The 115,343-nt window shown below is 51.1% G+C and carries 95 protein-coding genes and 2 pseudogenes (1 of these 97 running past the window's edge); 51 read left to right on the top strand and 46 right to left on the bottom strand.

The window, feature by feature from the left end; translation table 11 throughout:
- Positions 1 to 235: 235 nt before the first annotated feature.
- Positions 236 to 673, bottom strand: a complete 438-nt coding sequence (locus tag NA986_RS20895; protein ID WP_000973248.1) for an acetyltransferase — start codon at positions 671 to 673, stop codon at positions 236 to 238.
- Between the two features lie 156 nt (positions 674 to 829).
- On the opposite strand from NA986_RS20895, the gene metA reads away from it, so the two are divergent.
- From metA to NA986_RS20920, 5 genes are all read left to right on the top strand, one after another.
- Positions 830 to 1,759: a homoserine O-acetyltransferase MetA gene (metA, locus tag NA986_RS20900; protein ID WP_001122767.1), complete on the top strand. Its 930-nt coding sequence runs from the start codon at positions 830 to 832 to the stop codon at positions 1,757 to 1,759.
- A gap of 268 nt (positions 1,760 to 2,027) precedes the next feature.
- On the top strand, positions 2,028 to 3,629 hold the full coding sequence (gene aceB, locus NA986_RS20905; RefSeq protein WP_001069371.1) for a malate synthase A: 1,602 nt from the start codon (positions 2,028 to 2,030) through the stop codon (positions 3,627 to 3,629).
- Between the two features lie 31 nt (positions 3,630 to 3,660).
- A complete protein-coding gene (gene aceA / locus NA986_RS20910) occupies positions 3,661 to 4,965 on the top strand; it encodes an isocitrate lyase (RefSeq protein WP_000857882.1) in 1,305 nt (434 codons plus the stop codon).
- A 101-nt stretch (positions 4,966 to 5,066) separates the two neighbouring features.
- Positions 5,067 to 6,812 (top strand): bifunctional isocitrate dehydrogenase kinase/phosphatase, encoded by a 1,746-nt coding sequence (gene aceK / locus NA986_RS20915; protein WP_023216729.1) that lies wholly within the window; start codon positions 5,067 to 5,069, stop codon positions 6,810 to 6,812.
- Between the two features lie 101 nt (positions 6,813 to 6,913).
- Entirely contained in the window at positions 6,914 to 7,783 is an 870-nt protein-coding gene (locus NA986_RS20920; RefSeq protein WP_031619003.1) for a hypothetical protein, read from the top strand.
- Between the two features lie 69 nt (positions 7,784 to 7,852).
- On the opposite strand, the gene iclR is transcribed toward NA986_RS20920, so the two are convergent.
- Positions 7,853 to 8,677: a glyoxylate bypass operon transcriptional repressor IclR gene (gene iclR / locus NA986_RS20925; protein WP_023216731.1), complete on the bottom strand. Its 825-nt coding sequence runs from the start codon at positions 8,675 to 8,677 to the stop codon at positions 7,853 to 7,855.
- Positions 8,678 to 8,980: 303 nt separating this feature from the next.
- Between iclR and metH the strand changes: the two genes are divergently transcribed.
- A complete protein-coding gene (gene metH / locus NA986_RS20930) occupies positions 8,981 to 12,664 on the top strand; it encodes a methionine synthase (protein WP_023216732.1) in 3,684 nt (1,227 codons plus the stop codon).
- A 266-nt stretch (positions 12,665 to 12,930) separates the two neighbouring features.
- Positions 12,931 to 14,562 (top strand): Na/Pi cotransporter family protein, encoded by a 1,632-nt coding sequence (locus tag NA986_RS20935; RefSeq protein WP_000956811.1) that lies wholly within the window; start codon positions 12,931 to 12,933, stop codon positions 14,560 to 14,562.
- 75 nt (positions 14,563 to 14,637) lie between these two features.
- Here NA986_RS20935 and pepE read toward each other — a convergent pair whose 3' ends face one another.
- Complete coding sequence (gene pepE, locus NA986_RS20940; protein WP_000421776.1) at positions 14,638 to 15,327, bottom strand: dipeptidase PepE; 690 nt, start codon at positions 15,325 to 15,327, stop codon at positions 14,638 to 14,640.
- Between the two features lie 71 nt (positions 15,328 to 15,398).
- On the opposite strand from pepE, the gene NA986_RS20945 reads away from it, so the two are divergent.
- Genes NA986_RS20945 through rluF form a run of 3 tightly spaced genes read left to right on the top strand, consistent with a single transcriptional unit; the run spans position 15,399 to position 16,990 of the window.
- Complete coding sequence (locus NA986_RS20945) at positions 15,399 to 15,500, top strand: hypothetical protein (RefSeq protein ID WP_001576533.1); 102 nt, start codon at positions 15,399 to 15,401, stop codon at positions 15,498 to 15,500.
- Positions 15,501 to 15,534: 34 nt separating this feature from the next.
- Positions 15,535 to 16,074: a DUF2058 domain-containing protein gene (locus NA986_RS20950; protein WP_001096727.1), complete on the top strand. Its 540-nt coding sequence runs from the start codon at positions 15,535 to 15,537 to the stop codon at positions 16,072 to 16,074.
- Positions 16,075 to 16,120: 46 nt separating this feature from the next.
- Complete coding sequence (rluF, locus tag NA986_RS20955; protein WP_000954619.1) at positions 16,121 to 16,990, top strand: 23S rRNA pseudouridine(2604) synthase RluF; 870 nt, start codon at positions 16,121 to 16,123, stop codon at positions 16,988 to 16,990.
- On the opposite strand, the gene NA986_RS20960 is transcribed toward rluF, so the two are convergent.
- The 27 genes and pseudogenes from NA986_RS20960 to NA986_RS21090 form a co-directional block, all read right to left on the bottom strand.
- The gene (locus tag NA986_RS20960) at positions 16,987 to 17,259 is read right to left on the bottom strand and encodes a DUF3811 domain-containing protein (RefSeq protein WP_001207628.1); all 273 of its coding nucleotides are present in this window, start codon (positions 17,257 to 17,259) and stop codon (positions 16,987 to 16,989) included. The two genes, rluF and NA986_RS20960, sit on opposite strands and share 4 nt — an antisense overlap.
- Before the next feature lie 97 nt (positions 17,260 to 17,356).
- Positions 17,357 to 18,298 carry a ketopantoate/pantoate/pantothenate transporter PanS gene (gene panS, locus NA986_RS20965; RefSeq protein ID WP_000881647.1) on the bottom strand — a complete coding sequence of 314 codons (942 nt, stop codon included), beginning with the start codon at positions 18,296 to 18,298 and terminating at the stop codon, positions 17,357 to 17,359.
- 261 nt (positions 18,299 to 18,559) lie between these two features.
- On the bottom strand, positions 18,560 to 19,288 hold the full coding sequence (locus NA986_RS20970) for a hypothetical protein (RefSeq protein WP_000587743.1): 729 nt from the start codon (positions 19,286 to 19,288) through the stop codon (positions 18,560 to 18,562).
- 196 nt (positions 19,289 to 19,484) lie between these two features.
- A pseudogene (locus NA986_RS20975) lies at positions 19,485 to 19,775 on the bottom strand (hypothetical protein).
- 251 nt (positions 19,776 to 20,026) lie between these two features.
- The gene (locus NA986_RS20980; protein ID WP_000084338.1) at positions 20,027 to 20,482 is read right to left on the bottom strand and encodes a hypothetical protein; all 456 of its coding nucleotides are present in this window, start codon (positions 20,480 to 20,482) and stop codon (positions 20,027 to 20,029) included.
- Complete coding sequence (locus tag NA986_RS20985) at positions 20,479 to 21,084, bottom strand: DUF4376 domain-containing protein (protein ID WP_024147213.1); 606 nt, start codon at positions 21,082 to 21,084, stop codon at positions 20,479 to 20,481. Before NA986_RS20985 ends, NA986_RS20980 begins: the two co-directional genes overlap by 4 nt.
- Before the next feature lie 4 nt (positions 21,085 to 21,088).
- Positions 21,089 to 22,846, bottom strand: coding sequence for a tail fiber protein (locus NA986_RS20990; protein WP_079940890.1), 1,758 nt, complete (start codon positions 22,844 to 22,846; stop codon positions 21,089 to 21,091).
- Positions 22,847 to 22,848: 2 nt separating this feature from the next.
- Positions 22,849 to 23,481 carry a phage tail protein I gene (locus NA986_RS20995; RefSeq protein ID WP_023216243.1) on the bottom strand — a complete coding sequence of 211 codons (633 nt, stop codon included), beginning with the start codon at positions 23,479 to 23,481 and terminating at the stop codon, positions 22,849 to 22,851.
- Positions 23,474 to 24,589 (bottom strand): baseplate assembly protein, encoded by a 1,116-nt coding sequence (locus tag NA986_RS21000; RefSeq protein WP_023216242.1) that lies wholly within the window; start codon positions 24,587 to 24,589, stop codon positions 23,474 to 23,476. The genes NA986_RS20995 and NA986_RS21000 overlap by 8 nt, the downstream gene beginning before the upstream one ends.
- A complete protein-coding gene (locus NA986_RS21005; RefSeq protein WP_023216241.1) occupies positions 24,580 to 24,939 on the bottom strand; it encodes a GPW/gp25 family protein in 360 nt (119 codons plus the stop codon). The genes NA986_RS21000 and NA986_RS21005 overlap by 10 nt, the downstream gene beginning before the upstream one ends.
- 163 nt (positions 24,940 to 25,102) lie before the next feature.
- Positions 25,103 to 26,650 carry a DUF6056 family protein gene (locus NA986_RS21010; protein ID WP_031617801.1) on the bottom strand — a complete coding sequence of 516 codons (1,548 nt, stop codon included), beginning with the start codon at positions 26,648 to 26,650 and terminating at the stop codon, positions 25,103 to 25,105.
- Entirely contained in the window at positions 26,650 to 27,579 is a 930-nt protein-coding gene (locus NA986_RS21015; protein WP_000703629.1) for a glycosyltransferase family 2 protein, read from the bottom strand. Before NA986_RS21015 ends, NA986_RS21010 begins: the two co-directional genes overlap by 1 nt.
- A complete protein-coding gene (locus NA986_RS21020; RefSeq protein WP_000593184.1) occupies positions 27,576 to 27,938 on the bottom strand; it encodes a GtrA family protein in 363 nt (120 codons plus the stop codon). Before NA986_RS21020 ends, NA986_RS21015 begins: the two co-directional genes overlap by 4 nt.
- Positions 27,939 to 28,265: 327 nt before the next feature.
- Complete coding sequence (locus tag NA986_RS21025) at positions 28,266 to 28,988, bottom strand: phage baseplate assembly protein V (RefSeq protein WP_000679392.1); 723 nt, start codon at positions 28,986 to 28,988, stop codon at positions 28,266 to 28,268.
- A 9-nt stretch (positions 28,989 to 28,997) separates the two neighbouring features.
- The gene (locus NA986_RS21030) at positions 28,998 to 30,041 is read right to left on the bottom strand and encodes a phage late control D family protein (RefSeq protein ID WP_070793932.1); all 1,044 of its coding nucleotides are present in this window, start codon (positions 30,039 to 30,041) and stop codon (positions 28,998 to 29,000) included.
- Positions 30,029 to 30,238, bottom strand: a complete 210-nt coding sequence (locus NA986_RS21035) for a tail protein X (RefSeq protein ID WP_001269717.1) — start codon at positions 30,236 to 30,238, stop codon at positions 30,029 to 30,031. The genes NA986_RS21030 and NA986_RS21035 overlap by 13 nt, the downstream gene beginning before the upstream one ends.
- Complete coding sequence (locus tag NA986_RS21040) at positions 30,238 to 31,191, bottom strand: phage tail protein (protein ID WP_023216239.1); 954 nt, start codon at positions 31,189 to 31,191, stop codon at positions 30,238 to 30,240. The genes NA986_RS21035 and NA986_RS21040 overlap by 1 nt, the downstream gene beginning before the upstream one ends.
- The gene (locus tag NA986_RS21045; RefSeq protein WP_023216238.1) at positions 31,191 to 33,557 is read right to left on the bottom strand and encodes a phage tail tape measure protein; all 2,367 of its coding nucleotides are present in this window, start codon (positions 33,555 to 33,557) and stop codon (positions 31,191 to 31,193) included. Before NA986_RS21045 ends, NA986_RS21040 begins: the two co-directional genes overlap by 1 nt.
- A 96-nt stretch (positions 33,558 to 33,653) precedes the next feature.
- Entirely contained in the window at positions 33,654 to 33,782 is a 129-nt protein-coding gene (locus tag NA986_RS21050) for a GpE family phage tail protein (protein WP_001651222.1), read from the bottom strand.
- Entirely contained in the window at positions 33,742 to 34,059 is a 318-nt protein-coding gene (locus NA986_RS21055; protein ID WP_001003638.1) for a phage tail assembly protein, read from the bottom strand. Before NA986_RS21055 ends, NA986_RS21050 begins: the two co-directional genes overlap by 41 nt.
- A 51-nt stretch (positions 34,060 to 34,110) precedes the next feature.
- A complete protein-coding gene (locus NA986_RS21060) occupies positions 34,111 to 34,635 on the bottom strand; it encodes a phage major tail tube protein (protein ID WP_023216237.1) in 525 nt (174 codons plus the stop codon).
- A complete protein-coding gene (locus tag NA986_RS21065; RefSeq protein WP_023216236.1) occupies positions 34,635 to 36,062 on the bottom strand; it encodes a phage tail sheath subtilisin-like domain-containing protein in 1,428 nt (475 codons plus the stop codon). The genes NA986_RS21060 and NA986_RS21065 overlap by 1 nt, the downstream gene beginning before the upstream one ends.
- Complete coding sequence (locus NA986_RS21070; protein WP_000875314.1) at positions 36,052 to 36,249, bottom strand: hypothetical protein; 198 nt, start codon at positions 36,247 to 36,249, stop codon at positions 36,052 to 36,054. Before NA986_RS21070 ends, NA986_RS21065 begins: the two co-directional genes overlap by 11 nt.
- Entirely contained in the window at positions 36,246 to 36,701 is a 456-nt protein-coding gene (locus tag NA986_RS21075) for a Gp37 family protein (RefSeq protein WP_000449433.1), read from the bottom strand. The genes NA986_RS21070 and NA986_RS21075 overlap by 4 nt, the downstream gene beginning before the upstream one ends.
- A 159-nt stretch (positions 36,702 to 36,860) precedes the next feature.
- Positions 36,861 to 37,175, bottom strand: coding sequence for a membrane protein (locus NA986_RS21080; protein ID WP_000777266.1), 315 nt, complete (start codon positions 37,173 to 37,175; stop codon positions 36,861 to 36,863).
- A gap of 12 nt (positions 37,176 to 37,187) precedes the next feature.
- The gene (locus NA986_RS21085) at positions 37,188 to 37,793 is read right to left on the bottom strand and encodes a lytic transglycosylase domain-containing protein (protein WP_023216235.1); all 606 of its coding nucleotides are present in this window, start codon (positions 37,791 to 37,793) and stop codon (positions 37,188 to 37,190) included.
- A gap of 2 nt (positions 37,794 to 37,795) precedes the next feature.
- Positions 37,796 to 38,083, bottom strand: coding sequence for a putative holin (locus NA986_RS21090; protein ID WP_001226439.1), 288 nt, complete (start codon positions 38,081 to 38,083; stop codon positions 37,796 to 37,798).
- A 576-nt stretch (positions 38,084 to 38,659) separates the two neighbouring features.
- On the opposite strand from NA986_RS21090, the gene NA986_RS21095 reads away from it, so the two are divergent.
- The gene (locus NA986_RS21095) at positions 38,660 to 39,007 is read left to right on the top strand and encodes a Mor transcription activator family protein (protein ID WP_000615248.1); all 348 of its coding nucleotides are present in this window, start codon (positions 38,660 to 38,662) and stop codon (positions 39,005 to 39,007) included.
- 130 nt (positions 39,008 to 39,137) lie between these two features.
- On the opposite strand, the gene lysC is transcribed toward NA986_RS21095, so the two are convergent.
- Positions 39,138 to 40,487 carry a lysine-sensitive aspartokinase 3 gene (gene lysC / locus NA986_RS21100; RefSeq protein WP_000136392.1) on the bottom strand — a complete coding sequence of 450 codons (1,350 nt, stop codon included), beginning with the start codon at positions 40,485 to 40,487 and terminating at the stop codon, positions 39,138 to 39,140.
- Positions 40,488 to 40,831: 344 nt separating this feature from the next.
- On the opposite strand from lysC, the gene pgi reads away from it, so the two are divergent.
- From pgi to psiE, 6 genes are all read left to right on the top strand, one after another.
- Positions 40,832 to 42,481, top strand: a complete 1,650-nt coding sequence (gene pgi / locus NA986_RS21105; RefSeq protein WP_000790025.1) for a glucose-6-phosphate isomerase — start codon at positions 40,832 to 40,834, stop codon at positions 42,479 to 42,481.
- A 443-nt stretch (positions 42,482 to 42,924) separates the two neighbouring features.
- Positions 42,925 to 43,167: an exopolysaccharide production protein YjbE gene (yjbE, locus tag NA986_RS21110; RefSeq protein WP_001541297.1), complete on the top strand. Its 243-nt coding sequence runs from the start codon at positions 42,925 to 42,927 to the stop codon at positions 43,165 to 43,167.
- A gap of 63 nt (positions 43,168 to 43,230) precedes the next feature.
- Positions 43,231 to 43,869 (top strand): YjbF family lipoprotein, encoded by a 639-nt coding sequence (locus NA986_RS21115; RefSeq protein ID WP_000824807.1) that lies wholly within the window; start codon positions 43,231 to 43,233, stop codon positions 43,867 to 43,869.
- A complete protein-coding gene (locus tag NA986_RS21120) occupies positions 43,866 to 44,603 on the top strand; it encodes a capsule biosynthesis GfcC family protein (RefSeq protein WP_023216234.1) in 738 nt (245 codons plus the stop codon). The genes NA986_RS21115 and NA986_RS21120 overlap by 4 nt, the downstream gene beginning before the upstream one ends.
- Complete coding sequence (locus NA986_RS21125; protein ID WP_000750805.1) at positions 44,603 to 46,699, top strand: YjbH domain-containing protein; 2,097 nt, start codon at positions 44,603 to 44,605, stop codon at positions 46,697 to 46,699. The genes NA986_RS21120 and NA986_RS21125 overlap by 1 nt, the downstream gene beginning before the upstream one ends.
- A 142-nt stretch (positions 46,700 to 46,841) precedes the next feature.
- On the top strand, positions 46,842 to 47,252 hold the full coding sequence (gene psiE, locus NA986_RS21130) for a phosphate-starvation-inducible protein PsiE (protein WP_000982752.1): 411 nt from the start codon (positions 46,842 to 46,844) through the stop codon (positions 47,250 to 47,252).
- A 165-nt stretch (positions 47,253 to 47,417) separates the two neighbouring features.
- On the opposite strand, the gene malG is transcribed toward psiE, so the two are convergent.
- Both malG and malF read right to left on the bottom strand, forming a co-directional pair.
- Positions 47,418 to 48,308 (bottom strand): maltose ABC transporter permease MalG, encoded by an 891-nt coding sequence (gene malG / locus NA986_RS21135; protein ID WP_001252085.1) that lies wholly within the window; start codon positions 48,306 to 48,308, stop codon positions 47,418 to 47,420.
- Positions 48,309 to 48,322: 14 nt separating this feature from the next.
- Positions 48,323 to 49,867 carry a maltose ABC transporter permease MalF gene (gene malF / locus NA986_RS21140; protein WP_000382565.1) on the bottom strand — a complete coding sequence of 515 codons (1,545 nt, stop codon included), beginning with the start codon at positions 49,865 to 49,867 and terminating at the stop codon, positions 48,323 to 48,325.
- A gap of 42 nt (positions 49,868 to 49,909) precedes the next feature.
- Here malF and NA986_RS21145 point away from each other — a divergent pair.
- Positions 49,910 to 50,050 (top strand): annotated as a pseudogene (locus tag NA986_RS21145) (hypothetical protein); the annotation flags it as partial.
- On the opposite strand, the gene malE reads toward NA986_RS21145, so the two are convergent.
- Positions 49,999 to 51,189, bottom strand: a complete 1,191-nt coding sequence (gene malE, locus NA986_RS21150; RefSeq protein ID WP_000695415.1) for a maltose/maltodextrin ABC transporter substrate-binding protein MalE — start codon at positions 51,187 to 51,189, stop codon at positions 49,999 to 50,001. The pseudogene NA986_RS21145 and the gene malE sit on opposite strands and share 52 nt — an antisense overlap.
- Positions 51,190 to 51,550: 361 nt before the next feature.
- Between malE and malK the strand changes: the two genes are divergently transcribed.
- The 5 genes from malK to ubiA all read left to right on the top strand — a co-directional run bounded on the left by malK (position 51,551) and on the right by ubiA (position 56,752).
- Positions 51,551 to 52,660, top strand: a complete 1,110-nt coding sequence (gene malK, locus NA986_RS21155) for a maltose/maltodextrin ABC transporter ATP-binding protein MalK (RefSeq protein WP_000179176.1) — start codon at positions 51,551 to 51,553, stop codon at positions 52,658 to 52,660.
- An 88-nt stretch (positions 52,661 to 52,748) separates the two neighbouring features.
- Positions 52,749 to 54,107: a maltoporin gene (locus tag NA986_RS21160; RefSeq protein ID WP_000973642.1), complete on the top strand. Its 1,359-nt coding sequence runs from the start codon at positions 52,749 to 52,751 to the stop codon at positions 54,105 to 54,107.
- Positions 54,108 to 54,270: 163 nt separating this feature from the next.
- Positions 54,271 to 55,188, top strand: a complete 918-nt coding sequence (gene malM, locus NA986_RS21165; protein WP_000782497.1) for a maltose operon protein MalM — start codon at positions 54,271 to 54,273, stop codon at positions 55,186 to 55,188.
- Between the two features lie 180 nt (positions 55,189 to 55,368).
- The gene (gene ubiC, locus NA986_RS21170) at positions 55,369 to 55,866 is read left to right on the top strand and encodes a chorismate lyase (protein WP_000019230.1); all 498 of its coding nucleotides are present in this window, start codon (positions 55,369 to 55,371) and stop codon (positions 55,864 to 55,866) included.
- Between the two features lie 13 nt (positions 55,867 to 55,879).
- A complete protein-coding gene (gene ubiA / locus NA986_RS21175) occupies positions 55,880 to 56,752 on the top strand; it encodes a 4-hydroxybenzoate octaprenyltransferase (protein WP_000455248.1) in 873 nt (290 codons plus the stop codon).
- Between the two features lie 98 nt (positions 56,753 to 56,850).
- Here ubiA and plsB read toward each other — a convergent pair whose 3' ends face one another.
- Positions 56,851 to 59,271 carry a glycerol-3-phosphate 1-O-acyltransferase PlsB gene (plsB, locus tag NA986_RS21180; protein WP_000017366.1) on the bottom strand — a complete coding sequence of 807 codons (2,421 nt, stop codon included), beginning with the start codon at positions 59,269 to 59,271 and terminating at the stop codon, positions 56,851 to 56,853.
- Positions 59,272 to 59,441: 170 nt separating this feature from the next.
- On the opposite strand from plsB, the gene NA986_RS21185 reads away from it, so the two are divergent.
- The 5 genes from NA986_RS21185 to NA986_RS21205 all read left to right on the top strand — a co-directional run bounded on the left by NA986_RS21185 (position 59,442) and on the right by NA986_RS21205 (position 62,372).
- The gene (locus NA986_RS21185; protein WP_000002900.1) at positions 59,442 to 59,810 is read left to right on the top strand and encodes a diacylglycerol kinase; all 369 of its coding nucleotides are present in this window, start codon (positions 59,442 to 59,444) and stop codon (positions 59,808 to 59,810) included.
- 108 nt (positions 59,811 to 59,918) lie between these two features.
- Entirely contained in the window at positions 59,919 to 60,527 is a 609-nt protein-coding gene (lexA, locus tag NA986_RS21190) for a transcriptional repressor LexA (RefSeq protein ID WP_000646079.1), read from the top strand.
- A 178-nt stretch (positions 60,528 to 60,705) separates the two neighbouring features.
- Positions 60,706 to 62,031 (top strand): MATE family efflux transporter DinF, encoded by a 1,326-nt coding sequence (dinF, locus tag NA986_RS21195; protein WP_001128113.1) that lies wholly within the window; start codon positions 60,706 to 60,708, stop codon positions 62,029 to 62,031.
- Positions 62,028 to 62,141, top strand: coding sequence for a hypothetical protein (locus NA986_RS21200; RefSeq protein WP_001575282.1), 114 nt, complete (start codon positions 62,028 to 62,030; stop codon positions 62,139 to 62,141). The genes dinF and NA986_RS21200 overlap by 4 nt, the downstream gene beginning before the upstream one ends.
- A gap of 21 nt (positions 62,142 to 62,162) precedes the next feature.
- Positions 62,163 to 62,372: a CsbD family protein gene (locus NA986_RS21205; RefSeq protein WP_001030592.1), complete on the top strand. Its 210-nt coding sequence runs from the start codon at positions 62,163 to 62,165 to the stop codon at positions 62,370 to 62,372.
- 99 nt (positions 62,373 to 62,471) lie between these two features.
- Here the strand turns inward: NA986_RS21205 and zur are convergent, their stop codons facing one another.
- Positions 62,472 to 62,987, bottom strand: a complete 516-nt coding sequence (zur, locus tag NA986_RS21210) for a zinc uptake transcriptional repressor Zur (RefSeq protein ID WP_000416271.1) — start codon at positions 62,985 to 62,987, stop codon at positions 62,472 to 62,474.
- Positions 62,988 to 63,233: 246 nt separating this feature from the next.
- Between zur and NA986_RS21215 the strand changes: the two genes are divergently transcribed.
- The 3 genes from NA986_RS21215 (at position 63,234) to pspG (ending at position 66,040) form a co-directional block, all read left to right on the top strand.
- Positions 63,234 to 64,544, top strand: a complete 1,311-nt coding sequence (locus tag NA986_RS21215; RefSeq protein WP_001039322.1) for a conjugal transfer protein TraF — start codon at positions 63,234 to 63,236, stop codon at positions 64,542 to 64,544.
- A gap of 87 nt (positions 64,545 to 64,631) precedes the next feature.
- Positions 64,632 to 65,630: a tRNA dihydrouridine(20/20a) synthase DusA gene (gene dusA / locus NA986_RS21220; RefSeq protein WP_070793931.1), complete on the top strand. Its 999-nt coding sequence runs from the start codon at positions 64,632 to 64,634 to the stop codon at positions 65,628 to 65,630.
- Positions 65,631 to 65,797: 167 nt separating this feature from the next.
- Complete coding sequence (pspG, locus tag NA986_RS21225) at positions 65,798 to 66,040, top strand: envelope stress response protein PspG (protein ID WP_000891414.1); 243 nt, start codon at positions 65,798 to 65,800, stop codon at positions 66,038 to 66,040.
- 174 nt (positions 66,041 to 66,214) lie between these two features.
- Here the strand turns inward: pspG and NA986_RS21230 are convergent, their stop codons facing one another.
- On the bottom strand, positions 66,215 to 67,198 hold the full coding sequence (locus NA986_RS21230; RefSeq protein ID WP_000235550.1) for a quinone oxidoreductase: 984 nt from the start codon (positions 67,196 to 67,198) through the stop codon (positions 66,215 to 66,217).
- Positions 67,199 to 67,262: 64 nt separating this feature from the next.
- Here NA986_RS21230 and dnaB point away from each other — a divergent pair, with 64 nt between their 5' ends.
- The 6 genes from dnaB (at position 67,263) to NA986_RS21260 (ending at position 72,972) form a co-directional block, all read left to right on the top strand.
- The gene (gene dnaB / locus NA986_RS21235; protein ID WP_000918353.1) at positions 67,263 to 68,678 is read left to right on the top strand and encodes a replicative DNA helicase; all 1,416 of its coding nucleotides are present in this window, start codon (positions 67,263 to 67,265) and stop codon (positions 68,676 to 68,678) included.
- 31 nt (positions 68,679 to 68,709) lie between these two features.
- Entirely contained in the window at positions 68,710 to 69,789 is a 1,080-nt protein-coding gene (gene alr, locus NA986_RS21240) for an alanine racemase (RefSeq protein WP_001147296.1), read from the top strand.
- 185 nt (positions 69,790 to 69,974) lie between these two features.
- Complete coding sequence (gene tyrB, locus NA986_RS21245; RefSeq protein WP_000486909.1) at positions 69,975 to 71,168, top strand: aromatic amino acid transaminase; 1,194 nt, start codon at positions 69,975 to 69,977, stop codon at positions 71,166 to 71,168.
- Between the two features lie 186 nt (positions 71,169 to 71,354).
- A complete protein-coding gene (gene aphA / locus NA986_RS21250; protein ID WP_000724435.1) occupies positions 71,355 to 72,068 on the top strand; it encodes an acid phosphatase AphA in 714 nt (237 codons plus the stop codon).
- A 128-nt stretch (positions 72,069 to 72,196) separates the two neighbouring features.
- Positions 72,197 to 72,613: a secondary thiamine-phosphate synthase enzyme YjbQ gene (locus tag NA986_RS21255; RefSeq protein WP_000270393.1), complete on the top strand. Its 417-nt coding sequence runs from the start codon at positions 72,197 to 72,199 to the stop codon at positions 72,611 to 72,613.
- 2 nt (positions 72,614 to 72,615) lie between these two features.
- On the top strand, positions 72,616 to 72,972 hold the full coding sequence (locus tag NA986_RS21260) for an MmcQ/YjbR family DNA-binding protein (RefSeq protein WP_023201666.1): 357 nt from the start codon (positions 72,616 to 72,618) through the stop codon (positions 72,970 to 72,972).
- Here NA986_RS21260 and NA986_RS21265 read toward each other — a convergent pair whose 3' ends face one another.
- The 3 genes from NA986_RS21265 to uvrA form a co-directional block, all read right to left on the bottom strand.
- Entirely contained in the window at positions 72,973 to 73,311 is a 339-nt protein-coding gene (locus tag NA986_RS21265) for a hypothetical protein (RefSeq protein WP_000146597.1), read from the bottom strand.
- Positions 73,298 to 73,753, bottom strand: a complete 456-nt coding sequence (locus NA986_RS21270; RefSeq protein ID WP_077957212.1) for a hypothetical protein — start codon at positions 73,751 to 73,753, stop codon at positions 73,298 to 73,300. The genes NA986_RS21265 and NA986_RS21270 overlap by 14 nt, the downstream gene beginning before the upstream one ends.
- A gap of 131 nt (positions 73,754 to 73,884) precedes the next feature.
- Entirely contained in the window at positions 73,885 to 76,710 is a 2,826-nt protein-coding gene (gene uvrA, locus NA986_RS21275) for an excinuclease ABC subunit UvrA (RefSeq protein ID WP_023201665.1), read from the bottom strand.
- Positions 76,711 to 76,957: 247 nt separating this feature from the next.
- On the opposite strand from uvrA, the gene ssb1 reads away from it, so the two are divergent.
- From ssb1 to siiF, 7 genes are all read left to right on the top strand, one after another.
- Positions 76,958 to 77,488 carry a single-stranded DNA-binding protein SSB1 gene (gene ssb1, locus NA986_RS21280; RefSeq protein ID WP_000168322.1) on the top strand — a complete coding sequence of 177 codons (531 nt, stop codon included), beginning with the start codon at positions 76,958 to 76,960 and terminating at the stop codon, positions 77,486 to 77,488.
- 1,234 nt (positions 77,489 to 78,722) lie between these two features.
- A complete protein-coding gene (siiA, locus tag NA986_RS21285; RefSeq protein WP_000389246.1) occupies positions 78,723 to 79,355 on the top strand; it encodes an SPI-4 type I secretion system auxiliary protein SiiA in 633 nt (210 codons plus the stop codon).
- Positions 79,352 to 80,740 carry a MotA/TolQ/ExbB proton channel family protein gene (locus tag NA986_RS21290; protein ID WP_000875180.1) on the top strand — a complete coding sequence of 463 codons (1,389 nt, stop codon included), beginning with the start codon at positions 79,352 to 79,354 and terminating at the stop codon, positions 80,738 to 80,740. Before siiA ends, NA986_RS21290 begins: the two co-directional genes overlap by 4 nt.
- Positions 80,730 to 82,049, top strand: a complete 1,320-nt coding sequence (siiC, locus tag NA986_RS21295) for an SPI-4 type I secretion system protein SiiC (protein WP_023138419.1) — start codon at positions 80,730 to 80,732, stop codon at positions 82,047 to 82,049. Before NA986_RS21290 ends, siiC begins: the two co-directional genes overlap by 11 nt.
- Complete coding sequence (siiD, locus tag NA986_RS21300; protein ID WP_001081935.1) at positions 82,046 to 83,323, top strand: SPI-4 type I secretion system protein SiiD; 1,278 nt, start codon at positions 82,046 to 82,048, stop codon at positions 83,321 to 83,323. Before siiC ends, siiD begins: the two co-directional genes overlap by 4 nt.
- Positions 83,324 to 83,339: 16 nt before the next feature.
- Positions 83,340 to 100,022 carry a non-fimbrial adhesin SiiE gene (siiE, locus tag NA986_RS21305; protein WP_198910098.1) on the top strand — a complete coding sequence of 5,561 codons (16,683 nt, stop codon included), beginning with the start codon at positions 83,340 to 83,342 and terminating at the stop codon, positions 100,020 to 100,022.
- Positions 100,023 to 100,061: 39 nt separating this feature from the next.
- Positions 100,062 to 102,128 (top strand): SPI-4 type I secretion system protein SiiF, encoded by a 2,067-nt coding sequence (gene siiF / locus NA986_RS21310; protein ID WP_000358566.1) that lies wholly within the window; start codon positions 100,062 to 100,064, stop codon positions 102,126 to 102,128.
- 277 nt (positions 102,129 to 102,405) lie between these two features.
- Here the strand turns inward: siiF and NA986_RS21315 are convergent, their stop codons facing one another.
- Positions 102,406 to 102,687: a YjcB family protein gene (locus NA986_RS21315; RefSeq protein ID WP_000719058.1), complete on the bottom strand. Its 282-nt coding sequence runs from the start codon at positions 102,685 to 102,687 to the stop codon at positions 102,406 to 102,408.
- Positions 102,688 to 103,248: 561 nt separating this feature from the next.
- On the opposite strand from NA986_RS21315, the gene NA986_RS21320 reads away from it, so the two are divergent.
- A complete protein-coding gene (locus NA986_RS21320) occupies positions 103,249 to 104,850 on the top strand; it encodes an EAL domain-containing protein (protein WP_023215908.1) in 1,602 nt (533 codons plus the stop codon).
- Here NA986_RS21320 and soxS read toward each other — a convergent pair.
- Positions 104,838 to 105,161, bottom strand: a complete 324-nt coding sequence (gene soxS, locus NA986_RS21325) for a superoxide response transcriptional regulator SoxS (protein ID WP_000019483.1) — start codon at positions 105,159 to 105,161, stop codon at positions 104,838 to 104,840. The genes NA986_RS21320 and soxS overlap by 13 nt on opposite strands.
- Before the next feature lie 86 nt (positions 105,162 to 105,247).
- On the opposite strand from soxS, the gene soxR reads away from it, so the two are divergent.
- From soxR to NA986_RS21345, 4 genes are all read left to right on the top strand, one after another.
- Complete coding sequence (gene soxR / locus NA986_RS21330) at positions 105,248 to 105,706, top strand: redox-sensitive transcriptional activator SoxR (RefSeq protein ID WP_000412686.1); 459 nt, start codon at positions 105,248 to 105,250, stop codon at positions 105,704 to 105,706.
- Between the two features lie 292 nt (positions 105,707 to 105,998).
- The gene (locus NA986_RS21335; protein WP_000958575.1) at positions 105,999 to 106,667 is read left to right on the top strand and encodes a glutathione S-transferase family protein; all 669 of its coding nucleotides are present in this window, start codon (positions 105,999 to 106,001) and stop codon (positions 106,665 to 106,667) included.
- 346 nt (positions 106,668 to 107,013) lie between these two features.
- A complete protein-coding gene (ghxP, locus tag NA986_RS21340) occupies positions 107,014 to 108,363 on the top strand; it encodes a guanine/hypoxanthine transporter GhxP (RefSeq protein ID WP_000106907.1) in 1,350 nt (449 codons plus the stop codon).
- Positions 108,364 to 108,512: 149 nt separating this feature from the next.
- Positions 108,513 to 110,159 (top strand): Na+/H+ antiporter, encoded by a 1,647-nt coding sequence (locus tag NA986_RS21345; RefSeq protein WP_023215909.1) that lies wholly within the window; start codon positions 108,513 to 108,515, stop codon positions 110,157 to 110,159.
- 94 nt (positions 110,160 to 110,253) lie between these two features.
- Here the strand turns inward: NA986_RS21345 and NA986_RS21350 are convergent, their stop codons facing one another.
- Complete coding sequence (locus NA986_RS21350; protein ID WP_000354959.1) at positions 110,254 to 111,141, bottom strand: LysR family transcriptional regulator; 888 nt, start codon at positions 111,139 to 111,141, stop codon at positions 110,254 to 110,256.
- Positions 111,142 to 111,244: 103 nt separating this feature from the next.
- Here NA986_RS21350 and NA986_RS21355 point away from each other — a divergent pair, with 103 nt between their 5' ends.
- Together NA986_RS21355 and NA986_RS21360 are read left to right on the top strand one after the other, a co-directional pair.
- Positions 111,245 to 111,655: a CidA/LrgA family protein gene (locus NA986_RS21355; RefSeq protein ID WP_000257347.1), complete on the top strand. Its 411-nt coding sequence runs from the start codon at positions 111,245 to 111,247 to the stop codon at positions 111,653 to 111,655.
- A complete protein-coding gene (locus NA986_RS21360; protein WP_001651258.1) occupies positions 111,648 to 112,337 on the top strand; it encodes an LrgB family protein in 690 nt (229 codons plus the stop codon). Before NA986_RS21355 ends, NA986_RS21360 begins: the two co-directional genes overlap by 8 nt.
- Positions 112,338 to 112,375: 38 nt before the next feature.
- On the opposite strand, the gene actP is transcribed toward NA986_RS21360, so the two are convergent.
- From actP to acs, 3 genes are all read right to left on the bottom strand, one after another.
- Positions 112,376 to 114,025: a cation/acetate symporter ActP gene (gene actP, locus NA986_RS21365; protein ID WP_000832536.1), complete on the bottom strand. Its 1,650-nt coding sequence runs from the start codon at positions 114,023 to 114,025 to the stop codon at positions 112,376 to 112,378.
- Positions 114,022 to 114,336: a DUF485 domain-containing protein gene (locus NA986_RS21370; protein WP_023215910.1), complete on the bottom strand. Its 315-nt coding sequence runs from the start codon at positions 114,334 to 114,336 to the stop codon at positions 114,022 to 114,024. The genes actP and NA986_RS21370 overlap by 4 nt, the downstream gene beginning before the upstream one ends.
- Before the next feature lie 245 nt (positions 114,337 to 114,581).
- Positions 114,582 to 115,343: the final stretch of an acetate--CoA ligase gene (acs, locus tag NA986_RS21375; RefSeq protein WP_000083877.1), read on the bottom strand. It continues 1,197 nt past the right edge of the window; only the last 762 of its 1,959 coding nucleotides appear in the window; its start codon lies off the right edge, out of view; it ends in the stop codon at positions 114,582 to 114,584.

Below are 115,343 nucleotides of genomic sequence, written 5' to 3' on the forward strand. Positions count from 1 at the left end.
TCAGAAGTGAAACGCCGTAGCGCCGATGGTAGTGTGGGGTCTCCCCATGCGAGAGTAGGGAACTGCCAGGCATCAAACAAGTGAAGAAGCCCGTCCGTCAGGACGGGCTTTTTTGCGTGTGTGGTAACTGTAAAAATGTAGGCCTGATAAGCGCAGCGCCATCAGGCAACCGGCACCGGCGGATGGCGGCTCCGCCTTATCTGGCCTGCATGCACTTATCAGGCAGCGCCACTACTCACGGATAAATTAAATTCAACAATGGATACGGTTTCCCAAGATCGTCAACCTCCGAACGTCCCGTCACCTTAAATCCCATTTTCTTATAAAATCCAACAGCTTGTGTATTTTGCTCGTTAACATTGGTTGTCAACCCCGGCGCCAGTGTTAACGCATGTTCAACTAATCTCTTACCGATACCCTGACCACGCACGTCCGGATCGACAAACAGCGCATCCATATGTTCACCGGTAAGCAGCATAAATCCTACCGGCTCATCCTGATCGGTCACGGCAACCCATAGTGGCGCTTCTGGCAGAAAATCGCTCACCAGTTCTTCCAGTTCGGCCCGATAAGCGTTTGACAGAAAATCGTGCGTAGCATCGACTGAGCGACGCCAGATCGCAATCAGTTTTTCCCCTTCCTCATGCCTTGAACGACGAATGTTAATCATCATCTTCACTCCTTTTTTGCTTACTTCTATTCTAATGCAAATGCTGTCGTGAAACTTTCTCACCTTGAACTTGCAGACTCGACATTCGCCTGATTTCTGAGTATCTTCAGCTATCTGGATGTCTAAACGTTTAAACGTATGTCGTGAGGTTATCAGGTTATGCCGATTCGCGTGCTGGACGAGCTACCCGCCGTCAATTTTTTACGTGAGGAGAATGTCTTCGTCATGACGACTTCTCGCGCATCAGGTCAGGAAATTCGCCCGCTAAAGGTACTTATCCTTAACCTGATGCCGAAGAAGATTGAAACGGAAAATCAGTTTCTGCGCTTGCTATCGAACTCGCCATTGCAGGTCGATATTCAACTGCTGCGGATAGATGCCCGCGAGTCGAGGAACACGCCAGCCGAGCATCTGAACAACTTTTACTGTAACTTCGACGATATCTGCGATCAGAACTTTGATGGGCTTATCGTGACCGGAGCGCCGCTGGGTCTGGTGGAGTTTAATGACGTGGCTTACTGGCCGCAGATTAGGCAGGTGCTGGAATGGGCGAAAGATCACGTTACTTCGACGCTATTTGTCTGTTGGGCCGTTCAGGCCGCACTCAATATTCTTTATGGTATCCCTAAGCAGACCCGTACAGATAAACTTTCCGGCGTCTATGAACATCACATCCTTCATCCACATGCTCTGTTGACGCGTGGTTTTGATGATTCGTTTCTTGCGCCACACTCACGCTATGCCGATTTCCCGGCGGCGCTAATACGGGATTATACGGATCTTGAAATTCTGGCGGAAACAGAAGAGGGGGATGCGTACCTGTTTGCCAGCAAAGATAAACGTATTGCGTTTGTCACCGGTCATCCTGAATATGACGCTCATACGTTAGCGGGTGAATATTTTCGTGACGTTGAGGCCGGGTTAAATCCGGAGGTTCCGTACAACTATTTCCCAAAAAACGATCCGCAAAACATACCGCGCGCAACCTGGCGCAGCCACGGTAATTTACTGTTTACTAACTGGCTCAACTATTATGTCTACCAGATTACGCCATATGATCTGCGTCACATGAATCCAACCCTGGATTAATCTTCTGCTTCTGACGATCCTAAAGCGTTTCAGCATGTTGAATCAGGCACCTTCGGGTGCCTTTTTTATTTCCGAAACGCACCTCATCATGTAATTAAATTTAATTTACATTGTTATCAATAGGTTAATGCATAATTAAATTAAAAATGGAAATTGTTTTTGATTTTGAAATTTAATTGAGTAGTCTTAGTTGTGTTGAACGAAAAGCGCACAGTGATCCTTCGTTCGCATTGGGGATGTATCTGGATCAACAACGAGGAGCTGCATGATGAATCCACAGGCAACCACAACTGATGAATTAACCTTTACCAGGCCGCAAGGCGAGCTGGAAAAGCAAGTCCTGACCGCTGAGGCAGTCGAGTTTTTGACGGAGTTAGTCACCCGTTTTACGCCAAAACGCAATAAACTCCTGGCTGCACGTATCCAGCAACAGCAGGATATTGATAACGGTAAGTTGCCTGATTTTATTTCGGAAACCACTTCCATTAGAGAAAGTAATTGGCAGATTCGTGGTATTCCGGCGGATTTACAGGATCGCCGAGTAGAAATTACCGGGCCGGTTGAACGTAAAATGGTGATTAATGCCCTGAACGCAAATGTGAAAGTGTTTATGGCGGATTTTGAAGACTCGCTGGCGCCGGACTGGAATAAAGTTATTGATGGTCAAATCAACCTGCGTGATGCGGTGAACGGCACCATTAGCTATACCAACGAAGCCGGAAAAATCTATCAGCTCAAGCCCGATCCGGCCGTATTGATTTGTCGTGTACGTGGTCTACATCTGCCAGAAAAACATGTTACCTGGCGGGGGGAAGCCATTCCCGGCAGCCTGTTTGATTTTGCTCTGTACTTTTTCCACAACTATAAAGCGCTGCTCGCTAAAGGTAGCGGCCCGTATTTTTACCTGCCGAAAACGCAAGCCTGGCAGGAGGCAGCCTGGTGGAGCGAAGTCTTCAGCTACGCCGAAGACCGCTTTAACCTGCCGCGCGGTACGATCAAAGCGACCCTGTTGATTGAAACGCTTCCTGCTGTTTTCCAGATGGATGAGATTCTTCATGCGTTGCGTGATCATATTGTCGGTCTCAACTGTGGTCGCTGGGATTATATTTTCAGCTATATCAAAACGTTGAAAAATCACCCGGATCGCGTCCTGCCGGACAGGCAGGTGGTAACGATGGACAAACCGTTTCTGAGCGCCTACTCGCGCCTGCTGATCAAAACCTGTCACAAGCGCGGCGCGTTCGCGATGGGCGGTATGGCGGCGTTTATCCCGAGCAAAGACGTTGAACGCAACAATCAGGTCCTTGCCAAAGTGAAAGCGGATAAAGCGCTGGAAGCGAACAACGGCCACGACGGCACGTGGATTGCGCATCCTGGGTTGGCGGATACCGCAATGGCCGTCTTTAACGAGGTACTGGGCGAGCACAAAAATCAGCTGTTCATTACCCGTGATGAAGATGCGCCGATTACCGCTGAACAGTTACTGGAGCCATGTGAAGGCGAACGCACAGAAGCGGGAATGCGCGCCAATATTCGCGTGGCAGTGCAGTACATTGAAGCGTGGATCTCCGGCAATGGCTGTGTACCGATTTACGGTCTGATGGAGGATGCCGCGACGGCGGAAATCTCACGAACCTCTATCTGGCAGTGGATTCACCATGAGAAAACACTGAGCAATGGAAAACCCGTAACGAAAGCGCTTTTCCGCGAAATGTTGGCGGAAGAGATGCGGGTAATCCAGGACGAACTGGGCGAGCACCGCTACAGCAGCGGGCGCTTCGACGATGCCGCACGTCTGATGGAGCAAATCACCACCTCAGATGACTTAATCGACTTCCTCACCCTGCCGGGCTATCGCTTACTGGCTTAATTCACCACATAACAATATGGAGCATCTGCACATGAAAACCCGTACTCAACAAATCGAAGAATTACAGAAAGAGTGGACACAACCGCGCTGGGAAGGCATCACCCGCCCGTACAGCGCGGAGGAGGTGGTGAAATTACGCGGCTCGGTTAACCCGGAATGCACGCTGGCGCAGCTCGGCGCCGCGAAAATGTGGCGGCTGTTGCACGGTGAAGCGAAAAAAGGCTATATCAACAGCCTTGGCGCGCTGACCGGCGGTCAGGCGTTGCAGCAGGCGAAAGCTGGTATTGAGGCGATTTATCTTTCAGGCTGGCAGGTGGCGGCAGATGCCAACCTGGCATCCAGCATGTATCCGGATCAATCGTTGTACCCGGCAAACTCTGTTCCGGCGGTAGTGGATCGGATCAACAACACTTTCCGTCGTGCAGATCAGATCCAGTGGGCATCCGGTATTGAACCCAACGATCCGCGCTATGTGGATTACTTCCTGCCGATCGTTGCTGATGCGGAAGCCGGTTTTGGCGGCGTTCTGAATGCCTTCGAACTGATGAAATCGATGATTGAAGCCGGTGCAGCGGCCGTTCACTTCGAAGATCAGCTGGCGTCGGTGAAGAAATGCGGCCATATGGGCGGCAAGGTGCTGGTCCCCACGCAGGAGGCGATTCAGAAACTGGTTGCTGCGCGTCTGGCCGCTGATGTGATGGGCGTCCCGACGCTGGTGATTGCGCGTACCGATGCGGATGCGGCAGATCTGATCACCTCCGACTGCGATCCCTATGACAGCGGTTTTATTACCGGCGAACGCACCAGCGAAGGTTTTTACCGCACCCATGCGGGCATTGAGCAGGCGATCAGCCGCGGTCTGGCGTATGCCCCGTATGCCGATCTGGTATGGTGCGAAACCTCTACGCCGGATCTCGAACTGGCGCGTCGTTTTGCCGATGCTATCCACGCGAAGTATCCGGGCAAACTGCTGGCCTATAACTGTTCGCCATCCTTCAACTGGCAGAAGAATCTGGACGACAAGACCATTGCCAGCTTCCAGCAGCAGTTGTCGGACATGGGTTACAAATACCAGTTTATTACCCTGGCGGGCATCCACAGCATGTGGTTCAACATGTTCGACCTGGCGCATGCATACGCGCAGGGCGAGGGCATGAAGCACTATGTTGAGAAGGTTCAACAACCCGAGTTCGCCGCGGCGAAAGATGGCTACACCTTTGTTTCCCACCAGCAGGAAGTGGGCACTGGTTACTTCGACAAAGTCACCACCATTATTCAGGGCGGCGCGTCATCCGTTACCGCGTTAACGGGTTCCACCGAAGAATCGCAGTTTTGATTGATGCCCGGTGGCGCTGCGCTTACCGGGCCTACAGATAGCGTAGGCCGGATAAGCGAACGCGCCATCCGGCATGACGTGGTGCCGGATGAGGGAAAAAAATGCCGCGTGGCCTGGAATTACTGATTGCTCAAACCATCCTGCAAGGCTTTGACGCGCAGTATGGTCGATTTCTGGAAGTGACTTCCGGCGCGCAGCAGCGTTTTGAACAGGCCGACTGGCACGCCGTCCAGCAGGCGATGAAAAGCCGTATCCACCTCTATGATCATCATGTGGGTCTGGTGGTGGAGCAACTGCGCTGTATTACCGATGGCAAAAGTACCGACGCGGATTTCCTTTTACGCGTTAAAGAGCATTACACCCGGCTGTTGCCGGATTACCCGCGCTTCGAGATTGCGGAGAGCTTTTTCAACTCCGTTTATTGCCGGTTATTTGACCACCGCTCGTTAACACCCGAGCGGTTGTTTATTTTCAGTTCGCAACCGGAGCGTCGCTTCCGTACTATCCCGCGCCCGCTGGCCAAAGACTTCTTTCCCGATCACGGTTGGGAGCCGCTGTTGATGCGCATACTCAGTGACTTACCGCTGCGTCTGCCCTGGCAGAATAAAAGCCGGGATATCCGCTATATTATCGCGCACCTGACTGAAACACTGGGCGAGGACGCGCTACCTCGCTGCCATGTCCAGGTGGCGAACGAGTTGTTTTACCGTAATAAAGCGGCCTGGCTGGTAGGTAAATTAACCACACCTGACGGTACGCTGCCGTTTTTACTGCCGATTCATCGCACTGATGAGGGTGAACTGTTTGTCGATACCTGCCTGACCACCACGGCAGAAGCGAGCATTGTGTTTGGTTTTGCCCGCTCTTATTTTATGGTGTATGCGCCGCTGCCTGCCGCGCTGGTTGAGTGGTTGCGTGAAATCCTGCCGGGTAAAACCACTGCCGAACTGTATATGGCGATTGGCTGCCAGAAACATGCGAAAACCGAAAGCTACCGCGAATATTTATGTTATCTGGCTGAAAGTGATGAGAAATTCATTGAGGCGCCTGGTATCCGCGGCTTGGTGATGCTGGTGTTTACCCTGCCAGGTTTCGACCGGGTATTTAAAATCATTAAAGACAAATTCGCCCCGCAGAAAGAGATGTCTGCCGCTCATGTGCGTGCCTGTTATCAACTGGTAAAAGAGCATGATCGCGTCGGTCGTATGGCGGATACCCAGGAGTTTGAGAATTTCGTACTGGATAAACGGCAAATTGATCCGGCGCTGATGGCGCTTTTACGGCAAGAAGTGCCAGAGAAGATTACCGATCTTGGGGAACATATCGTCATTCGCCATCTCTATATTGAACGGCGCATGGTGCCGCTCAATATCTGGCTGGAACAGGTAGAAGGCCAGCAGTTGCGCGATGCGATAGAAGAATATGGTAATGCGATTCGCCAGCTTGCCGCCGCTAATATTTTCCCCGGCGATATGTTGTTTAAAAACTTTGGTGTTACCCGTCATGGTCGCGTGGTGTTCTATGACTACGATGAAATTTGCTACATGACGGAAGTGAATTTCCGCGATATTCCGCCAGCGCGTTATCCGGAAGACGAACTGGCCAGCGAACCCTGGTATAGCGTCTCGCCGGGTGATGTTTTCCCGGAGGAGTTTCGCCACTGGCTGTGTGCCGATCCGCGTATCGGGCCATTGTTTGAAGAGATGCATGCCGACCTGTTTCGCGCCGATTACTGGCGCGCGCTACAGACGCGTATTAAAGAAGGGCATGTAGAAGATGTGTATGCCTATCGTCGTCGCCAGCGCTTTAGCGTGCGTTATGATATGAGGAAAACTTCATATTTATAAGCATCTTTCCCACAAGGATGTCCGGACACGGAATAGTTACTCTGATGAAAACCGTAAATTATGTATGATACACTGTAATTTAGGGAATTTAATGAGAAACAATGATGTTTGATATTCATGGCAAGAAATTAACTACACATGGTTATAATAAGTTTGTATTTATCGGCCTAATAATCTGCTCTGCTATATTTATAGCGATTGGTATTTTTTGTCTGACACTTATGAATATGCCAACCTCAAGAGAGGAAGCTGGAGGTGGTATTTATTTTACTGTTGAGCCAGGGGGGGTGAGTCCGATGATGCTGTTCTCACTCATTGGCGGCGGACTAATCATCCTGGGGTTGGTTGCTGCAGCAATAGCATTAATGCAAAAAAATGTCCCCACATTTACCATCACCGAAAAGGGTATTATTTGTAAATATAAGGGTAAAGAAACTCTTTCCCTTTTTAAGGACATTTCTGATGTTTATCTCTTTTCAGTGGGCAGAACCAGCTATACAGGTTCTATAAACTCTCTGGCATATAGAAAAAATAAAAGTGATACCTGGACTTTGATTTCACCACGAAATTCAGGTTATGACAAACTAATCTCCACTTTCAGGAGCCTGTATTCAGAACAAAGAGTACAGACATTACGTGCGCAACTGGAACATGGGGCTACATTAGAATTTAATTATGTAGATGCAAAGATGATCTGGTTTAAAAGGGCATTTTCGCTTAACGTTGCGGGCGCAGCAAATATAGATTCCTCACTGCGGAAGTTTTATCTGACTAAAGACAATATCATCAAAGATGATAAAAGCATCATTATCAACAAATCTGATAAGATTAACACCGCTAGCTGGGTTGATAATTTACATCTTATTGATAGAGACGGTAATAAAAAATTCTCAATGATGTTCCCGTCTATCATATCGGCAGATGTGTTTTGTGCGCTATTACAGGAAGCCATCGATCGGGCGGAAATGTAATGTCTGTATATTTTTGATTATTTAGCATTTTTTGCGGTGATGTGCGCCAGCCTGAGGGTAAGGCGCGCATCACCGCGCCCCACCATAGGCCAGCGTCACCTCTTTCGCCGCTTTAATCACCATGGCGCCAAGTTCGGTGACGCGATCGTCGGTAATGCGTGAGCAGGGGCCGGAAATAGAGAGGGCCGCAAACGGTTCGCGGTGTTCGTCATAAATACACGAGGCCACGCAGCGCAGACCGAGCGCATGTTCTTCGTCGTCAAAGGAATAGCCGCGCTTGCGTGTTTGGGCGAGGTCATCTTTCAGATGGATCGGCGACACCAGCGTCGCATGGGTATAAGCGTGCAACCCCTTGCGGTGCAGCAGACTGGTAACCTGTTCCTCACTGAGCTGTGATAAAAACGCCTTGCCCGCGCCAGAGGCGTGCATGGGCAGCTTGCCGCCAATCGGTGCGGACATGCGCATCAATTGTGTGCACTGCACCTGGTCGATAATAATGGCCTGATGGTCGCTCTGGTCGAGTACGGCAAGGTTTACCGTTTCGCCGGAGTCCTCCATCAGCTTGCGCAAAATCGGATGGACAATCGCCAGCAGATTACGGCTTTGCAGGAAGCTGCTGCCGACGATAAACGCGTGTGCGCCTACGGCCCAGTGGCCCAGCTCGCCAACCTGGCGGACAAAACCCTGTTGCTGCATGGTGGTGAGTAGACGGTGAGTCGTGGAATTAGGCAAACCCGCCTGTTGCGCCAGTTCGGTCAGCGCGACGCTGCCGTTGGACTCGGCAATCCACTCCAGCAGCTTCAGACCGCGAGTTAAAGACTGAACCTGCCCGGTTACGGGTGCAGTGGTAGCGGCAGGTTTTCTCCCGCGTTTCGCGGGAACAGGGGCAACCATGGCAGACTCCTTTTTCTGTATCGTGGAAATCATTTTCGTTTTATTCAATTATAATGCAAGAGTTCCTGAACTGATCGGATGAGTGACATCACAGGATGCCCGATGGCGCTGCGCTTATCAGGCCTACGCTTTGGGAGCCGCCAAAGTAATTTGTAGACTGATAAGGCGCTTGCGCCGCCATCCGGCAAAGCGACAGAAGTGGGTGGCAAGCTGAACATGTCTCATGTTGCCCGTTGTTCTCTTTTCCGCCAGCACGCTTTGTGCCAGTATGGCTCGTTACGTGGAGCGTTGTCGGGAGCGAGTGTGAGCAGCAAAGTTGAACAACTGCGTGCGCAGTTAAATGAACGTATTCTGGTGCTGGACGGCGGTATGGGCACCATGATCCAGAGCTATCGTCTACATGAAGAAGATTTCCGCGGGGAGCGCTTTGCCGACTGGCCCTGCGACCTGAAAGGCAACAATGACCTGCTGGTACTCAGCAAGCCGGAGGTGATCGCCGCTATCCACAACGCCTACTTTGAGGCTGGCGCGGATATCATCGAAACCAACACCTTTAACTCGACAACCATTGCGATGGCGGATTACCGGATGGAATCCCTGTCGGCGGAAATTAACTATGCGGCGGCCAAACTGGCGCGTGCCTGCGCCGATGAATGGACGGCGCGAACACCAGAAAAACCACGCTTTGTTGCGGGCGTGCTTGGTCCAACTAACCGCACGGCCTCCATTTCACCGGACGTCAACGACCCGGCGTTTCGTAATATCACCTTCGATCAGCTGGTGGCGGCCTACCGTGAATCCACTAAAGCGCTGGTGGAAGGTGGCGTAGATCTGATTCTGATTGAGACCGTCTTTGACACCCTGAATGCGAAAGCGGCGGTGTTTGCGGTGAAAGAAGAGTTTGAAGCGCTGGGCGTTGATCTGCCGATCATGATTTCCGGCACCATCACCGACGCCTCTGGCCGTACGCTTTCCGGCCAGACGACCGAAGCCTTTTATAACTCGCTGCGCCACGCCGAGGCGCTCACTTTTGGCCTTAACTGCGCGCTGGGGCCAGATGAACTGCGCCAGTACGTCCAGGAACTGTCGCGGATTGCCGAATGCTACGTCACCGCGCACCCGAACGCCGGCCTGCCGAACGCTTTCGGCGAGTACGACCTCGACGCCGACACCATGGCGAAACAGATTCGCGAATGGGCGGAAGCGGGCTTCCTGAATATCGTTGGCGGCTGCTGTGGCACTACGCCGGAGCATATCGCCGCCATGAGCCGCGCCGTTGCCGGTTTGCCGCCGCGCCAGCTGCCGGATATCCCGGTCGCCTGCCGCCTTTCCGGCCTGGAGCCGCTGAACATTGGCGACGATAGCCTGTTTGTCAACGTCGGCGAACGTACTAACGTCACCGGCTCGGCCAAATTTAAGCGCCTGATCAAAGAAGAGAAATACAGCGAAGCGCTGGATGTCGCCCGTCAGCAGGTAGAAAGCGGCGCGCAGATTATTGATATCAATATGGATGAGGGGATGCTCGACGCCGAAGCGGCGATGGTGCGTTTCCTCAGCCTGATTGCCGGTGAGCCGGATATTGCCCGTGTACCAATCATGATCGACTCCTCCAAATGGGAGGTTATCGAAAAAGGGCTGAAGTGCATTCAGGGTAAAGGCATCGTCAACTCTATTTCGATGAAAGAGGGCGTGGAAGCCTTTATTCATCATGCGAAGCTTCTGCGTCGCTACGGCGCGGCAGTGGTGGTGATGGCCTTTGATGAGCAGGGGCAGGCCGATACCCGCGCGCGTAAAATCGAAATTTGCCGCCGAGCCTACAAAATTCTCACCGAAGAGGTGGGTTTCCCGCCGGAAGACATCATCTTCGACCCGAATATCTTTGCCGTCGCCACCGGTATTGAAGAGCACAACAACTACGCGCAGGACTTTATCGGCGCTTGCGAAGACATCAAACGCGAGCTGCCGCACGCGCTGATCTCCGGCGGCGTGTCTAACGTGTCCTTCTCGTTCCGCGGCAACGACCCGGTACGTGAGGCTATCCACGCGGTATTCCTCTACTACGCCATCCGCAACGGCATGGACATGGGTATCGTCAACGCCGGACAGCTGGCGATTTATGACGACCTGCCTGCCGAACTGCGCGATGCGGTTGAAGATGTCATTCTTAACCGTCGCGATGACGGCACTGAGCGTTTGCTGGATTTGGCGGAGAAATACCGCGGCAGCAAAACCGACGAAGCTGCCAACGCCCAGCAGGCGGAATGGCGTAGCTGGGACGTGAAAAAGCGTCTCGAATACTCGCTGGTGAAAGGCATTACCGAATTTATCGAACAGGATACCGAAGAAGCCCGCCAGCAGGCTACGCGTCCGATTGAGGTGATTGAAGGGCCGCTGATGGACGGCATGAACGTGGTCGGCGACTTGTTCGGCGAAGGGAAAATGTTCCTGCCGCAGGTGGTGAAATCCGCTCGTGTGATGAAACAAGCGGTGGCCTACCTGGAGCCGTTTATTGAAGCCAGCAAAGAAAAAGGCTCCAGCAACGGCAAGATGGTCATCGCCACCGTGAAGGGCGATGTGCACGACATTGGCAAAAACATCGTTGGCGTGGTGCTGCAATGCAACAACTACGAAATCGTCGATCTTGGCGTGATGGTGCCAGCGGAGAAAATCCTCAGAACGGCGCGTGAAGTGAATGCCGATCTGATCGGTCTTTCCGGGCTTATCACCCCGTCGCTGGACGAGATGGTCAACGTGGCGAAAGAGATGGAGCGACAGGGCTTTACTATCCCGCTACTGATCGGCGGCGCAACCACTTCGAAAGCGCATACGGCGGTGAAAATCGAGCAGAACTACAGCGGTCCGACGGTCTACGTGCAGAATGCTTCGCGTACCGTGGGCGTGGTGGCGGCGCTACTCTCCGACAACCAGCGCGATGACTTTGTCGCCCGTACCCGCAAAGAGTACGAAACCGTGCGTATTCAGCACGCCCGCAAAAAACCGCGCACGCCGCCGGTCACGCTGGAAGCGGCGCGCGATAACGATCTGGCGTTCGACTGGGAACGCTACACCCCGCCGGTAGCCCACCGTCTGGGCGTGCAGGAGGTGGAAGCCAGCATCGAAACTCTGCGCAACTACATCGACTGGACGCCGTTCTTTATGACCTGGTCGCTGGCCGGCAAATACCCGCGCATTCTGGAAGATGAGGTGGTGGGCGTTGAGGCGCAGCGTCTGTTTAAAGACGCCAATGATATGCTGGATAAACTCAGCGCCGAGAAACTGTTGAATCCGCGTGGCGTGGTGGGCCTGTTCCCGGCGAACCGCATTGGCGATGACATCGAAATTTATCGCGACGAAACCCGTACTCATGTTCTGACGGTCAGCCACCACCTGCGCCAGCAGACCGAGAAAGTCGGTTTTGCCAACTACTGTCTGGCGGATTTTGTCGCGCCGAAACTGAGCGGAAAAGCGGATTACATCGGTGCTTTCGCAGTCACCGGCGGTCTTGAAGAAGACGATCTGGCTGATGCTTACGAAGCGCAACACGACGACTATAACAAGATCATGGTGAAAGCGATTGCCGACCGTCTGGCGGAAGCGTTTGCCGAGTATCTGCATGAGCGTGTACGTAAGGTTTACTGGGGATATGCGCCGAACGAGAGCCTGAGTAACGACGAATTAATCCGCGAAAACTACCAGGGGATTCGCCCGGCGCCGGGTTATCCTGCCTGCCCGGAACATACCGAAAAAGGCACTATCTGGCAGCTACTGGATGTCGAAAAACACACCGGGATGAAGCTCACCGAATCTTTCGCCATGTGGCCTGGCGCGTCGGTCTCCGGCTGGTACTTCAGCCATCCTGAGAGCAAATACTTCGCGGTAGCGCAGATCCAACGCGATCAGGTGACAGATTATGCTTTCCGTAAAGGAATGAGCGTTGAGGACGTTGAGCGGTGGCTGGCGCCGAACCTGGGTTACGATGCGGACTGATTCATAAAATCGTCACTTTTCCTTACAACATACAAGGCACTCATTGGGTGCCTTGTCTCTTTCTTACAATTAAACCCTTATACTGAAGGAAGGCTCTACGCTGAATTTGCCGGATGGCGGCGTAAACGCCTTATCCAGCATACCGTATTACGTATGGTAAGCCCGGTGGCGTGTAACGCCAGCAGGCCTTAACGCTGTGCGCCATCAGGCAATTTATCGCAAGTGAGCTTCAGGAAAACGTATAACGATAAGGAGAACCTGACGCCGTGTTAACTTTGCTCCATCTACTTTCTGCCGTTGCGCTGTTGGTATGGGGAACACATATCGTTCGTACTGGCGTAATGCGCGTGTTTGGCGCGCGTCTACGTACTGTCCTCAGCCGCAGCGTGGAAAAGAAACCGCTCGCCTTTTGTGCGGGTATCGGTGTTACCGCGCTGGTACAAAGCAGTAACGCCACCACTTTATTGGTAACGTCGTTTGTCGCCCAGGATCTTGTCGCCCTGACGCCCGCGCTGGTGATCGTGCTGGGCGCCGATGTGGGTACTGCGCTAATGGCGCGTATTCTCACCTTTGACTTGTCGTGGCTATCGCCGCTGCTGATTTTTATCGGCGTGATTTTCTTTTTGGGGCGTAAGCAGTCCCGCGCCGGGCAGCTGGGTCGCGTCGGTATCGGGCTTGGCCTGATTCTACTGGCGCTGGAGCTGATTGTGCAGGCAGTGACGCCGATCACTCAGGCTAATGGCGTGCAGGTCATTTTCGCGTCGCTGACGGGCGACATTATGCTGGATGCGCTGATTGGCGCGATGTTCGCTATTATCAGTTATTCCAGCCTGGCGGCGGTGTTGCTGACGGCGACCCTGACGGCGGCGGGGATTATATCGTTCCCGGTGGCGTTGTGCCTGGTCATCGGCGCCAATCTGGGATCGGGGCTGCTGGCGATGCTCAATAACAGCGCCGCCAATGCTGCCGCGCGTCGCGTAGCGCTCGGCAGCCTATTGTTCAAATTGATCGGCAGCCTGGTCATCCTGCCGTTTGTCCATCCGCTGGCGAATCTGATGGATGAGCTATCGCTACCGAAGTCAGAGCTGGTGATCTATTTCCACGTTTTCTATAACCTGGTGCGCTGCCTGGCGATGGTGCCATTTGCCGAGCTGATGGCGCGTTTTTGTAAACGAATTATTCGTGATGAGCCTGAACTGGATACCCATCTGAAGCCGAAACATCTGGATGTCAGCGCGCTGGATACGCCAACGCTGGCGCTGGCTAATGCTGCCCGCGAGGTGTTGCGCATTGGCGATGCGATGGAACAGATGATGGAAGGGCTAAAAAAGGTCATGCACGGCGAGCCGCGTGAAGAGAAAGCGCTGCGCAAGCTGGCGGATGACGTTAACGTGCTCTACACCGCGATTAAGCTTTATCTGGCGCGAATGCCAAAAGACGAGCTGGCGGCGGAGGAGTCCCGCCGGTGGGCGGAGATTATTGAGATGGCCCTGAACCTCGAACAGGCGTCGGATATTATCGAGCGAATGGGCAGTGAGATTGCCGACAAGTCGCTGGCGGCGCGTCGGGCATTTTCAGAAGAAGGATTGAAAGAGCTGGATGCGCTTTACGATCAACTGCTCAGTAATCTGCAACTGGCGATGTCGGTCTTTTTCTCCGGCGATGTCACCAGCGCCCGTCGGTTGCGCCGCAGTAAACATCGCTTCCGTATACTTAATCGCCGATACTCACATGCGCATGTCGACCGCCTGCACCAGCAGAACGTGCAAAGCATTGAAACCAGCTCGCTCCATTTAGGGCTGCTGGGCGATATGAAGCGTCTTAACTCACTGTTCTGTTCGGTCGCCTATAGCGTACTGGAACAGCCGGATCAGGACGAGGAACGGGGCGAGTATTAAGTGAAATGCCGGATGGCGGGGCCTACGGAGAACATGCGTGTAGGCCCGTCATTCGGCATTCAATGTGGCCAGGGATTAAAAGCGATGACCCGCTTCCAGCGCCACGGCCTCTTCGCCTGCTTTAAACACCCAGGTGGTATTCGGGCCGCCGAGAACCGCCTGGCCGTTGCTCACCTGAATCCAGTTACCTTCCGGCAAACCAATCACTGTCAGTTCCGGCGCGACCACCAGCAGTTCGCGAATACGCTGCTCGCGGGTCTCGCCCTTATGACCTTCCGGCAAGGCGTTAGTGAAGTGAGGATTAATTTGCAGCGGGAACAGATCCAGCGCGTCGAAACCGTTTGGATCGACGATCGGCATATCGTTGGTCGTGCGGATAGTCGGGCAGGCAAGGTTGGCGCCCGCGCTCCAGCCGATATACAGCGCGCCGCGTTTTACCCTGTCCGCCATCGGCGCCAGCAGCCCGCGTTCACGCGATTCTTTCAGTAGCTGAAAGGTATTTCCGCCGCCGACAATAATGATTTCCGCTTTCTCAATCGCTGCAAGCGGATCGGCGACACGATGAATCCCTGTGACGTTTATCCCTAATGGCGCAAGTACCTCTGCGGTTTTATCCGTGTACTCGTCCCATGTTTGCGTGACGCCGGCAAACGGAATAAACACGGCTGAGCGTCGACCGTTCAATTGATTCGCTATCAGCGGCAGAGCGTGTTCCAGCCAGGCTTTACCCGGCAGCGTCGAGTTACTTAATAAAAGCAGTTCCATTACTTCTCCATCTCATCAGGAAATGTCAAAACGTAATAATGCTACCATTATCCATTTAATGTCTTACTGATATGGCTCATGATGTTGCGCGTGTTACAGGCAACGCGCGGTCGCTAAAAGTGACGCCAGGCCAGATCTGCTATCTGGTATCGCCTGAAAAATTACAGGTATAATCCGCAAAATTATTTAACACGTTTAGAGACGAAAATGGCAAAACTGACCTTACAAGAGCAACTGCTACAAGCGGGATTAGTGACCAGCAAAAAAATGGCCAAAGTCCAACGCACGGCTAAAAAATCACGCGTTCAGGCTCGTGAGGCCAGAGAGGCGGTGGAAGAAAATAAAAAGGCGCAACTTGAGCGTGATAAACAACTCAGTGAACAGCAAAAACAAGCGGTTTTAGCGAAAGAGTTTAAAGCTCAGGTTAAGCAACTTATTGAAATGAATAGAATCAATGTATCTAAAGGCGATATTGGTTTTAACTTCACCGATAATAACGTCATCAAAAAAATAGACGTGGATAAACTCACTCAGACGCAACTGATTAATGGGCGTCTCGCGATTGCGCGTCTGGTTATCAATAACAGCAGTGAATGTGAATATGCGATTATTCCCGCGAGCGTCGCCGATAAAATCGCACAACGAGATGCGGACAGTATTGTCGTAAACAGTGCGCTGAGTCAGGAAGAGCAGGACGAAGATGATCCGTATGCCGATTTTAAAGTTCCTGACGATTTGATGTGGTAAGTCACATTCCCGACGTTTATGTAGAAAAATTTCTCAGAGAGTAAATATGCTGACCGACACATCTACCCGGCTTAATAAATATATCAGTGAAAGCGGCATCTGTTCGCGTCGCGAGGCGGACCGTTTTATCGAACAGGGCAATGTCTTTATCAACGGCAAACGCGCCGCCATTGGCGATCAGGTGGTCGCCGGGGATGTTGTTAAAGTAAATGGTCGGTTGATTGAGCCGCGAGAAGCGGATGATTTAGTGCTGATTGCGCTGAATAAACCGGTTGGCATTGTCAGTACCACTGAAGACGGCGAACGAGACAATATTGTCGATTTTGTGAACCACAGCAAACGTATCTTCCCGATTGGTCGTCTGGATAAAGACTCGCAGGGGCTGATATTTCTGACTAACCACGGCGATCTGGTCAATAAGATTCTGCGTGCCGGTAACGATCACGAAAAAGAGTATCTGGTGACGGTGGATAAACCGATTACCGACGAGTTTATTCGTGGTATGGGCGCTGGCGTGCCGATTCTGGGTACCGTCACCAAAAAATGTAAGGTGAAAAAAGAGGCGCCGTTTGTCTTTCGCATCACCCTGGTGCAGGGATTAAACCGTCAGATCCGTCGTATGTGTGAATACTTTGGTTATGAAGTGACGAAACTGGAGCGTACGCGCATTATGAACGTCAGCCTGAGCGGGATTCCGCTGGGCGAGTGGCGCGATCTGACGGACGATGAGCTGATCGATCTGTTTAAATTGATTGAGCGTTCCTCTTCCGAAGCCAAACCAAAGGCCAAAGCGAAGCCGAAGACCACGGGTATTAAGCGACCGGTCGTGGCGATCGAAAAAAGCAATGAGAAAGCACGCCCGACATCAAGCGGTAAGCGCTTTACCTCGCCGGGACGAAAGAAAAAAGGACGTTAACGTCTGCCGCGCGTCGGCGTATTCGCCGACCAGGAGAATGACGCTTCCGTATCGGGTTTATACGCCTGCTTTTTCTTCAACTGGCGGGCTTTTTTCGCTTCAGCCTCACGCAGCGCCATCAGCTTATCGATGTACTCTTTTTTTACGCTGTTGGTCTCAGAATTGGTCAGCGGACGTCCGTGCGCAATACGGGCGCGGTCCAGCAACGTTTTCAGTTCGCGCTGTTCGCGCTCGGTCATCTCTTTTTGGGTAATGCGGGGGAGTGCCATACGGGTGCCCTCAGTTAGCCGATGCATTTAGTCTACGGCAATACGCAACGGGCGGATAGCGTGTAAGCCGGGTAAGCTTGCGCCACCCGGCAATATTTTAATTTACCTTTGCCGTTTCGCCCGATTTTTCAACAATCGGTTTCCCGGACCAGTAACCAGCCAGTAGTGACCCTGAAAGGTTGTGCCACACTGAGAACAGCGCGCCAGGCAGCGCTGCGAGCGGGCCAAAGTAGATTTTACCCAATGCAGCAGCAAGACCAGAGTTCTGCATCCCGACTTCGATCGCCAGCGTTCGACAGGTTGACTCATCAAAACCGAACAGACGTCCACCCCAGTAGCCGCCAAGCAGGCCAAGGGTGTTATGCAGGATCACCGCGATGATCACCATAAAGCCGACGGAGGCGATATGTGAAGCTGAACCCGCGACCACCGCGCTGATGATTGCCAAAATGCACACCATCGAGAATGCTGGCAGATAAGGTTTTACCACTTTCACTACGCGCGGAAACAGATGGTGAATCACCAGCCCCAGCGTGATTGGAATGACCACAATCTGTAGAATGCTCAGCAGCATACCCATCACGTCGACTTGAATATGGGCATCGACGTACAGGCGCGTGAGTAGTGGTGTGGCGACCACGCCGACCAGCGTGGAGACCGATGAAATGGTGACTGAGAGCGCGACGTCTCCCTTCGCCAGATAGATCATTACGTTAGAGGCGGTGCCGCTGGCTACGCTGCCGACCAGTACCATCCCGGCGGACAGATCTGGCGGCATCTTAAACAGCAACGCCAGCAGCCATGCCGCGAGCGGCATTACCAGATAGTGCAGGAATATCCCTGCGGCGACAGGGGCTGGTCGGGAGAGCACGCGTTTAAAGTCGTCAACGTTAAGATGGACCCCCATACCGAACATAATCAACATCAGTAGTGTCGCGACCCACGGCCCAACAGGAGTAAAGGTGGATGGTGTGTAATACGCAATGAGAGAGAGCAGCAGCGCCCATAACGGGAACAGCCGGGTAATGACGGCGAGCATGTTGTTTTCCTTGCAAGTATGTTGTGTTTGTTATCAACGGGTCAGGATCGAGCCAGACCATAGTTATTGTTTATCGCGTGAAGGAAGATTATTCAAACAAATTACGCTCATGATCCAGTGTGGGCACGTGGCAGGCTGGATGACGCGCCTGCGTCGCCATCCGGCAACGCATCGCCCGATGGCGCTTACGCTACCGTATTAGAAATATATAGAGGTTCTGGTGGCGTAAAGAAAAGCGCCGGCATTGAAGAGAAGGAAGCTTTAACGCAGTGATAACTTATATTGTTTCACTTTGCTTTGGATTGTGTTTTTTAAACTAAAATAAGGCACCCAGGGCAATGCTGTGTTCCAGGGGCGAGGGGAACCATGAAAACAGACTATGCTTGCTCCGTCAGGTAATTTTCCATTACCTGTCCCATCGTATAGTTCAGGGTTAAAACCAATCATTTTTGGTGTTGCTATATTAGCTTTATAACTAATAATTCTTCCGGGTAAGATGTTTTGCCATCTTTCAGCATCTTGACATATTCTGCCGATAAATCCTTGATCGCCATGATAGGGCGGGGTTCTTATGGCATTGATTTCCTTTTCAGGATTTTTCATAAATTCATCCCACACATTTTTTTTTGCGGGTGCAGGAATAAACATAATACCTGTTGCTGGCGCAACTGAAGCACCATGCTGAGAAAAGTCATTAAGTAATGTTATTTTTTTCATAGTTGTCAGAGGAGTAATATCTCCCACAACAACGCTATCTATATCAATATAGAGAATATCCTCATTACCAAGAACAGGATGCAGTGGATTGAAAAGTTCTAGTTTTGCCCACCATCCTGGCCAATCATACAAAAGAGGCGCTGTATTTACCCCTTTTATCTTTAGCGCATCTGTTAAACAAACAGAATCATAACCTTTGAGCTGCTTATGTAACCATTGAGCATGTTTTGTGGTGAAGTCTTTGCTTTGTCTGAGCACAGAAACAATAATCATTATATTCCCCGGTGAATATTAGGTGTTTTTAGCCATGTTCCACTATATTTAATGTGCTTTATATTGCAACAAAATTAGTGTTCATATGGTTATTGAAGTTTAATTACATTCAAGATGTGAATGTAATTAATTTGTTTATAATGTTATTAATATATGTAATGTAAGTTGATAAATGGTTTAGTGATTGTTTTGTCTTTTATATTTCCATGGGGAGATATAAAATAAGAGTTGGGATGGGAGTGATCTTATTTCCCCTTTTTACTGCTCCCAGCTCTATATCAATTCCAAATTTGGAATTTGGCTTGCGATTAATCCATAATCCAGTTTTTTCTGTTTTTTTTTGAACCATAGATATACATCTCATTTTCCAGACGCCACCAAAATAAAAAATTACGACGGAGATTGTTATTGGCCTGCATAAGTAATCGATATAATAAAAATTCATTCCTGCGAATGATCTCATGCCGCCAGTATTTCCGTAATCCACTTCCTTTTTTAGATATGGAAAATAATAAGCAATGTAAGAGTTTGATTTTTTCTTCCTCCAACGAAGAAAGCTAGCTTGTTAAATAAATGTTATTATCGTAGGGGGTTCACGTATCAATTGGTAAAAATACTATAAGATGGTTTTTTATAATACTTCATTTGCTATGCAAACTGAACATTTGATACTAACAAATAAATACTAACGGGTATTACTTAATTCAACACCGCCGGGCTTTATACCCGGCGAGAGATTCAACAATCGTATTGCCAGCTACTGACTAAGGCATAAAGGTGGCTGGGGGAGTAGCGCCAGCTATCGTTTAGTCCGAGAAATTCAGCGCAAAACTCGCTGCAAAACAGTTTATCTTTGCGCTCCCGGTTATACAGCGCGATACCGAGCGCGCCCTGCCAGTCATAGCGTTTGCCGTTATGTTTGCGGAAAAAGGCCTCCACTTCCGGCAACGTGGCCTTTAACGGTAGCTTATCCCACTTATCGTCCGGTAACGGTATTATCTTTCCCCGCACGCCGCGATCGCGAAACGACGCGGAGTAGCAGAGGTATTCATTACCGCCGTGTTCTACCGCCAGTTCACAGTGAGAGTAGATACCGCGCGTGACTTTGCGCGTGAGCCAGTCGGCCAGCCTGGCGATGCCGCGATACTCCGATCGCCCCTTATAGCAAGCGAGCCAGACGGTGGTTTGACTCATGGCTGCCAGCCTGATGAGTAGTCGTAGTCGAGCACAGCCTCGATATCCCCCAGCGCTTCTACCGCCGCAATATGCCGCTGCGCGTTGGCAAACAGGCGCATGTCGTGATCCATAGTGACGGTTTCAAACTGCGCGGCGATTTCGTTGGTCAGTTCAGTCAAACCGTTATTTTTGGTCTGCCACATTAACCCTTCTGGCACCTGTTTTGCCTGGCCCATTCTGGTGAGTGACATTTGCTGAATACGGCTGTTAGCGTCACTGTGGAAGTGGTTGCCGTCGATAATGATGTAATCGGCGGTAACGGTGTCGCGCTGGGTTTTGATTGCCTGTATAACTTGTGCTTTTACACTTTCAAGTACCGAGATAAATAACGCTTCGTCATATACCCACTCGCTCCCCTGTAATCGGTAAAATTTTCCGGGTGGCGGTGTGGTAATAAACTCAAGAGGGTTAAGGCACACCCAACAATTTTTATCTCTTAGTTGCCACTGCTTATCATTTACAGAAATTACTGAGTCAGGCAACACTACGTTCAATGAAGAAGTATCAATCCAGTCTATAACCTCAAAGGTTGCCGGATGGTAATATGCATATTGAGTCATATATTCACCATGAAATTTTTACAAAGCCGTTTGAGCCTTTCCCTCCAGGAAAGCCAGACCCACTAGAGGTATAAGTACTGCCAGTGGTGGTGACAGTGGTTTTGCCACTAGCGCCTCCGCCCCCCCCGGCACCATAACCGCTAGCATTGCCCCCGTCAGTATTACTGCCACCGCTCCCCCCCGTACCGTACGATGAGTTTTCCCCTGCTGCGCCATTACCAGATGGAGCTGGATTTATTACTGACGCAGTTGAGGTAACGCCGCCGGCCCCTCCTGGGCCACCTTTAGCGGTAACATTAACAAAAGTTGAATCTCCGCCATCAGTACCGGGGAATCCAGGCTTGCTAATTAGCACCACGGATTTTCCTGATTGTGCCGTAGACGAATAGCTAGCTGCGGCTCCGCCAACCCCTCCTGCGCCAACTATAACCGCGTATTTTCCTCCCGGAGTTACAGGAACAATGGAAATATTTGTGCTTCCACAGGTTCCTCCTGAACCACTACTAGCACCCGCAATTCCTCCATTGGTTATTGCACCACCACCTCCTCCACCACCTCCTCCCAGCATTTCCACAAATACCTGCGTTACCCCATCAGGCGCAGTAAAAGTCCCGTTAGCCGTAAAAAACTGATAATGGGTATGATTAACCGGAGCCGCCGTACTGGCCTTGTCATACGCCGCCTTTACCGCGCTCGGCGTCGCCGCCTCCGTCGTACTGGTGCTGTCGGTGGCGTTATTAAGCTTCACGATCCCTTTTTGCGTCAGCGTACCGTCCGGGGTGCCGGTGATCTGCCCCCAGGCGTGAGTATGGCTGGCCGGGGCCGCCGCGTTTGCCTTATCCATCGCCGCCTTTACCGCACTGGGCGTTGCCGCTTCTGTGGTACTGGTGCTGTCCGTCGCGCTGTTAAGCTTCACGATCCCTTTTTGCGTCAGCGTACCGTCCGGGACGCCGATAATCTGGTTCCAGACGTGAGTATGGTTCGCCGGAGCTGCCGCATTCGCCTTATCCATCGCCGCCTTGACTGCACTCGGCGTTGCCGCTTCTGTTGTGCTGGTGCTGTCCGTCGCACTGTTAAGCTTAACAATCCCCTTTTGCGTCAGCGTACCGTCCGGAACGCCAGTGATCTGGTTCCAGGTATGCGTGTGATTACGCGCTTCCGCCATCGCCGCTTTCACCGCCTTTGGCGTAGCCGCTTTGGTTTCGTCATCGCTGTCAGTGGCGTTACTGAGCTGCGTAAAGCCTTTCTGCGTTAATGTCGCATCCGGGTGATTTGTCGAATGTTCATGCTCGTCCAGCCGGACATCCACATAGTCGCGCGTCGCCAGCACAATGCTCGGATCGACCGTCAGCGTCACCGCCGTGGTGTTGGAGACCTCCATAATCAGGCGGATACAGACCTGCTTGCCGCAACCGCCCGGCAGCAGCGGTTTGTAGGATTCCGGGAATTTGCCGATGGCGATCAGCTCGCCCTCGTCGTCGAATACGCCCACTTCACGTACGTACCAGCCGCCAACATCCTCCGGCAGCACCAACTCGGCAATCAGCCAGTTAGGGTTATTCGGCGCAACGGTCAGCGTATTCATCTCACCGCGCCAGACTTCGTGGCGTAATTTGGCCTGGCTGGCGGTCGGTTCATAATATTGTCCGCCGCCGTCGCCAACCGCCATCTTTTGTAGATGTAGCTGTTTTTTGTCCGCAAGGGCGCTGGCGATTTTCGCCATTCCCCTGTCGGTCAGGAGGGTATAAAACTCATTATCCATAATTACTCCGGGTAAATAGATGTAATTTCAAGGCTCCATTGCCCTGTACCGAAATAGATCGGTTTAGTTTGTTGAACTTCCAGAACCTGGAAGGGTAAGACGGTCGTTATTTCTCCACCGTAAAGCGCGCTGCCGATAACAGGAATAGCGCTTTGGTTAATTATCCAGACAATTAACGCTTCCAGCTTTGAGCGCACGTTCTTATACTCATGAATAAGATCGACCAGGTTATTAAACAGATTTTCATCCATGCCCTGGTTAATTAGCTCAATTTCAACCTTAAAAAAATAAGCCTTACCACCATACTCAAACCATTCGGAAATCGTGCCGGGTAAGGATAATATTTCCAGTACGCGGCGAACGGCCCAGGGAGTTCCTTTATATTTATGCAGTTCAATCGCCTGCTTAATTAATTCTCGTTTCTCCTGCTCATTGGCGGCAAATAGCCAGCCCTCCAGCCCCTGAACATGAAACTGTTCGGCCAACGAGGGCAGTGCCGAGACATCAACGATATCCACCAGATAGACCAGCAACGCCGTCAGGTCGATTTGCGCAAAGCGTTCGGCGGCGATATTTGCCAGAATTGAGAAACGTTCGTCGCTGGCCAGCGGCGGCGGCAGAAGCAGTTTATCCATCGCTGACTCCGGCAATCGTCACGTCAATGTCCGTGCATTCCGCCCATTCGTGCGCCTGTAGTACCTTTTTCGCGGGCATATCCAGCGCGATGTCGTAAACGCCATCCACTTGTAGCACTTTGATTATCTGGTTTGGCACAATGTCCTGGCCTAGCCGGGTCTGGCGCGAGCGCGTCCATGTATTAATCGCTTCACGCGCGGCGGCAAGCGTCGTCTCCTGATCGGCGGTGGTAAACAGCGTCAACCGGGCGCGGATCTGATAAGGTACGCGCGGAGAACATTTAGCGCTCACCTTATCGGTTAGCGGGCGCTTTTTCTCTTTGCTCACCTCCCGTTCGATCTGGGCAAGAAGCTCCGGCCCCGGCAGTCCGTTCAGGGTCAGCGGATAGAGTTCCACGCAGCCTTCCGCCAGCCCTTCATCCGGCCCCAGCACCGCCACGTCGATAATCGACTGGCTGACCGAGAGCGTATGGAAGCGATAGGCGCCATAGCTGCCCGCGTTGCTGAAACTTTCCGGCGCTAGCTGGACGCGTTTACGTAGCGCGTCGTCGTTCTCTTCGCCGCAGCCGCCACTTGAGGCCGTCAGATTGGTGACGCTGAGATCGTAATTGCCTACCCGATCCACCAGCGCGCTGATTTGCGCAGGTTGCCAGTTATTGCCGGATTCACCGGTCGCTACACAGGTTGCAGTTACCGCAACGCTCAGGCTGCCCGCAGGCAACACAACATCTTCGTCGGTGGCGAACATCACGCTATCCGACGCGCTGGCGCGAGTCCCTTGTGGAATCACCAGGTTACTTTTAGCCGCTTGAGTAACAGAAAACTGTAGCGTGGTTTTCGCCGCCTGAGCGGGTAGACGATGAACGCCAACCAGCTCGCCTAAATAATCCAGCATGGGCGCACGGGAATACGCGACCAGGTTTTGCTTCGCCGCCTCCTGGATGGCGATGCGGACAAGGTTTTCACGATAAGCAAACAGGTCAATGAGCAGCCGCTCAGCCTGTGCCGGGTAGAGTTTTTTACCGCTGGCTTCTTCATATTGCGCAATCATCTCGCTGGTGATTTGCGCGGGATCGCGGTCAATAAAGTCGGGTTCGGCTATCGCCATAACACCTCCGTTGAGTTGATTACGCCGTCTGCGGCGCGCCATTGCACGCGTAACGTCAGGTGTTCGCCGTCAATCGTCGGCGTCACCTTCAGCAACCGGCAGCGGGGTTCCCACATGCGAATCGCTTCCACCGATTCGCGAACAACGTGCGGAATGGCCCGCTCGATCGGGTAATCGATATAGCGCCACAGATTGCTGCCAAAAAGCGGCCTGTGGGGATCGCTGCCGCGCGGCGTGCGCAGAATGATGTGTATTGCCTGATGAATATCATCCAGCCCGCAGACGTATTCTTCAGGACGTTGCAAGGCAGGTTGCCAGTGCAGGGGCGAGGGTCGTGTTTTCGTGTTCATGAGGCTATTTTCGCCTTCCGGCGGGGGGAGAGATATTAAAGCGCTTTAAGGAAATAATTGATGGCGGGGTCAGAATGTGTTTTGCCCGGCGGCGCTTCTGCGCTTACCGGGCCTGTGTTGATACACATTTTGTTAAATGGCGAAGATCGCGTTTTACGTAAAGTTAAAATGAAATTGCTGTAATTTCACCTTTGTCTACAGAAGCGTAGTACCAGAATTCATCATTGATTTCTGCGTGCTTCATTTTTTCAACTGGAATCGTTTTCTGCCGTCCATTAACCGAGAGTGTGATCGAACCCGTTAGCTGCTCCCGGCTGATAATAGCGAAATCCCCGCGGGTGTTGCTATAAGCCGTCGTTTCATTGGAAAGGCTGTGCTTCGCTCCATTAGCGATTACAGAATAATCAAAATTGACTTTCTTTTTGAAAATAGCTTGTACATGATAATACTCGCCGTAAACAGCAGGATCATGGAATAAACCAAAATGACCACCGCTATTTTGCAACTTGACGAAATAATAGTCAGGGATGATAAACTTCTGTTTACCTGCCGCTATTTCTTTAGTAATGATTTTTTGTCTTACGATTTCCTGTCCGGCCGTTTTTTTATAACCGTTAAGCATCAATGAATAGGACCAAAGGAATACGATACCACAGAGAACAGTCACGGCAGTTACGCCGACGACTCCAGCCTTAACGCCGCTTTTCAACAGGGCGTAAGCGATGAAGGAGATAGCTAAAAGGAAAAACATAAACGTACCGTTCATAACCCGATCGGGGTAGGATGGCGACGCGAACATAATTAAGGAAGTGCTAATACCTATACATACGACTAACGCAGCGCAGATAAGGGACGTTTTATCAATTTTGGCGCGAATCTGCTTATTGAATATGACCAGTAAGACCAGCAATAACAAAACAACATAAGCTATCCAGATCAGCGCCAGATGGTTATGAACGCGTTCTGTTAAGTGAATGAAAATACGTTCAAAAATCGGCCTTCCATACCAGAATTCTTTGCCGCTGGCGCGGATGAAATTGCCCGGAGAAAGTATCAATACGCATGAACCTGCGATTGCACAGAGACTATAAACTATCTTATTGCGCGAAACAGATTTGTTTTGCCATAACTCGTATGCAATGGCCAGAACAGAAATAAGCGAGACGAAAGGTGAGACGCTTTCATTGGAACAGCCTGCCATAAAACTTAGTAATGCAACCCACGGGCTGATCGCTTTACTGTTTTTTATTGTTATGGTGTAAAAGAAGAACAGCCATGCAACAACGAACAGATTCGTCCACAAATAATTCGCAGCACCAACGATCCAGAAAGTGGTTTGACCCAAATTCGGGTTCGAAATCCAGTAAGTGAAGAATATTAGTGGGAATAATAAGTAGTCGGATTTATTCCAGCGTAATGTACCTGAGGGTGTCTTCACAATGAAATAACAAAATACCAGTGTCGAAACGGCAGCGCTGATGGAATACACGAGTTGAGAACGTGTATACAGGATGAGTGCGCTGGTGTAATCAGCTATAATCCTGCCACTCCATGTCATATAATGATGAAAATGTGATTCCGGCGAAATTCCTAAAAGGTAATAGCGGTAATCATCAGAGTGAATGGGGGTATACCATTCAATAAGAAAAATGGCCAAAAAAGCCAGTAGTATCATCGCCGTTTTCGGTAATATCTTGAGCATAGTAATCATTATTCCATCATTGTTTTTTTGTTTTTCACGATATAGCGAGGCCTTTGCTTTACCTCCGTGTAAACGCGTCCGATATATTCACCCATGATGCCTATGCCGATAAGCTGGATGCCGCCTAAGAAGAGAATCGCGGTCATAAGCGAAGGATAACCAGGAACAGGGTTTCCCCACATCAATTTATCAATGATCATCCACATGGCATATATCAGGGAGAGGGCAGAAACGCTCACTCCTATATACGTCCAGATACGCAAAGGGAAAGTAGAAAAACTTGTAATCCCCTCCAGCGCCAGGTTCCAGAGTTTCCAGCCATTAAATTTTGAGCTACCTGCGACACGTTCAGCACGGGCATATTCGACAACATCTGTTTGACCTCCAACCCATGAAAGTATACCTTTCATGAAAAGGTTACGTTCTGGTAATAGCTTGATATTTTCTACAATCTCGCGCGACATCAATCGAAAATCACCGACATTCTCTTCAATCTTTGGCGTACTGATTTTGTTATGCAGCCTGTAGAACCACTCAGCGCTTTTACGCTTCAGGTGGCCATCCGTTGAACGATCGATACGCTTAGCCAGCACCATTTCTGCACCAGCCTGCCATTTATTGATCAAATGTGGGATTACTTCGATGGGATCTTGTAAATCAACATCGATAGGGATCACCACATCTCCGGTCGCGTGATCTAATCCGGCAAAAAGTGCAGGTTCTTTACCAAAATTGCGGGTAAATGAGATCGGAACAACAAGAGGATCGGCAACAGCTAATGCGCTGATGATTGATTCAGTCGCATCGTGACTCCCATCATTAACGAAGATAATCTCAACGTCATAAGGTTTAAGTGAACTGTATTCTCTGACCGTTTTATAGAAAATAGGGATCGCGTCCTCTTCATTAAAGACGGGAACCACTAATGAAATTTTCATTTCTCATTCCTGAAAACAATGAATCTGGAATATAAAAATCCGCAAATAAGGCTAATTGCGGAAAATACAATGAGCGTAAAAATGGGAGGCATAGCACACTTGTCGCCTGTCCATCCCACGACGGCGCTCAGCACGCCCATAAAACCGACGTACAGCAAATAACGTCCGGTTGATACGCTGGCTCCAAAGGTAAACCGGGCGTTAGCGAAAAAACTAAAACTGACAGCGACAGCAAAGCCCGTTACGTTTGCCAAAGCCTGACTTGTTTGAAATCCATAGACGCAAAGGGCAAAGATAGCCCAGTGCAAAGCAGTATTAAGTACGCCTATCGAAACGTACTTTATAAATAATTTTATCATTATAGCAATCAAGAAGTTGTAATTCAGCGAAGTCTACCAGACAAAACTGAGAGGATCATTCCTGAACAGCAGATTTTATGTAAACAGGGCGAAGTTAAAGTAAAAAATAGCGTTAGTTTTCCAATATACATATATGCAATATTTGCAGCGCAAAGTGATTACATTTTCATCGGAAATAGCGCGCGAAAAGGGACTAATCACGTTGCGCTGAAAATAAATATCCTCCAGCAATTTGCCCGGTGGCGCTTTTGCGCTTACCGGGCCTGTGTTTATGCACCTTTTGCAGGCTGGATAAGGCGAAGCCACCATCCAGCAGCAATTTGCAGGTTAGTGAGAGTGGTGGTTGGAGTTGCCGCCGCTGTCCATCACTGAACCGCTGGCGTTAACATTGCCGAGAACATTCACGTTGCCCGTGATAACCGCGCTGTTTCCGACGCCGCCGCTGCCTGCCATACCGCCAAGCCAGGTGAGTTTTTTCATCACGGTAACGTCGCCGGTAAAGGTGCTGAGCGGCGCATCGACGGTGACATTCAGCGCTTTAATGCCCGTATGGGGCGCTTCCACGTTGACATCTACCGCCTTGACGCCCACGGAGGTGGCCGCCACGTCTACGGTTTCTGATATCACCGTGACGTGCTGCGCCCTGACCTCTACTTGCGGTGAAGTAAGCTGCGTACGTTCCTTCACTTCAATGACGATTTTTTCTATGCCGCCGTTGACGGTGAGCTGGTGTAACGCACGGTCATATTCAAAGGCCGCGCCGTCGGAAAACTGCACGTAGCGCTTGTCGCGCGAGGCCAGCGGCGCGGTATCCACGCTGGAGTAAACCGCGCCCAGCACCACCCCATCCTCGCCGTTGTCGTCGAGCAGCACTTCGACCTGTTCGCCAATATCCGGCAACCAGTAATCTTTGTTGTCCTGCGTGTTGCGTTGCAGCACCGCAAGCCAGTTACTGCGCAGGTTATCGCACTCCGGCAGAGTGACTCTGACGCGCACGACCGCCTCATCAATATCGCTGATAATGCCCGTCTGGCGGGTAACGCCTTTCATATTGTCTCCTTACTGGCTGGTTGCCGGTCCGCGTGAAATGTCGATTTCGGTAGTGTAGCCGCCGCTGCGCGTGAGTTTGTGCATGGATTTATCAATCAGCCACTGCCCGGAAAGTACGCCAAAATCGCTCAGTTCTATCTTGTTGCCCGCCGTCAACTGCGGGCAGCCCATCAGGGTGAGCGTGCCGGTTTGCTGGTATTCGTTGTGGCTGTCCAGCGCGGCATTGGCTTTAGCCTGCGCCGCGCCGGTATCCGGAGCGCGACTGTTAATCTTCAGGGTATCGGCGCTGGTCGCCGCACCGCGCGCCGGGGCTTTTTCCTGGCTATCATGGGTGTAGATAACCAGTTCTTTTTGCTTGCTATTTTGATGTTGCACGGTGGCGTTTTTGTAGATCCGGTTGATGGTATCTTTGAACGTGTAGTGCGAAATATCCGTCCGCCTGAGCGTCTTCACCGGCGCCAGACAGCGTAGCGTCGGCAGATGCGAAAAGATCAGCTCCGTCGCCGTCACTTTCACGGTATAGCCATATTCACTCGCCAGCCGTTTGAGAAACGCCACGTCGGTTTCGGCATATTGCGTGACCCGATCAATCGTCAGCGGCGCAATCTTGCCCGCCAGCGTTAAACCGTGTTTTTGCGCGATGCGACTGGCGATGGCGGAAAGCGTCGTCTCCTCAAAGCCCTGGCTGTTTTTGGTGCGTAGCGCTTTGCTGACCGAGGTAGCGATACCGTCGATATTGACCGTCGAAGGCGGCGCGCTGATATCAATTTTATCAATGATATAGGTTCCGCAATCGAGCAGATCTTCGCCCTGGTAGCCCAGGCGCAGCGCCAGCGTGTCGCCTTTTCCCGGATACCATTCGTTTACCCAGCGCCCGGCGCTATCTTCCAGCGCAATGGCAATGACATCCGACTCGTTTTTAATGCTGTCGCTGTAACTGATGCTGGTGACATAAGGCGCGATGTCGTAAGTGATCTCTTTATGTCCGTACCAAAGGGTAAAAATGGGCGTCAGGGTGGCGAACACCCCGCCGGATACCGTTATCTCAGCCATGGCGGTAGCTCCGGGGTCGTTTGCGTGACGCTGATAACCGGGATGACCAGCCGCACGCCTGATGGCAAAACCGGCATAATAGCGACGTGCGGATTGGCCGCGATGATGCGTTCGTAGGCCAGCGCATCGCCGTAATAGCGCCAGGCGAGATTATCCCAGCGTTCGCCGTCGGTGGTGACATGTTCAAGGTAGCGCATTACAGACTCCTCGTAATATCGGCGGCGGCAAGCTGGCTCACGTCAGGGGCGCTTGTTTGCAGCGTGCCGCGCGCCTGATTGACCAGCGTCGCGGCGCTGTCGTAAGTCGCTTCCGCGACGCTGCTGGTGATAGTGTCAAACAGCGATTCGGCGTGTTCGATAAGCGTGCCGGCATCGCCCGCGCATTCGCGGATCCCCGGCAGGCTGTCGATCAGTTCCTGCATTTTTGCCGCCAGCGCTTTCGGCAGCCCGGCCAGCGTTTGCAAATCCAGCGGCTGCTGGAACAGCGCGTCTATCGCGCTAATGGTTTTTTTCAGCGAATCGACAATATCGCCGCATTTTTCTTTCAGCGCTTTGGCTTCCTTCACCAGCTCTTTCGCCTGGGCGATCGTTTTTTTGATGTCATCAATGGCGTCGGCCACCTCATCCATCATCTCTTTGGCTTCACGCATACCGTCTTCAACGGCGCTCAGCAGTTCATCGAACCAGAAATCGCTAACGTCGGGAAGCTCATCCAACATCTCATCAATGTTCGGTTCCTGGGTGGTGATGGCCGGAGGCAGTAGCGGGCTCTTCGGATCGCCGGTGTACTCCTGTAGCGACAGACTGCCGCCCTGGGCAATGACGTTACCGTAAGGATCGGTGTGTTGGTGGGTAGCGGTCAGATCGGTAATCACGAACCAGCCGCGATAATCGCCGTTACCGAACACCAGCGCCATCGCCTGGTGCGCGGTCATCGCTTCCCGCAGACGGTTCAGCTCGGTGGTCGGCTGGCAATACTGACTATGAAAGTTGAATTTCAGGGTGATTTTGTCCAGCTTATCGCCGATAAATTGCACGCCCGGTTTCCCTTCAATACGGGCATGGCTGGTATAATCCACGCCCATCGTGCTTTCAAATTCGTCCCAGTAAGCGACGACGTCAAATTCTATTTCGCCTAATACGGCATACATTATGCGTACTCCCGGCGCCGTTGTTGCGCCATGACATCGTTAATCATTCTCTCCAGCTCGCGTTTGCTCAGCGACAGCACGTTGTTGATATCTTTGGCGGCATTCGCGCCGCTTCCCTGCACGGTAACCTGCGGGGAAAAGTGTACCTGCACGTTGCTTTGCGCGCGGGAGGGCAGCGTATAAGGTTTCCCGCCGGATTTGCCGGGAAGCGCGGCTGGCGTCGGCGGCGTGGCGGCGCTTTTCGTCTTCACAGGCTGCGGCGAGGCCATCGTTTTGGCCGTGGACGCCAGCGGCGTTGTCACCGCTTTCGCTCCCGATGCCAGCCGCGCGCTGGCCTGTTGCGCGACCATTGTTCCGGCAATACCGGGGACGGCGGCGGCGACAGACGGCATTTCAGTGCTGATGCCCAGCGCGCTTTTCGCCCAATCGGGGATCAGCGCTTTTATCTTCTCAATCGCTCCGTTCAGGAAAGGAAGCGCGTTCAGAATGCCGTTGATCAGGCTATCCAGAATATTGCCGCCAAATTCGCTGAAGCTGGCGGGGAGTTCAATGCCAAACCAGTCCAGTACGCTGGCGAAGGCGTGGTAAAACAGCCCCAGCGGCGACCAGTCGAGAATCAAACGCGTGACGCCGGCAATGCCTCCGTCAAAGGCGGTTTTGATGCGCTCCCAGACTCCGGCAAAGAAACCGGAAATCGGTTCCCAGTAGCGATAAAGTAAATAGGCGGCGCCTGCGATAGCGGTGATAGTCAGGCCGACAGGGTTCATCAGCAGCGCCCGACCCAGCCAGATAAACGTCTGGCCGACCAGCCGTAGCCCTTTTATCAGGCCGTTTCCCAGCAGCATCGTCAGGCTTTTCGCACCGTTGCCAAACGATTTCAGAACCGACAGCGCGCGACTGCCGCCGCCCAGCGCCAGACCGGCTTTGACCTTCAGGAAGATATCGATCAGGCGAATAAACGGTGACGCAATGAGGTTTGCTCCCAGCCTGAGAATATTCAGCGCCCCGTTGAACAGCCAGATAACGCCAACGACTTTAGCGACCCCTTGCACCAGCGCCGGGTTTTCCCGCAGCCAGGCGCTGAACTGCCGCACCAGCGGCGTGATGCTTTGCGCCAGTTCGCCAATGGCGGGCATCAGCGCCAGGCCGACGGTCAGCCACAGATCGTTAAGTGAAAGTTGTAACGCTTTGGTCTGTTCTCCGGGCGATGTCATTTTCGCGGCGAAGTCATCATCGATAAAATGTTGCCCCGCTGCCTGCATTGCGGAGGCTTTTAGCTGGCGATATTCGTCCATATTCGCCAGCATCGGGGCGAGAAAATCCCGTGTTTGCGCATCGCCGAACATCGCGCCAAGGTTAAATTTCTCCGTCATGGCCTGTAGCGCGTCGCCGCGCGCGGAAAGATCCTCAATCTTCATGGTTTGCCTGAAGGTGTCGAGGATCTGCGGGTTCATTTTCTCCAGTTGCATCTGCACGATGTGGGCCATCGCTTCCGTCACACCGATCCCGTTTTGCTGATGCTCCAGCAGCGATCCCTGAAGATCCACGCCCTGACGGGCAAACCAACTGTCCGTCTCTTTCGAGAAGGCGGATTTCAGGAAATGGTCGAAATTCGCTGCCGCCACGCTTGCGTCAGGGGCGTTTTTCATGGCGATTTGCATCGTTGCGGTCAGTTCCGCAATGCCTTCTTTCCCCTGAGCGCCGGTTTTTCCGGCAAAGGCGTTAATCCACTGAGTTTGTTCTGCAACGGAGCCGCCGCCGCTTTTTGCCACGCTGTACAGCATACTTTGCGCAAAACGGAAGTCGTCAGGGGCGATGTTCAGTTTGTCGCGAGTGGCCAGAGCCGCCTGCGCCCAGCTTTGCGCGCTGTCGCGGGAGGCGGTCGCGGCTTTGGCGATATCGGGCATGTAGCGGCTAAGATCCTGCAATGCGCTGACGCCGCCTTCGATCATCGTGGCGGCGGCGCTTTGCAGATCTTTTTGATCCTGATTGAAATCAAGGCTCCAGTCGCGGAGATTCAGGCTCAGAGCGTCCCGCGCGGTGTTATCCATACCGCCTTTCGCCGCCATATCGACCATGTTGCCCTGAAATTCGTAAGGCAGCTTCCAGTCGGGAGTCTCAACGTTCAGGAGCTTGCCGAGCTGTCCGGCGAACGTTTGTGTTTTTTCCAGCAACCCGGCGCGCTGTTTATCGTTCTCTTCCCGGCGAAGGGCGGAGTTAGCGAGCTGTTGCGTAAGCCGGGTGATTTTTGTTTGCTCAAAGCTGAGCGTGTGCAGCGTGCTGGCGTTGAGTGAGCCGTAACGGGCTATTGCCTGCGTCAACGTCTCATTACGCGCCTGAAGCTGAGTAATAATGTCGTTGGCCAAAATAGTGTCTCGTATAAGTTGCCCGGTAACAGGCTGCTTGCCGGAAAAAGGACAGGGAAGGAGTGAACCGGGCTTGGGTCAGGAAACCCGCAGGCATTAAGTCTGCGAGTCGTATTCGTGTTTAATTTGCGCGCTGGCTTCGTCCAGCCAGCAGGTAAAATCGTCAACCGACAGCGCGTCAATTTCACTGGGCGGAAAGCGAAACCACCTCGCCAGCAGCGCCATTGCCTGCCACAACTGCTGTGGGTTCTGTAGCCATGCTAAGCATGGCCTGAAATCGTTTCTGCAATGCCTGATAGTCCAGCAGATCCATTTCCGCCAGATCTTCGGCTACCAGCCCGGTCATAGCCGCCATCAGCGGCTCATCCCACTCTTCCGGTTTATCGCTGGCGCGTCGCGCGGCGCGCATATCTTTTACCTTCAGGCGACGTAATTGCAAAACGTCGATACGTTCCCCGGCGGCGGAGGTAAACGGGAATTGCAGGGTATATTTTTCGTTCATGGTGTAGTCCTTATTCGTCGTGTTAAATTCGGGGCCGTAGCCCCGAAGTAATTAACCGCCAATATTATTGCGGTAGGCATTTAATTGATCCGCGCCATTTACGCGGAAAATATTCGCCAGATAATCCAGTTCAAGAAGCGTTTCACCGTCAACCACCTGTTTAATATAAGTGCAGCCGAAGGCGCTGCTAAATTCCGGGTTTTCATTCTGTTTAAACGTTCCCAGCGGGTTCTTTTTAAACATTACGGTCATATGCGTCACCAGCGCTAACTGATCCGCTTTACCCTGCGAGTTATAACAATCGATGCTGGAGCGGCACTGCAATGCCACCGCCTGCCACGGGTTTGCCGTTTTACGCATGACGTCGTGGTAAAATGAGTTCCATTTAATTTCACCTTCCAGTTTGTCAAAACCGGCAGGCAGTTCAATTTTACCGACCATCCCCAGCGCTTTATGCTCCTGCATAATTATACTGATATCAGGCAGTTTAATTTCACTCGCGCGACCTAAAAGATTATTACCATCGAGATAAATATTGGCGTTGGTAATACGGTTAATTTGAATTTTTCCAGCCATTAGCGATTGCTCTCCAGAGAAACTAAATATTCAGAGGTAATTTCGGTTTCAAACGTCAGACGTTCCAGCGGCGGCGGCGGGGTGAATTTGTAGCTCAGCAACAGATGCCCGGCGGCCAGTTCAGTCTGTTCGTTACGCGCCGGGTCGTACCAGCATTCAAAACCCAACAGCGCGCCGTCGGCAATCAGCTTGCGGCCCCAGGTGTTCACCGATTCGGTTAGCGCGTCGATCAGCGCCTGATTAATCGGCATATCCATATACTGCTGGCTGAAATAGCGAATGGATTCGTTAATCACATCACCAGTACGGCGCACGTTCTCAAAGTTACACATATGAGTAACCGTCGGCCAGGCGGCGGTACGGTTGCCCCACAGGCGCAAACCGGAGCCATAGCTGTTGAAGATGGTGGTGATGCCGTTTTCATTCAGTTGATTCACCTCGCTTTGCGGATCGTCGATCATCGCTGACAGCGAGCGCTCTACGCCGGTAATGCCCTGAATTTCCTGATTGGAGTTGCTCCACCAGAAGCCTTTTTCCAGATCCACTTTGGCACGCAGGCCAGCGGCGCGGGAGGAGAGCGGCTCCAGGACTTCGCTGTCCGTCGCGCTGTCGTACACTTTAACGTGCGGATAGCACAGACGCGCGCGATCGGAACTGGTATTGAAGTTAATCGCCCCCTGCGGGCTGCGCCCTGCCAGAACCTGCTGGAAAGTCGTGCCGATGGGCGCATCAAGGTAGGTAATGGCTCCCAGCGCTTCTGCCTGAGCGATAAGCTTAACGGCGACCGAGTTTTGCGTACAAAAGACCGGCGCAATCAGGATCTTTGCGTAAAAACCAAACTGGTTCCAGGTGTCCTGTAACAGCTTCATGCCGGTACGGTCACCCGCGGTGTTTACCGCGCCAACAATATCGGCGGCAGTCACTTTGGTGGGGTCCGCGTAAGTATAATTTACATAGGCCTGAACGCCGGGTTTCAGGTTGGTCCCCATGCAGGTGATTTTACCGGTCAGCATATCAATGGTGTAATCGGTGCCTTTGATATAAGCGTTTCCGGCGTTCGTGCTGCGGCCAATGTTCATCGTTTGCACGGCCCCGTGCTTGAGTTGAATCTGACCGTTGTCATCAACCTTCACGGTTTCACTGGGAATGGTACTTTTGTGTACCGCCGGATTCAGCACGTTAATCACCACGACCGTCCCCGCGCCGTGATCGTAGATCGCCTTCAGCGCCTGCGGGATGGTGAAATTTGCCAGGCCTGGGCCAAACTGCGCCGCGTCGCTTTCAGAAAGGCACAGCGTTGGCTGGTTAACCGGGCCGCATGGCGCGGTGCCGATCAGACCAATAACCGCAGATTTAACCGCCTTAACCGGACGTGGGCCGGTTTCGATCTCAATGGTCTCTACACCGTGCAGGTAATTAGCTGCCATGGACAATTTCCTCTTCATTAGTTTCTACTTCTTGCGTAACCACTGGCACCAGGTGACGGCGGGCAATCATGGTGATTACCCACTCGTTATCTTCCGGCAGCGAGATTTCGCTATTGGGCCACAGTAAGACTTCCTGACCGTCGGCGAGCGTGACGCCGCTTGCCGGGCCACTGTAGATATATTTCATTGAATTTCCTCATAATTAACGATTGTCAGCAGGGGGGAGTCCTTGCTTTCCTGTTCCGCGATAAACAGGGTGCTGGCGGTCATATCCAGGGCGTAACGGCAGAAGTTTGCGGCGTCGCCGATATATTTTTCGCTTTCCAGCCAGAGCGGACGATCACAGTCGGGAAGTTCAATGCCCCCCAACGAACGACGTAGACGATCCAGCGCGTTTATCGCGTCACTTATTTGCGGAACAATAACAGTGGCGGAAATCCGGATTAGTTGTTTTTGTACCGTGGCATCCGTATTTTCTGGTTCGGCAAAAACCGAACCGCAGTAGTGAATTAATACCGTTACCTGCTGTCCTGTTGGGATATATACTTTCGCATCGGTTGATGAAATATGTATATCCATATCAGGGTTTAATTCACGTAGTCTATTCGCCACGGTATGTATAACAGATAATGTTTCCATATACGGTTTTCCTTGATTTACCGGGAGAGATAATATTCTCTCTTCGTTATCGTTCAGACGTATTTTGATGTATCAGGCATCAGGCGTCTTTTAATCTCCTTTAGAGAAAAAAGTTAAAACAAATAAAAAATCCCCGTCGTTTATACGCCGGGGATTTGTTTAATGGTTACCTCGTTGAATCAGTTCTATTTTGCTATATAGCGCATCCAGTTTTGCTTCCAGAACGGCCTGGCCGCGAAGATAATCCTCGCGGCGGACATAATGCAGCGGTAAATCGGCGCGAAATTCCAGAAATTCTCTCTCCAGCCTGGACCAGCCCGCTTCTGATTCGCGCCGGGCAGCTTCCAGTGCTTCAAAACGTTCATTCAGCCGTTTTTCAATTTGCGCCAGCAGCAATTTACCGGCAGCAAACATTAATCCAACAAACGAAAGTAAGAGGGAGATGACTTCCCAAAAATCGATACTGAGTTTCATTACTCCCTCTGATTAATGAATGCAGCTAGCCTGCCCCCATTGCAAATAACGGGGAGCATATTGGTATAAAATCGCTTTGGGATAGTGACGATTCTCGCGCCAGTTTGCGGCGCTGCGCCCGGCGTTAACGCGTTCTACATGTTCAAACCAGATGGACGCATCTAACCCCTTTGCGGCGGCCAGCTTTTTATCTCTGTTAACCCATCCTTGCCCGCCGTTATAGGCGCTCAGAGTGAAAGCCATTCGCTGGCAGCTATTTTTTGCTGACACGCTTTTCCACAACTGGCGGTCATACTGTACCAGCGCGCGTATCGCCCAGGCGGGATTAAACGGCTTGTTCTCGCGAAGCGCTGGGTACAACTGGCTTACCCATTTTGCCGTTGCGGGCATAAATTGCGCCATACCCTGCGCGCCAGCCGGAGAAAGCGCGTCAGGCGCCCAGCCGGATTCCTGATGTAGTTGCCCGGCAAAATCCGCAACGGGGGCGTTAAGCCCCCAGATTTCGCGCGCGGTACGAATCACTTCGTTTCGCCATTGCAGAGAAGCGCGCGGCGGTTCGGCAGCGTCGGCAGACAAGAAAGTCATAGCGCAGACCAGGCATACGTATTGATAACGCATCGTTACAGCCCCAGCGCGACGGCAAGGCAAATTGCCGCAACGATGATCGCGCGACGAATCATCGCCGCGGCGCAGCACAGCGATTCTTCCCAGGGGCAAAAGGAGTCGGGACGCGCCCAGGGGAAAAGACTGCGGTCGAGCCAGTAACCCAGCACCGCTGATAACGAAACCAGGCTGAGTTTATAGATGACGACCGGAATTTGCGCTGATGATGTCCAGCCGATAAGCGCAAACAGTACGACAGAGGCAATCAGCCAGCCGGAAAGTCGGGGAACAATAATTTTTCGCATACTCTATCTCCTGATAATTGAGAGAGAAGTATCGCTTTTCCCCATAGCGGAAGAACGAAAAGGGCTTTAATAAATAACTTTAAAAAATGTTTAGCGCATGGTGTCAAATGCCAACAAATAAACGAATAAATAAAGCTTTCGGGGCCGGGGGGAGAGGCTGCCTGCGGAGAGTCAGTATGTGTCTGTGGCAGGCAATGATGGCGGTATTGCTGCGTCATAATAATCTTTGATTAAAATTATCTTATTGATTTTTAAAGTCAGTTTAAAAATTCACGCGATCGTGAGGAAAGCGATCTTTTTGATCGAACGCAGAAAAAAATGCAAAAAATTAACTGTATATACATACAGTATTGTGTAAAATGATGACATCAGTGAAGGCTTACTTCACCTATAAAATAAATACATATTATAAATTGAAAGCAATATATACATTCTTTTAATTTATAATTAAATGCCGTTGATAGTAAATATTTATATATATTTTGAATGTATTGATAGGTAGTTATTGCACCGTTTTTTACGCTTCCCTTTTTGGTGCCGTCACGGGGAGCATGGTGCTGGATATGGAGATAAAATATGATTCAGAAATCAAAAGAAATGGTTCGGCTTCCGGAGATTATTAACGATCTGGCGTTTCATGCGTCGCAGGTACTTATTGAAAGCATGAATATTGATAGCGCGTCAGCCGAAAATGCTGGTCAGGCAATTGCTGACAGAATGATGCGCAACTGGGGCGGGCAAAGCATTTATTTTCCCAAAGGTATCTCTGGTCGGGCTTCGGAACGGGATTATCAGATTTACAGCGAGTGCGATGGGCGTAATTATGCGGAGCTGGCCAAAAAGTACAATTTGACACTGCAGTGGATCTATAAAATCGTTAAGCGGGTCCACACGGAAAAACAGCACCAGCGGCGTATGCTGTAAGCGATATCGGGTATGGCGTATAGCGACAAGCGCTATACGCCGGGAGCTGCGACAGGCCGGATAAGGCGCTTGCGTCGCCATCCGGCAGCGTATTGCCTGATAGCGCTCACCCGCTGCCGTGTCAGGGCGATTATTCAAATAAGTTCTGATGTAGCTTTTGCACCACTTTCTCGGCATCGTCTCCCGGCACGAGGAAGCACAGATTGTGGCTGGAGGCGCCGTAACAAATCATGCGAATGTTGAACGGTTCCAGGACGCCAAACACTTCTTTACCAACACCGCAGGCTTTTGACAGGTTGTTGCCAATCAGCGCGACCAGCGCCAGTCCTTCTTCAACTTCGACCCGACACAGCGCGGAAAGCTCCATCAATAAGGATTGGGTCAGTAACGTATCGCCCGTGGAGGTGGAGCCGGTAGTATCCAGCGTCAGCGCGACGCTCACCTCCGAAGTGGTAATCAGATCTACCGAAATATTATGCCGCGCCAGAATGCCGAACACCTCTGCCAGGAAACCTCGTGAGTGCAGCATATTCAGGCTGTGCAGCGTCAATAGCGTTTGATTGCGGCGCAGCGCCAGCGCGCGGAACAGCGGCGGGTTTTGGGTTTTATTGCACACCAGCGTACCGCCCGCTTGCGGATCTTTACTGGAGCCAACGAAGACCGGGATATCGCTACGCACGGCCGGGAGTAAGGTGGCTGGATGCAGTACTTTTGCGCCGAAGGTTGCCATCTCCGCCGCTTCTTCAAAGTCGATTTCATCAATTCGCTGCGCGACGGGCACCACGCGCGGGTCGGTGGTGTAAATACCGGGCACATCTGTCCAGATATCAACCCGCGCGGCATGGAGCGCTTCAGCCAGCAACGCTGCCGTATAGTCGCTGCCGCCGCGGCCTAACGTCGTGGTGCGGCCTTTGCTTTCACTGCCGATAAAGCCCTGAGTAATGACCAACGTTTCGTTCAGGCGCGGGAGCAACTGCTGCGCGGCCAGTTCCGCAAGCGCTGCGACGTCCGGTTCCGCACGACCAAAGCGATCGCTGGTACGCATCACTTTGCGCACGTCGAACCAGTGGGCCTGTACGTCGCGTTCACGCAGGATCTCAACAAATAGCAGGGTAGACATCAGCTCGCCGTGGCTGACCAGTTCATCGGTCAGGGCTGCCGATGTCGCCAGCGATGCCGCCTCCGCCAGAATAGTGATGTTTTCCAGCAGGCGTTCAATCTCTTCGCGAATGACATTCGGATGACGCAGACGATCAAGGATATCGAACTGGATTTTACGGATGGCGTCGAGCGTAGCGAAACGTTCGCCGGGCTCCATCCCTTCGGCCAGCGCCACCAGCAGATTAGTGATGCCGGCAGACGCGGAAAGCACGACTAAACGAACATTGGCGTCGGAAAGTACGATATCCGCGCTACGGTTCATGGCGTCAAAATCAGCGACGCTGGTACCGCCAAATTTGGAAACAACGATCTCTGTCATATCAACCTCGTGTCAGGAAATGAAAAACGCGACCATGGCACAAGGGCAGAACAGAAACCGGTGCAGGCGCAAATGCAAGTAACGTATTTATAAATAAAAGTTGTGGCCTGGACTGTCAACGTTGGGATTATGCGGATTTTTTATGCTGAGTTTAGGCTCAGTAACAGCGCTTATAACCCCGATACCCATTTGCCGCCTTTCTGCACCTCGAATTATTTAGGGTATATACTTTTTATCCTCATTCGACAGTGCCTGGGGCAACGGCACTAAAACAATCACACTTTTCTGTGACTGGCGTTACAATCGATCCCAGTCACAATTCTCAAATCAGAAGAGTATTGCTAATGAAAAACATCAATCCAACGCAGACTTCTGCCTGGCAGGCGCTCCAGAAACACTACGATGAAATGAAAGACGTTACGATCGCTGAGCTTTTCGCGAACGATAGCGACCGTTTCGCTAAATTTTCCGCGACGTTTGACGATCTGATGCTGGTGGATTTCTCCAAAAACCGCATCACCGAAGAGACGCTGGCAAAATTACAGGATCTGGCGAAAGAGACCGATTTGGCCGGCGCGATTAAATCCATGTTCTCCGGCGAGAAGATCAACCGCACCGAAGACCGCGCCGTGCTGCACGTGGCGCTGCGTAACCGTAGCAATACGCCGATCATTGTGGACGGCAAAGATGTGATGCCGGAAGTGAACGCCGTGCTTGAGAAAATGAAAACTTTCTCGCAAGCGATTATCTCCGGTCAGTGGAAAGGCTACACCGGTAAGGCCATCACCGACGTGGTGAACATCGGTATCGGCGGTTCCGACCTCGGCCCGTTCATGGTGACCGAAGCGCTGCGTCCGTATAAAAACCATCTGAACATGCACTTCGTCTCTAACGTTGATGGCACCCACATCGCTGAAGTGCTGAAAAAAGTGAACCCGGAAACCACGCTGTTCCTGGTCGCTTCTAAAACTTTCACCACCCAGGAAACCATGACCAACGCCCACAGCGCGCGCGACTGGTTCCTGAAAAGTGCAGGCGATGAAAAACACGTGGCGAAACACTTTGCTGCGCTCTCCACCAACGCCAAAGCGGTCGGCGAATTTGGTATCGACACGGCCAATATGTTCGAGTTCTGGGACTGGGTCGGCGGTCGTTACTCGCTGTGGTCTGCCATCGGACTGTCCATTATTCTGTCCGTCGGTTTCGACAACTTTGTCGAGCTGCTTTCCGGCGCGCACGCGATGGACAAGCATTTCTCCACCACTCCGGCGGAGAAAAACCTACCCATTCTGCTGGCGTTGATTGGCATCTGGTACAACAATTTCTTCGGCGCGGAAACCGAAGCCATTCTGCCGTACGACCAGTATATGCACCGTTTCGCCGCCTACTTCCAGCAGGGTAACATGGAATCCAACGGTAAATACGTTGACCGTAACGGCAACGCCGTGGATTACCAGACAGGCCCAATTATCTGGGGCGAACCAGGCACCAACGGTCAGCACGCGTTTTATCAATTGATTCACCAGGGTACTAAAATGGTGCCGTGTGATTTTATCGCCCCGGCTATCACCCATAACCCGCTATCCGATCATCATCAGAAGCTGCTGTCTAACTTCTTCGCGCAGACCGAAGCGCTGGCGTTTGGTAAATCCCGCGAGGTGGTTGAGCAGGAATATCGCGATCAGGGTAAAGATCCGGCGCAGCTTGAACACGTTGTGCCATTCAAAGTGTTTGAAGGCAACCGCCCGACCAACTCTATCCTTCTGCGCGAAATTACGCCGTTCAGCCTGGGCGCGCTGATTGCGTTGTATGAGCATAAAATCTTTACGCAGGGCGTCATCCTGAACATCTTTACTTTCGACCAGTGGGGCGTTGAGTTGGGTAAACAGTTGGCTAACCGTATTCTGCCGGAGCTGGGCGATGATAAAGCTATTTCGTCCCATGATAGCTCTACCAACGGTCTGATTAACCGTTATAAAGCCTGGCGCGCCTGATGGCGCTGCGCTTATCCGGTCTACGTAATGCATAGCGTCTGTGGGCCGGATAAGGCGTTTCGCCGCCATCCGGCAAAAAGAGAATAAGATAATAAAAAGGCCGATATTCACATCGGCTTTTTTTATAAGATAATTCCGCTTGTCCGTCTTTATCCCCACAATTTTATATTGAGCTTAATCCTAAAATAAGCAATAACCAGAAAATCACTCTGCGTTATTTTCAGATTATACGGATGTGTTTGTGTTTTTATGTAATTATAACTTATTGATTTAATTTATTTATTAATTAAATAGAGGATGTGTTGTTTCTTTAAAGTTTAATTATCCTAAAACTTCGCTGTTATTTCTCCCGGACATAATTCGCCTGCTTTGGTTGTGTATACTCGGTAGCGCCCGAAATTCTTTTGGGTAAATCTCCATTCATTCAATGAAGGGAAATTATGATGAAAAAAGTACTGTATGGCATTTTTGCCATAACCGCGCTTGCGGCGACATCTGTCTCGGCAGCCCCCGTTCAGGTGGGTGAAGCGGCAGGGTCGGCAGCGACGTCGGTATCGGCGGGAAGTTCCTCCGCCACCAGCGTTAGCACCGTAAGTTCGGCGGTGGGCGTCGCGTTAGCGGCAACCGGCGGCGGCGATGGTTCTAATACCGGAACCACGACCACCACGACCACCAGTACCCAGTAGTATCGGTACGTTTAACCATAACCACACTCCGGTGTGGTTATTTTGCCCCTCTGGAGAAGCGTCGTGAAGCGACTCGCACTTATCCTGATTTGCCTGCTATTACAGGCGTGTTCGGCCACCACCAAAGGCCTGGGCGATTCACTGTGGGACAGTTTGTTCGGTACGCCAGGCGTACAGCTAACGGATGACGATATTCAAAACATGCCGTATGCCAGCCAGTACATGCAGCTTAACGGCGGCCCTCAACTGTTTGTGGTGCTCGCTTTCTCGGAAAACGGGCAGCAGAAATGGGTGACGCAGGATGGCGCGACGATCGTGACGCAGCATGGCCGTCTGGTCAAAACGCTGCTTAGCGGCGACAACCTGATCGATGTGAATAATCTGGCGGCCGACCCGCTGGCGAAACCAGGACAGATTATCGATGGTGCGACCTGGACTCGCACCCTGGGCTGGACCGAACATCGCCAGGTGCGTTACGCCACCGCCCGTTCCGTTTTTACATGGCGAGGGACCGATAGCGTTAGCGTCGGCAGTGAAGAGACCGCCGTGCGGGTGCTGGATGAAGAAGTGACGACCGATCAAACGCGCTGGCGTAATCGCTACTGGATTGATAGCGAAGGCCAAATTCGCCAGACGGAACAGTATCTGGGCGCGAATTACTTTCCGGTGAAAACCACGCTGATTAAGGCGGCAAAATCATGATGAAAAGGACGATAAGCGCGCTGGCGCTGGCCTTTATCGCGTCATCCGCCTTTGCCAGCGGCACTGTTACCGTTTTTACCCAGGGTAATAGCGAGCCTAAAACGCTGACAGACGCTGAGCGTCTGCTCGATTTAGTCGGACAGCCGCGCCTGGCAACGAGCTGGTGGCCTGCGGCGGTGATAGGCGAAGAACAGGCGACCGTGACGGCGCGTCAGCAGCAGCAGGAACTTCTCGGGCGACTGGCGGCGCTCAGCGCTGAGGAAGACGGCGATGCGGCGGCGGCGATAAACACACTGCGCCGACAGATTCAGGCGGTGAAGGTGACGGGCAGACAATTCGTGAATCTTGATCCTGACGTGGTGCGGGTAAGCGAACGAGGTAACCCGCCGCTGCAAGGTCACTACACGCTCTGGGTCGGGCCGCAACCCACGCAGGTGACGCTCTTTGGCTTGATTAGCCAGCCGGGCAGCCAGCCGTTCGTCCCTGGGCGGGACGTCGCCAGTTATCTTGAGGGTCAGCGCTTACTCAGCGGCGCGGATCGTAGCTATGCCTGGGTGGTTTACCCTGATGGACGCAGCCAAAAAGCGCCGGTGGCTTACTGGAATAAACGTCATATCGAGCCGATGCCCGGCAGCATTATTTTTGTCGGTTTTGCCGATTCCCTTTGGCGCGGCACGCCGGAGGCGATAAATGCCGACATTCTTCATACCCTGACGCAGCGGATACCGGAATAATGAAAAAAACACATCTGCTCAGCGTGCTGGCGCTGGGTATTAGCGCGGCCTGCCATGCCGAAACATATCCAGCCCCTGTTGGGCCTTCACAATCTGACTTTGGCGGCGTGGGCCTGCTGCAAACGCCGACAGCGCGTATGGCGCGTGAAGGGGAGATGAGCCTGAACTATCGCGATAACGATCAGTACCGCTACTACTCGGCTTCGGTTCAGCTTTTCCCGTGGCTGGAAACCACGTTGCGCTATACCGATGTCCGTACGAAAAAGTATAGCAGCGTGGAATCATTCTCCGGCGACCAGACTTACAAAGATAAAGCGTTTGATGTGAAACTGCGGTTGTGGGAAGAGAGTTACTGGATGCCGCAGGTGGCGGTTGGCGCGCGCGATATCGGCGGAACGGGGCTGTTTGATGCGGAATATATTGTAGCGAGTAAGGCCTGGGGGCCGTTTGATTTTTCATTAGGTCTCGGCTGGGGCTATCTTGGCACCAGCGGCAATGTGTCTAATCCTTTCTGTTCGTATAGTGATAAATTCTGTTCGCGTGATAACAGTTATAAAGAGGCAGGTTCCGTCGACGGTAGCGATATGTTTCACGGCCCGGCTTCGCTGTTTGGCGGCGTGGAATACCAGACCCCGTGGCAACCGCTACGCCTGAAGCTGGAGTATGAAGGCAATAACTATCAGCAGGATTTTGCGGGTAAACTGGAGCAGAAGAGCAAGTTTAACGTCGGCGCCATTTACCGCGTCACCGATTGGGCCGACGTTAACCTCAGCTACGAGCGCGGCAATACCTTTATGTTTGGCGTTACGCTGCGCACCAATTTCAACGACTTACGTCCCGCGTATCATGACAATTCACGCCCGCAATACCGACCACAGCCGCAGGATGCTATCCTGCAACATTCGGTAGTGGCTAATCAATTAACGTTATTGAAATATAATGCCGGTCTGGCGGACCCGAAAATCCAGGTCAAAGGCGATACGCTATACGTTACCGGCGAACAGGTGAAGTACCGCGACTCCCGTGAAGGGATCGTGCGCGCTAACCGGATCGTCATGAACGATCTGCCGGAGGGGATCCGCACGATCCGCGTGACGGAAAACCGCCTTAATCTGCCGCAGGTCACCACTGAAACCGATGTCGCCAGCCTGAAACGCCATCTGGAAGGCGAACCGCTGGGACATGAAACCCCGCTGGCGCAAAAACGCGTGGAGCCGATCGTGCCAGAGAGTACTGAACAGGGCTGGTATATCGACAAGTCGCGCGTTGATTTTCATCTTGATCCCGTGCTGAATCAGTCGGTAGGCGGCCCGGAAAACTTCTATATGTATCAGTTGGGCGTAATGGGAACTGCGGATCTGTGGGTCACAGATCATCTGCTCACCACGGGCAGCGTGTTTGCCAATATCGCCAACAACTACGACAAATTTAACTACACCAATCCGCCGAAGGACTCGCATCTGCCGCGGGTGCGTACGCATGTCCGTGAGTATGTGCAGAACGATGTTTATGTGAATAACCTACAGGCCAACTACTTCCAGTATTTTGGCAATGGTTTCTATGGGCAGGTCTATGGCGGTTATCTGGAGACCATGTTTGGCGGTGCCGGGGCGGAAGTCCTGTATCGCCCGGTAGACAGCAATTGGGCGTTTGGCCTGGATGCCAACTACGTGAAACAGCGTGACTGGCGTAGCGCGCAGGATATGATGAAGTTTACCGATTACAGCGTGAAGACCGGACATTTGACCGCATACTGGACGCCGTCGTTCGCCCAGGATGTGCTGGTGAAAGCCAGCGTTGGTCAGTATCTGGCGGGCGATAAAGGCGGTACGCTGGAGATCGCCAAACGCTTCGATAGCGGCGTCGTTGTCGGCGGTTACGCGACGATTACCGATGCGTCGCCGGATGAATATGGGGAAGGGGATTTTACCAAAGGCGTATATGTTTCCGTGCCGCTGGATCTCTTCTCGTCCGGCCCAACCCGAAGTCGTGCGGCAATTGGCTGGACGCCGCTGACGCGTGACGGTGGTCAACAGCTTGGCCGTAAGTTTGGCCTGTATGATATGACCAGTGACAGGAGCGTAAATTTCCGTTAATACTCAGGCCGGATAAGGCGTTCACGGCGCTATCCGGCAAATTACCTTATTGAACAAAATATAAACATAAATAAAAAATATAGATGCCCGTCACATTTGTGCGTTATACAGAAACCTCGCCGCAGAGAAAGAGGGGGCTGTTATGATGCCATTATCGCGCTCACGTCTTGAGTTTATCGCCACGATTTTACAAAACGTACTAAATTTGGGGCTGCTTACCCTCGGTCTGATCCTGGTCGTTTTTCTCGGTAAAGAGACGGTGCATCTGGCGGATGCATTATTCGTGCCTGAGCAAGCCAGCAAATATGAACTGGTGGAAGGGCTGGTGATCTACTTTCTTTATTTCGAATTTATTGCGCTGATTGTGAAGTACTTTAAGTCTGGCCTTCACTTTCCGCTGCGCTATTTCGTGTACATTGGGATCACGGCGATTGTGCGCCTGATCATTGTCGATCATAAAACGCCAATGGATGTATTACTCTATTCGGCGGCGATCCTCCTGTTGGTTATCACGTTGTGGTTATGTAATTCGAACCGACTACGGCGAGAATAGGCGTCGCCACACCGTAACGGACGTACGGCGTGTCAATAAATTAGCCTCTGTCTATAACGCATAAAAAAAGCGCTCCGAAGAGCGCCAAAATACGACCATAAGTGGGGATAACATAAGTTGAGGGCAGTGGCATTGCCCGTTGCCGGGCAGGTACTTCGATAAAACTTAACCTTTCACACCCCCTGCCGTCAGGCCGTTGACCAGCCAACGTTGCGCCAACAGGAACACCAGGGTGATAGGAATAGCGGAAAGGACGGCGGCGGCGGCAAAGTCGCCCCACAAATAGTTTTGCGGGTTGAGATATTGCTGCATACCCACGGCCAGCGTATAGCTGTCCACATCGCGCAGTAACAACGAGGCGACCGGAACTTCGGTAATCGCCGCGATGAACGACAGAATAAACACCACCGCCAGAATCGGTACAGAAAGCGGCAGCAGCACCAGGCGAAATGCCTGCCACGGGGTTGCGCCATCCAGCGCGGCGGCCTCTTCCAGCGAGCTGTCGATAGTTTCGAAGTAGCCTTTAATCGTCCAGACATGCAGCGCAATGCCGCCGAGATAGGCGAAGATCACGCCGCCATGCGTATTCAGACCGATAAATGGAATGTATTGTCCCAGGCGGTCAAATAACGCATACAGCGCCACCAGAGACAAAACCGCCGGAAACATCTGGAAAATCAGCATCCCTTTAAGCAGTGTTGCTTTACCTGGAAAACGCATTCGTGCAAAAGCGTAGGCGCAGGTGGTGGAAAGCGCCACGATGCCGATGGCGGTAATACCGGCGATTTTCACCGAGTTCCACAGCCACAGCAGGACCGGGAAGGGAGGCGGCGTTACCCGACCATCCGCATGTTCCACGCTGAAACCCAGCGCCAGCCGCCAGTGTTCCCAGGAGATTTTATCCGGGATCAGGCTTCCGGTGGCGAAGTTCCCTTCACGTAGCGAGATAGCGATGACCATCAGCAGCGGGAACATAATCGCTGCGATGAAAATCAGCAGCCCCAGGTGCGTGATGAGGAGACGCAGTTTCTGAGATTTGGGTTGGACCATAGCCATTGTTATTATCTCCCTTAATCAAACTTCATACGCGTGGCTTTCAGGTTCACTATTGCCAGCGCGCCTACCAGCAGGAAGATCAGCGTGGCAATGGCCGCCGCCAGACCGAAGTCCTGACCGCCGCCGCCTTCAAAGGCGATACGGTAGGTGTAGCTGACGAGTAGATCGGTATAACCGGCAGGCGTGGTGGTGCCGAGACGGTCTGGCCCGCCGTTGGTCAACAGTTGAATCAGGACAAAGTTATTAAAGTTAAAGGCGAAGCTGGCGATCATCAGCGGCGTTAGCGGCTTAATCAGCAGCGGTAAGGTGATCTTAAAGAAATTCTGAAATGGACCGGCGCCGTCCATTGCGGAGGCTTCGTACAGGTCGTCCGGAATCGCTTTCAGCAGTCCCATGCACAGGATCATCATGTAGGGATAGCCCAGCCAGGTATTCACGATAATCACCATTGCCCGCGCGGTGTTGGGGTCGCTGAACCAGGCAGGTTTAATGCCAAACAGCGCGCTCAGCATCATATTGATTTCGCCAAAGCTTTGGTTGAATAACCCTTTGAAAATCAAAATTGAAATAAACGACGGTACGGCGTAGGGCAGAATCAGCAGGACGCGGTAGATAGCTTTACCTTTCAGCGCTTCCCACTGTACGAGGCAGGCCAATACCATCCCAACCGCCACGGTTAACACCACAGTGAGGACCGAAAAGACCACGGTCCAGACGAAGATAGCGAAAAAGGGCTTCTGGATCCCTTCGTCGGTAAAGACGCGCGTAAAGTTTTTTGCGCCGATAGTAACGGTATAACCAGGACTGAGTTTTTCATCACCCCAGCTTCCGTCGGCGTTGATCGACTGATAATAACCGCTATCGTTGTTTGGCCGGTATTTTACGCCGCTCTGGTTATTGGTCAGCAGGCCGTCATCAGCCAGTGTGTACAGCGGACGGGTACCGGAAAACTGACGCAGCGAACTCATAATCACTTTACTTTCATCCGGCAGGACGGCGGTTATCTGGTTCAGCGCCAGACGGTTCTGGGTGATTATCCGCAGATTGGCGCGTTCGCCGCCCGGCAGGGCATCGGTCTCTTTCAGCTGTAATTTTTGTTCGCCGCCGAAGGAAAATGCGTCAGACAGGTAATGTTTGCCCGTTTCTCCGTCGGTGAGGGCCAGTTGCCACTCGTCGCCGGCCGGGTAAAGACCGAAGTTATAGGTTTTTCCTGCCTGATAAGAACGGTCCATCAGCACTTGCTGGGCGCGTTCAAAGGTGAGCTGGTTGGTGCTGCTGTAGTTAGTAAAGGCGATGGCGATGGTGCACACCAGCGGGAATAGCACAAACAGCCCCATGCCGGCGAGGCCAGGGTAAACGTAGCGCCAGGCGTAGGTTTTACGATTTGCGAAAATATACAGGCCAGCAGAGCTTAAAATCAGCGTCATGATGGCGAACAGATACTCCCCTTGTACGTACATTAAAACTACAAGGTAACCCACCAGCAGGCCCAGCAGACCAATTACTGACCATTTAAGCTGGTCGCTTTGCCACCAGTGTTTCTTTTTAATGACATCCATGGGGGTTTTCCTCTACAGCGTTGAAACTTCCTGGCCGGAGATGTGCCTGATGGCGCTGCGCTTATCAGGCCTACGGTGTGTTGTAGGCCGGATAAGGCATTTATGCCGCCATCCGGCACAGGCTCGCGGCATTACTTGGTGATACGGCTTTGTGCATCTTTCAGCGCGGCATCCACGGTTTGACGGCCGCTGGCGGCGTTGATCACAGCCGTACGTACCGCATACCAGAAGGCGGACATCTGCGGAATATTCGGCATGATCTCGCCTTTCTGGGCGTTATCCATGGTGGCGGCGATACGGGGGTCTTTCGCTAACTGCTCCTGGAAAGATTTCAGCGCCACGGCGCCCAGCGGTTTATCTTTGTTCACCGCTTCCAGACCCTGATCGGTCAGCAGGTAGTTTTCGAGGAACTCTTTCGCCAGCTCTTTATTCGGGCTGGCAGCGTTAATCCCCGCGCTCAGCACGCCGACGAACGGCTTCGAGGGTTTACCTTTGAAGGTCGGCAGCAGGGTGACACCGTAGTTGACTTTGCTCTTGTCGATGTTCGACCATGCCCACGGACCGTTGATGGTCATTGCCGTTTCGCCTTTATTGAAGGCTGCTTCGGCGATGGAGTAATCGGTATCGGCGCTCATATTTTTGTTCTTGATCATATCGATCAGGAAAGTCAGGCCCGCTTTCGCGCCGGCGTTGTCGACGCCAACGTCTTTCACGTCATACTTGCCGTTTTCAAATTTGAACGCGTAACCGCCGTCAGCGGCGATCAAAGGCCAGGTGAAATACGGCTCTTGCAGGTTGAACATTATCGCCGACTTCCCTTTCGCTTTTAGCTCTTTATCCAGCGCCGGGATCTCTTCCCAGGTTTTCGGCGGGTTCGGGACGAGGTCTTTGTTATAAATCAGGGAGAGGGCTTCAACGGCGATGGGGTAGGCGATCAGCTTGCCGTTATAGCGTACCGCATCCCAGGTAAACGGATAGAGTTTGTCCTGAAACGCTTTATCCGGAGTGACCTCCGCCAGCAGACCAGACTGCGCGTAGCCGCCAAAACGGTCGTGCGCCCAGAAGATAATGTCAGGACCGTCGCCGGTGGCTGCCACCTGCGGGAATTTCTCTTCCAGCTTATCCGGGTGCTCAACGGTCACTTTAATGCCGGTGTCTTGCTCAAATTTTTTACCGACCTCGGCCAGACCGTTATAACCCTTGTCGCCGTTGATCCAGATAACCAGTTTACCTTCTTCAATTTTGGCGAGAGCCGGGGCGGAAATCATCATCGTCGTAAGTGCGGATAATGCGAGGATGCCTACGCCAGTTTTAATCTTCATATCTCCCATCCTTTTTGGTGATGTACACAGAGGTGGTTTAACGGTCTCTAGTTTCTTTATACGACAACCTCTTTCCATCCTCCCCGCCCCTACGCCCCACCCCGGCTTTATGTGATCTGTGTTACATAAATGTGAGTAATGCGTGCTGGCGCACATAAAAACACGCCGATTTTTGCGGGCGGCATCACGAAATTCCTTTTCTGTCCGCGCCCGTGGTCTCAGGCGCTGTGTCCTCATCCTCCCGCCTCCTCCCCCATAAAAAAGCCGGGGGGTGGAGGATTTACCCCAGTCAGGGATCGCGCATAGTCAGGCCATCATGAATGTTGCTGTCAATGACAGGTTGTAACGAAGGGAGAAGGGCATGGCGAGCGTACAGCTACGAAATGTAACGAAAGCCTGGGGTGACGTGGTGGTATCGAAAGATATTAACCTCGATATCCATGACGGGGAGTTCGTGGTGTTTGTCGGACCGTCAGGCTGTGGTAAATCGACCTTGCTGCGTATGATCGCCGGGCTTGAAACCATCACCAGTGGCGACCTGTTTATCGGGGAAACCCGTATGAATGATATTCCGCCTGCCGAGCGCGGCGTGGGCATGGTATTCCAGTCTTATGCGCTCTATCCCCATCTCTCCGTTGCAGAAAACATGTCTTTCGGCCTCAAGCTGGCGGGCGCCAAAAAAGAGGTAATGAATCAACGCGTCAATCAGGTGGCGGAAGTGCTGCAACTGGCGCATCTGCTGGAACGTAAGCCAAAAGCGCTTTCCGGCGGGCAGCGTCAGCGCGTAGCGATTGGCCGCACGCTGGTGGCGGAGCCGCGTGTGTTTTTGCTGGATGAACCGCTCTCTAACCTGGATGCCGCGCTGCGCGTGCAGATGCGTATTGAAATTTCTCGCCTGCATAAACGTCTGGGCCGCACGATGATTTACGTCACCCACGATCAGGTCGAGGCGATGACCCTGGCCGACAAAATCGTGGTGCTGGACGCCGGTCGCGTCGCGCAGGTCGGTAAACCGCTGGAGCTGTACCACTATCCGGCGGACCGCTTTGTCGCGGGCTTCATCGGCTCGCCGAAGATGAACTTCCTGCCGGTGAAAGTGACCGCCACCGCAATTGAACAAGTCCAGGTCGAACTGCCGAATCGCCAGCAAATCTGGCTGCCGGTCGAAAGTCGCGGCGTGCAGGTCGGCGCCAATATGTCTTTAGGCATTCGTCCGGAACACCTGCTGCCGAGCGATATCGCCGATGTCACCCTGGAAGGTGAAGTCCAGGTGGTCGAGCAGTTAGGGCACGAAACACAAATTCATATCCAGATCCCCGCCATCCGTCAAAACCTGGTTTATCGCCAGAATGACGTGGTGTTGGTAGAAGAGGGCGCCACATTCGCTATCGGCCTGCCGCCAGAGCGCTGTCATCTGTTCCGCGAGGATGGCAGCGCATGTCGTCGTCTGCATCAAGAGCCGGGTGTTTAAGGCCTCCATAAAAAAACGAAACGCAAAACCATTCGCAGTTTTAGAAGGTGGCAGCGTTTAAAGAAAAGCAATGATCTCAGGAGATAGAATGATGATTACTCTGCGCAAACTCCCACTGGCGGTTGCTGTCGCAGCGGGCGTAATGTCCGCTCAGGCAATGGCTGTCGATTTCCACGGTTACGCCCGTTCCGGTATTGGCTGGACGGGAAGCGGCGGCGAACAACAGTGTTTCCAGGCAACGGGTGCCCAAAGTAAATACCGTCTTGGTAACGAATGTGAAACCTATGCGGAATTGAAACTGGGCCAGGAAGTGTGGAAAGAGGGCGATAAGAGCTTCTATTTCGACACCAACGTCGCCTATTCGGTTAACCAGCAGAACGACTGGGAATCGACCGATCCCGCCTTCCGCGAAGCGAACGTGCAGGGTAAAAACCTGATTGAATGGCTGCCGGGCTCTACCATCTGGGCCGGTAAGCGCTTCTATCAGCGTCATGACGTACACATGATCGACTTCTACTACTGGGATATTTCAGGTCCTGGCGCAGGTATCGAAAATATCGATCTGGGCTTCGGTAAGCTTTCGCTGGCGGCGACCCGGTCTACTGAAGCGGGCGGCTCTTACACCTTCAGCAGCCAGAATATTTATGATGAAGTGAAAGATACCGCTAACGACGTCTTTGACGTACGTCTGGCTGGTCTGCAAACGAACCCGGACGGCGTACTGGAGCTGGGCGTTGATTACGGCCGCGCCAATACGACCGATGGTTATAAGCTGGCGGATGGGGCATCGAAAGACGGCTGGATGTTCACCGCCGAACACACGCAAAGCATGTTGAAAGGCTATAACAAGTTTGTCGTGCAATATGCCACCGATGCCATGACCACGCAGGGTAAAGGCCAGGCGCGCGGTTCCGACGGTTCTTCATCTTTCACTGAAGAATTGCCTGATGGAACCAAAATTAATTATGCCAATAAGGTCATCAATAATAATGGCGATATGTGGCGTATTTTGGATCATGGCGCCATCTCGCTTGGTGATAAATGGGATTTGATGTACGTCGGTATGTACCAGAATATCGATTGGGATAATAACCTGGGTACTGAGTGGTGGACCGTGGGCGTACGTCCAATGTACAAGTGGACGCCAATCATGAGTACCCTGCTGGAAGTCGGCTACGACAACGTGAAATCTCAGCAGACCGGCGATCGTAACAACCAATACAAAATCACCCTGGCGCAACAGTGGCAGGCGGGCGACAGCATCTGGTCGCGTCCGGCTATCCGTATTTTCGCCACCTACGCGAAATGGGATGAGAAATGGGGCTATATCAAAGACGGCGATAACATTTCCCGTTATGCCGCAGCGACTAACTCCGGCATTTCCACCAACAGCCGTGGCGATAGCGATGAGTGGACCTTCGGCGCCCAGATGGAAATCTGGTGGTAATACGATGGTCATCTGACGTAACGAGGGGCGCAAGCCCCTCTGAAACATCAGGTCTGATGATGCTTGTAAGCCGAATAAGGCGCCAGCCGCCATTCGGCGATATGTTTGGGTTGGCGCGCTATTGCCTGGCTACCGCTGAACCCGCCTTATTGAGGTGAGAATAATGAAAATGAAGAAAAGTCTCGTCGCCCTCTGTTTAACCGCAGGGCTGTTCGCCAGCGTGCCGGGTATCAGCCTGGCGGAAGTGAACTATGTACCGCAAAATACCAGCGCCGCGCCCGCTATTCCTGCTGCTGCGCTACAGCAATTAACCTGGACGCCTGTAGATCAGTCAAAAACGCAGTCTACCCAACTGGCGACGGGCGGCCAGCGCCTTGACGTCGCCGGCATTACCGGCCCGGTCGCCGCTTATAGTGTTCCGGCGAATATCGGCGAGCTGACATTAACTCTGACCAGCGAGGTCAATAAGCAAGCCAGCGTTTTTGCGCCAAACGTGTTGATTCTTGACCAAAATATGACGCCTTCGGCGTTCTTCCCCAGCAGTTACTTTACTTATCAGCAGCCGGGCGTCATGAGCGCAGACCGGCTGGAAGGCGTGATGCGCCTGACGCCTGCGTTGGGGCAGCAGAAACTCTATGTTCTGGTGTTTACGACCGAAAAAGATCTTCAGCAAACCACTACGCTGCTCGATCCGGCAAAAGCCTATGCCAAAGGCGTCGGTAACTCTATCCCGGATATTCCCGATCCAGTTGCTCGCCATACCACTGACGGCGTGGTGAAACTGAAGGTGAAAACCAACAGCAGCTCCAGCGTATTGGTCGGGCCGTTGTTTGGCTCGTCCGGTACCGGGCCGGTAACGGTAGGCAATACCGCCGCGCCGGTCGCGGCGCCAGCGCCAGTCGCGCCGAAGAAAAGCGAACCGATGTTGAACGATACGGAAAGCTACTTTAATAAAGCGATTAAGGATGCCGTAGCGAAAGGCGACGTCGATAAGGCGCTGAAACTGCTTGATGAGGCTGAACGTCTGGGATCGACATCTGCCCGTTCCACCTTTATCAGCAGTGTAAAAGGCAAGGGGTAATTGTTTCCCCACAGTGCTGATTTTGCAGCAACTGGTGCGTCTCCTGGCGCACCTTTTTTTATCATTTCATGCGAATTGTTATTTTTTTGTTGCGCAACAGATCACTTAATTGTGATTACGCCCCCCGTAATGTCTTTTCTGAGATACAATGACTTTAGGTTATGAATCGGAGAGTAAGGCATGTCACACCCTGCGTTAACGCGACTGCGTGCGCTGCGCTATTTTGATGCGATTCCTGCGCTTGAACCCCATTTGCTGGACTGGCTGTTGCTGGAAGATTCTATGACTAAACGTTTTGAGCAGCAGGGAAAGCGGGTAAGCGTGACGCTGATTCGGGAAGCGTTTGTCGGCCAAAGTGAGGTCGAGGAAGCATCAGGTTTACTGCCATCCGAATCCCGCTACTGGTTACGTGAGATACTGCTTTGCGCTGACGGCGAGCCCTGGCTTGCCGGACGTACCGTGGTACCGGAATCCACGCTGTGCGGACCTGAACAGGTCTTACAACATCTGGGTAAAACCCCGCTTGGACGTTATCTATTTACATCATCGACACTGACCCGCGATTTTATTGAAATTGGACGCGATGCAACGCTGTGGGGGCGCCGCTCTCGACTGCGGTTGAGCGGAAAACCGCTGTTGCTTACCGAGCTTTTTTTACCTGCATCGCCGCTGTACTGAGAGGAAGATAAAGATGGAGTGGAGTCTGACGCAGAGTAAGCTGCTGGCGTTTCACCGTTTGATGCGTACAGATAAGCCTATTGGCGCGTTGCTGCTGCTCTGGCCGACGCTTTGGGCGCTATGGGTGGCGACACCGGGTATGCCTCAGCTGTGGATTTTGGCGGTTTTTGTCGCTGGCGTGTGGTTAATGCGCGCGGCGGGCTGCGTGGTGAATGATTACGCCGATCGTAAATTTGACGGACATGTAAAACGTACGGTCAACCGGCCTTTACCCAGCGGCGCCGTGACAGAGAAAGAAGCGCGCAACCTGTTTGTGGTGCTGGTGCTGCTGGCGTTTCTGTTGGTGCTGACGCTGAACGCCATGACGATTCTGCTTTCCGTGGCGGCGCTGGCGTTGGCCTGGGTTTATCCCTTTATGAAACGCTACACCCACCTGCCGCAGGTCGTGCTGGGGGCCGCTTTCGGCTGGTCAATCCCCATGGCGTTCGCCGCGGTGAGCGAATCCCTGCCGTTGAGCTGCTGGCTGATGTTCCTCGCCAATATTCTCTGGGCAGTGGCTTACGATACGCAATATGCGATGGTCGACAGAGATGATGATATCAAGATAGGCATTAAATCGACGGCGATCCTGTTTGGTCGTTATGACACATTGATTATCGGGATTCTGCAGCTTGGCGTCATGGCGTTAATGGCGCTGATCGGCTGGTTGAATGGTCTGGGAGGGGGATATTACTGGGCTGTGCTGGTGGCGGGCGCGCTGTTTGTCTACCAGCAAAAACTGATTGCGAACCGTGAACGTGAAGCCTGCTTTAAAGCCTTTATGAACAATAACTACGTTGGCCTGGTGCTATTTTTAGGGCTGGCGATGAGTTACTGGCACTTCTGATGTCATGCCGGGCGGACCCGGCCTACAAAGCCAAAATATTCAATACGTCATATCAGTTGCCCGATAAGCTTACGCCATCGGGCATTTCAGGCACTGGCTTACTCGCCCTGCGTCGCGCTTTCAATCGTCAGACGGACATCAGAGGTAATCAGATCGGCAAGCATCTGATATATCTTCATCGTTTCTGCCGGTTCGGCATCGCCCGTATCACTGATATAACCCTCATCCCGTAGCGTCAACACGAGTGAACTGAACACTGCTTTGTCGAAAAACTCCGGCGCGTTAATACCGTGCAGGACAGACAGACGTTGCGCCACGGTACGGCTTTCTTTCTCCAGCGTACTGCGGTTGATGGACGGATTGGCGCTCAACAGCCAGAACGTAATGGCATAACGCTGTAGCGTTTCACGCGCGCCTGCCGCCAGCAGTTGCAGCGTACGGGAATGCGTCGGGTTGATATGCAGTTCATCATCCTGCAGGGTAATTAGCCCCTGACGCTGCATTTCACTGGCCAGCGCGTCGATGACCGAGGCTAACTCCTCGCGCTCCCAGCGCAGGAACAGCTCCGCTTTTAACATCGGATAGAGCGCTTCAACATGCTGCTGCAACGCATCACGCGAAATGCGACGATGCTGGGTGATAATCGCCGCCATCAGCGAAGGCATAATCAACATATGCGCGATATTGTTACGATAATAGGTCATCAACACCGCCTGCTCGCGCGGCAGGATGATGATATCGCCAATGGTGTCTTTCTCGACCTCAAACTTATTCATCTGCAGCGCGTGAGCGATGAGCTCGCCAGCGCTGGCGGCAGGAACGGTTGAGTCTGTGGAATAGGGGACATTGCGCATCAGATCGAGATAGCAATCAAGCTGCTCGGTGAGCTGCTCGCGGGTGAGCGAGCGCTGACGCGACGCTAACAGCGCGGTACAACACAGGTTCATCGCGTTTGCCGCGCCAGCGTTGTTAATACGCACCATCAGATCGGCGGCGATACTATTTACCGTCGGCGTCAGCCAGGCTGGGCGTATGGCCTCTATAGGGTCGATAGATTCGCGCCACTCCGGCACATGCTGGTTCAGGTACGTCATGAGCGGCATCGGTTCGCCAAAGTTAACGTAGCCCTGACCCAGATTGCGCAGCTTGCTCAAGCCTTTCAGCATCTGCGGCAGACTCTCTTTCTCTTTTGTCGCGCCGCGCAGCTCTTTCGCATAGGTGCCCACTTCCATGACGTGCTCATAGCCGATGTAAATAGGCACTAACGTAATTGGACGGGTACCGCCGCGCAGCATCGCCTGGATAGTCATCGACAGGGTGCCGGTTTTCGGATCTAACAAACGTCCGGTACGCGAACGTCCTCCTTCGACAAAATACTCAACCGAGTAACCGCGGCTGAACAGCTCGCCCAGGTATTCGCGAAAGACGGTGGAATAGAGTTTATTCCCCTTAAAGGTGCGACGAATAAAGAACGCGCCCAGACGACGGAAAATCGGGCCAGCGGGCCAGAAATTAAGGTTAATACCGGCGGCAATGTGCGGCGGAACCAGTCCCTGATGGTACAGCACATAAGAAAGGAGCAAGTAGTCCATATGGCTGCGGTGACAGGGTACATAGACGATTTCATGCCCGTCGTGCGCCAGTTGGCGTACGCGCTCGGCGTTATGCACGTTAATCCCCTGGTACAGTCGGTTCCAGGTAAACCCCAAAATCCTGTCGGTCAAACGAATCATCTCGTAAGAGAAGTTCGCCGCGATCTCTTCCATCAGCGCAATGGCGTTTTGCTGCGCTTTTTCATGAGAGATTTTTTTACTGCGCGCTTCGTCTTCTACCGCGCGGGCGATCGCTTTCGAGGCCAGCAGTTTGTTAAACAGATCCTGACGGGCGGGCAGGCGTGGGCCAACCGCCGCCAGGCGCTGGCGGGCAAAGTGCATACGCGCCACGCGAGCCAGCTTCTGCGCGATGATTTTATCGGTGCCGTGTTCATCAGCCATGCGACGCAATGAGACGGACGGCGAGAATCGGACAAAGCTATCGCGACCCAGCCAGGAGATGGCAAAGAATTTCTGTACGCCGTTCAGCATGCGTAAAGGCGGGTTCTCTTCTCCCTTTTCACGACCCGGCGCGCGGCCAAACATCACGGAAACGGGCACCATCTGCACGTCCAAAGCCGGATTACTCCGATGCAGATCGAGATAATCGTGAAAAAGTTTCACCGACTCTTCTTTTGGCGTGTAATAGGTAAAGACACGCGGTCCGCCGTGAATAAATACATAGCGTGGCAGCAGCGCGCCGTCGATCTCCAGCGGCTCCAGCGGATCCGGGAGATCGTGCGCCAGACATTGCGCCCGCAGCGTCAGTAAGTCCGCTTTTGAGTTGTATGGCAAGACATACATAATGGGGCGAGAAGTATCGAGCCCCAATTCCTGGGCGGGTTCCGCCGGAATAGACTTGCTTTTTACCAGTATGCTTAATGGTAAATTCAGTAATTTGTAGTAAATTCGTGGCCAGCCGGACATAAACGATGTAAAGCCTCTGGTTAATAATGCAAATGCGGTGCAAGGATATCAGAAAGTTTAGCGAATTTCTGTTGTATCCCGTCATACTTCGCGCTGCGTTACGGCAGTCCGAATCGTGCAGGGCAACCGTATAATGTCATTGACGTTAATAATGTAAAAAGGTTCTTTTGATGGCCAATAATACCACTGGATTCACCAGAATTATCAAAGCGGCAGGATATTCCTGGAAAGGATTTCGCGCCGCATGGACTCACGAAGCGGCGTTTCGCCAGGAAAGTATCGCGGTATTGCTGGGCGTCATCATCGCCTGCTGGCTGGATGTGGATGCGATTACCCGTGTGTTATTGATAGGTTCCGTTTTACTTATCATGATTGTTGAAATCCTCAACAGCGCTATTGAAGCGGTCGTGGACCGCATCGGTTCTGAATACCATGAGCTTTCCGGCCGTGCGAAAGATATGGGATCGGCTGCGGTGCTACTGTCTATTTTCGTTGCCCTGATGACCTGGGGCATCCTGTTATGGTCACATTTTCGATAAAGGTTCCAAATTTTATAAATCTCTTGTTTTTTGCGCCGTTTGTGGTTCCAAAATCACCTTTAACTGTATATACTCACAGCATGACTGTATATACACCCAGGGGGCGGAATGAAAGCGTTAACGGCCAGGCAACAAGAGGTGTTTGATCTCATCCGGGATCACATCAGCCAGACAGGTATGCCACCGACGCGTGCGGAAATCGCGCAGCGTTTGGGGTTCCGTTCCCCAAACGCGGCGGAAGAACACCTTAAAGCGCTGGCGCGCAAAGGGGTGCTTGAAATCGTTTCCGGCGCATCGCGAGGTATCCGTCTGTTACAGGAAGAAGAGGACGGATTACCGCTTGTCGGGCGTGTCGCGGCGGGTGAACCGCTTCTGGCGCAGCAGCATATTGAAGGCCATTACCAGGTCGATCCTTCGCTGTTCAAACCCAGCGCCGATTTCCTGCTGCGCGTGAGCGGTATGTCGATGAAAGACATCGGTATTATGGATGGGGATTTGCTGGCGGTACATAAAACGCAGGACGTCCGTAATGGCCAGGTGGTTGTCGCTCGCATTGATGATGAAGTGACAGTAAAACGCCTGAAAAAGCAGGGCAATAAAGTAGAGCTGCTGCCGGAAAACAGCGAGTTTACACCGATAGTGGTGGATCTGCGCGAACAAAGCTTTACGATTGAAGGGCTGGCGGTAGGCGTCATTCGCAACGGGGAATGGTTGTAGTCTCTTTTTAATCTCCTTGTAAGCCGTCATCCGGCAATCGTGCAGCCTGATGGCGCTGCGCTTATCAGGCCTACGGGAATGCAGTTCCTGAGATGATTAATTTGTAGGCCGGATAAGGCGTTACGTCGCCATCCGGCAATGCGCTCGTTTCCTTTAACTCCTTGTCAGGCTTTTCTCCATGCCGCTTTTTACCTCCTCTGATAAAGCTCTCTGGCGTCTCGCGCTGCCGATGATTTTTTCTAACATCACCGTCCCCTTACTGGGGCTGGTCGATACGGCGGTGATTGGTCATCTGGACAGCCCGGTTTTCCTGGGCGGCGTGGCGGTGGGCGCGACTGCCACCAGCTTTCTTTTCATGCTGCTGCTATTTCTACGTATGAGCACCACCGGCCTAACGGCGCAGGCATTTGGCGCCAAAAATCCGCAGGCGTTAGCCCGGGCGCTCATTCAACCGTTATTACTGGCGCTGGGCGCTGGCGTGATGATTGTGCTATTTCGCACGCCGCTTATCGAGCTGGCTTTACATATTGTCGGCGGGAACGACGCTGTCCTGGTGCAAGCGAGACGCTTCCTTGAAATTCGTTGGCTAAGCGCTCCCGCGTCACTGGCGAATCTGGTGCTGCTCGGTTGGCTGTTAGGCGTTCAGTATGCGCGGGCGCCGGTTATCTTGTTGGTCGTGGGCAATATCCTCAATATCGCGCTCGACCTGTGGCTGGTAATGGGGCTTCATATGAACGTGCAGGGTGCCGCCCTGGCGACGGTCATCGCAGAATATGCCACGTTACTGATCGGCCTCATGATGGTACGTAAAGTTCTCCATCTCCGCGGTGTGTCGCTGGATATGCTAAAACAGGCCTGGCGCGGCAACGTGCGCCGCCTTTTGGCGCTCAATCGCGATATCATGCTGCGCTCATTGCTCCTTCAGCTTTGTTTTGGCGCAATCACGGTGTCAGGCGCGCGGCTGGGCAGCGATATTATCGCGGTAAATGCAGTCCTGATGACCTTACTCACCTTTACGGCCTATGCGCTGGACGGTTTTGCTTATGCGGTGGAGGCGCACTCCGGTCAGGCTTACGGCGCGCGTGACGGTAGCAAGCTACTGGACGTCTGGCGAGCGGCGTGTCGTCAGTCAGGAATTGTGGCCTTGTTGTTTTCCACAGTCTATGCCCTGGCAGGCGAACATATTGTCGCGTTACTGACCTCATTGCCGCAAATACAGCTACTGGCGGATCGGTATCTTATCTGGCAGGTGGTATTACCGCTGGTGGGCGTATGGTGCTATCTGCTCGACGGTATGTTTATTGGCGCGACGCGCGCCGCCGAAATGCGCAATAGCATGGCAGTCGCCGCGGGAGGATTCGCGCTGACGCTCTTCGCCCTGCCGGTATTAGGAAATCATGGTTTATGGCTGGCATTAACCGTGTTCCTGGCGCTTCGCGGTCTGTCGTTGAGCCTTATCTGGCGTCGTCACTGGCGCGAGGGTACATGGTTTGCCAGATCGTGACGGTTAAAAATTCTGAATATAAAACCGAAGGCCGAATTCCTGCCTACAATTATTATCACGTCCAGCAGAAATTGCAGTGCATTTGGGCGAATAACACCTGCTATTCCTAACCGAATGATGAGGACAAGATGATGAATAAAGACGAAGCCGGCGGTAACTGGAAACAGTTTAAAGGTAAAATGAAAGAACAATGGGGTAAACTGACCGATGACGATATGACCGTTATCGAAGGTAAACGCGACCAACTGGTAGGTAAAATCCAGGAGCGTTACGGTTACCAGAAAGATCAGGCGGAAAAAGAGGTTGTTGACTGGGAAACCCGTAACAACTATCGCTGGTAATATGTTTTCCCCTACCAGGAGTACATGGATGTGCTTCCCCCTGTTTGCCTGTGAATGCGGGCGTGCCCCTCTCTACTGCCGCCCGTTTTTCCGTTCAGGCTAACGTGGTTTTTTCTTCACCAGCACCGAGTGATCGTGACCACAGTCGCCCGGATGGCGACACGCTTCCACTTCTACGCACGCAGGGCACAGACCGTGCGCCTCAATAACGTTATGTCGTAGCGCAAAGCCCATTTTAGCCGCCAGCGTATGCATGATGTCTTCCACGCCCTCGGCACACTCTTCCTTCACCACGCCACAACGATCGCAGATAAACATGGCCGAGCTGTGCGTCGGCTGGTCGAACAGGTGGCAAACCACATAACTATTGGTGGATTCCACTTTATGGACAAAACCCTGTTCGAGCAAAAAATCCAGCGCGCGGTAGATGGTGGGCGGTTTGGCCTGTGGTTCCGTTTCGCGCAGCAAATCGAGCAAATCGTATGCGCTGATGGCACCCTGTTGCAGACTCATCAGGCGCAGCACTTCGAGGCGCTGAGGCGTCAGGCGCACGTTGCGCTGCGCGCAGAGTTTTTCAGCTTGCGCCAGTAACTCTTGCGTTGTGGTCTTTTCCATGTAGCACCTCGAATGGCATGAAAGTCTAATCCGTTACTTTACCACGAGCTGCTTAAAACTCTGAAATTACCCCGCGACAATATATCGCCTGCTAAGCTTTTCCGCGCCAGTATTCTCATCTATACCTAATGAGGGTCGATATTATAACAACAGGATTTAACATCACTATTTCACAGCAATAGTTCGCCTCTGTCCGGTAAAGCGTGGCGGAGGGATTACTTCACCTGATAATAAGATGGGCTAACTGTGAACAAAAACGTCAAACTTTCACTGATTGCTATCGCGGTCTCGCTTTTTATGGCAAAGCAGGCGGGCGCCGCCAATACCTGGACGGAAGCGCGTAATGACGCAATGGGCGGGACGGGCGTTGCGTCCGCGAATTATGGCAGCGGAGTACTATTAAATCCGGCGTTACTGGCAAAAGCCAAACCGGAAGACAATATCACTGTTGTCCTTCCTGCGGTCGGCGTCCAGATTACGGATAAAGACAATCTCCAGGATGAAATTGACGATATCAGCGATAAAGTGGATTACTACGATGAGGTCGTCGATAACCTTACGCTGGGGCAAATTCTGCTCAATCCGCGAGGCGTGCTGAATCAATTTCAGGGCGCCGCGCGCGACCTGGCCGATGAGCTGGAATATCTCAACGGAAAAACCGCCCGCGCCAATGCCGGCGCCGGGTTGGCGGTAAGTATTCCAGGGCAAACGCTTTCCGTGGCGTTTATCGCCAAAGGTTATGCGCATGGGCGCGTGAGTTCGTCCATTGATCAGAACGATATTCAGTATCTGCGCGATATCCAGCATGATGAACGTGTCGCGCTTCGTGAAGCAGGACGCGCTGCTTTGCTGGGGTCTGACGAAATTACAAAGCATTTAAACTCTACCGCGTCGGGGCGGGTAGCGATTGTATCTGACTACGGTATTGCGCTGGCGAAGCAGTTTGTGGTGGGCGAGGTGCCTGTTTCCATTGGCGTTACGCCAAAACTGCAAAAAACCTGGCTCTATAACTACACCACCTCAATTTATAACTACGACAGTAGCGACTGGAATAGCAGCCGTTATCGCAATGACGATACGGGTTTTAACATTGATGCGGGGCTTGCTGCCGATATCGGTGAAAACTGGACGTTGGGGCTGAGCGGGCAAAATCTGGTATCTCGCGATATCGATACGAAAGATATTTACATCACTAATGGTATGACGGGAGAAACCACCAACTACAAAGATACATACCAAATCCGCCCCCTGGTTACCGCGGGCGTCGCATGGCATAACGATTTGCTGACCGTAAGCGCCGATGGCGATCTGACGGAAACGAAAGGCTTTAAGAGCGAAGACAATTCACAGTACGTGGGTGTCGGCGCTGAAGTTCGACCGTTGTCATGGCTGGCGGTGCGCGCAGGGTATCGTGCGGATGTGAAAAATAACGATAGCAATGTGGTTACCGGCGGTCTTGGCTTTGCGCCCTTTAACCGTGTGCATCTCGATTTAATGGGACTGTACGGCGAAGATGAAACCTGGGGGGCAGGCGCGCAGCTTACAATGACATTCTGAGGTGCTTTCACCGGAGGCGCTACGCCTCCGGTTTAGCGTTATGCTATAGTAACGCCCCTTTTTTAACCGGATGCTTATTTATTCGCCATGCAGCCTGAAACCCAGTCCTCCGCTTTACCTGCTTATCGCTTCTCCATCGCGCCTATGCTCGACTGGACGGACAGACATTGCCGCTATTTCCTGCGTTTGCTGTCTCGCCAGACGCTGCTCTACACCGAAATGGTGACCACGGGCGCGATTATTCACGGTAAGGGTGACTATCTGGCTTATAGCGAAGAAGAGCATCCGGTCGCTCTACAGCTTGGTGGAAGCGATCCGGCTCAGCTTGCGCATTGTGCAAAGCTGGCGGAAGCGCGTGGCTACGATGAAATTAACCTCAACGTGGGGTGCCCTTCCGATCGCGTGCAAAACGGTATGTTTGGCGCCTGTTTGATGGGCAATGCGCAACTGGTCGCCGATTGTGTTAAAGCCATGCGTGATGTCGTCTCGATTCCGGTAACGGTAAAAACCCGCATTGGTATTGACGATCAGGACAGTTATGCGTTCCTGTGTGATTTCATTAATACGGTTTCCGGTCAGGGCGAATGCGAGATGTTTATTATCCATGCGCGCAAAGCCTGGCTTTCTGGCTTAAGCCCGAAAGAAAATCGTGAGATCCCGCCGCTGGATTACCCGCGCGTCTATCAGCTAAAGCGGGATTTTCCGCACCTGACCATGTCCATTAACGGCGGCATCAAATCGCTGGAAGAGGCGAAGGAGCACCTGCGCCATATGGATGGCGTCATGGTTGGCCGCGAAGCTTATCAGAATCCGGGTATACTGGCCGCGGTGGATCGGGAGATTTTTGGCGCCGATACCACCGATGCCGACACGGTTGCGGTGGTTCGCGCGATGTATCCCTATATTGAGCGTGAATTGAGCCAGGGAGCGTATCTGGGGCATATCACTCGCCATATGCTGGGGTTGTTCCAGGGCATCCCCGGCGCGCGGCAGTGGCGTCGCTATCTGAGCGAAAACGCCCATAAAGCTGGCGCGGATGTTGCTGTACTGGAGCAGGCGCTAAAACTGGTGGCAGACAAGCGTTAAAAGTTCGCCAAAAATTAGTCAATCTCACCACGCTCTGTGCAGTCTTGCAGGGCTTTTTCTTTATATATCAAAAATATAAATATTGGCATGATTTTTGTAATAGCTTACCTGACCAAACCCGGTAAGCGCCGTGCCGCCGGGCAATGCCATCTTTATGGGGAGCGACTATGCTGGAACTACTTTTTGTGCTTGGCTTTTTTCTGATGTTAATGGTGACGGGCGTCTCCTTGCTGGGCATTCTGGCCGCGCTGGTTGTAGCGACTGCCGTCATGTTCCTGGGCGGAATGTTCGCCCTGATGATCAAACTGTTACCGTGGCTACTGCTGGCGGTGGCTGTGGTGTGGGTGATCAAAGCAGTAAAAACGCCAAAAATCCCACAGTATCAGCGCAATAACCGTCGGTTTTACTAAGGTATTGAGCGGTTCGTCACAACCTGGAACTTTGCCCTCACAGGCAAATAGGAATCGATTATTAAATCTGTCATGATTGCGCAGGTAACGAATTCATCGCGCTGTACCCTACATACAGCCGAACAAAAAAAGAAAGGGCTTCCCGGGTGGAAGCCCAATTTCTTTGCAGAGCTATTACGGAATCAGCAGGCTTGAGCCCTGTGTGGCCCGGCTTTCCAGCACCTCATGTGCGCGACGGGCATCTTTTAACGCATAGCGTTGATTTTCAGCCACATCAACTTTAATCACGCCGCTGGCGATCAATGAGAACAATTCATTGCTGGCTTCGGTCAGTTCTTCACGTGTCGTAATATACCCCTGTAGTGAAGGTCGCGTGGCATACAGGGAACCTTTCTGATTCAGAATACCTAAATTCACGCCAGTGACGGGGCCGGACGCATTGCCGAAACTGACCATCAGTCCCCGACGTTGCAGGCAGTCCAGTGAGGCTTCCCAGGTATCTTTCCCCACGGAGTCATAGACCACGCGGACTTTTTTGCCGCCGGTGATCTCTTTTACCCGTTCGACAATGCTCTCCTCACGGTAATTAATTACCTGCCAGGCGCCAGCGTCCAGCGCCCGCTGCGCTTTTTGCGCGCTACCGACGGTACCGATAAGCTTCGCGCCCAGCGCTTTCGCCCACTGGCAGGCGATCAGACCGACGCCGCCCGCAGCGGCATGAAACAGGAAGGGTTCGTCGGGTTTCACTTCATAGGTTTTGCGCAACAGGTAAAAAACGGTCAACCCCTTGAGAAAAGAGGCTGCCGCCTGTTCGAAGGAAATGGCGTCAGGTAAAATCGCGGCTTTATCTGCGGGGACGTTATGGACGGAACTGTAAGCGCCGAGCGTTGACTGCGCGTAGACGACGCGATCGCCCACGCGAATGTGCTCCACGCCGTTGCCGACTTTACTGACCACACCCGCAGCTTCGGTTCCCAGGCCCGCAGGCAACGACGGGGGCGGATAGAGTCCGCTACGGATATAGGTGTCGATGAAGTTGATACCAATGGCTTTGTTCTCAACCTGGATTTCGTGTTCCGCCGGTTCCGCTGGCGTAAACTCCACGGTCTGAAGCACTTCCGGACCACCATGCTTGTGAAATTCAATACGCGTTGCCATGCTTCCTCCAAAAGAAATGTGGTAATCTTTCGACCCAATCACTATCTCGGTAACTCCATTCACTATGGCAGGAAATAAACCCTTCAACAAACCACAGACTGATGCCCGCGACCGCGATCCGCAGGTTGCCGGGATAAAAGTGCCGCCGCACTCGATTGAAGCGGAACAGTCGGTGTTGGGCGGTTTAATGCTGGATAACGAGCGCTGGGACGATGTGGCCGAGCGCGTGGTGGCGGAAGATTTCTATACCCGTCCGCATCGCCATATCTTTACGGAGATGGGGCGCTTGCAGGAAAGCGGCAGTCCTATCGACCTGATTACGCTCGCGGAATCGCTGGAGCGGCAGGGCCAACTGGACAGCGTCGGCGGCTTCGCCTATCTGGCGGAGCTGTCTAAAAACACGCCAAGCGCGGCGAACATCAGTGCTTATGCGGACATTGTGCGCGAACGCGCCGTGGTCCGCGATATGATCGCGGTGGCGCATGAAATTGCGGACGCCGGTTACGATCCACAGGGGCGCAATAGCGACGAACTGCTGGATCTGGCGGAGTCGCGCGTCTTCCAGATCGCGGAAAACCGGGCCAACAAAGACGAAGGTCCGAAAAGCATCGACCAGATTCTCGACGCTACCGTGGCGCGTATTGAGCAGTTGTTCCAGCAACCGCACGATGGCGTTACAGGCGTGGATACCGGCTATCAGGACCTCAATAAAAAGACGGCAGGGTTACAGCGTTCGGATTTGATTATCGTCGCGGCGCGCCCCTCCATGGGTAAAACCACTTTTGCGATGAACCTCTGCGAAAATGCGGCGATGTTGCAGGATAAACCGGTACTGATCTTTAGTCTGGAGATGCCCGGCGAACAGATCATGATGCGTATGCTGGCCTCGCTGTCCCGCGTCGATCAGACACGTATTCGTACCGGTCAACTTGATGATGAAGACTGGGCGCGAATCTCCGGCACGATGGGCATTCTGCTGGAGAAACGCAATATGTATATTGACGACTCCTCAGGTCTTACGCCGACAGAAGTCCGTTCGCGCGCGCGGCGTATTTTCCGCGAACATGGCGGGTTAAGTCTGATTATGATCGACTACCTGCAATTGATGCGTGTGCCGTCGCTTTCTGATAACCGTACTCTGGAAATCGCCGAAATTTCTCGCTCGTTGAAAGCGCTGGCGAAGGAACTCCAGGTGCCGGTCGTGGCGCTATCGCAGCTTAACCGCTCTCTGGAACAACGCGCGGATAAACGTCCGGTGAACTCCGACCTGCGTGAATCCGGCTCTATTGAACAGGATGCCGACTTAATTATGTTTATCTACCGTGATGAGGTTTATCACGAGAACAGCGACTTAAAAGGCATTGCTGAAATTATTATTGGTAAGCAACGTAACGGTCCTATCGGTACGGTTCGTCTGACGTTCAATGGTCAGTGGTCGCGCTTCGATAACTATGCGGGACCGCAATACGATGATGAGTAACTCTCCGTCATTCTTTTAACAAGGAATTCAAATGCAAGCGGCAACAGTCGTCATTAACCGCCGCGCTCTGCGACACAACCTGCAACGTCTGCGTGAACTGGCGCCTGCCAGTAAGCTGGTTGCGGTGGTGAAAGCGAACGCTTATGGACACGGTCTTCTGGAGACCGCGCGAACGCTCCCTGATGCTGACGCTTTTGGCGTGGCGCGTCTTGAAGAGGCTCTACGTCTGCGAGCGGGCGGGATCACGCAGCCTATCCTGCTGCTGGAGGGTTTTTTCGACGCCGCCGATTTGCCGACCATTTCCGCGCAATGTCTGCATACCGCCGTACATAATCAAGAGCAGCTTGCCGCCCTGGAGGCGGTGGAGCTGGCGGAGCCGGTAACGGTCTGGATGAAACTGGATACCGGTATGCATCGTCTCGGCGTGCGTCCCGAAGAGGCGGAGGCGTTCTACCAGCGTCTGACGCACTGTAAAAATGTACGCCAGCCGGTGAATATCGTCAGCCATTTTGCCCGTGCGGATGAGCCGGAATGCGGCGCTACCGAACATCAGCTCGACATTTTTAATGCCTTCTGTCAGGGTAAACCCGGTCAGCGCTCTATTGCCGCGTCTGGCGGTATCCTGCTGTGGCCGCAGTCTCACTTTGACTGGGCGCGTCCGGGCATCATTTTGTATGGCGTATCGCCGCTGGAGCACAAACCCTGGGGGCCGGATTTTGGTTTTCAGCCGGTGATGTCCTTAACCTCCAGTTTGATCGCGGTGCGTGACCACAAAGCGGGCGAACCGGTGGGCTACGGCGGGACATGGGTGAGTGAGCGCGACACGCGCCTGGGCGTGGTGGCGATGGGGTATGGCGATGGCTACCCACGAGCGGCGCCTTCCGGTACGCCAGTACTGGTCAATGGCCGTGAAGTTCCGATTGTCGGGCGGGTGGCGATGGATATGATTTGCGTGGATTTGGGGCCAAACGCGCAGGATAACGCGGGCGATCCGGTGGTCTTATGGGGTGAAGGTCTGCCGGTTGAACGTATCGCTGAAATAACAAAAGTAAGTGCTTACGAACTTATCACGCGCCTGACCTCAAGGGTGGCGATGAAGTATATTGATTAAATACGCGGCGGGCCGGGTGGCGCTTGCGCTTATCCGGCTTGTATCGCGCATTGGCTGTAGGCCGGATAAGACGTTCATGCCGCTATCCGGTAATATGCGCATCCACCACAACATCCTCTCGATCTTCTCGTCCTTCCGGTTTATTGTGTTATTTCCTGCCCTCTGTAAACCTGGAGAACCATCGCGTGTTTCAAAAAGTTGACGCCTATGCCGGCGATCCGATTCTTTCACTGATGGAGCGTTTTAAAGACGACTCCCGTCACGACAAAGTAAATCTGAGCATTGGCCTGTATTACAACGAAGACGGGATTATCCCACAGCTCAAAACGGTGGCCGAAGCCGAAGCCCGGCTTAACGCGCAGCCGCATGGCGCTTCGCTGTACCTGCCGATGGAAGGACTCAATACTTATCGCCATACTATCGCGCCTTTGCTCTTTGGCGCCGATCACCCGGTTCTTCAGCAACAGCGCGTGGCCACTATCCAGACATTAGGCGGTTCCGGCGCGCTGAAAGTGGGTGCGGATTTCCTGAAGCGTTATTTCCCCGACGCAGGCGTATGGGTGAGCGACCCCACCTGGGAAAACCATATTGCGATATTTGCCGGGGCAGGATTCGAAGTGAGTACTTACCCCTGGTATGACGACGCGACTAACGGCATCCGTTTTAACGATCTGCTGGCCACGCTGAATACGTTACCTGCGCGCAGTATCGTGCTGCTGCACCCCTGTTGTCACAACCCGACCGGGGCGGATTTAACGCCTTCGCAATGGGATGCGGTGATTGAAATAGTGAAAGCGCGCGATCTGATTCCGTTCCTTGATATTGCCTATCAGGGGTTTGGCGCAGGCATGGACGAGGATGCTTACGCTATTCGCGCCATTGCCAGCGCCGGGTTACCTGCGTTAGTCAGTAACTCTTTTTCGAAGATTTTCTCGCTGTACGGCGAGCGCGTCGGCGGCCTGTCCGTGGTGTGTGAAGATGCTGAAATTGCCGCGCGGGTTCTGGGACAGCTAAAAGCGACGGTGCGCCGAATTTACTCCAGTCCGCCGTGTTTCGGCGCTCAGGTGGTCGCTACGGTCCTGGGCGATGAGGCGTTAAAAGCGGGCTGGCTGGCGGAAGTCGACGCGATGCGTAACCGCATTATATCGATGCGCCAGACGCTGGTGAAGGAGCTGAAGGCGGAGATGCCTGACCGCAACTTTGATTACTTGTTACAGCAGCGCGGTATGTTCAGCTATACCGGGTTAAGCGAGGAGCAGGTCGATCGGTTGCGCGATGAGTTTGGCGTTTACCTGATTGCCAGTGGCCGCATGTGTGTCGCCGGGCTTAATGCTTCAAATGTACACCGCGTGGCGAAGGCATTTGCCGCTGTCATGTAATATTCAGGCCGGACGGCGATAACAGTGCCCTCCGGCCTGACAATAGCTGTTGTGATCATCCTCTTTTTTCGTAACAAAACCGCAGATAATCCTTCCTTTTGACCGTTACTGGCGTTATGGTCAGATAGTTTTTTGAGCAAAGACTCATCTTAATAATTATAATATTTTGAATTTTAAGGGAAAAGCATGAAAAAAATAACCCTGGCGCTGAGTGCCGTCTGTTTGTTGTTTACGCTAAACCATTCCGCGAATGCGTTAGTATCTTCCCCTTCGACGCTCAATCCGGGCACTAATGTTGCAAAACTCGCGGAACAAGCGCCTGTCCATTGGGTCTCTGTCGCCCAGATTGAAAACAGCCTCACCGGACGCCCGCCGATGGCGGTCGGCTTTGATATTGACGACACCGTGTTATTTTCCAGCCCCGGATTCTGGCGCGGAAAGAAAACCTATTCCCCGGACAGCGACGATTATCTGAAAAATCCGGCCTTTTGGGAAAAAATGAACAACGGCTGGGATGAGTTCAGTATTCCAAAAGAAGTGGCCCGACAGCTCATTGATATGCATGTTCGCCGTGGCGACAGTATTTACTTTGTCACTGGTCGTAGTCAGACGAAAACGGAAACCGTGTCGAAAACGCTGGCGGATAACTTCCATATTCCGGCGGCGAATATGAATCCGGTGATTTTCGCCGGCGATAAACCGGAACAAAATACGAAAGTACAGTGGCTGCAGGAGAAGAACATGCGTATCTTCTACGGCGATTCGGATAACGATATTACCGCGGCTCGTGATTGTGGTATCCGCGGTATTCGCATCCTGCGCGCGGCTAACTCCACCTACAAACCGCTGCCGCAGGCAGGAGCGTTTGGCGAGGAAGTCATTGTCAACTCGGAGTACTAAAAATCAGGAGAGCGTCAGGCTCTCCTTTTTTGCATGATTTTTGCACAAACTTGCCCCGCTGGCTTTTACCTTTTCCAGACTTGCTGCACACTATTCAGGAGACGTTTGTTTTTAGGAAGGAGCAGCCTATGTGGTATCAGCGCACCATTACACTGAGCGAGAAGCCGCGCGGGTTTCATCTGATAACAGATGAAATTACCGATAAATTGTCTGGCTTACCGCCTGTCGAAACGGGTTTGCTGCATCTGTTGTTGCTACATACCTCGGCCTCGCTGACGTTAAACGAAAACTGCGATCCTACCGTGCGCGCTGACATGGAGCGCCATTTCCTGAAAACCGTTCCCGATAATGCGGCGTATGAACATGACTACGAAGGCGCGGATGACATGCCTTCGCATATTAAGTCGTCAGTATTGGGCGTCTCGTTGCTGCTGCCTGTACGCCAGGGGCGTTTACAGTTAGGAACATGGCAAGGTATCTGGTTGGGAGAACACCGTATTCACGGCGGTCCACGTAAAATCATCGCGACACTACAAGGGGAATGATAATGACCATTTCGGAATTACTGCAATACTGCATGGCAAAACCTGGCGCAGAGCAGAGCGTCCACAGCGACTGGAAAGCGACGCAAATTAAAGTGGAAGATGTACTTTTCGCGATGGTAAAAGAAGTTGAAGGACGCCCGGCAGCCTCTCTCAAAACCAGCCCGGAACTGGCAGAGTTGTTACGCCAGCAGCACAGCGATGTACGACCGAGTCGGCACCTTAATAAAGCGCACTGGAGCACGGTCTATCTGGACGGATCGCTGCCGGATTCACAACTCTATTATCTGGTCGATGCCTCTTATCAACAGGCGGTAAATGCGCTGCCGGAAGATAAACGCAAGCAGTTGCCGCATTCCTGATTATAGCGCGCCGACCAACAACGCCAGGGCGATATCAATGAGGCGGATGACCGTAGACCGGATACGGCTGCCGAGGGCGATTTGCGCATTATTGGCGCGTAGCCTGGCGAGGTCCCGCTGTCCTTCCAGCAGAATAATCATATCGTCGTCGTCCAGCCAGCCGCGAGCATGTTCCTGAAGCGCGCGGGCGATAAACGCGGCGGACTCGCGTATACCGTCGTCGCTGTCTTCTCTTGCCTGCTTATACGCCTGGATAAACTCGGCAATCGCCGAGGAGGCTACAGGATGTTCGGCCCGGGCGGTGGTCATCAGGTAATGTATTTCGTTAATAGACGCCATTTTCTTCTCCCTGAGTGCAGCGAGCGCCCAAATGCAGACACTCACCCTGTATGGCTAATTTCCAGACCTGATTATTTTGCTGTTGGTATCTCTCAGTCTGGATGTAAGTAAGTGGTTGCTTACGTTGCATAACCCGCGCATAAAGACGCAAATAGTGATTTTTCAGCAGCGCCAGATTTTCGAGTCGGTGTTTATCCCCACCTTGACGGGCGACCCGCTCAGCCTGAAAAAATGTCTGGCGGATATCGCGGTCATCCTTGAGCAGTGTCTCTTTTTGCCACGGTATTCGCGCCGCGTCCTGCAGGAAGCGGGTTGAGCGCGCTTGTAATAGCGTCAGTTGTTGAAAAGCCACGGCGCTAAAGCGGTCAGGCAGCGTACAGGCGGATAAAAACAGGCACAGCAGTAGTGTGATTGCGTAGGGCAACTTCATGGTGTTTTCCATAACAGACCGTTTGCGCTATCACATGTCAGAGCGAGGCGGCACGCAAATCACAAATGCTCAACACGGATACAATGAGGTGGGATGAGGAAAAATGATGCCGCTTCCCGGCGAATCGGAAAGCGGCGTGAAGGTTATTTGAGCATAGGTTTAAGGAAGCGGGCGGTATGCGACGCCTCGCACTCCGCCACGGTTTCCGGCGTACCGGAGACGAGAATTTCGCCGCCGCCGCTGCCGCCTTCCGGGCCGAGGTCGACAATCCAGTCCGCCGTTTTAATGACGTCCAGGTTGTGTTCGATCACCACGATGGTGTTGCCCTGATCGCGCAACTGATGCAGAACGTCAAGCAACTGCTGAATATCGGCAAAGTGCAGGCCGGTGGTCGGCTCGTCGAGAATATACAGCGTCTGCCCGGTGCCGCGCTTCGACAGTTCGCGCGCCAGCTTCACGCGCTGGGCCTCGCCGCCGGAAAGCGTCGTCGCCGACTGACCAAGACGGATATAGGTCAGCCCCACGTCCATCAGCGTCTGCAGCTTACGCGCCAGCGCCGGAACCGCATCAAAGAACTCACGCGCTTCTTCAATGGTCATATCCAGCACTTCGTGGATGGTCTTGCCTTTGTACTTAATCTCCAGCGTTTCCCGGTTATAGCGCTTGCCTTTGCACTGGTCGCACGGCACGTAAATATCCGGCAGAAAGTGCATTTCGACTTTAATGACGCCATCGCCCTGGCACGCTTCGCAGCGACCGCCGCGCACGTTGAAGCTGAATCGCCCTGGCGTGTAGCCGCGCGAGCGAGACTCCGGCACGCCAGCAAAAAGCTCGCGAACCGGGGTAAAGACGCCCGTATAGGTCGCCGGGTTGGAACGCGGGGTGCGCCCGATCGGGCTCTGGTCGATATCAATCACTTTATCGAAATGTTCCAGCCCTTGAATATCCCGATACGGCGCCGGTTCGGCGATAGTCGCCCCGTTTAACTGACGCTGGGCGATGGGGAACAGCGTGTCGTTAATCAGCGTCGATTTACCGGAACCCGAGACGCCGGTGATACAGGTAAACAGCCCTACCGGTAGCGTAAGGGTCACATCTTTCAGGTTGTTGCCGCGTGCGCCGGTGAGTTTGAGCACTTTTTCTGGATTTGCCGGCACGCGTTGTTTCGGCACTTCAATTTTGCGTTTACCGCTCATGTACTGGCCGGTCAGCGATTCCGGTACCGCCATAATGGCTTCCAGCGGGCCTTCCGCCACCACCTCGCCGCCGTGAACGCCCGCGCCGGGGCCAATATCAATCACATGGTCGGCGGCGCGGATGGCGTCTTCATCGTGTTCCACCACAATCACGGTATTGCCAAGATTGCGCAGATGAATCAGCGTACCCAGCAGCCGTTCGTTATCGCGCTGGTGCAGACCGATGGACGGTTCATCCAGTACATACATCACGCCGACTAACCCGGCGCCTATCTGGCTCGCCAGACGAATACGCTGGGCTTCGCCGCCGGAAAGCGTCTCTGCCGAGCGGGAGAGCGTGAGATAGTTCAGGCCGACGTTCACCAGAAACTTGAGGCGATCGCCGATCTCTTTTAGCACTTTTTCGGCGATTTTCGCCCGTTGCCCGGAAAGCTTGAGATTAGTGAAAAAATCCATCGCATGGCCAATGCTCATATCGGAAATAGCAGGCAGCGGCGTATTTTCCACAAATACATGGCGCGCTTCGCGATTCAGTCGCGTTCCTTCACAGCTGGCGCAGGGGCGATTACTGATGAACTTCGCCAGCTCTTCGCGCACCGCGCTGGATTCCGTCTCTTTATAACGGCGCTCCATATTATGCAGCACGCCTTCGAACGGATGGCGGCGCACGGAAGTATCGCCGCGATCGTTCATATATTTAAATTCGATGTTCTCTTTGCCGGAACCGTACAGCACGACTTTGTGTACGTTGGCGTTGAGGCTTGCCCACGGCGCATCTACGTCGAACTTATAGTGTTCCGCCAGCGACTTGAGCATTTGAAAGTAGTAAAAATTGCGACGATCCCAACCACGAATCGCGCCGCCTGCCAGCGACAGGTCGGGATTCTGGATCACGCGGTCCGGATCGAAATATTGCTGAACGCCGAGCCCGTCACAGGTCGGGCAGGCGCCTGCCGGGTTGTTGAATGAGAACAGACGCGGTTCCAGCTCGCGCATACTGTAGCCGCAAATCGGACAGGCAAAATTGGCGGAGAACAGAAGCTCCTCCGCTTTCTCATCGTCCATATCGGCAACAACCGCCGTGCCGCCGGATAATTCCAGCGCCGTTTCGAACGACTCCGCCAGGCGTTGGGAAAGATCGTTACGAACTTTGAAGCGATCGATCACCACCTCAATGGTATGTTTCTTTTGCAGTTCCAGCTTCGGCGGATCGGAGAGATCGCAGACTTCGCCGTCAATACGGGCGCGAATGTAACCCTGGCTTGCCAGATTTTCCAGCGTTTTGGTGTGTTCGCCTTTACGCTCTTTAATAATCGGCGCCAGCAGCATCAGACGTTTGCCTTCCGGCTGTGACAGTACGTTATCGACCATCTGGCTAACGGTTTGCGCCGCCAGCGGCACGTCATGGTCCGGACAACGCGGCTCGCCCACGCGGGCAAACAGCAGGCGCAGGTAGTCGTGGATCTCGGTAATAGTACCCACCGTAGAGCGCGGGTTGTGAGATGTCGATTTCTGTTCAATTGAGATCGCGGGCGATAGCCCCTCAATATGGTCGACATCCGGTTTTTCCATGAGCGACAAAAACTGCCGCGCGTAAGCGGAGAGCGATTCAACGTAACGACGCTGCCCTTCGGCATACAGAGTGTCGAAAGCCAGTGAGGATTTGCCTGAACCCGAAAGCCCGGTCACGACAATCAGTTTGTCGCGGGGGATGACGAGGTTAATATTTTTGAGATTATGGGTGCGGGCGCCCCGAACTTCGATCTTATCCATTCACCTTTCCCGGTAGAGACTCGGATGCCTGGTTTGTTTGAAGGACAAACGGCAGAAACGGCTAATTATGACACAATTTAACCTGTTTGAATATACAGTATTGGAATGCATCTTCAGCTAAAGTATGCAACAATATGAGGTTCGCGCGAGTGACCTGGAACCTGCATCGCAGCTATTAAAATGCTACGTGGAAATGGTACACTCACGCGTTTACACTATTTATGAAACGTATTCAGGAGACTCAATTATGGCCAGCAGAGGCGTAAACAAGGTGATTCTCGTTGGTAATCTGGGCCAGGACCCGGAAGTACGCTATATGCCGAGTGGCGGCGCTGTCGCCAACTTAACGCTGGCTACTTCTGAATCCTGGCGCGATAAGCAGACCGGCGAAATGAAAGAGCAGACTGAATGGCACCGGGTGGTGATGTTCGGCAAACTGGCGGAAGTGGCCGGCGAATATCTGCGTAAAGGTTCTCAGGTGTATATCGAAGGTCAATTGCGTACCCGCAAGTGGACCGATCAGAGTGGCCAGGAACGCTATACGACTGAAATTAACGTTCCGCAGATCGGCGGCGTGATGCAGATGCTGGGTGGTCGCCAGGGCGGCGGCGCACCGGCAGGCGGTCAGCAGCAGGGGGGGTGGGGTCAACCGCAACAACCTCAGCAGCCGCAGGGCGGCAACCAGTTCAGCGGCGGCGCGCAGTCGCGTCCACAGCAATCCGCGCCAGCGCCGTCTAACGAACCGCCAATGGATTTTGACGACGACATTCCGTTCTGATTTTTGGTAAAAAACTCAAAGCGTTATTTGCATTTTCGCTATAGTTCTCGTCTGCTGAAATGCCTGGTGTAAACCAGGCATTTTCTTACCTGGTATTATTGTCTTAGAGCCTATCCCTGCAGCCAGTTTGGACACGGACAGCGCGCAAAAACCGGAGCGTACACGTAGTACGTGAAGTTTGACTCGCTACGCTCGCCCTTCGGGCCGCCGCAAGCGGCGTTCAAAACGCTAACGCGTTTTGGCGAGCACTGCCCAGGACCAAAATGGCAAGTAAAATAGCCCTAATGGGATAGGCTCTTAGTATCCCTTTCAAAAAAGAGAAGCGCATATCTTACGGAAAAATGTCGCTTATCGCCTCTGGCCGACTCGCCTCGGCACATCATTATCCAGCCGAAGTTCATAAATGTACTGCAATAACCCGGATTGTCTTAAATATGAAAGAGAAAACTCATCTGCAAAATATATAATTTATAGCCATTTTTTGACAACAAAAAGATATTATAAAATAACGTTAGAGAATGGTCGGTATTATCAATAGTTAATTAAATGTTTGCTTTAGCTTGTGATGGGCTCAAATATGATATGTGCATCTTGCTTTATTTTTAATTGCTGAAGATAAAGTTGTTACTTATAGCTGGCTTTATATAAAAAATGGTTTTATTTGTGTGTGTTTTTACGCAATTCTGATTTTTTACTCCCCACTTATTATATTTTTAATGATTTAAGTTATATTGAAGTCCCTATGACCCTATGTTTTAATTGTGAAAATTAATTTTATCCTCTGGAGGCAAATTTATTAAATACGTATTGTTATAACGCGTATTAAAAAGAAATATGTCCTTAAAATGATTTAGAGTTTTAATGATTAGCTAACAAATCTATTTATCGGCGGGTGGTTTTAATTTGCTGATGACTATTTTTTATTTATGAGCTGAGAGCTTATGCGATACCTATTATTGGGGAAAATATAGTTAGTGCAATAATTGATGTCTACCTAATTAAAAAAATGAAGAGTGTTTTTAATTAAAGCACTCATCTTTGTTGTGGGCGCATAAAAATGGCGTCGTTGTTTTTATTTTTCTGATTACGAGATGTAAGAAAACTGAAATCTATAAAGCGTATTGGTAGCAGGAAGCCAAGGGCGGTAGCGTTCACTTTCTGAATAAGTTGAGCATCCTTTATCCTTTCTAATCTACAAAAACATTTTATTCACAATGTAATATCAGGAGACAACATGGAAGACGAAAGTAATCCGTGGCCTAGTTTTGTTGATACATTCTCTACGGTATTGTGCATTTTTATATTTCTTATGTTGGTGTTTGCACTTAATAATATGATTATTATGTATGACAACTCAATTAAAGTTTATAAAGCAAATATAGAGAGTAAGACTAAATCTACTGCTCAAAATAGCGGAGCCAATGACAATTCAAATGCTAATGAAATAATTAATAAGGAAGTGAATACCCAAGATGTGTCGGACGGAATGACTACAATGTCAGGTAAGGAGGTTGGAGTATACGATATCGCCGATGGTCAGAAAACTGATATAACGTCTACAAAAAATGAGCTTGTTATTACGTATCATGGCAGGCTGAGAAGCTTTTCAGAAGAGGACACTCATAAAATAAAGGCTTGGTTAGAAGACAAAATCAATAGTAATTTATTGATAGAAATGGTTATTCCTCAGGCAGACATCTCTTTCTCTGACTCTCTACGACTGGGATATGAACGGGGAATTATTTTGATGAAAGAGATTAAAAAAATATATCCTGATGTAGTTATTGACATGAGTGTTAACTCCGCAGCATCAAGTACAACGAGTAAAGCTATTATCACGACTATTAATAAAAAGGTGTCAGAGTGAAATATATAAATCATTACCGCTATTTGTTTGTCTGTTTTTTCCTTGCCATACTCCCTTTTTTCGCTTTATCTTTTCCCGGTATAAGAGAGTATGTTTTTGATAACTTCATGGTTTCTGCAATTTACAATGGAGTCATTATTGCCATTTATATTACAGGTTCTTTGTGTGCATTATTCACTATTCTTAAAAATATTTCAGCAAAAGACATATTAATAGCTCAGGACGCCAGTAGAAAAAATAGCATTCTTTCTAACCTCAATCAGGTTTTGTTTGCCGGGGAACCCAAACAGTGTGATTTCAATTTGCTGATGGAATTAGATGACAATGTGTCTACCGCCCGTAACCAACGATTGTCATTTATTATGAGCTGTAGCAATGTGTCGACGCTTGTTGGCCTGTTGGGGACGTTTGCGGGTCTGTCTATTACGATTGGTTCAATCGGGAACTTATTGAGCTCGCCATCAGATGTTGGCGGTGATAATGCAAGTAATACACTCAATATGATCGTGACAATGGTAGCGTCGCTTTCTGAACCATTGAAAGGGATGAATACCGCATTTGTATCTTCTATCTATGGTGTTGTTTGCGCCATCCTCCTGACCTCACAAAGTGTTTTTGTTCGCAGCTCCTATTCCCTTGTTTCTACGGAAATCAAAAAATTAAAAATCATAAGCAACAGATCCAATAATAAACAGCGAAGCCTGCGGGTTGAATCAGAGACGCTTGTAGAATTTAAAGAGTTGTTTAAAGCTTTTTTTGATAACTATCTGTCAGTTGAAAATTTACGGACGCAGGATGAAGAAAAGAAACGAGAGATGCTATCAGATAGCTTTGTCACTTTGCAAAACCGGCTATTGGATAACTCAGCAAAACTAGAGCAACTTTCTACGCTGATTGATGGTTATCTGGTAAGCAGTAACGAAAATCTCAAAAAATTATCTGACGGTGTAATAACAATTACCTCGCGTTTATCTGAAGGTAATATCCTGCTTGCTGATAATAATGCACGACTGGAGGCAATGAGTACAATACAAAATATTATAGATAAAAAGAATGATTCAATAATGGCATCAGTTGATAAATGTTATCAGGAATCTCTTTCACATGGTAAGACCATAAACGATATTGCCGCTGGCAGTGCCGATATTTCCCATACTCTCGATGGGCTGAGAAAAGAAATGGATGAGGATATGAATAATGTTCATTTAGCGCTATCCGATCTATCGGCTACTGATAAAAAGATTATTACTAATACTAAAGAGATTAGTGCTGAAATGGTTAGCTACCGTGATACCTATATGCCATTAATGGAAAAAATAACATCTATGCATCAGGAAATAGTAAAGCAACGTTTGTTAAACAAGGAGGAAAAAAATGAAGATTAAGATGTTTTTTCTGACGACTGCTTTTATTACACAAAGCACATACGCCAGCGAGCTTCCGGTCATTCCTCTAAGAGATTTAGTTAATGCCGCATTAACGCATCAGCCCTCTGTTGCTGTTTCATATTATGAGACTGAAAAGAAAAACAGTGACTTAGATCTTTCACGGGCAGCACTTTATCCTACCCTGGATCTAACATCTGGCCTTAATAATAACAGAAAGGAGTCGTCAGGTACCGAGAGAAACGTTGAAAATAAGGTGTCCTTATCATACCGAATAACGGATTTTGGAGTGAGGGGGGCTAATATCAGGAAATCTGAATATGAAAGAGATAATAGTAAGACTGACTATGAAAAAACAAAGAATATAGTGTCTCAGGAGGTTGTGACAACCTATTATAACATCAGTAAATATCGTGAAATGATTGATGGCGTAAATCTGGAGAAAGAGTTTTATAAAAAGATGCTGGAAACTTTTTCGCTGCTGGTATCTTCCGGTGTAGCTATGCAATCTGATATGCGTAAAGTACAAGTATCTATCGATGCATTAAATACCAGAAGCATTATGTATCAGTCGATGTTGGATGATGAAATGTATAAAATGCAGAATATGACTGGTCTGAATTTGTCACCAGATCAGATTCAAAGCGATGAAAAATTCAACCTCTTCAAAAAATATATCTTTGTCGAAAGCCCTGAAAAACTTATAGACATGGTGATGAAATACAACGATGACTATAAGATGCTTGTCAATACCCGAAAAGCCGCGACCGAAGATATTAATGCCGCAAAATCATCCTATTTTCCGACTGTAGATCTCGTTTCCAGCTATGTACAGAATAACCCGAGCGGTAGTGCCAAAAAAAGTGATTATGAAGATGAATTTAAAACGGGTATCAATGTCAGTTTCAACATTTTTAATGGGTTCAGAAATTCAGCCCAGGAAAGAAAAATGGTGGCAAGTTACTCGCAGGCTAAGCTGCAAATTGACGATTTTTTGATTAAAACGCGTTATAACATTGATTCACAACTTTCAAGATACGCCGCTGCAAAAGAGACTTACTCAGTGGCGGAACGTTCACATACAAACGCGTTACGGCTTACTGAATTATATGAGCAGGAGTTTCAGTTAGGGCAAAAAAGTTTGCTTGATTTAATTTCAAGCCGTAATGAAGCATTTCAGGCATATGTAAGCATGATCGACAGCAAATATAGCCTGTATATTTTAAAGTTACAGCAACTCTCATTGATTTTTCATTTAATGGATTATTTAAAAGGAAATACTGAAAGTGAGTTAAATGTAATGAAATGAATAGAAGACAAAGCGATCATCTCATGATGATAATTATTTCTTTGACGATCTTAATTATTATCCTTACCTACTTTATAGAAATTAATTCAGTAGTTCATGGTCAGGGCGTTATCACTACTAAAGATAATGCTCAGTTAATATCTCTTTCTAAAGGAGGGACGATACAAGATATTTATGTGGCCGAGGGTGATACTGTAAAAAAAGGAGAACTCCTTGCAAAGGTCGTTAACCTTGATCTGCAAAAAGAATATCAAAGGTATAGAACTCAAAAAGGGTATCTGGATAAAGATGTTAACGAAATATCTTTCATTCTTGATAAAGAAAATGAGAGTGGGTTGATTACCCTGGATGGTACCCGTTCTTTAAGCAATAAAGAGGTAAAAGCGAATATTGAATTAGTGCATAGTCAGATAAGAGCTAAAGAGTTAAAAAAAACCTCTCTTGATTCTGAGATTAGCGGATTACAAGAGAAGCTGAGTTCGAAAGAAAAAGAACTTGCATTGCTTGCCGAAGAAATAAATATTCTTTCTCCACTGGTAAAAAAAGGAATTAGCCCATATACCAATTTTCTTAACAAGAAACAGGCGTATATAAAAGTTAAGTCTGAAATTAATGATATTGAAAGTAGCATCACTTTAAAAAAAGATGATATTGAGCTGGTTGTTAATGATATTGAGGCGCTTAATAATGAATTGCGCTTATCTTTATCTAAAATAATATCTAAAAATCTTCAGGAACTTGAGGTTGTTAACTCTACATTAAAAGTAATAGAGAAGCAGATAAATGAGGAGGATATCTATTCACCGGTTGACGGTGTAATTTATAAAATCAATAAAAGTGCCACTACTCATGGTGGTGTGATTCAGGCGGCGGACTTACTTTTTGAAATAAAACCAAAAGTAAGGACTATGCTGGCTGATGTGAAAATATTACCCAAATACCGTGACCAAATATATGTAGATGAAGCCGTTAAACTGGATGTGCAGTCAATTATCCAACCAAAGATAAAATCGTATAATGCGACTATCGATAATATTAGCCCTGATTCCTATGAGGAAAATACCGGAGGAACAATTCAGCGTTATTATAAAGTAATTATTGCATTCGATGTTAATGAAGATGATTTACGGTGGTTAAAACCAGGTATGACTGTTGACGCCAGTGTAATTACCGGAAAACACAGCATTATGGAATACCTGTTATCTCCCTTGATGAAAGGCGTGGACAAAGCCTTTTCAGAACCAGTTAATACTAAACGATTAGATACACCTTGAGAGTGAATATAATATTATGGGAAATAAAAGCATACAAAAGTTTTTTGCCGATCAAAATTCTGTAATTGATTTATCTTCTTTGGGTAATGCCAAAGGCGCAAAAGTTTCTCTTTCCGGGCCAGACATGAACATTACCACGCCGCGTGGTTCAGTGATCATTGTCAATGGCGCTCTTTATTCAAGTATCAAAGGCAATAACCTCGCTGTTAAATTTAAAGATAAGACTATTACTGGCGCTAAAATTCTGGGCAGCGTAGATTTAAAAGATATTCAACTAGAGAGAATTGACAGCTCATTGGTTGATTCTGCTCAGGTAGAAAAGAAAGGTAATGGCAAACGACGAAATAAGAAGGAAGAAGAGGAATTAAAAAAGCAGCTTGACGATGCTGAAAACGCAAAGAAAGAAGCTGATAAGGCGAAGGAAGAAGCAGAGAAAGCTAAGGAGGCTGCAGAAAAAGCGCTCAATGAAGCGTTTGAAGTACAGAACTCGTCAAAGCAAATGGAAGAAATGCTGCAGGAATTTTTGGCTGACAATGTAGCAAAAGACAACCTGGCTCAGCAAAGCGATGCTTCCCAGCAAAATACACAGGCTAAAGCAACGCAGGCTTCTAAACAGAACGATGCTGAAAAAGTTCTTCCTCAACCTATTAATAAAAATACCAGCACTGGCAAAAGTAATAGCAGTAAAAATGAGGAAAATAAGCTCGATGCCGAGTCTGTTAAAGAGCCGCTTAAAGTCACATTAGCGCTTGCGGCCGAAAGTAACAGCGGTAGCAAAGATGATAGTATAACTAATTTTACCAAACCTCAGTTTGTAGGTAGCACTGCTCCCAATGCCACGGTCATTATTAAAATTAATGGTATTGCTGTCGGTCAGGCTGTAGCGGATAGTTTGGGTAACTTCACCTTCACTGCACCTGAAACATTGACTGATGGAACATATAATCTGGAGGCAGAGGCCAAGACTGCTGATGGGAGCGGTAGCGCCAAACTTGTCATTACTATCGATTCCGTTACCGATAAACCAACATTTGAACTTTCGCCTGAAAGTAGTGTGTCCGGTCATAAGGGCTTAACGCCGACCTTGACGCCTTCAATTGTTGGTACGGCGGAAGAGAATGCTAAGGTTGACATTTATGTAGATAATAAACTGGTTGCCAGCGTTGATGTCGATAAAGATGGAAACTGGAGTTATGAATTTAAGGATAATGAATTATCTGAGGGCGAAAATAGTATAAAAGTCGTTGCTGTAGATAAAGCAGGTAATAAAAACGAAACGACGGATAGTATCATAACCGACACCATTCCTCCGGAAAAGCCGACGATTGAGCTGGATGATAGTAGTGATTCCGGCATTAAAAATGACAACATTACAAATAGCACCCTGCCAACATTTATTGGTGTGGCGGAACCCGGTTCTACAGTCTCTATTTATCTTGGACTTAAGCATCTTGGTGAGGTCATTGTTGCTAAAGATGGGACATGGAGCTATACGCTTACTACGCCGCTCAAGGATGGCGAATACAATATAACAGCAACAGCTACTGATATTGCCGGGCATACCTCAGCGACGGCAAATCTGCCTTTTACTATTGATACACGTATCAGCTATTTCAGCGCTGAGATTGAAACGACGAATGATAGCGGTATTGTCGGAGATAACGTTACTAACAATACTCGCCCAACCTTTACAGGTAAAACTGAGCCAAATGCTATTATCAGTGTCATAAATAGTGAGACTGGCGAAGAGGTTATTTTTAAAGCGAATGACAAGGGCGAATGGACGTTCAATTTCACTTCCGACTCAGTGGAAGGGATTAACAATCTTACGTTCACTGTTGAAGATGTCGCTGGCAACAAAAAGGATTTTTCCTTTAGTTACGTTATCGATACTATTGCCCCTGTACCTCCGACGGTTTCTTTGGAGGACTTTGTTGTTTTACCGAATGGTATAATTTTATCAGGGAATGATTTACCGGCTTTAGTCGGTACGGCAGAGCCAAAGTCTACCATCTTATTGATGCGAGATGGTAAATTATATGACAGCATTGAGGTTGATTCAAACGGGACCTGGAATTATCAGTTTAGTAATAAATTTCTTCAGGGCTCCTATGATATTGAAATCATTTCTCAGGATGCCGCCGGCAATAAATCCTCTACTGTTAAATATTCTTTTACTATTCAAACTGAAGTTGTACCTCCAAAAGCGGAACTCGATGCCAGTGATGATTCCGGTGCAAAAGGCGACTGGATTACCAATAAACATAATGCTCTGACATTACTGGGAACAGCGGATAGGTTTGCTACCGTAAATATCCTTATTGATGGTAAAACGATAGGCGTGACGACTGCGGATGCAGACGGTAACTGGAATTTTGATATTTCCCGAAATCTGTCTGACAATGTTTATAAGATTACGGTTGAATCCATCGATCCTTTAGGAAGAACGTCATCTGTAGATTATCAGCTTACCATTGATAGCTTTACGCCGATCCCTACTGTTATGTTGCATGATAGCGCTGACTCTGGCGTTAAAGGCGATATGATTACTAAAATTAATACGCCGTTGTTTACCGGGATGGCTGAAGCTAATGCTAAGGTTTCCATCTATGTTGACGGTGTGTTAAGTGGTGAGGCTATTGCTGGCGATGATGGTGTATGGAATTTTCAATTTACCACAGCGTTATCCGATGGCTCGCATGACGTAACGGTAAAGGTAGAAGATATTGCCGGTAATACTGCCTCCTCATCAGCGTATAATTTCCAAATCGTAACGCAAACGCAAAAACCAACAATAGAGTTGGTCAACGATACGGGGGTTGATAATACAGACCATATTATTAATGAAAAGAATCCTGCACTGACAGGAACCGCTGCACCCTATTCAACGGTTAAACTCTATATTGATGGTGCACTGATCGCTGAGGTCAGAACAAATAAAGATGGCAGATGGGAGTATACCCTGAAAGCCGATCAAGGTTTGGTTGATGGCGATCATAGAATAACCGCTTCAGTTGAAGATATCGCTGGCAACATTGCTCATTCGGATCCTTTCTTAATTAGCGTCGATACTGCTATTTCAATACCGATAGTTTCATTGAGCCCGGATTCAGATTCGGGAATTTCAGATGATAATTTAACGAATATCGTTAAACCTACCTTGCACCTAAAAGATATTGATCCGGACATTATCAGTGTTCAGGTATGGGATGCCGCGTCTGATACGCAGATCGGTGTTGCCACGCAACAACCTGATGGTTCATGGGCCTATACCTTTACTTCAGATTTAACGGAAGGCTTGCATCAGGTTTATGTCAAGGTTGAGGACATTGCGGGTAATAAAGCGAACAGCGCGGTATTCGATTTTACTATCGATACCACAGTATCAACGCCGGTGATTTCCCTGCTTTCTAAGGATGATACGGGGGTTACAGGCGATAACCTGACCAATATCAATAAGCCAGGTTTTGCTATTTCCGGTGTTGATGCTGATGCGCATCGGGTCGTCGTACAGGTGATGCACAATGGCGTGAGCGAAGAGATCGAACTTTCCCACCTCAATGGTAGTTGGTTATTTATACCAGGGAATACGTGGGCGGATGGCAGCTACACGTTAACGGTGAAAGTAGAAGATAAGGCAGGAAATACCAACTACTCAGCGCCGCTGACGGTCGTTATCGATACCCAAATCGCCATTGATGGGGTGGAACTGGTCAACGATAGCGGCGTGAAAGGCGATAATATGACCAACGACGACCGTCCCCACTTTCGTGTGACGGTACCTACGGATGTCAATGAAGTCCGTCTGAGCATTGACGGTGGTCATTCGTGGGTTCAGGCAACTCCGGGCGTGGCAGGAAGCTGGGAGTATATCTGGCCGACAGACCTGGCAGATGGTCAATACACGCTAACGGTGGAAGCGACTGATAAAGCAGGCAATACAGTGACGAAGACCATCGATTTCGCGGTGGATACCACGCTGTCAGTGCCGGTCATCGTACTGGATAGCGCGGACGACACCGGCATCCAGGGCGATAACATGACGAATAGCACCCAGCCGACATTTGCCCTGCAGCATATTGATGATGATGCCGTTCGCGTTACGGTCAGCGTGGAGCATGGCGGCGTCACCACCACATTTGACGCCACGAAAGGCACAGGCGGATGGAGCTTTACGCCGACAGGGGCGTGGGCGGATGGTGATTATACCCTGAGTGTGTCAGTCGAAGATAAAGCGGGGAACACCAGCCATTCTGCATCGCTGACGGTGACGGTGGACACGCAAATCGCCATTAATAACATTGAACTGGTCAATGACAGCGGTATTCCCAACGATAATCTGACTAATAACGTGCGTCCGCACTTCCAGGTGACGGTACCGACGGATGTCAACGTGGTGCGCCTGAGCATTGACGGCGGCAAGACGTGGTTCAACGCTACTCAGGGCGCGACGCCGGGCGCCTGGGATTATATCTGGCCGGATGATGTGGCCGACGGAGGCTATACCCTGACGGTAGAAGCGACCGACAAGGCGGGAAACCAGACGACGCAGGAACTTGATTTCACCATCGATACCACTCTGTCTGTGCCGACCCTCTCGCTGGACAGCGCAGATGACAGCGGCATCGCGGGCGATAATATCACCAATGTTAAAACGCCGGGCTTTACCCTCAACAATATTGATACCGATGTCAGCCGGGTGATAGTGGAGGTAATGCACAATGGCATTAAACAGGAGGTGCCACTGGTTCAGACCGGCGGACAGTGGCGCTTTGCGCCGACCAGCGACTGGGGGGACGGCGACTATATCCTGACGGTGAAGGTAGAAGATAGGGCCGGAAATGTGAAGCAGTCCGCGCCGTTGACGGTGACAGTGGACACGCATATCGCCATTGACCGTATTGAACTGGTTAACGACAGCGGTATCCCCGGCGATAATCTGACCAATGAAGCGCGCCCGCACTTTCAGGTGACAGTACCGGCGGATGTTAACGGTGTAAGACTGAGTATTGATGGCGGCAAAACGTGGTTTGACGCCACGCAGAGCGCGACGTCGGGCGTCTGGGATTACACCTGGCTGACGAATGTGGCTAACGGCCCTCACACCCTGATGGTGGAAGCGACCGACAAGGCGGGAAACCAGACGACGCAGAAACTGGACTTCATCATCGATACCCTGCTGTCAGAACCGACGATTACCCTGGACAGTGCGGATGATAGCGCCGCTGGCGATAACATCACCAACGTTAAGATGCCAGGCTTTACCCTCGGTAATATTGACGCCGACGTGACCAAAGTGGTGGTGACGGTGGCGCATGATGGTAAGAACCAACAGATAGAGTTGATTAAGAACGGCGGTGTGTGGCGCTTTACGCCGGGCGCAGCCTGGACCGATGGCGACTATACGTTGACGGTAAAGGTAGAAGATAAGGCGGGTAATACAAATTATTCTGCGCCGCTGACGGTGACTATCGATACGCAAACGTCTATTGATCGCATTGAGCTTCTTAATGACACGGGTATTGTCGGGGATAACCTGACCAATGAAGCACGTCCACAGTTTCATATTACGGTACCGACGGACGTGAACTCTGTGCAACTGAGTCTTGATGGCGGCATCAACTGGGTTAACGCAACGCTGACGTCTGACGGCGTTTGGGAGTATATATGGCCGACAGATCTGGTCGAAAATACGTATACCCTGACAGTGAAAGCAACCGATGTTGCAGGCAACACGGCGACGGAAACGCTCAATTTTATCATTGATACCACATTGTCGACACCGACCATCACGCTGGATAGCGCAGATGATAGCGGCACCGCCAACGATAATAAGACTAACGTTAAAACGCCGGGTTTTATTATCGGCGGTATTGATTCTGACGTGACTCAGGTCGTCGTGCAGGTGATGCGCGATGGTCACAGCGAGGAGGTGGAGCTGACGCAGACTAACGGGCAGTGGCGTTTTGTACCTGGCAGCGCGTGGACTGATGGCGACTATACGCTGACGGTAACGGTGAAAGATGAGGCGGGTAATATTCGCCACTCAGCGCCGTTGACGGTCACCATCGATACGCAAATCGCCATTGACCATATTGAACTGGTCAATGACAGCGGTATTCCCGACGATAATCTGACTAATAACGTGCGTCCGCAGTTCCAGGTGACGGTACCGACGGATGTCAACGTGGTGCGCCTGAGCATTGACGGCGGCAAAACGTGGTTTAACGCCACACAGAGCGCGACGCCGGGCGTCTGGGATTACACCTGGCTGACCGATGTGGCTAACGGTTCTCACACTCTGACGGTGGAAGCGACCGACGCGGCGGGAAACAAGGCAACACAGAACCTGGAGTTCAACATCGATACCCTACTGTCAGAGCCGACTATCGCTCTGGACAGCACGGACGACAGCGGAACAAAAGGCGATAACCTGACCAACGTGAATAAGCCGACATTTATACTGGGCAATATTGACGCGGACGCACGGTATGTCACGGTTGAGGTGCAGCATGGCGGCACGAAAGAGGTGCTGACGGCCACCAAAGGCGCGACCGGCATCTGGAGCGTGACACCGACCGGTATGTGGGCGGATGGCAGTCATACGCTGACGGTGAGGGTGGAGGATGAAGCGGGTAACGTAAAATACTCAGTGCCGCTGACGATTACGGTCGATACCCAAATCACCATTGATGATATTGAACTGGTTAATGACAGCGGTACTAAGGGCGACAATCTAACTAACGACGCCAATCCACATTTCCGCATCACGGTGCCAGGGGATGTCAACGAAGTCAGTCTGAGTATTGACGGCGGTGTAACCTGGGTTAAGGCGATGCAAAGCTCGACGTCGGGCGTCTGGAATTATACCTGGCCAAAGACATTGGCAGATGATGACTACACGTTAACGGTGAAAGCGACTGATAACGCAGGCAATACGGTGACCAGGACGCTCGACTTCACTATTGATACCACGCTGTCGACGCCGGTCATCGTACTGGATAGCGCGGACGACACCGGCATCCAGGGCGATAACATGACCAATCGCACCCAGCCGACATTTAACCTGCAACATATTGATGATGATGCCGTTCGCGTTACGGTCAGCGTAGAGCATGGCGGCGTCACCACCACATTTGACGTGACTAAAGACGCAGGAGGATGGACCTTTACGCCGCCGACATCATGGGGGGCGGGTGATTATACCCTGAGTGTGTCAGTCGAAGATAAAGCGGGGAACACCAGCCATTCTGCATCGCTGACGGTGACGGTGGACACGCAAATCGCCATTAATAACATTGAACTGGTCAATGACAGCGGTATTCCCGACGATAATCTGACTAATAACGTGCGTCCGCAGTTCCAGGTGAAGGTACCGACGGATGTTAACGAGGTACGCCTGAGCATTGACGGCGGCAAGACGTGGTTCAACGCTACCCAGAGCGCGACGCCGGGCGTCTGGGATTATACCTGGCTGGCTGATGTGGGAGAGGGTAAGCATACCCTGACAGTGGAGGCGACCGACAAGGCGGGAAACCAGACGACGCAGAAACTGGACTTCATCATCGATACCCTACTGTCAGAACCGACTATCGCTCTGGACAGCACGGACGACAGCGGAACAAAAGGCGATAACCTGACCAGCGTGAATAAGCCGACGTTTATACTGGGCAATATTGACGCGGACGCACGGTATGTCACGGTTGAGGTACAGCATGGCGGCACGAAAGAGGTGCTGACGGCCACCAAAGGCGCGACCGGCATCTGGAGCGTGACACCGACCGGTATGTGGGCGGATGGCAGTCATACGCTGACGGTGAGGGTGGAGGATGATGCGGGTAACGTAAAATACTCAGCGCCGCTGACGGTTACGGTCGATACCCATATTGCCATTGATGATATTGAACTGGTTAATGATAACGGTATTCCCGGCGACAACCTGACCAATGACGTTCGTCCACACTTCCGCGTCACGGTGCCAGGGGATGTCAACGAGGTACGTCTGAGTATCGACGGCGGTAATACGTGGGTTCGTGCAACACAGGGCACGGCAGGGATCTGGGATTACACCTGGCCGAAAGATGTGACCGACGGGCTACATACCCTGACGGTAGAAGCGACCGATAAGGCGGGAAACCAGACGACGCAGACGCTCGATTTTACCATTGATACCCGGCTGTCAACGCCTACCATCGCTATGGATAGCAGGGACGATACAGGTGCCATTGGCGATCATATTACGAGCGTCAAAAGACCGGGCTTTACCATTGGCAATATTGACGCCGATGCGCACTCGGTCATTTTGCGGATCACACAGGGCGGCAATAGCCAGGAAGTGACACTAACCCAGGTTGGAGGACAGTGGCGCTTTACGCCAGATGCTGACTGGGCGGACGGTAGCTATACGCTAACGGTAGAAGTCCAGGATAACGCGGGGAATGTCCGCCAGTCCACGCCGCTGATAGTGACGGTAGATACGCAAACCAGCATTACTGATATTACATTGGTCAATGATCATGGCGTGCCTGATGACAATCTAACTAACAGTACCCGTCCGCAGTTTGAGATCACGGTGCCGGCGGATGTGAATTCTGTGCAACTGAGCATTGATGGGGGCGCAAACTGGGTGAGCGCGGCGCAGGGTATCGAAGGCGTCTGGGGCTATACCTGGCCAACGGATATGGGCGATGGAAAACACACCCTAACCGTCATGGTCACCGACAGAGCGGGCAATACGGCGACGCAAACGCTTGAATTTTTCATCGACACCCGGTTGTCGACGCCGACCATTGCGCTGGATAGCACGGATGATACCGGTACGCCTGGCGATGATATGACCAATCGCACCCGACCGACCTTTATTCTGCAGAATATCGATTCGGATGTTATCAACGTTACAGTCAGCGTCACGCATAATGGAACGACAACCTCGTTTACCGCGACACAGGGGGCTGGAGGATGGAGCTTTACACCGCCAGCGCCGTGGGGCGACGGTGATTATACGCTGACGGTGACAGTGGAGGATCGGGCGGGAAATACGCGTCCGTCTACGCCGCTGACGGTGACAGTGGATACGCAAATAGCCATTGATCGTATTGAATTAGTCAACGATAGCGGCGTCCCTGGCGATAATGTGACAAAACATGTGCGTCCGCAGTTCCAGATCTCGGTACCGGATGATGTGGAAAAGGTTCTTCTGAGTATTGACGGCGGCACGACCTGGGTTACTGCAATCAAGAGTTCGACGGCTGGCATTTGGGATTACACCTGGCCGACGGATATGCCAGAGGGACAGCATACCCTGACCGTGGAAGTGACTGACGGTGCGGGTAATAAGATGACGGAGACGCTCAATTTCACTATCGACATCACGTTGTTGACGCCAACCATTGAGCTGGCGCCCGATCAGGATACCGGACAGAATAAGAACGATAATCTGACCAGCGTCACTCAACCAGTATTTGTGTTGGGGAGTATCGATAAAGATGTTCGACACGTGGAATTGAGTATTGAGCATAACGGCACGTTTAAAACGGTGGTACTCACCGAATCAGCCGACGGCTGGCGCTATCGACCGGATTCTGCTTTGGCGGACGGTAGCTACACATTCACCGTGACGGTAACAGATGTGGCAGGCAACCAGCAAACATCCGCGCCTTTAAAGGTGACGATAGACGGTTCGTTGACTACGCCGGTGATTGAGCTGGCGGCCGGCGAAGATAGCGGTACTGTTGGCGATCGCCTCACCAAACACGATCGGCCTGTGTTCGACATACGCCAGGTTGATTCTGACGTTACGCGCGTGATGGTCAAAGTAACTTACAACGGTAAAACGCACGAGGAAGCGGCGGTATTCACCAATGGTCAATGGCGCTTTACGCCTTCTGCGAGCTGGGCTGATGGCTCATATCAGTTAGCCGTTGTGGTGGAAGATCTGGCGGGGAATGTAAAAGAATCTGCACCGTTAGAGGTGCGTATTGATACCACGACAACCATTAACAATATCGTATTGCTTAATGATACTGGCGTGCAGAATGATCAATTAACGAATGTTGCCAAACCGTCATTCAGAATTGACGTTCCCGGTGATGTCATCCAGGTACGCGTAACCCTGGATGGTGGCGCTAACTGGAATGTGATACGCAAAAATGCCGACGGACAGTGGATTTTTGACACCCCGAATACTCTGGTTGACGGCACATATACCCTTCGCGTAGAGGCCACGGATCAGGCAGGTAATATTGCGAATAAAGATTTAGTATTTAATATCGATACTAATATACAGGTTCCGACTATTGCTTTAGACGCAGGACAAGATACCGGAGCGAATACCGCCGATAATATCACTAATATTTCACGACCCACCTTTACGATTGGTAATGTTGACCCCGATGTTATCAAAGTCGTGGTGACGATTGATGGTCATGATTATAACGCGACTAAGGTTGGGGCTGGTTGGCAATTTACACCAGGCAATGCCATTCCGGATGGTTCTTATAATATTACCGTTACGGTTGAAGATAAGGCCGGAAATACCGCGACATCGAAACCATTACCTGTTGTGATAGATACGACGGCTGAAATTGAAAGCGTCACGTTGGTTACAGATAGCGGTGATAGCGATGTAGATAACATTACCAAAGTCGACAAGCCGCAGTTTAGTATTGTTACCGCTGATGATATTACCCATGTGCGCGTTAAAATCGATAACGCCGCTAATTGGATTGAACTCACAAAAGGAGGGGATGGCCGCTGGATATTTAATGTCGGTTCGGCATTACCTGATGGGCAACACACTCTCTTGGTTGATGTGACTGATATCGCCGGCAACGTTGCGCAAGAAACGCTGCAGTTTACGATTGATACGACTCTGCGAGAGCCGACAATTGTACTCGATCCCACCCATGATACTGGTGATGATACTAATGATAATCTTACCAGGATTAACAAACCGGTGTTTATTATCGGTAATGTCGATAATGATGTATCACACATTGTGGTTCATATTGATGGTCGGGATTACACCATTGAAAACACAGGGGGGAATTTAACCTTTACGCCGGATCAACCACTGTCTGACGGTCAGCATACGATCTCTGTTACCGTAACGGATATTGCTGGTAATACCAAAACATCAGCCGAACTGAAGATTGAAATCGACACGCAGGTTCAGATTGACAGTGTTACGTTAACAACAGATAGCGGCGTCAACGATCACGATAATGTCACCAATGCTACCCGTCCCTCTTTTGAAATTGCAACGCCTGATGATGTGACATCGGTGCTGGTTTCTTTCGATGGCGTAAACTGGACGCCTGTCAGTAAAAATGCGGCCGGGCAGTGGCAATTTACTGCAGGTAGCGCATTGTCTGATGGTCATTATACTCTCCATGTCCAGGCGACGGATCGGGCAGGGAATACGGCAAATTCCACGCTGGGCTTCACCGTGGATACGCAGATTGACGGCCTGAGCGTCGTGATGCTGGACGACGCCGGAAAGGATTCTACGGATGGTATTACGAATATTACCTCTCCACGTTTTGAAATTTCAGCCAGAGAACCGCTGCAGAGCGTGACGGTAATTTTAAACGGGAAATCCAGCACACTGACTCAGGGGGCAGGTAATAAATGGCTATTTACCCCTGATACACCGTTAGTGGATGGAACTTACAAAATAGAAATAGTGGCTGAAGATATCGCAGGTAATAAAATTAGCAAAGAGGTATCATTCACAATAGACACTGTTGTTTCTGATCCCCGTATTGATTTGCTGGATGCGGATGATACTGGCGAAAGCGCTGTTGATAATATTACGAGTGTCACTAAACCACGTTTCGTTATTGGCAATGTACCCGCCGATATTGATACTGTGGTAATCAGAATTAACGGCGTTTCTTATCCGGTTACGGCAAATGGCAATAACCTCTGGGAATTTCAGGTTCCCGTTGCGTTAAACGATGGCGTATATGAAGCCGTTGTTGTCTTCAGAGATATTGCCGGAAATACTTCTGAAACTAAGCTGCCCTTTACCATTGATACCACGACAAGCGTCAGTGTCAGAATGGAGCCAGCGTCTGATACCGGCAGCTCCAATAGCGATAACCTTACGAATAAGCAAAATCCCAAATTCGAAGGTACTGCAGAGTCTAATGCGAAACTGGTGATTACCATTGTTGACGATAAGTCAGGTCGGGAGGTTTTAAAACACACGATTACGGTTGGCGCCGATGGCAACTGGAGTGTGACGCCGAATATACTGCCGGATGGCATGTATACCATCAACGTCGTCGCAACAGATGTCGCGGGAAATACTGCGCAAACGCAGGAAAGATTCACTATCGATACGGTTACGATCGATCCTACCATTCGCCTTTCGGATCCATCTATTGATGATCAGTATGAGGCAACCAGCCTGCGTCCTGAGTTCAAAGGGCTCGCCGAAGCGTTCTCGACGATTATGATTCAGTGGGATGGGAAAGTGGTCGGCTCGGCAAACGCCAATGCGAATGGCGAATGGAGTTGGACGCCGCCATCAGTATTAGCGCCAGGCTCCTATGTTGTGAGCATTGTTGCCAAAGATAAAGCGGGTAATGAATCGTCGCAGGTCGACTTTCCTGTCGTAATACCTGTTATTGATGTCACGCCTCCAACCATAAAGCTCAGCGAGGAGAGCGATAGTGGTGCCTTAGGAGACTTTACCACGAATAATAAAACGCCGACCCTGGTTGGGAACACGTTACCTAATGCGATTGTGAGTATTTATGTGGATGGCGTGAAGGTCGGCGAGGCGACAGCGGATACAGCGGGTCGATATACTTTCCAGTTATCGGAAATGAAAGATGGTCATTATGTCGTCCAGGTGGGTATCGTCAACCCTCGCGATAATAGCGAACTGCGTTCTACCGCCGTTGATGTCACTATCGATACCGAGGTTGCTGAACTGGTATGGAATATATCTGGAATGCATGAGGGCGGATATATCAACACGGTGACGCCGGAGATTGGCGGCACCAGTGAGCCAAACAGCAAAATCACTATCTTTGTGAATGGCGTTGAAAAAGCGATTGCTTATACCACAGGAACAGGACACTGGGGCGTAGTATTACCCGCTTTGGGTAATGACGGTAATTATGAATTAACGTTTAAAGTTGAAGATGTTGCCGGCAATATCAGAGAGTTTGGTCCGCAGAATGTGATACTGGATACGGTAATTTCGCCGTTAACCGTGGTATTACGCGAAGCTGATGACAGTGGCAAAGTTGGCGACTGGATCACCAATAAATCTCATGTCACCATCGATGGTACTGCCGAAGCCGGAAGTACTTTAACCATCAGGAATCCGCAGGGGGTGGTTATTGCTACCCTGGTGGTAGGCAATGATGGTCGATGGAGCGCAGAATTAGATCTGCGTGAAGGTAGTAATGCCTTTGTCGTGGTATCGGAAGATAAAGCGGGCAACAGCCAACAAAAAGATATTCTGATAGAACATGATACGCAGATTGAAATCAGCGATATTTCATTAAGTCGGGATACTAATAGCGGTGATAAATATGATCTGATTACCAATAATAAGTCTCCGGTACTGGTTGCCATGACCGATCCCGGCGCGACGGTACAGGTTTATATTAATGGTGTGTTACAAGGCACAGTAGAGGCGAGTTCGTCAGGTAATATTAGCTATACCATGCCGGCAAATAGCGCCGACGGCGAGTATCAGGTGCAATTTGTTGCTACGGATACTGCTGGTAACCGGGTTGAGTCTGCGATTACAACCGTGACAATCGATTCTCAAATTGCTGTCTTTGACATTGATGAAGATTCATTACCGGCCCTCTCTAATAACCGGGCGTTGTCAGTCTCAGGTGTCGGGGAGGCTGGTTCTCAGGTCAGCATCTTTGTCGATGGTAAATTAGTCAACGTTGTTATGGTTGAGGCTGATGGCACATGGCGCGCGCCGATACTGCTGCAAGATGATGGTAAGTTTAATATTCATTTCAGCATTACTGACGTTGCTGGTAACACTGAAGTGAGCAAGGATTATAGCGTGGATGTCGATTCATCAACCGACTTCCCAACGCTCAACCTTGAAGATGCGAGCAACTCTGGTTCACTTGACGATCTGATTACTAGTCACAACAAGCCTGTGTTAGTAGGCACCGCAGAAGCGGGAGCCACAATCCATATTTATGTGGATGAAAAGATCGTGGCAAATGTGCTTGTGCTTGAAGATGGAACCTGGTCCTATCAGTTTGATAATGCGTTAAAAGATGGTGAATATTCTATCCGAGTGGTTGCCGAAGACCCGGCAGGTAATACGGCAGAATCGCCTCGCTTACTCGTCACGATAGATACCAGTACGTTTATCGATAATCCTGTTATGATGGCAGGTTCTGATAACGGTATTTTCAGTAATGATAGTATAACGAGTCAAACCCGGCCTGCGTTTAGTATTTTTGGAGAAATGAACCAGAGTGTTCAGATTTTCATTGATGGAGTGCTAGTCGATACGATCACGGTGACGGACAGAAATCAAGTTTATCGACCTGAGTCACCGTTGGGCGATGGTTCCCATAGCATTTATTATGTTATCACCGATAAAGCAGGCAACACGGCTACCTCGAAAACGCTAAACTTTACTATCGATACCTTTAATACGACGCCTGTCGCCATTGATTCTATCGGCGGACAAACGTTAGCAGAGATGACCGGTAGTGATGGCAAAATATATATAACGGACACGACACGTAACTTATTGTTTAGTGGCAGTGCCGAGCCCAATAGTAAAATAGAAATCATCATTAATGGCTTAAATGTGGGGGAAGTTTGGGTTAATGACAAAGGCCACTGGCAGATGCCGGTGAACCCGCTTTATTTCACAGAAGGCCAGCTGGATATCACTGTTAAATCTACGGACCGTGCTGGTAACGTCAATCAGGAAAAGTATTCCATTTGGGTCGATACGCATATCCAGGTATTTACCAGCGAGCTTGATGACAATAAATCATCATCGAAAACGGACTGGTGGAGTAATAGCTCCACTATTACCATGAGAGGTATGGGGGAAATTGGCGCTACGGTATCATTAATCGTGGCAGGGGTCACGCTGGCAACCGCTGTCGTTGCGGCTAATGGGCAGTGGGAGTTATCGACCGATCAGCTTCCGGAAGGGAAATACGATATCACTTTGAGTATTGAGGATAACGCAGGCAACCGTAAGGAAGAGGTACATGAAATATTTATTGATCGAACGCCGCCAAACGCTCCGGTCGTAACTTATTCAGATATTGTCAACGATCTAATTATTATGCAGGGAACGGCGGAAGCCAAATCTCAGCTAATAATAACCGATAGTAATGGAAATACTTATACGTTAACCGTTCCTGATAATGGTAAATGGAGTATGGCGATTCCGTATCCATCGGAAGGGAAGTTTACCATTACGAGTGTGGATGCGATTGGTAACCGGAGTGATGATGTCCCTCTCGATATCATGAAAGAGGTTCCCGTTATTTCATTATCTCCAGACTCGGACAGTGGTACGGTGGGCGATAATATTACGCGAGATAAGCAACCTACCTTTATTATCGGGAATCTGGAAAGCGATGTTGTGGTCGTTCAGGTCGATATCAATGGGACCGTATATAATGCTGAAAAAAATGCCGATGGCGTTTGGTTCTTTACGCCAGGTACACCGTTAGCTGATGGTTCCTATACGATATCGGTAATCGCAAGCGATGCCGCGGGTAATCAGAAAAACTCGTTACCCATTACCGTTACGATCGACAGTACGCTGACCGTGCCGGAGATTGCGCTGGCAGCAGGTGAAGACAATGGCGCTTCAGACAGCGATAACGTGACGAATCACAATCACACCCAGCCTAAGTTCACGCTGCAGCATATTGATGCTGATGTGACCGGGGTGACTGTAAACGTGACGCATAATGGCGTGACAGACATCTATCAGGTGACGCAAGGCGCGGATGGCTGGACCTTCACGCCGCCAGCCGCCTGGAATGATGGTACCTACACGCTGAGCGTGACGGTGGTGGATCGCGCGGGGAACTCACTGCAATCTGCTTCGCTGGAGGTGACGGTTGACTCAACGGTGACGGTAACAGCGGATAGCCAGCATGACGATGCGAGCGATGACGCCACGGCAACAGCGGTTACTCCACCGGAGTCTGAAACAGTGAATGCCGAAAGCGCTACGCATCTTCGTACAGTGCCGTCGGCGGCGGAAGAAAGCGTGGTGAAGGAGACAGCCTATAGTATTACATTGTTAAACGCTGACTCTGGGGATGAAATAGATCGTTCAATTAGTCAGACACCTTCTTTTGAAATATCAGTACCTGAGAATATTGTTAATGTCAGTGTTATGTTTGAAGGAGAAGAGTTTACTCTGCCGATAACTAACCAGAAAGCAATATTCGAAGTTCCGCTATCTTTGGAAGATGGTGAATATACTATGGACGTGAAATTCATTGATAAGGACGATGATTTCCTGATTAAGGAGAAAACATTCTCAGTCGATCACTCCTCGGCGGATATTGTGAACGCAATGAATGCAAGAGGAAAGACCGAGGATGATATTAATGATTCCCCTTCAACGAGTTCTGTAGGGCACAATAACGGCGCTATTGATGTTTTCGCCGTTAATGAAGTTACGCTACCTGTAGATAATCAAGAAGAACACGCATAATAACGGAGGCCCCTCACCTTTGGGTGAGGGGGTTTACTTATGGATAAAAAACTAGAACCTTATTATTTAAGTGCGGAAACGGCATTATCTATAGTGTCTAAAAAATTCAACATAAAAATTGACATCAAAGAGGATGATATAAATTTAAGATTTAAAAAGTACGACAGAAATAACACTGACGACTCTATACAAATGAAGAATTTCTTTTTGTCGTTAGGGCTTTCTCTACAGGATATATTATTTAATAATGGTGAGGATTTACTAAATGAGCCTATGCCGATTTTACTATTAACACCAGAAATGAAGTGGATGGTGTGTGTGAGCGGCGGGCAAAAAATAAAGTTGGTAAACGCGCGCGGTGAACTCTGTTATGTTGAAATTGAAGATGAATATTTAAAAGAGTTATCTGCATTTAGCATACTACCTTTAAATAAAGTTGTTGATAGTATAAGAGTAAAAAATATCATAAAAAACTCTTTATCGATGAACAAGATTTTTTATACTAAATACTTCTTTTCATCTCTTTTTATGGCAATTTTTGCGTTAACTATCCCAGTATTTAGTAATCTATTCTATGATAAGCTTGTTCCAAGTGCTTCGGTTTCATCTTTATTTGGCGTGGCTATAATTGTTGCTGTATTTATTGTTTTTGAGTTTATCCTTCGTACTTCGAAAGATATTTATCAGTCTATCACAGCAAGGCAGGATGACGTCGATATTGATATCGCCTTTCTTGAAGCGGTACTTTATAGTAAAAAGAAAAATGGCAGATCCATGTCATCAGCATTTGTGCTATGGAATGAGTTTCAGAAAATTAAACCCGTTTTATTAAACTCGATCTTTCAACGTATAGCCGATATTCCAATATTTATTATATTTCTCATTGTTATATATGTAAATTTAGGTCTGGTCGTTATTGTACCTATTACCATGTTTATCGTCTCTATTATTATTTCCCTCGTTAACCACCATTATACTAATGAGTTAATGAACAAACAAAAAGAAGGACAGAAGAACAGGAATATTTTTATCTCAGAAGTTTTCTTATCTATTAAAATGATCCATACCTTAAATAATCAAGGTTTACTTTTTGATTGGGTTAATACATCAAATGAACAGTCGTATCTTAACCTGAAGATAAGGAAATTAAATCTTATCTATCAATCTATATTGGGGAGTATGTCATCTATTACCCAAATAACTATTATGGTAATAGCCTTTTTTATGGTAATCAAGGGTGATGTTACTACTGGCGCAATTGTTTCATCTGTCATTGTCTCTGGTCGTATTTCCGGGATCATTTCGAATTTTTCTTCTACATTAATCTCTATTTTATCAGCAGAAAAAACCGGTAAGGATCTGCTTTCTTTTTTTGATGAAGATCAGGCAGAAAAAACACCGGCATTACAGTCAATATCAAAGTGCAATGGCGATATTTCTATTCGGGGCGTGAGTTATCAGTATGATGCTCAATCTCCGATGATTATTAACCGACTGTCTATAGACATACCTGCGGGGCAACGTGTCGCGGTGGTAGGCGAATGCGGAGCAGGAAAAAGCTCATTACTGGGAATGCTATCTGGCTACCTTTCGCCAACAGACGGTGCCATTTTATATGATGGATATAACTTAGGACATTTATCGCAGAACTTTTTTTCTCAGCATTTAAGCGTGGTGACGACACATGATGTTTTATTCACCGGAACCATTGAAAGTAATTTCGCGTTAAAACCGCAAAACGACAGGGGCCGGGTACTCAAGGCGCTTCAGCTGGCGAACTGTGGTTTTATCTTGCAACATCCTATGGGGCTGAAGTTTCCGGTGAATTTTATGGCTAAAAACCTGTCATCCGGACAGCAGCAGCAGTTATTATTAGCACGTAGTCTGAGTAGTGACGCCAGCGTCTTTTTATGGGATGAACCAACATCAAATCTGGATGAGAATACCGAGAAGCAAATTTTTGATAACTTAGATGAGTTTATTCATGGGAAAACGTTGATCATGGTGACGCATCGTCGATATCTGATAAAGTATTTTGACCGGGTCCTGGTAATGAAAGGTGGAAAAATAATCCGTGATTGTTCTCCGGATAAATTATTAATGTAAAATAAGCAGCGCTTGTCGCTGTTATCAGGTGGTACTGCTTAATAAAAAAGACCCGTTGCACAAACGGGTCTTTTTTGTCATTTAACGAGTCGGCAACGTCTTCAATAAGTTTAGCTCGATTCTGTTAGGGCTATTCCACTTGCCATTTTTGGATAACCACACCTGGCGGCCCTCATCAACGGCAATGCGAGGGACGTGATGGTTCGCAAGGCTACCCCTGGCGCGCGATTCCGCGTTGAGATAACCGGTGGGCGGCTTCAGCGGCAGCGATAGCGTATCAGGTCAGCACCATCGGCCATTCTGGCGGGGTCTGGCTCATCGTTTCGACCATTACGGCTTCAATGTTATGCCAGATCGCAGCGAGATCCATCATGGTAATACCGAGTAAACCGGTGGCAAACCAGCAGGCGGATACCACGCCCAGACCGCTACTGATCACCGCCAGACCAATATAATCTGATTTACGGAAACGGATATTGAGCGTGCTGGCTAAAAACATGAGCACGGCGCTCAGCAGTTGCCAACGGAGAAGAACGACACCAGTGGTTATGGCAGCCATGAAACATTTCCTCTGAATAGACCTTTGTCCAGGACAGCGCGGCGTTGCTCCCGGGAAGCATGGGATATTCTGGCTATCGACGGACGTCACATCAACATCGAATGAAACATTGTTTCTATTTCATTGTTTTTGTGAACTATATCACAAAAACCAGCTTGTTCGCCAGATCGGCAATGTATTTTTTGTGCGTTTTATAACCGTATTTTTTGTGTGACTTCTACGCGTCCGTAGAGAAACTGCCGGAAAGCAAAGATGTATTATTACTACTCTTTTATTTTTTTCGTGAAATTCAGACCTGATAAAAATATCAAGTTATTTATCAAAAGAAAGGAGTAAAGATGTATACCCCATCGTTTACTTGAGTATAAATCTGATATTATCAAAAATATTTAGTGTCCTGCCTGGTATGCGAAAGAGATTGCGCGTAGTTATTAATGGTAAATGTTGATCGGTAAAAGTCTGTTGCTAATATTGATAAATTCATGCACCGTAAACCTCCATTTGGTTCACGTCTTATTTTGCCAACAATAGTCACAAATAATGCAGGGAAATAGGCTGAAAATGAGTCAAAGCACACGACGCAAGGTGTTGAGATTTCTCGGTACGATCATTGTGGTGTTACTTCCTGTATTGCTGGCGATCTGGTTTGCTCATATCCGGGCAGTCTCTGAAACCAGAAATCAGTTACATTCATTTGCGCAGTTGGTATTAGATAAAACGGAGCGGGTTATCCTGCAAGCGAATTTAGCCCGCGATGCCGCTGAACAATATCAGGGGCAAGCCTGTACGCCAGCCCATCAACAGCGAATGCTGAATATTATCCGCGGTCGTTTGTACATTAATGAGTTGATTTATGCTAAGGGCCAGCGTTTTCTATGCTCTACGGTTATGACGCCAACAAGTCCTTATTTTATTCCCCGCGCTGACTATAAACGAAAGCCTGACATCGCTATTTATTACTATCGTGATACGCCTTTTTTCAACGGTTATAAAATGACATATATGCAGCGGGGAAACTATGTCGCGGTTATCAATCCCTTATCTTATAGCGAGGTGATGTCAGACGATCCGGCGTTGGCCTGGGGAATGTATGATACGGTGACCAACACCTTTTTCTCCCTGAGTGAACAGGCGCAGGCTGATCAGCTATTACCTTTGGTACGACGGAGTGAACCTGTGTTCCAACAGGGTGAGCGTTTTTATACTCTGGTTAAATCAGCAAAACGACCGGTTGCCGCGATTGTTTCAACCTCAAAGCAACGCTTTTACCAGAACCTCTTTCATCAGCTTACGTTAACGCTACCGTTAGGGATCATCTGTAGCATTATCATCTTATTTATGTGGTCACGATCCCGGCAGGCATATTACTCACCGCGTCGATTGCTGCAACGGGCCATTACCAGGCACCAGCTTTGCCTTCATTATCAGCCGATCATTGATATCCGAAACGGGACATGTGTAGGTGCCGAAGCGCTATTGCGTTGGCCGGGCTATCACGGTCCGGTGATGAGCCCGTGCGAATTTATTCCGCTGGCGGAAAAAGAGGGGATGATTGAGCAGATCACCGATTATGTCGTCGAAGAGGTATTTAATGATTTAGGTGGTTTTCTGGCCGCGCACCCGCATCTTTATGTCTCTATCAATCTCTCTGCCGCCGATTTTCTCTCTTCCCGACTAATTGTGATGATTCATGAAAAAACGCGTCAGCATTCAGTGCTTGCGCAACAGATAAAGGTTGAAGTGACCGAGCGCGGATTTATTGATGTGCCTAAAATGACGCCGATTATTCAGGCGTTTCGCCAGGCGGGATACGAGGTGGCAATTGATGACTTTGGTACCGGCTATTCGAACTTGCATAACCTGTACTCATTAAATGTCGACCTTTTAAAAATTGATAAATCTTTTGTCGACACGCTAACCACTAATAGCGCCAGCCATTTGATTGTGGAACATATTATTGAAATGGCGCAAAGTTTGCGGCTAAAAATCATTGCGGAGGGGGTTGAAACGGCTGAACAGGTTAGCTGGTTGCTAAAACGCGGCGTTCAGTATTGTCAGGGATGGCACTTTGCGAAGGCGTTGCCACCGCAGGAATTCATCGCCTGGTTACAACAAACGCCCGCGCCTCTGACGATACGCGGGCAGACGCCCTACAGGCGGTGACGGTAATCGCTGGGAGTGCGATCGAACTCGCGGCGGAATACACGCGAGAAGGTTTGCTGCGATACATAGCCCAGGTCCATCGCGATATCAAAAATCGGGCGCTCGGTCGTTCGTAGCTCAACGGCCGCCAACAGGAGACGGCGCTGGCGAATATACTCGCCTAATGTTTGATGCGTTACCGTACGAAACATCCGCTGCAAATACCACTTGGAGTAGCCCGATTTTTTTGCCACCACATCAATGTTTAGCGGTTGGTCGATATGTTCATCAATCCATTCGATAAGGGTCTGAATTATCTGCTGATGCGACATATTGTTGCCTCTTAAACAGTATTCGATTCGTCGTTTTGTCTGCTGGCGAGTATAATTCCTCAAGTTAACTTGAGGTAAAGCGATTTATGGAAAAAAAATCTCCCCGTTTAAAAGCCTTACTGACGCCGGGGGAAGTTGCGAAACGTAGCGGTGTTGCTGTGTCCGCCCTGCACTTCTATGAAAGCAAAGGGCTAATTACCAGTATCCGTAATAGCGGTAACCAACGGCGATACAAGCGTGACGTGTTGCGTTATGTCGCGATTATCAAGATCGCCCAGCGTATCGGCATCCCGCTGGCAACTATCGGCGACGCGTTTGGTATCTTGCCGGAAGGACATACGTTAAGCGCGAAAGAGTGGAAGCAGCTCTCCTCGCAGTGGCGCGAAGAGTTAGACCGACGTATTCATACGCTGGTGGCGTTGCGCGATGAGCTGGACGGTTGTATCGGCTGCGGCTGTTTATCGCGTAGCGACTGTCCGCTGCGAAATCCAGGCGACAGGCTTGGCGAACACGGGACGGGCGCCCGGCTGCTTGAAGATGATTAACATGCACTCGGCCATCGGGCTGAGTTCACCTAAAACTAAAGCGCCGCTAAGGGCGCTTTAGTTTGTTTCCGGTCTTTGTCTTTCGCTCTATCCCGCTGATTACAGGAGGGTTTCCCCCGACGTCAACACCCCTCATATCGAGCACGTGGTGGAGGTTCCGGTTTGTGTTGATACTGTAAGTGTAAGCGACGACGCCCTGTTCGCCAGCGAAATGCTGATTTTTTAGCCGAAATTTTTACGGCAACTGCCATAATTTTCTATAGTTAGTTGGCATACCTTACAGGAGACAGCCATGCTGACGGTGCACCATTTAAATCAGTCTCGTTCGCAGCGCATCCTCTGGGCGCTGGAAGAGCTGGCGTTGCCTTACCAGATTGTGCGTTACCAGCGTGAAAAGACCATGCTGGCGCCGCCGGCATTGAAAAAAGTGCATCCGCTGGGCAAGTCTCCGGTTATCGAAGATCACGGTATGGTTATTGCGGAATCGGGCGCCATCCTGGAATATTTGCAGGACACTTACGACAGTATCGGACGCTTTAAACCTGCGGATGCGCAGGGGAAACAACACTATCGATTCTGGCTACATTACGCTGAAGGTTCGCTCATGCCCTTGCTATTGATGAGACTGCTCTTTACCTCTTTGGGTAAACCGCCGGTACCATTGGGCCTGCGAACGTTGGGCGGCGTTATCGGTAAGGGCGCGCAAAAAGCGTACCTCAATCCGCAACTGGAAACCCATGCGCGCTTTATTGACGGGCATCTGGCAAATCACCCCTGGTTTGCCGGAGAGCAGTTAAGTATGGCGGATATCCAGATGAGCTTCCCGCTATTTGCGCTGCTTGCCCGAGGCGGAATCGCTCATCTCGACCATATCAACGCATGGAAAGCGCGGGTAGAAATGCGTCCAGCCTGGCAGCGAGCGATTCAGCAGGGCGGTCCGTTTACCATTCCCGGCGGATAATGGCGTTTTTGTGAGCAGATTGCGCAACGTATTTGCTAACAGCGATGCGAAAAATTGTTGCTGGATTGCGCAGGGACGATAACGTTTGCGCATCGTCTGGCGATTTATTGAGCATACTAAGCAGAAAAGCATAAAAAGCGGCAAAGTTCAGTTGAAAAAGCGTTGATGATCGCTGGATAATCGTTTGCTTTTTTTTGCCACCCGTTTTGTATACGTGGAGCTAAACGTTTGCTTTTTTGCGGCGCCCCGGTTGTCGTAAATGTAGCACAAGGAGATAACGTTGCGCTGTTAGTGGATTACCTCCCACGTATACCGACGAATAATAAATTCTCAGGGGATGTTTTCTATGTCTACGCCTTCAGCGCGTACCGGCGGTTCACTCGACGCCTGGTTTAAAATTTCACAACGCGGGAGCACCGTTCGCCAGGAAGTCGTTGCTGGCTTAACCACGTTTCTCGCGATGGTTTACTCCGTCATCGTGGTGCCAGGGATGCTGGGTAAAGCCGGGTTCCCGCCTGCCGCCGTCTTTGTAGCGACCTGCCTGGTCGCAGGCGTCGGCTCTATTGTTATGGGGCTATGGGCGAATCTGCCGCTGGCTATCGGTTGCGCTATCTCGTTGACGGCGTTTACCGCGTTTAGCCTGGTCCTGGGGCAGCATATTAGCGTCCCGGTCGCGCTTGGCGCCGTATTCCTGATGGGCGTACTGTTTACCGTTATCTCCGCCACCGGCATTCGTAGCTGGATTTTGCGTAACTTGCCGCAGGGCGTGGCCCACGGAACCGGTATCGGTATTGGCCTGTTTTTGTTGCTGATTGCCGCCAACGGCGTCGGTCTGGTCATTAAAAACCCGCTGGATGGCCTGCCGGTCGCGCTGGGCGATTTTGATACCTTCCCGGTGATTATGTCGCTTGTAGGGCTGGCTGTTATTCTCGGTCTGGAAAAGCTGAAAGTCCCCGGCGGCATTCTGTTGACCATTATTGGCATTTCTATTGTGGGTTTGCTCTTCGATCCTAACGTCCATTTTTCCGGCATTTTCGCCATGCCTTCGTTGAGCGATGAAAACGGCAACTCGCTGATCGGCAGCCTGGATATTATGGGCGCGTTAAACCCTGTCGTTCTGCCAAGCGTACTGGCGCTGGTGATGACGGCGGTGTTTGATGCGACCGGCACGATCCGTGCGGTCGCAGGGCAGGCTAATCTGCTGGACAAAGACGGACAAATTATCGATGGCGGCAAAGCGCTAACCACCGACTCCCTGAGTAGCGTTTTCTCCGGCTTGGTCGGGGCGGCGCCAGCCGCGGTGTATATCGAGTCTGCGGCCGGTACGGCGGCGGGCGGTAAAACGGGCCTGACGGCGATTACCGTGGGCGTGCTGTTTTTGCTGATCCTGTTTCTTTCGCCGCTCTCTTATCTCGTTCCCGTCTACGCAACTGCCCCGGCGCTCATGTATGTCGGTCTGCTGATGCTGAGTAACGTGGCGAAAATCGATTTTGCTGATTTCGTCGATGCGATGGCGGGGCTGGTAACGGCTGTATTTATTGTACTGACCTGTAACATTGTCACCGGGATTATGATCGGCTTTGCCACGCTGGTCGTCGGGCGTCTGGTTTCCGGCGAATGGCGTAAGCTGAATATCGGAACTGTCGTCATTGCGGTCGCGCTGGTCGCTTTTTATGCCGGCGGTTGGGCTATCTAGTTCTGCCTTCATTCTGAAAAACGGGCGGCGTTGGTCGCCCGTTTTCATTTTCAGGACACATCACGTTACCTTTTGCGTTAATCTGAAGAAGGTGAAACCGAGGCATGATGCCTCTCTCCATCATAAAAAACATCGCAAACAGGGAACGCATGGAAATTTTCTTCACAATACTCATCATGACCCTTGTGGTCTCGCTGTCGGGGGTATTTACGCGTGTATTACCCTTCCAGCTTCCTTTACCCCTTATGCAGATCGCCATTGGCGCGCTGTTGGCGTGGCCGACGTTTGGTTTGCATGTGGAATTCGACCCGGAACTCTTCCTGGTGCTGTTTATTCCGCCGCTGCTGTTTGCGGATGGCTGGAAGACGCCGACCCGTGAATTTCTTGAGCATGGACGAGAGATTTTCGGGCTGGCGCTGGCGCTGGTCCTGGTAACGGTCGTGGGAATCGGCTTCCTGATTTATTGGCTGGTGCCCGGCATTCCGCTGCTCCCCGCCTTTGCACTGGCCGCCGTGCTGTCGCCGACCGATGCGGTAGCGCTCTCCGGAATTGTGGGCGAGGGGCGCATCCCGAAAAAAATCATGGGCATTCTGCAGGGAGAGGCGTTAATGAACGACGCCTCCGGTCTGGTATCGCTGAAATTCGCCGTCGCGGTGGCGATGGGGACGATGGTCTTTACCGTCGGCGGCGCGACGCTGGAATTTTTTAAGGTCGCTATCGGCGGTATTCTGGCGGGTTTTGTGGTCAGTTGGCTGTATGGCCGCTCGCTGCGTTTTTTGAGCCGCTGGGGCGGCGATGAACCCGCGACGCAAATTGTCCTGCTGTTTCTGCTGCCCTTCGCGTCTTACCTGATTGCCGAGCATATTGGCGTCTCAGGCATCCTGGCCGCGGTTGCCGCCGGGATGACCATCACCCGTTCTGGCGTAATGCGCCGCGCGCCGCTGGCAATGCGTTTGCGCGCGAACAGTACCTGGGCGATGCTGGAATTTGTCTTTAACGGTATGGTCTTTCTGCTGTTGGGACTGCAATTGCCGGGTATTCTGGAATCTTCGCTGGCGGCGGCGGAAGCTGACCCGAATGTCGAAACCTGGATGCTTTTTACCGATATCGTGCTGATTTATGCAGCATTGATGCTGGTTCGCTTCGGCTGGCTGTGGACCATGAAAAAGTTCAGCCTACGCTTTTTGAAGAAGAAACCGATGGAGTTCGCCAGCTGGACGTCGCGTGAAATTCTGATTGCTTCCTTCGCTGGCGTTCGTGGGGCGATCACCCTGGCTGGTGTGCTCTCTATACCGTTACTTTTGCCGGATGGCAGCGGATTTCCGGCGCGTTATGAACTGGTATTCCTGGCGGCTGGCGTCATTCTGTTCTCGTTATTTGTCGGCGTGATCATGCTGCCGCTGCTGTTGCAACATCTGGAAGTCGCCGATCATGCGCAACAGTTGAAAGAGGAGCGTATCGCCCGCGCGGCGACGGCGGAAGTGGCGATTGTCGCCATTCAGAAAATGGAAGAGCGTCTGGCGGCGGATACTGAAGAAAACATCGATAATCAGTTGCTTACTGAAGTAAGCTCGCGTGTCATTGGTAACTTGCGTCGCCGTGCCGATGGGCGAAACGATGTCGAAAGCTCCATACAGGAAGAAAACCTGGAGCGACGTTTCCGTCTGGCGGCGCTGCGTTCCGAACGCGCCGAGTTGTATCATCTGCGCGCCACGCGAGAAATCAGCAATGAAACATTGCAAAAGCTGCTGCACGACCTGGATTTGATGGAAGCGCTACTGATAGAAAATCAGTAGTCCTTGTGGCCCGGTGGCGCCATGCTTACCGGGCCTACAAGTAGTCCGGATAAGGTGCTTGCGCCGCCATCCGGCAAGGGTTTTAACCCATGGTTTACGGTTGTTTCAGCCAAAACCCTTCGCAACAGGTTAACCATGCCCGGGCGCTGTGCGACAGATACACGCCCTCTCGCCAAATCATGCCTAACTGCCAGCGGAGATCGCTTTCCAGCGGTAGCCAGCGCAGCGTGGCCTTATCCAGACGCTGACAAATCGGCTCCGGCAAAATGGCGATGCCGACGCCCGCTTGCACCATGGCGGCGAGAAAATCCCATTGCCCGCTGCGCACGGCAATCCGTGGTTTTACGTCATGCTGGCTAAATAAGGTCATCAACTGGCGGCTCAGGGCAAAGTCTTCGTTATAGATAAGAAGAGGATGCTCCGCCAGAGCTTCAGGCGCGATGGAGTCGCAGCTTGTCCACTGACCGGAACGGGGAACCAGCACGCACAGCGGATGACTGAACAGCGATAACGTCGTCAGCCCGCTTGCTTCTTCCACCGGGAGCGCGGTCATCGCAACATCCAGCTCGCCATTCATTACCGCCTGCTGTACCGTCAGGCCGCCAAACTCCGAAATTTTGAGTTCAACGCCAGGGTAGCGTTGTCGAAACAAACTGATTGGCCCGGCCATCAACATGCCGACCATCGGGGGAATACCCAGCCGCAGCACGCCCTTATTGAGATGGTTAATATCGCTCAACTCAGCCTCTAACTGGCGGAACTCAGCGAGGATCGCCAGACCGCGTTCAAACACCACGCGTCCGGTATCGGTCAGCAATAACTTACGTCCGTCGCGGATCAGTAGCGTACAGTTAAGCTCATCTTCAAGATTTTTCAGCATCTTGCTAATGGTGGGCTGGGTGACAAATAACTTCTCCGCTGCGCGGGTGAAACTTTGCTGGCGCACCACCTCGACAAAATAACGCAGCGTTCTGATATCCATGATTATTCCTTCCGACTATGCCTGCAATGATTTTAATTCATTTCTGCCCGTGACGGAGGTTCTCTATACTGGCGCTCCGTATTATTTTTCAGGACATTCCCTCATGGCTGTGGCGATAAGCCGCGTTACGCCTGCCGTTGTGCAACGACTCCAGGTACCGGTTCAGGTACTGCTCTATGCAGGTTTATTCATTTTTTCCCAATATCTTGTCTCCTGGCTGCACCTGCCGTTGCCCGCGAATCTGGTCGGCATGGTGCTTATGTTGGCGCTGATCGTTTGCCGGATTATTCCGCTTAGCTGGGTACGCGCAGGCGCACGCTGGCTGCTGGCGGAGATGCTGTTATTCTTTGTTCCCGCCGTCGTGGCGGTAGTGAACTATGCCCATCTGTTACTGGTGGACGGCTGGCGCATTTTCTCGGTGATAGCGATCAGTACCTTAATGGTACTCGGCGCGACGGCGTGGGTGGTGGATAAAGTGTATCGCTATGAGATGAGCAGGCTAAACCGTGAATAACGTTCAGTTAAGCATACTGTGCCTGGTGATTACGCTGGGAATTTACTTCGCCAATAAGCGTCTGTATCGCCGTTTTCGCAAACTGCCGTTGATGCCATTAGTGTTGACGCCGGCACTGCTGGTGTTAATGCTGGTGTTCGGTCATATCTCCTGGCAAAACTATATTGGCGAATCGCACTGGCTATTGTGGCTGCTCGGCCCGGCGACCATTGCCTTTGCGGTGCCGGTGTACGATAACCTCGCGATTATCAAACGTCACTGGATGTCGCTCACCGCGGGCGTAGTGACGGCGACGGTGGTGGCGGTCACCAGTTCCGTTTGGCTGGCGCGTCTGTTCACGTTATCGGATGAGATTCAGCGTAGTCTGGCGGTACGTTCCGTTACTACGCCGTTTGCGCTGGCGGCGGCAGAACCCCTGGGCGGGCAGCCGGATCTGGTGGCGCTGTTCGTGGTCGTCACTGGCGTGTTTGGCATGGCGGTCGGCGACGCGCTATTTTTGCGTCTCTCTATCCGGGAAGGCATGGCAAAAGGGGCAGGATTCGGCGCGGCGTCACATGGGGCAGGCACGGCGCGTTCCTATGAACTTGGTCAGCAGGAGGGCGTCGTCGCCAGTCTGGTAATGATGCTGTCCGGCGTGGTGATGGTGCTGGCAGCCCCGCTGGTGGCGAGGGTGATGTTCTGATTTTCCTCCGACCCACAGGGCCGGAGGAAACGGTAAGATTAATGCGCACGCCCTTGTTGTACGCCGAATCCCGTTTGGGAGCGGATAAACTGAGCGCGGAACTGCTCACGTTCACGGTTGCCTTCTGCCGAGTTATCGGTGGCCGAGAAGAACCAGATCCCCAGGAACGCCACGCTGATAGAGAACAGCGCCGGATACTCATACGGGAAGATCGCTTTTTCGTGGCCGAGGATCTGCACCCAAATGGTAGGGCCAAGAATCATCAGCACCACCGCTGTCAGTAAACCTAACCAGCCGCCCAGCATAGCGCCGCGCGTGGTCAGTTTTGACCAGTACATGGAAAGCAGAATGATGGGGAAGTTGCAGCTCGCGGCGATAGCAAATGCCAGGCCCACCATAAAGGCGATGTTCTGATTTTCAAACAGGACGCCGAGGATAATGGCGATCACGCCCAGCACCAGGACGGTGATTTTCGACACCTTCAGCTCTTCACGTTCGGTTGCGCCTTTGCGGAACACGTTAGCGTACAAATCATGCGACACCGCCGATGCGCCCGCCAGCGTCAGACCGGCGACCACCGCCAGAATGGTGGCAAACGCCACTGCCGAAATAAAGCCGAGGAACAGGTTACCGCCTACCGCGTTGGCCAGATGCACCGCCGCCATGTTATTGCCGCCAATCAGCGCGCCCGCGGCATCTTTATAGGCGGGATTCGCCCCCACCAGCATGATAGCGCCGAAGCCGATAATAAAGGTCAGAATGTAGAAATAGCCCATAAAACCGGTGGCATAGAACACGCTCTTGCGCGCTTCGCGGGCATCGCTGACCGTAAAGAAACGCATCAGAATATGCGGCAAGCCGGCGGTGCCGAACATCAGCCCCAGACCCAACGACAACGCCGAAATCGGATCTTGTACCAACCCTCCTGGGCTCATAATCGCTGTGCCTTTCGGGTGTACCGCCATGGCTTCGGTAAACAGATTATTGAAGCTAAAGCCGACGTGTTTCATCACCATAAAGGCCATAAAACTGGCGCCAAACAGCAACAGGACGGCTTTGATAATTTGCACCCACGTTGTCGCCAGCATCCCGCCGAACAGCACGTACATCATCATCAGCACGCCGACCAGCACTACGGCGATGTGATAGTTGAGGCCGAACAGCAGTTCAATCAGTTTACCGGCGCCGACCATTTGGGCGATGAGATAAAGCGCCACCACTACCAGGGAGCCACAGGCCGAAAGAATACGGATTGGCCCCTGTTTCAGGCGATAAGAGGCAACGTCAGCAAAAGTATAACGTCCCAGATTACGCAGGCGCTCGGCAATCAAAAACAGGATGATTGGCCAGCCGACAAGGAAGCCCAGCGAATAGATCAGCCCGTCATAACCGGAGGTAAACACCAGAGCGGAAATGCCGAGAAATGACGCGGCGGACATATAGTCGCCGGCAATCGCCAGCCCGTTCTGGAACCCGGTGATATTGCCGCCAGCCGTGTAGTAGTCGCTACGGGAACGTACGCGTTTAGAGGCCCAGTAGGTAATACCGAGCGTAAACACGACGAAAATCAAAAACATGATAATCGCTTGCCAGTTGGTGGGCTGGCGTTCAACCGCGCCGCTAATGGCATCCGCCGCATGAGCGGCGAAGGGGAGAGCGGCGGCGAGCGCCGTCAGAACTCTCTTCATAATGCTTTCACCTCATGCAGTACGGCGTTATTAAGACGATCGAATTCGCCATTCGCCCGCCAGATATAAATTCCGGTCAACACAAAAGAAATCACAATCACCCCGACGCCAATGGGAATTCCTCGGGTGACGCTGGTTCCCGCATGTAGAGGCGTGCCCAGCCAGCCAGGCGCGAAGGCGATCAGTAAAATAAAGCTGATATAAACCGCCAGCATGATAACCGACAGAATCGTGGCAAACCGTTGCCGTTTTTCAACTAATTCCCTGAAACGCGCACTGTCTTCTATCCGCTGATAAATTTTGTCATTCATCACAGAGCTCTCCAGAGGTCCCCCTGCGTCTTTCGCGCTACAGGCGCGTTGGCCGCACTCGCGCGCCCCAGCCACATAGTGAACTTGAACTATGCTGCTGAGGGTGTGCTCGCTTGCCGCCTTCCTGTAACACGAAATCCTTTGGGGGAGGGTTTTTTATATTTCCCTCTCCCGGTTTGAGAGAGGGCAGGGGTAGGGTCGTAGGCCGGATAAAACGCTTTCGCGTTGCCATCCGGCATTTATGGTTATGACGGCATCGCGATGGCCTGCTTCTCTTCGAGCAGTTTCTCCACCACGCCAGGATCGGCGAGAGTCGAGGTATCGCCCAGATTGCTGGTATCGCCCGCCGCGATTTTGCGCAAAATGCGGCGCATAATTTTGCCGGAACGGGTTTTTGGCAGTGAGTCGGTCCAGTGCAGAACGTCCGGCGTCGCCAGTGGGCCAATCTCTTTACGTACCCAGTTGCGCACCTCCGCGTACAGTTCTGGCGACGGCTCCTCGCCGTGGTTGAGCGTCACATAAGCGTAAATCGCCTGGCCTTTGATAGCGTGTGGAATACCCACCACCGCCGCTTCGGCGATCTTCGGATGCGCCACCAGCGCTGACTCGATTTCCGCCGTACCCAGACGGTGGCCGGAGACGTTTAACACGTCATCCACGCGACCGGTGATCCAGTAATAGCCGTCTTCATCGCGACGCGCGCCGTCGCCGCTGAAATACATATTCTTAAAGGTAGAGAAATAGGTCTGCTCAAAACGTTCATGATCGCCGAACAGAGTGCGCGCCTGGCCCGGCCAGGAATCGGTGATGACCAGATTGCCTTCCGTCGCGCCTTCTTGCGGATGGCCTTCGTTATCCACCAGCGCAGGCTGTACGCCAAAGAAAGGACGGGTGGCGGAACCGGCTTTCAGTTCGATAGCGCCCGGTAGCGGCGTGATCATAAAACCGCCTGTTTCAGTCTGCCACCAGGTGTCGACGACCGGACATTTTTCCTTGCCGATCTTCTT

It is taken from the genome of Salmonella sp. NW177, from assembly GCF_051811585.1.
In the GTDB taxonomy this organism is placed as follows: domain Bacteria; phylum Pseudomonadota; class Gammaproteobacteria; order Enterobacterales; family Enterobacteriaceae; genus Salmonella; species Salmonella enterica.

Excerpts from the sequence above, each read along its gene's own strand:
- NA986_RS21060 (WP_023216237.1), bottom strand. The coding sequence starts at position 34,635 with ATGGCTGGAAAAATTCAAATTAACCGTATTACCAACGCCAATATTTAT.
- siiE (WP_198910098.1), top strand. The coding sequence starts at position 83,340 with ATGGGAAATAAAAGCATACAAAAGTTTTTTGCCGATCAAAATTCTGTA.
- pepE (WP_000421776.1), bottom strand. The coding sequence starts at position 15,327 with ATGGAACTGCTTTTATTAAGTAACTCGACGCTGCCGGGTAAAGCCTGG.
- NA986_RS20950 (WP_001096727.1), top strand. The coding sequence starts at position 15,535 with ATGGCAAAACTGACCTTACAAGAGCAACTGCTACAAGCGGGATTAGTG.
- siiF (WP_000358566.1), top strand. The coding sequence starts at position 100,062 with ATGGATAAAAAACTAGAACCTTATTATTTAAGTGCGGAAACGGCATTA.
- NA986_RS21075 (WP_000449433.1), bottom strand. The coding sequence starts at position 36,701 with ATGGAAACATTATCTGTTATACATACCGTGGCGAATAGACTACGTGAA.
- ghxP (WP_000106907.1), top strand. The coding sequence starts at position 107,014 with ATGTCTACGCCTTCAGCGCGTACCGGCGGTTCACTCGACGCCTGGTTT.
- ssb1 (WP_000168322.1), top strand. The coding sequence starts at position 76,958 with ATGGCCAGCAGAGGCGTAAACAAGGTGATTCTCGTTGGTAATCTGGGC.
- aphA (WP_000724435.1), top strand. The coding sequence starts at position 71,355 with ATGAAAAAAATAACCCTGGCGCTGAGTGCCGTCTGTTTGTTGTTTACG.
- NA986_RS20980 (WP_000084338.1), bottom strand. The coding sequence starts at position 20,482 with ATGAGTCAAACCACCGTCTGGCTCGCTTGCTATAAGGGGCGATCGGAG.
- NA986_RS21315 (WP_000719058.1), bottom strand. The coding sequence starts at position 102,687 with ATGGCTGCCATAACCACTGGTGTCGTTCTTCTCCGTTGGCAACTGCTG.
- iclR (WP_023216731.1), bottom strand. The coding sequence starts at position 8,677 with ATGGTTGCCCCTGTTCCCGCGAAACGCGGGAGAAAACCTGCCGCTACC.
- NA986_RS21205 (WP_001030592.1), top strand. The coding sequence starts at position 62,163 with ATGAATAAAGACGAAGCCGGCGGTAACTGGAAACAGTTTAAAGGTAAA.
- siiA (WP_000389246.1), top strand. The coding sequence starts at position 78,723 with ATGGAAGACGAAAGTAATCCGTGGCCTAGTTTTGTTGATACATTCTCT.
- aceA (WP_000857882.1), top strand. The coding sequence starts at position 3,661 with ATGAAAACCCGTACTCAACAAATCGAAGAATTACAGAAAGAGTGGACA.
- NA986_RS21185 (WP_000002900.1), top strand. The coding sequence starts at position 59,442 with ATGGCCAATAATACCACTGGATTCACCAGAATTATCAAAGCGGCAGGA.
- NA986_RS21160 (WP_000973642.1), top strand. The coding sequence starts at position 52,749 with ATGATGATTACTCTGCGCAAACTCCCACTGGCGGTTGCTGTCGCAGCG.
- NA986_RS21055 (WP_001003638.1), bottom strand. The coding sequence starts at position 34,059 with ATGAACGAAAAATATACCCTGCAATTCCCGTTTACCTCCGCCGCCGGG.
- NA986_RS21050 (WP_001651222.1), bottom strand. The coding sequence starts at position 33,782 with ATGGCGCTGCTGGCGAGGTGGTTTCGCTTTCCGCCCAGTGAAATTGAC.
- NA986_RS21070 (WP_000875314.1), bottom strand. The coding sequence starts at position 36,249 with ATGAAATATATCTACAGTGGCCCGGCAAGCGGCGTCACGCTCGCCGAC.
- NA986_RS21255 (WP_000270393.1), top strand. The coding sequence starts at position 72,197 with ATGTGGTATCAGCGCACCATTACACTGAGCGAGAAGCCGCGCGGGTTT.
- NA986_RS20960 (WP_001207628.1), bottom strand. The coding sequence starts at position 17,259 with ATGGCACTCCCCCGCATTACCCAAAAAGAGATGACCGAGCGCGAACAG.
- aceB (WP_001069371.1), top strand. The coding sequence starts at position 2,028 with ATGAATCCACAGGCAACCACAACTGATGAATTAACCTTTACCAGGCCG.
- pspG (WP_000891414.1), top strand. The coding sequence starts at position 65,798 with ATGCTGGAACTACTTTTTGTGCTTGGCTTTTTTCTGATGTTAATGGTG.
- NA986_RS21080 (WP_000777266.1), bottom strand. The coding sequence starts at position 37,175 with ATGAAACTCAGTATCGATTTTTGGGAAGTCATCTCCCTCTTACTTTCG.
- siiD (WP_001081935.1), top strand. The coding sequence starts at position 82,046 with ATGAATAGAAGACAAAGCGATCATCTCATGATGATAATTATTTCTTTG.
- panS (WP_000881647.1), bottom strand. The coding sequence starts at position 18,298 with ATGCTCGCCGTCATTACCCGGCTGTTCCCGTTATGGGCGCTGCTGCTC.
- pgi (WP_000790025.1), top strand. The coding sequence starts at position 40,832 with ATGAAAAACATCAATCCAACGCAGACTTCTGCCTGGCAGGCGCTCCAG.
- NA986_RS21065 (WP_023216236.1), bottom strand. The coding sequence starts at position 36,062 with ATGGCAGCTAATTACCTGCACGGTGTAGAGACCATTGAGATCGAAACC.
- actP (WP_000832536.1), bottom strand. The coding sequence starts at position 114,025 with ATGAAGAGAGTTCTGACGGCGCTCGCCGCCGCTCTCCCCTTCGCCGCT.
- lexA (WP_000646079.1), top strand. The coding sequence starts at position 59,919 with ATGAAAGCGTTAACGGCCAGGCAACAAGAGGTGTTTGATCTCATCCGG.
- zur (WP_000416271.1), bottom strand. The coding sequence starts at position 62,987 with ATGGAAAAGACCACAACGCAAGAGTTACTGGCGCAAGCTGAAAAACTC.
- dnaB (WP_000918353.1), top strand. The coding sequence starts at position 67,263 with ATGGCAGGAAATAAACCCTTCAACAAACCACAGACTGATGCCCGCGAC.
- NA986_RS20985 (WP_024147213.1), bottom strand. The coding sequence starts at position 21,084 with ATGACTCAATATGCATATTACCATCCGGCAACCTTTGAGGTTATAGAC.
- yjbE (WP_001541297.1), top strand. The coding sequence starts at position 42,925 with ATGAAAAAAGTACTGTATGGCATTTTTGCCATAACCGCGCTTGCGGCG.
- psiE (WP_000982752.1), top strand. The coding sequence starts at position 46,842 with ATGATGCCATTATCGCGCTCACGTCTTGAGTTTATCGCCACGATTTTA.
- rluF (WP_000954619.1), top strand. The coding sequence starts at position 16,121 with ATGCTGACCGACACATCTACCCGGCTTAATAAATATATCAGTGAAAGC.
- NA986_RS20945 (WP_001576533.1), top strand. The coding sequence starts at position 15,399 with ATGGCTCATGATGTTGCGCGTGTTACAGGCAACGCGCGGTCGCTAAAA.
- ubiC (WP_000019230.1), top strand. The coding sequence starts at position 55,369 with ATGTCACACCCTGCGTTAACGCGACTGCGTGCGCTGCGCTATTTTGAT.
- NA986_RS21000 (WP_023216242.1), bottom strand. The coding sequence starts at position 24,589 with ATGGCGATAGCCGAACCCGACTTTATTGACCGCGATCCCGCGCAAATC.
- ubiA (WP_000455248.1), top strand. The coding sequence starts at position 55,880 with ATGGAGTGGAGTCTGACGCAGAGTAAGCTGCTGGCGTTTCACCGTTTG.
- NA986_RS21030 (WP_070793932.1), bottom strand. The coding sequence starts at position 30,041 with ATGGCTGAGATAACGGTATCCGGCGGGGTGTTCGCCACCCTGACGCCC.
- metA (WP_001122767.1), top strand. The coding sequence starts at position 830 with ATGCCGATTCGCGTGCTGGACGAGCTACCCGCCGTCAATTTTTTACGT.
- NA986_RS21020 (WP_000593184.1), bottom strand. The coding sequence starts at position 27,938 with ATGATAAAATTATTTATAAAGTACGTTTCGATAGGCGTACTTAATACT.
- NA986_RS20895 (WP_000973248.1), bottom strand. The coding sequence starts at position 673 with ATGATGATTAACATTCGTCGTTCAAGGCATGAGGAAGGGGAAAAACTG.
- dusA (WP_070793931.1), top strand. The coding sequence starts at position 64,632 with ATGCAGCCTGAAACCCAGTCCTCCGCTTTACCTGCTTATCGCTTCTCC.
- NA986_RS20995 (WP_023216243.1), bottom strand. The coding sequence starts at position 23,481 with ATGGATAAACTGCTTCTGCCGCCGCCGCTGGCCAGCGACGAACGTTTC.
- NA986_RS21320 (WP_023215908.1), top strand. The coding sequence starts at position 103,249 with ATGAGTCAAAGCACACGACGCAAGGTGTTGAGATTTCTCGGTACGATC.
- NA986_RS21090 (WP_001226439.1), bottom strand. The coding sequence starts at position 38,083 with ATGCGAAAAATTATTGTTCCCCGACTTTCCGGCTGGCTGATTGCCTCT.
- dinF (WP_001128113.1), top strand. The coding sequence starts at position 60,706 with ATGCCGCTTTTTACCTCCTCTGATAAAGCTCTCTGGCGTCTCGCGCTG.
- soxR (WP_000412686.1), top strand. The coding sequence starts at position 105,248 with ATGGAAAAAAAATCTCCCCGTTTAAAAGCCTTACTGACGCCGGGGGAA.
- lysC (WP_000136392.1), bottom strand. The coding sequence starts at position 40,487 with ATGACAGAGATCGTTGTTTCCAAATTTGGCGGTACCAGCGTCGCTGAT.
- uvrA (WP_023201665.1), bottom strand. The coding sequence starts at position 76,710 with ATGGATAAGATCGAAGTTCGGGGCGCCCGCACCCATAATCTCAAAAAT.
- NA986_RS21230 (WP_000235550.1), bottom strand. The coding sequence starts at position 67,198 with ATGGCAACGCGTATTGAATTTCACAAGCATGGTGGTCCGGAAGTGCTT.
- NA986_RS21350 (WP_000354959.1), bottom strand. The coding sequence starts at position 111,141 with ATGGATATCAGAACGCTGCGTTATTTTGTCGAGGTGGTGCGCCAGCAA.
- NA986_RS21085 (WP_023216235.1), bottom strand. The coding sequence starts at position 37,793 with ATGCGTTATCAATACGTATGCCTGGTCTGCGCTATGACTTTCTTGTCT.
- malM (WP_000782497.1), top strand. The coding sequence starts at position 54,271 with ATGAAAATGAAGAAAAGTCTCGTCGCCCTCTGTTTAACCGCAGGGCTG.
- malE (WP_000695415.1), bottom strand. The coding sequence starts at position 51,189 with ATGAAGATTAAAACTGGCGTAGGCATCCTCGCATTATCCGCACTTACG.
- malK (WP_000179176.1), top strand. The coding sequence starts at position 51,551 with ATGGCGAGCGTACAGCTACGAAATGTAACGAAAGCCTGGGGTGACGTG.
- malG (WP_001252085.1), bottom strand. The coding sequence starts at position 48,308 with ATGGCTATGGTCCAACCCAAATCTCAGAAACTGCGTCTCCTCATCACG.
- NA986_RS20990 (WP_079940890.1), bottom strand. The coding sequence starts at position 22,846 with ATGGATAATGAGTTTTATACCCTCCTGACCGACAGGGGAATGGCGAAA.
- malF (WP_000382565.1), bottom strand. The coding sequence starts at position 49,867 with ATGGATGTCATTAAAAAGAAACACTGGTGGCAAAGCGACCAGCTTAAA.
- NA986_RS21040 (WP_023216239.1), bottom strand. The coding sequence starts at position 31,191 with ATGTATGCCGTATTAGGCGAAATAGAATTTGACGTCGTCGCTTACTGG.
- alr (WP_001147296.1), top strand. The coding sequence starts at position 68,710 with ATGCAAGCGGCAACAGTCGTCATTAACCGCCGCGCTCTGCGACACAAC.
- NA986_RS21265 (WP_000146597.1), bottom strand. The coding sequence starts at position 73,311 with ATGGCGTCTATTAACGAAATACATTACCTGATGACCACCGCCCGGGCC.
- NA986_RS21035 (WP_001269717.1), bottom strand. The coding sequence starts at position 30,238 with ATGCGCTACCTTGAACATGTCACCACCGACGGCGAACGCTGGGATAAT.
- NA986_RS21120 (WP_023216234.1), top strand. The coding sequence starts at position 43,866 with ATGATGAAAAGGACGATAAGCGCGCTGGCGCTGGCCTTTATCGCGTCA.
- soxS (WP_000019483.1), bottom strand. The coding sequence starts at position 105,161 with ATGTCGCATCAGCAGATAATTCAGACCCTTATCGAATGGATTGATGAA.
- aceK (WP_023216729.1), top strand. The coding sequence starts at position 5,067 with ATGCCGCGTGGCCTGGAATTACTGATTGCTCAAACCATCCTGCAAGGC.
- plsB (WP_000017366.1), bottom strand. The coding sequence starts at position 59,271 with ATGTCCGGCTGGCCACGAATTTACTACAAATTACTGAATTTACCATTA.
- NA986_RS21270 (WP_077957212.1), bottom strand. The coding sequence starts at position 73,753 with ATGGAAAACACCATGAAGTTGCCCTACGCAATCACACTACTGCTGTGC.
- NA986_RS21010 (WP_031617801.1), bottom strand. The coding sequence starts at position 26,650 with ATGATTACTATGCTCAAGATATTACCGAAAACGGCGATGATACTACTG.
- NA986_RS21335 (WP_000958575.1), top strand. The coding sequence starts at position 105,999 with ATGCTGACGGTGCACCATTTAAATCAGTCTCGTTCGCAGCGCATCCTC.
- NA986_RS20920 (WP_031619003.1), top strand. The coding sequence starts at position 6,914 with ATGATGTTTGATATTCATGGCAAGAAATTAACTACACATGGTTATAAT.
- NA986_RS21095 (WP_000615248.1), top strand. The coding sequence starts at position 38,660 with ATGATTCAGAAATCAAAAGAAATGGTTCGGCTTCCGGAGATTATTAAC.
- NA986_RS21015 (WP_000703629.1), bottom strand. The coding sequence starts at position 27,579 with ATGAAAATTTCATTAGTGGTTCCCGTCTTTAATGAAGAGGACGCGATC.
- siiC (WP_023138419.1), top strand. The coding sequence starts at position 80,730 with ATGAAGATTAAGATGTTTTTTCTGACGACTGCTTTTATTACACAAAGC.
- NA986_RS21005 (WP_023216241.1), bottom strand. The coding sequence starts at position 24,939 with ATGAACACGAAAACACGACCCTCGCCCCTGCACTGGCAACCTGCCTTG.
- NA986_RS21355 (WP_000257347.1), top strand. The coding sequence starts at position 111,245 with ATGGCTGTGGCGATAAGCCGCGTTACGCCTGCCGTTGTGCAACGACTC.
- NA986_RS21370 (WP_023215910.1), bottom strand. The coding sequence starts at position 114,336 with ATGAATGACAAAATTTATCAGCGGATAGAAGACAGTGCGCGTTTCAGG.
- NA986_RS21260 (WP_023201666.1), top strand. The coding sequence starts at position 72,616 with ATGACCATTTCGGAATTACTGCAATACTGCATGGCAAAACCTGGCGCA.
- NA986_RS21345 (WP_023215909.1), top strand. The coding sequence starts at position 108,513 with ATGGAAATTTTCTTCACAATACTCATCATGACCCTTGTGGTCTCGCTG.
- NA986_RS21025 (WP_000679392.1), bottom strand. The coding sequence starts at position 28,988 with ATGAAAGGCGTTACCCGCCAGACGGGCATTATCAGCGATATTGATGAG.
- NA986_RS20970 (WP_000587743.1), bottom strand. The coding sequence starts at position 19,288 with ATGATTATTGTTTCTGTGCTCAGACAAAGCAAAGACTTCACCACAAAA.
- NA986_RS21125 (WP_000750805.1), top strand. The coding sequence starts at position 44,603 with ATGAAAAAAACACATCTGCTCAGCGTGCTGGCGCTGGGTATTAGCGCG.